The sequence below is a fragment of the Nocardia sp. CA-119907 genome (assembly GCF_050955995.1).
GTDB lineage: Bacteria > Actinomycetota > Actinomycetes > Mycobacteriales > Mycobacteriaceae > Nocardia.
The window spans coordinates 7,402,648-7,517,990 of record NZ_CP192091.1 but is presented as its reverse complement, the minus strand read 5'-3'; the positions used below and the strand labels follow the sequence as shown (position 1 = coordinate 7,517,990).

Annotated in this window: 95 protein-coding genes and 6 pseudogenes (2 of these 101 only partly in view); 39 read left to right on the top strand and 62 right to left on the bottom strand. The window is 63.9% G+C overall.

What is annotated here, in order from left to right; translation table 11 throughout:
* The 4 genes from ACQP2D_RS33680 to ACQP2D_RS33665 form a co-directional block, all read right to left on the bottom strand.
* Positions 1 to 636: the 5' portion of a DegT/DnrJ/EryC1/StrS family aminotransferase gene (locus ACQP2D_RS33680; protein ID WP_433679957.1), read on the bottom strand. 450 nt of this gene lie to the left of the window's left edge; 636 of the gene's 1,086 nt are visible here — the first part of the coding sequence; its start codon is at positions 634 to 636; its stop codon lies beyond the left edge, outside the window.
* A 43-nt stretch (positions 637 to 679) separates the two neighbouring features.
* Positions 680 to 1,744, bottom strand: a complete 1,065-nt coding sequence (locus ACQP2D_RS33675; RefSeq protein ID WP_433679956.1) for an ATP-grasp domain-containing protein — start codon at positions 1,742 to 1,744, stop codon at positions 680 to 682.
* Positions 1,734 to 2,756 carry a dTDP-glucose 4,6-dehydratase gene (rfbB, locus tag ACQP2D_RS33670; RefSeq protein WP_433679955.1) on the bottom strand — a complete coding sequence of 341 codons (1,023 nt, stop codon included), beginning with the start codon at positions 2,754 to 2,756 and terminating at the stop codon, positions 1,734 to 1,736. Before rfbB ends, ACQP2D_RS33675 begins: the two co-directional genes overlap by 11 nt.
* A gap of 112 nt (positions 2,757 to 2,868) precedes the next feature.
* On the bottom strand, positions 2,869 to 3,384 hold the full coding sequence (locus ACQP2D_RS33665) for a hypothetical protein (protein WP_433679954.1): 516 nt from the start codon (positions 3,382 to 3,384) through the stop codon (positions 2,869 to 2,871).
* 382 nt (positions 3,385 to 3,766) lie between these two features.
* On the opposite strand from ACQP2D_RS33665, the gene ACQP2D_RS33660 reads away from it, so the two are divergent.
* Positions 3,767 to 5,341, top strand: coding sequence for a helix-turn-helix domain-containing protein (locus ACQP2D_RS33660; RefSeq protein WP_433679953.1), 1,575 nt, complete (start codon positions 3,767 to 3,769; stop codon positions 5,339 to 5,341).
* Positions 5,338 to 6,234 carry a phosphotransferase family protein gene (locus ACQP2D_RS33655; protein WP_433679952.1) on the top strand — a complete coding sequence of 299 codons (897 nt, stop codon included), beginning with the start codon at positions 5,338 to 5,340 and terminating at the stop codon, positions 6,232 to 6,234. The genes ACQP2D_RS33660 and ACQP2D_RS33655 overlap by 4 nt, the downstream gene beginning before the upstream one ends.
* A 211-nt stretch (positions 6,235 to 6,445) precedes the next feature.
* Here the strand turns inward: ACQP2D_RS33655 and mobF are convergent, their stop codons facing one another.
* The 6 genes from mobF to ACQP2D_RS33625 form a co-directional block, all read right to left on the bottom strand.
* Positions 6,446 to 11,134: a MobF family relaxase gene (mobF, locus tag ACQP2D_RS33650; RefSeq protein ID WP_433679951.1), complete on the bottom strand. Its 4,689-nt coding sequence runs from the start codon at positions 11,132 to 11,134 to the stop codon at positions 6,446 to 6,448.
* Positions 11,135 to 12,000: 866 nt separating this feature from the next.
* Positions 12,001 to 17,040 (bottom strand): FtsK/SpoIIIE domain-containing protein, encoded by a 5,040-nt coding sequence (locus ACQP2D_RS33645; protein WP_433679950.1) that lies wholly within the window; start codon positions 17,038 to 17,040, stop codon positions 12,001 to 12,003.
* Positions 17,037 to 18,485, bottom strand: a complete 1,449-nt coding sequence (locus ACQP2D_RS33640; RefSeq protein WP_433679949.1) for a hypothetical protein — start codon at positions 18,483 to 18,485, stop codon at positions 17,037 to 17,039. The genes ACQP2D_RS33645 and ACQP2D_RS33640 overlap by 4 nt, the downstream gene beginning before the upstream one ends.
* Complete coding sequence (locus ACQP2D_RS33635) at positions 18,482 to 20,296, bottom strand: hypothetical protein (protein ID WP_433679948.1); 1,815 nt, start codon at positions 20,294 to 20,296, stop codon at positions 18,482 to 18,484. The genes ACQP2D_RS33640 and ACQP2D_RS33635 overlap by 4 nt, the downstream gene beginning before the upstream one ends.
* A 357-nt stretch (positions 20,297 to 20,653) precedes the next feature.
* Entirely contained in the window at positions 20,654 to 21,088 is a 435-nt protein-coding gene (locus ACQP2D_RS33630) for a very short patch repair endonuclease (protein WP_433685845.1), read from the bottom strand.
* 398 nt (positions 21,089 to 21,486) lie between these two features.
* On the bottom strand, positions 21,487 to 22,851 hold the full coding sequence (locus ACQP2D_RS33625; protein WP_433679947.1) for a DNA cytosine methyltransferase: 1,365 nt from the start codon (positions 22,849 to 22,851) through the stop codon (positions 21,487 to 21,489).
* Positions 22,852 to 23,517: 666 nt separating this feature from the next.
* Between ACQP2D_RS33625 and ACQP2D_RS33620 the strand changes: the two genes are divergently transcribed.
* The gene (locus ACQP2D_RS33620) at positions 23,518 to 24,375 is read left to right on the top strand and encodes an HNH endonuclease (RefSeq protein ID WP_433679946.1); all 858 of its coding nucleotides are present in this window, start codon (positions 23,518 to 23,520) and stop codon (positions 24,373 to 24,375) included.
* Positions 24,376 to 24,586: 211 nt separating this feature from the next.
* Here ACQP2D_RS33620 and ACQP2D_RS33615 read toward each other — a convergent pair whose 3' ends face one another.
* Positions 24,587 to 25,888, bottom strand: a complete 1,302-nt coding sequence (locus tag ACQP2D_RS33615) for an IS256 family transposase (protein WP_433678047.1) — start codon at positions 25,886 to 25,888, stop codon at positions 24,587 to 24,589.
* 233 nt (positions 25,889 to 26,121) lie between these two features.
* On the opposite strand from ACQP2D_RS33615, the gene ACQP2D_RS33610 reads away from it, so the two are divergent.
* Together ACQP2D_RS33610 and ACQP2D_RS33605 are read left to right on the top strand one after the other, a co-directional pair.
* Complete coding sequence (locus ACQP2D_RS33610; RefSeq protein WP_433679945.1) at positions 26,122 to 26,592, top strand: hypothetical protein; 471 nt, start codon at positions 26,122 to 26,124, stop codon at positions 26,590 to 26,592.
* Positions 26,589 to 27,800: a hypothetical protein gene (locus ACQP2D_RS33605; protein WP_433679944.1), complete on the top strand. Its 1,212-nt coding sequence runs from the start codon at positions 26,589 to 26,591 to the stop codon at positions 27,798 to 27,800. Before ACQP2D_RS33610 ends, ACQP2D_RS33605 begins: the two co-directional genes overlap by 4 nt.
* Before the next feature lie 115 nt (positions 27,801 to 27,915).
* On the opposite strand, the pseudogene ACQP2D_RS33600 reads toward ACQP2D_RS33605, so the two are convergent.
* A pseudogene (locus ACQP2D_RS33600) lies at positions 27,916 to 28,361 on the bottom strand (transposase); the annotation flags it as partial.
* A 225-nt stretch (positions 28,362 to 28,586) separates the two neighbouring features.
* Between ACQP2D_RS33600 and ACQP2D_RS33595 the strand changes: the two are divergent.
* Positions 28,587 to 28,664, top strand: a pseudogene (locus tag ACQP2D_RS33595) (helix-turn-helix domain-containing protein); the annotation flags it as partial.
* 19 nt (positions 28,665 to 28,683) lie between these two features.
* Positions 28,684 to 29,181 carry a hypothetical protein gene (locus tag ACQP2D_RS33590; RefSeq protein WP_433679943.1) on the top strand — a complete coding sequence of 166 codons (498 nt, stop codon included), beginning with the start codon at positions 28,684 to 28,686 and terminating at the stop codon, positions 29,179 to 29,181.
* A 728-nt stretch (positions 29,182 to 29,909) separates the two neighbouring features.
* Here the strand turns inward: ACQP2D_RS33590 and ACQP2D_RS33585 are convergent.
* Positions 29,910 to 30,167, bottom strand: a complete 258-nt coding sequence (locus tag ACQP2D_RS33585; protein ID WP_433679942.1) for a hypothetical protein — start codon at positions 30,165 to 30,167, stop codon at positions 29,910 to 29,912.
* Positions 30,168 to 30,922: 755 nt separating this feature from the next.
* Here ACQP2D_RS33585 and ACQP2D_RS33580 point away from each other — a divergent pair.
* Both ACQP2D_RS33580 and ACQP2D_RS33575 read left to right on the top strand, forming a co-directional pair.
* A complete protein-coding gene (locus ACQP2D_RS33580; RefSeq protein WP_433679941.1) occupies positions 30,923 to 32,020 on the top strand; it encodes a CAP domain-containing protein in 1,098 nt (365 codons plus the stop codon).
* A 901-nt stretch (positions 32,021 to 32,921) separates the two neighbouring features.
* Positions 32,922 to 33,887, top strand: coding sequence for a hypothetical protein (locus tag ACQP2D_RS33575; protein ID WP_433679940.1), 966 nt, complete (start codon positions 32,922 to 32,924; stop codon positions 33,885 to 33,887).
* A 67-nt stretch (positions 33,888 to 33,954) separates the two neighbouring features.
* Here the strand turns inward: ACQP2D_RS33575 and ACQP2D_RS33570 are convergent, their stop codons facing one another.
* The 4 genes from ACQP2D_RS33570 to ACQP2D_RS33555 form a co-directional block, all read right to left on the bottom strand.
* Positions 33,955 to 38,091: an NACHT domain-containing protein gene (locus ACQP2D_RS33570; RefSeq protein ID WP_433679939.1), complete on the bottom strand. Its 4,137-nt coding sequence runs from the start codon at positions 38,089 to 38,091 to the stop codon at positions 33,955 to 33,957.
* Positions 38,092 to 38,746: 655 nt separating this feature from the next.
* The gene (locus tag ACQP2D_RS33565; protein WP_433679938.1) at positions 38,747 to 39,334 is read right to left on the bottom strand and encodes a transposase; all 588 of its coding nucleotides are present in this window, start codon (positions 39,332 to 39,334) and stop codon (positions 38,747 to 38,749) included.
* Positions 39,335 to 39,419: 85 nt separating this feature from the next.
* Entirely contained in the window at positions 39,420 to 40,979 is a 1,560-nt protein-coding gene (locus ACQP2D_RS33560; RefSeq protein ID WP_433679937.1) for an AMP-binding protein, read from the bottom strand.
* A 47-nt stretch (positions 40,980 to 41,026) separates the two neighbouring features.
* The gene (locus ACQP2D_RS33555; protein WP_433679936.1) at positions 41,027 to 41,242 is read right to left on the bottom strand and encodes a hypothetical protein; all 216 of its coding nucleotides are present in this window, start codon (positions 41,240 to 41,242) and stop codon (positions 41,027 to 41,029) included.
* A gap of 204 nt (positions 41,243 to 41,446) precedes the next feature.
* On the opposite strand from ACQP2D_RS33555, the gene ACQP2D_RS33550 reads away from it, so the two are divergent.
* Complete coding sequence (locus ACQP2D_RS33550) at positions 41,447 to 42,505, top strand: hypothetical protein (protein ID WP_433679935.1); 1,059 nt, start codon at positions 41,447 to 41,449, stop codon at positions 42,503 to 42,505.
* A 305-nt stretch (positions 42,506 to 42,810) separates the two neighbouring features.
* Here the strand turns inward: ACQP2D_RS33550 and ACQP2D_RS33545 are convergent.
* Both ACQP2D_RS33545 and manB read right to left on the bottom strand, forming a co-directional pair.
* Positions 42,811 to 43,101: pseudogene (locus ACQP2D_RS33545) on the bottom strand (hypothetical protein); the annotation flags it as partial.
* Between the two features lie 151 nt (positions 43,102 to 43,252).
* A pseudogene (gene manB, locus ACQP2D_RS33540) lies at positions 43,253 to 43,693 on the bottom strand (phosphomannomutase/phosphoglucomutase); the annotation flags it as partial.
* Positions 43,694 to 43,731: 38 nt separating this feature from the next.
* Between manB and ACQP2D_RS33535 the strand changes: the two are divergent.
* Positions 43,732 to 43,866, top strand: coding sequence for a hypothetical protein (locus ACQP2D_RS33535; RefSeq protein ID WP_433679934.1), 135 nt, complete (start codon positions 43,732 to 43,734; stop codon positions 43,864 to 43,866).
* Between the two features lie 234 nt (positions 43,867 to 44,100).
* On the opposite strand, the gene ACQP2D_RS33530 is transcribed toward ACQP2D_RS33535, so the two are convergent.
* From ACQP2D_RS33530 to ACQP2D_RS33520, 3 genes are all read right to left on the bottom strand, one after another.
* On the bottom strand, positions 44,101 to 44,805 hold the full coding sequence (locus tag ACQP2D_RS33530) for a hypothetical protein (protein ID WP_433679933.1): 705 nt from the start codon (positions 44,803 to 44,805) through the stop codon (positions 44,101 to 44,103).
* A gap of 830 nt (positions 44,806 to 45,635) precedes the next feature.
* Positions 45,636 to 46,859: an FAD-dependent monooxygenase gene (locus ACQP2D_RS33525; protein WP_433679932.1), complete on the bottom strand. Its 1,224-nt coding sequence runs from the start codon at positions 46,857 to 46,859 to the stop codon at positions 45,636 to 45,638.
* Complete coding sequence (locus ACQP2D_RS33520) at positions 46,856 to 48,250, bottom strand: MFS transporter (protein WP_433679931.1); 1,395 nt, start codon at positions 48,248 to 48,250, stop codon at positions 46,856 to 46,858. The genes ACQP2D_RS33525 and ACQP2D_RS33520 overlap by 4 nt, the downstream gene beginning before the upstream one ends.
* Before the next feature lie 157 nt (positions 48,251 to 48,407).
* On the opposite strand from ACQP2D_RS33520, the gene ACQP2D_RS33515 reads away from it, so the two are divergent.
* The 4 genes and pseudogenes from ACQP2D_RS33515 to ACQP2D_RS33500 all read left to right on the top strand — a co-directional run bounded on the left by ACQP2D_RS33515 (position 48,408) and on the right by ACQP2D_RS33500 (position 51,493).
* The gene (locus ACQP2D_RS33515) at positions 48,408 to 49,031 is read left to right on the top strand and encodes a TetR/AcrR family transcriptional regulator (RefSeq protein ID WP_433679930.1); all 624 of its coding nucleotides are present in this window, start codon (positions 48,408 to 48,410) and stop codon (positions 49,029 to 49,031) included.
* Between the two features lie 47 nt (positions 49,032 to 49,078).
* Positions 49,079 to 49,744: pseudogene (locus tag ACQP2D_RS33510) on the top strand (GNAT family N-acetyltransferase); the annotation flags it as partial.
* Positions 49,731 to 50,042, top strand: a complete 312-nt coding sequence (locus tag ACQP2D_RS33505) for a GNAT family N-acetyltransferase (protein WP_433679929.1) — start codon at positions 49,731 to 49,733, stop codon at positions 50,040 to 50,042. The pseudogene ACQP2D_RS33510 and the gene ACQP2D_RS33505, both read left to right, overlap by 14 nt.
* A 536-nt stretch (positions 50,043 to 50,578) precedes the next feature.
* Positions 50,579 to 51,493, top strand: coding sequence for a D-alanyl-D-alanine carboxypeptidase family protein (locus tag ACQP2D_RS33500; RefSeq protein WP_433679928.1), 915 nt, complete (start codon positions 50,579 to 50,581; stop codon positions 51,491 to 51,493).
* Between the two features lie 182 nt (positions 51,494 to 51,675).
* Here ACQP2D_RS33500 and ACQP2D_RS33495 read toward each other — a convergent pair whose 3' ends face one another.
* Positions 51,676 to 52,812: an FAD-dependent oxidoreductase gene (locus ACQP2D_RS33495; RefSeq protein WP_433679927.1), complete on the bottom strand. Its 1,137-nt coding sequence runs from the start codon at positions 52,810 to 52,812 to the stop codon at positions 51,676 to 51,678.
* Between the two features lie 121 nt (positions 52,813 to 52,933).
* On the opposite strand from ACQP2D_RS33495, the gene ACQP2D_RS33490 reads away from it, so the two are divergent.
* Complete coding sequence (locus ACQP2D_RS33490; protein ID WP_433679926.1) at positions 52,934 to 53,659, top strand: TetR/AcrR family transcriptional regulator; 726 nt, start codon at positions 52,934 to 52,936, stop codon at positions 53,657 to 53,659.
* A gap of 81 nt (positions 53,660 to 53,740) precedes the next feature.
* Here ACQP2D_RS33490 and ACQP2D_RS33485 read toward each other — a convergent pair whose 3' ends face one another.
* Positions 53,741 to 54,265, bottom strand: a complete 525-nt coding sequence (locus ACQP2D_RS33485; protein WP_433679925.1) for a cytochrome P450 — start codon at positions 54,263 to 54,265, stop codon at positions 53,741 to 53,743.
* On the opposite strand from ACQP2D_RS33485, the gene ACQP2D_RS33480 reads away from it, so the two are divergent.
* From ACQP2D_RS33480 to ACQP2D_RS33470, 3 genes are all read left to right on the top strand, one after another.
* Positions 54,258 to 54,476: a hypothetical protein gene (locus ACQP2D_RS33480; protein ID WP_433679924.1), complete on the top strand. Its 219-nt coding sequence runs from the start codon at positions 54,258 to 54,260 to the stop codon at positions 54,474 to 54,476. The two genes, ACQP2D_RS33485 and ACQP2D_RS33480, sit on opposite strands and share 8 nt — an antisense overlap.
* Before the next feature lie 693 nt (positions 54,477 to 55,169).
* Positions 55,170 to 55,865: a helix-turn-helix domain-containing protein gene (locus tag ACQP2D_RS33475; protein WP_433679923.1), complete on the top strand. Its 696-nt coding sequence runs from the start codon at positions 55,170 to 55,172 to the stop codon at positions 55,863 to 55,865.
* Between the two features lie 222 nt (positions 55,866 to 56,087).
* On the top strand, positions 56,088 to 57,479 hold the full coding sequence (locus tag ACQP2D_RS33470) for a flavin monoamine oxidase family protein (RefSeq protein ID WP_433679922.1): 1,392 nt from the start codon (positions 56,088 to 56,090) through the stop codon (positions 57,477 to 57,479).
* A 37-nt stretch (positions 57,480 to 57,516) separates the two neighbouring features.
* Here ACQP2D_RS33470 and ACQP2D_RS33465 read toward each other — a convergent pair whose 3' ends face one another.
* The 3 genes from ACQP2D_RS33465 to ACQP2D_RS33455 all read right to left on the bottom strand — a co-directional run bounded on the left by ACQP2D_RS33465 (position 57,517) and on the right by ACQP2D_RS33455 (position 59,674).
* Positions 57,517 to 57,963 (bottom strand): hypothetical protein, encoded by a 447-nt coding sequence (locus ACQP2D_RS33465; protein ID WP_433679921.1) that lies wholly within the window; start codon positions 57,961 to 57,963, stop codon positions 57,517 to 57,519.
* Positions 57,964 to 58,209: 246 nt separating this feature from the next.
* Positions 58,210 to 58,698 carry a GNAT family N-acetyltransferase gene (locus ACQP2D_RS33460; protein ID WP_433679920.1) on the bottom strand — a complete coding sequence of 163 codons (489 nt, stop codon included), beginning with the start codon at positions 58,696 to 58,698 and terminating at the stop codon, positions 58,210 to 58,212.
* Positions 58,699 to 58,993: 295 nt separating this feature from the next.
* The gene (locus ACQP2D_RS33455) at positions 58,994 to 59,674 is read right to left on the bottom strand and encodes a TetR/AcrR family transcriptional regulator (RefSeq protein ID WP_433679919.1); all 681 of its coding nucleotides are present in this window, start codon (positions 59,672 to 59,674) and stop codon (positions 58,994 to 58,996) included.
* A 44-nt stretch (positions 59,675 to 59,718) separates the two neighbouring features.
* Here ACQP2D_RS33455 and ACQP2D_RS33450 point away from each other — a divergent pair, with 44 nt between their 5' ends.
* Complete coding sequence (locus tag ACQP2D_RS33450; protein ID WP_433679918.1) at positions 59,719 to 60,858, top strand: FAD-dependent oxidoreductase; 1,140 nt, start codon at positions 59,719 to 59,721, stop codon at positions 60,856 to 60,858.
* Between the two features lie 39 nt (positions 60,859 to 60,897).
* On the opposite strand, the gene ACQP2D_RS33445 is transcribed toward ACQP2D_RS33450, so the two are convergent.
* The 3 genes and pseudogenes from ACQP2D_RS33445 to ACQP2D_RS33435 form a co-directional block, all read right to left on the bottom strand.
* Positions 60,898 to 61,020 (bottom strand): hypothetical protein, encoded by a 123-nt coding sequence (locus ACQP2D_RS33445; RefSeq protein ID WP_433679917.1) that lies wholly within the window; start codon positions 61,018 to 61,020, stop codon positions 60,898 to 60,900.
* 17 nt (positions 61,021 to 61,037) lie between these two features.
* A pseudogene (locus ACQP2D_RS33440) lies at positions 61,038 to 61,127 on the bottom strand (MerR family transcriptional regulator); the annotation flags it as partial.
* 54 nt (positions 61,128 to 61,181) lie between these two features.
* Positions 61,182 to 61,763, bottom strand: coding sequence for a helix-turn-helix domain-containing protein (locus ACQP2D_RS33435; protein ID WP_433679916.1), 582 nt, complete (start codon positions 61,761 to 61,763; stop codon positions 61,182 to 61,184).
* A 138-nt stretch (positions 61,764 to 61,901) separates the two neighbouring features.
* Here ACQP2D_RS33435 and ACQP2D_RS33430 point away from each other — a divergent pair, with 138 nt between their 5' ends.
* From ACQP2D_RS33430 to ACQP2D_RS33415, 4 genes are all read left to right on the top strand, one after another.
* Positions 61,902 to 62,528 (top strand): class I SAM-dependent methyltransferase, encoded by a 627-nt coding sequence (locus tag ACQP2D_RS33430; RefSeq protein WP_433679914.1) that lies wholly within the window; start codon positions 61,902 to 61,904, stop codon positions 62,526 to 62,528.
* 24 nt (positions 62,529 to 62,552) lie between these two features.
* Entirely contained in the window at positions 62,553 to 63,038 is a 486-nt protein-coding gene (locus tag ACQP2D_RS33425) for a DinB family protein (protein WP_433679913.1), read from the top strand.
* 21 nt (positions 63,039 to 63,059) lie between these two features.
* Positions 63,060 to 64,076, top strand: coding sequence for an alpha/beta fold hydrolase (locus tag ACQP2D_RS33420; RefSeq protein WP_433679912.1), 1,017 nt, complete (start codon positions 63,060 to 63,062; stop codon positions 64,074 to 64,076).
* Between the two features lie 122 nt (positions 64,077 to 64,198).
* A complete protein-coding gene (locus tag ACQP2D_RS33415; RefSeq protein WP_433679911.1) occupies positions 64,199 to 64,354 on the top strand; it encodes a hypothetical protein in 156 nt (51 codons plus the stop codon).
* Between the two features lie 463 nt (positions 64,355 to 64,817).
* Here the strand turns inward: ACQP2D_RS33415 and ACQP2D_RS33410 are convergent, their stop codons facing one another.
* Complete coding sequence (locus ACQP2D_RS33410; RefSeq protein WP_433679910.1) at positions 64,818 to 65,513, bottom strand: SDR family NAD(P)-dependent oxidoreductase; 696 nt, start codon at positions 65,511 to 65,513, stop codon at positions 64,818 to 64,820.
* A gap of 106 nt (positions 65,514 to 65,619) precedes the next feature.
* Here ACQP2D_RS33410 and ACQP2D_RS33405 point away from each other — a divergent pair, with 106 nt between their 5' ends.
* Positions 65,620 to 66,216: a TetR/AcrR family transcriptional regulator gene (locus tag ACQP2D_RS33405; RefSeq protein ID WP_433679909.1), complete on the top strand. Its 597-nt coding sequence runs from the start codon at positions 65,620 to 65,622 to the stop codon at positions 66,214 to 66,216.
* A gap of 210 nt (positions 66,217 to 66,426) precedes the next feature.
* Here the strand turns inward: ACQP2D_RS33405 and ACQP2D_RS33400 are convergent, their stop codons facing one another.
* Both ACQP2D_RS33400 and ACQP2D_RS33395 read right to left on the bottom strand, forming a co-directional pair.
* Positions 66,427 to 67,146: a MerR family transcriptional regulator gene (locus tag ACQP2D_RS33400; protein WP_433679908.1), complete on the bottom strand. Its 720-nt coding sequence runs from the start codon at positions 67,144 to 67,146 to the stop codon at positions 66,427 to 66,429.
* A gap of 28 nt (positions 67,147 to 67,174) precedes the next feature.
* A complete protein-coding gene (locus ACQP2D_RS33395; protein WP_433679907.1) occupies positions 67,175 to 68,602 on the bottom strand; it encodes a serine hydrolase domain-containing protein in 1,428 nt (475 codons plus the stop codon).
* Positions 68,603 to 68,786: 184 nt separating this feature from the next.
* On the opposite strand from ACQP2D_RS33395, the gene ACQP2D_RS33390 reads away from it, so the two are divergent.
* Positions 68,787 to 69,032, top strand: coding sequence for an AIM24 family protein (locus tag ACQP2D_RS33390; protein WP_433679906.1), 246 nt, complete (start codon positions 68,787 to 68,789; stop codon positions 69,030 to 69,032).
* 32 nt (positions 69,033 to 69,064) lie between these two features.
* On the opposite strand, the gene ACQP2D_RS33385 is transcribed toward ACQP2D_RS33390, so the two are convergent.
* Positions 69,065 to 70,411: a family 1 glycosylhydrolase gene (locus ACQP2D_RS33385; protein WP_433679905.1), complete on the bottom strand. Its 1,347-nt coding sequence runs from the start codon at positions 70,409 to 70,411 to the stop codon at positions 69,065 to 69,067.
* Between the two features lie 347 nt (positions 70,412 to 70,758).
* Here ACQP2D_RS33385 and ACQP2D_RS33380 point away from each other — a divergent pair, with 347 nt between their 5' ends.
* A complete protein-coding gene (locus ACQP2D_RS33380) occupies positions 70,759 to 71,391 on the top strand; it encodes a glyoxalase (protein ID WP_433685844.1) in 633 nt (210 codons plus the stop codon).
* Between the two features lie 34 nt (positions 71,392 to 71,425).
* Here ACQP2D_RS33380 and ACQP2D_RS33375 read toward each other — a convergent pair whose 3' ends face one another.
* On the bottom strand, positions 71,426 to 72,148 hold the full coding sequence (locus tag ACQP2D_RS33375) for a DNA polymerase (protein WP_433679904.1): 723 nt from the start codon (positions 72,146 to 72,148) through the stop codon (positions 71,426 to 71,428).
* Positions 72,145 to 73,083, bottom strand: coding sequence for a hypothetical protein (locus ACQP2D_RS33370; protein WP_433679903.1), 939 nt, complete (start codon positions 73,081 to 73,083; stop codon positions 72,145 to 72,147). Before ACQP2D_RS33370 ends, ACQP2D_RS33375 begins: the two co-directional genes overlap by 4 nt.
* A gap of 84 nt (positions 73,084 to 73,167) precedes the next feature.
* Here ACQP2D_RS33370 and ACQP2D_RS33365 point away from each other — a divergent pair, with 84 nt between their 5' ends.
* From ACQP2D_RS33365 to ACQP2D_RS33355, 3 genes are all read left to right on the top strand, one after another.
* Positions 73,168 to 73,296, top strand: a complete 129-nt coding sequence (locus ACQP2D_RS33365; RefSeq protein WP_433679902.1) for a hypothetical protein — start codon at positions 73,168 to 73,170, stop codon at positions 73,294 to 73,296.
* 99 nt (positions 73,297 to 73,395) lie between these two features.
* Positions 73,396 to 73,800 carry a DUF6294 family protein gene (locus ACQP2D_RS33360; protein ID WP_433679901.1) on the top strand — a complete coding sequence of 135 codons (405 nt, stop codon included), beginning with the start codon at positions 73,396 to 73,398 and terminating at the stop codon, positions 73,798 to 73,800.
* Between the two features lie 142 nt (positions 73,801 to 73,942).
* Positions 73,943 to 76,810, top strand: a complete 2,868-nt coding sequence (locus ACQP2D_RS33355; protein WP_433679900.1) for a BTAD domain-containing putative transcriptional regulator — start codon at positions 73,943 to 73,945, stop codon at positions 76,808 to 76,810.
* Here the strand turns inward: ACQP2D_RS33355 and ACQP2D_RS33350 are convergent.
* The 13 genes from ACQP2D_RS33350 to ACQP2D_RS33290 form a co-directional block, all read right to left on the bottom strand.
* Positions 76,728 to 77,267, bottom strand: a complete 540-nt coding sequence (locus ACQP2D_RS33350; protein WP_433679899.1) for a phage tail protein — start codon at positions 77,265 to 77,267, stop codon at positions 76,728 to 76,730. The genes ACQP2D_RS33355 and ACQP2D_RS33350 overlap by 83 nt on opposite strands.
* On the bottom strand, positions 77,264 to 79,240 hold the full coding sequence (locus ACQP2D_RS33345; protein ID WP_433679898.1) for a putative baseplate assembly protein: 1,977 nt from the start codon (positions 79,238 to 79,240) through the stop codon (positions 77,264 to 77,266). Before ACQP2D_RS33345 ends, ACQP2D_RS33350 begins: the two co-directional genes overlap by 4 nt.
* Positions 79,237 to 79,659, bottom strand: a complete 423-nt coding sequence (locus tag ACQP2D_RS33340) for a GPW/gp25 family protein (RefSeq protein WP_433679897.1) — start codon at positions 79,657 to 79,659, stop codon at positions 79,237 to 79,239. Before ACQP2D_RS33340 ends, ACQP2D_RS33345 begins: the two co-directional genes overlap by 4 nt.
* A gap of 5 nt (positions 79,660 to 79,664) precedes the next feature.
* Positions 79,665 to 79,946, bottom strand: coding sequence for a PAAR domain-containing protein (locus ACQP2D_RS33335; RefSeq protein WP_433679896.1), 282 nt, complete (start codon positions 79,944 to 79,946; stop codon positions 79,665 to 79,667).
* 22 nt (positions 79,947 to 79,968) lie between these two features.
* Positions 79,969 to 81,798, bottom strand: coding sequence for a VgrG-related protein (locus tag ACQP2D_RS33330; protein WP_433679895.1), 1,830 nt, complete (start codon positions 81,796 to 81,798; stop codon positions 79,969 to 79,971).
* A 6-nt stretch (positions 81,799 to 81,804) separates the two neighbouring features.
* The gene (locus ACQP2D_RS33325) at positions 81,805 to 82,554 is read right to left on the bottom strand and encodes a LysM peptidoglycan-binding domain-containing protein (RefSeq protein WP_433679894.1); all 750 of its coding nucleotides are present in this window, start codon (positions 82,552 to 82,554) and stop codon (positions 81,805 to 81,807) included.
* A 1-nt stretch (position 82,555) separates the two neighbouring features.
* The gene (locus tag ACQP2D_RS33320) at positions 82,556 to 82,993 is read right to left on the bottom strand and encodes a phage tail protein (RefSeq protein ID WP_433679893.1); all 438 of its coding nucleotides are present in this window, start codon (positions 82,991 to 82,993) and stop codon (positions 82,556 to 82,558) included.
* 27 nt (positions 82,994 to 83,020) lie between these two features.
* Positions 83,021 to 83,674 carry a hypothetical protein gene (locus ACQP2D_RS33315; RefSeq protein WP_433679892.1) on the bottom strand — a complete coding sequence of 218 codons (654 nt, stop codon included), beginning with the start codon at positions 83,672 to 83,674 and terminating at the stop codon, positions 83,021 to 83,023.
* A gap of 1,779 nt (positions 83,675 to 85,453) precedes the next feature.
* Complete coding sequence (locus ACQP2D_RS33310; RefSeq protein WP_433685843.1) at positions 85,454 to 85,612, bottom strand: DUF6760 family protein; 159 nt, start codon at positions 85,610 to 85,612, stop codon at positions 85,454 to 85,456.
* Complete coding sequence (locus tag ACQP2D_RS33305; RefSeq protein WP_433679891.1) at positions 85,609 to 86,055, bottom strand: hypothetical protein; 447 nt, start codon at positions 86,053 to 86,055, stop codon at positions 85,609 to 85,611. Before ACQP2D_RS33305 ends, ACQP2D_RS33310 begins: the two co-directional genes overlap by 4 nt.
* Positions 86,055 to 86,498 (bottom strand): phage tail protein, encoded by a 444-nt coding sequence (locus ACQP2D_RS33300; RefSeq protein ID WP_433679890.1) that lies wholly within the window; start codon positions 86,496 to 86,498, stop codon positions 86,055 to 86,057. Before ACQP2D_RS33300 ends, ACQP2D_RS33305 begins: the two co-directional genes overlap by 1 nt.
* A gap of 23 nt (positions 86,499 to 86,521) precedes the next feature.
* A complete protein-coding gene (locus tag ACQP2D_RS33295) occupies positions 86,522 to 88,063 on the bottom strand; it encodes a phage tail sheath family protein (protein ID WP_433679889.1) in 1,542 nt (513 codons plus the stop codon).
* Between the two features lie 335 nt (positions 88,064 to 88,398).
* The gene (locus ACQP2D_RS33290; protein WP_433679888.1) at positions 88,399 to 89,340 is read right to left on the bottom strand and encodes a hypothetical protein; all 942 of its coding nucleotides are present in this window, start codon (positions 89,338 to 89,340) and stop codon (positions 88,399 to 88,401) included.
* A 224-nt stretch (positions 89,341 to 89,564) separates the two neighbouring features.
* Here ACQP2D_RS33290 and ACQP2D_RS33285 point away from each other — a divergent pair, with 224 nt between their 5' ends.
* Positions 89,565 to 90,143, top strand: a complete 579-nt coding sequence (locus tag ACQP2D_RS33285; protein WP_433679887.1) for a hypothetical protein — start codon at positions 89,565 to 89,567, stop codon at positions 90,141 to 90,143.
* A 157-nt stretch (positions 90,144 to 90,300) separates the two neighbouring features.
* Here ACQP2D_RS33285 and ACQP2D_RS33280 read toward each other — a convergent pair whose 3' ends face one another.
* Positions 90,301 to 90,612: a hypothetical protein gene (locus ACQP2D_RS33280; RefSeq protein ID WP_433679886.1), complete on the bottom strand. Its 312-nt coding sequence runs from the start codon at positions 90,610 to 90,612 to the stop codon at positions 90,301 to 90,303.
* 312 nt (positions 90,613 to 90,924) lie between these two features.
* On the opposite strand from ACQP2D_RS33280, the gene ACQP2D_RS33275 reads away from it, so the two are divergent.
* On the top strand, positions 90,925 to 92,148 hold the full coding sequence (locus ACQP2D_RS33275) for a helix-turn-helix domain-containing protein (RefSeq protein ID WP_433679884.1): 1,224 nt from the start codon (positions 90,925 to 90,927) through the stop codon (positions 92,146 to 92,148).
* 451 nt (positions 92,149 to 92,599) lie between these two features.
* Here ACQP2D_RS33275 and ACQP2D_RS33270 read toward each other — a convergent pair whose 3' ends face one another.
* From ACQP2D_RS33270 to ACQP2D_RS33235, 8 genes are all read right to left on the bottom strand, one after another.
* On the bottom strand, positions 92,600 to 96,109 hold the full coding sequence (locus tag ACQP2D_RS33270; RefSeq protein WP_433679882.1) for a phage tail protein: 3,510 nt from the start codon (positions 96,107 to 96,109) through the stop codon (positions 92,600 to 92,602).
* A gap of 26 nt (positions 96,110 to 96,135) precedes the next feature.
* Positions 96,136 to 96,849, bottom strand: a complete 714-nt coding sequence (locus tag ACQP2D_RS33265; RefSeq protein ID WP_433679880.1) for an eCIS core domain-containing protein — start codon at positions 96,847 to 96,849, stop codon at positions 96,136 to 96,138.
* A 6-nt stretch (positions 96,850 to 96,855) separates the two neighbouring features.
* Positions 96,856 to 98,949, bottom strand: coding sequence for a PASTA domain-containing protein (locus ACQP2D_RS33260; protein WP_433679879.1), 2,094 nt, complete (start codon positions 98,947 to 98,949; stop codon positions 96,856 to 96,858).
* Positions 98,950 to 99,061: 112 nt separating this feature from the next.
* The gene (locus ACQP2D_RS33255; protein WP_433679877.1) at positions 99,062 to 101,104 is read right to left on the bottom strand and encodes an ATP-binding protein; all 2,043 of its coding nucleotides are present in this window, start codon (positions 101,102 to 101,104) and stop codon (positions 99,062 to 99,064) included.
* Entirely contained in the window at positions 101,101 to 101,724 is a 624-nt protein-coding gene (locus ACQP2D_RS33250; protein ID WP_433679875.1) for a DUF4255 domain-containing protein, read from the bottom strand. Before ACQP2D_RS33250 ends, ACQP2D_RS33255 begins: the two co-directional genes overlap by 4 nt.
* 14 nt (positions 101,725 to 101,738) lie before the next feature.
* On the bottom strand, positions 101,739 to 102,353 hold the full coding sequence (locus tag ACQP2D_RS33245) for a helix-turn-helix transcriptional regulator (RefSeq protein WP_433679874.1): 615 nt from the start codon (positions 102,351 to 102,353) through the stop codon (positions 101,739 to 101,741).
* Between the two features lie 234 nt (positions 102,354 to 102,587).
* Entirely contained in the window at positions 102,588 to 103,046 is a 459-nt protein-coding gene (locus tag ACQP2D_RS33240; protein WP_433679873.1) for a hypothetical protein, read from the bottom strand.
* A gap of 24 nt (positions 103,047 to 103,070) precedes the next feature.
* Positions 103,071 to 103,199 (bottom strand): hypothetical protein, encoded by a 129-nt coding sequence (locus tag ACQP2D_RS33235; protein WP_433679871.1) that lies wholly within the window; start codon positions 103,197 to 103,199, stop codon positions 103,071 to 103,073.
* Here ACQP2D_RS33235 and ACQP2D_RS33230 point away from each other — a divergent pair.
* From ACQP2D_RS33230 to ACQP2D_RS33200, 7 genes are all read left to right on the top strand, one after another.
* Complete coding sequence (locus ACQP2D_RS33230) at positions 103,192 to 104,724, top strand: peptidoglycan DD-metalloendopeptidase family protein (protein WP_433679870.1); 1,533 nt, start codon at positions 103,192 to 103,194, stop codon at positions 104,722 to 104,724. The two genes, ACQP2D_RS33235 and ACQP2D_RS33230, sit on opposite strands and share 8 nt — an antisense overlap.
* Entirely contained in the window at positions 104,721 to 105,230 is a 510-nt protein-coding gene (locus tag ACQP2D_RS33225; RefSeq protein WP_433679869.1) for a hypothetical protein, read from the top strand. Before ACQP2D_RS33230 ends, ACQP2D_RS33225 begins: the two co-directional genes overlap by 4 nt.
* Before the next feature lie 10 nt (positions 105,231 to 105,240).
* Complete coding sequence (locus ACQP2D_RS33220) at positions 105,241 to 105,735, top strand: hypothetical protein (RefSeq protein ID WP_433679867.1); 495 nt, start codon at positions 105,241 to 105,243, stop codon at positions 105,733 to 105,735.
* A 148-nt stretch (positions 105,736 to 105,883) separates the two neighbouring features.
* Positions 105,884 to 107,131, top strand: a complete 1,248-nt coding sequence (locus ACQP2D_RS33215) for a cytochrome P450 (RefSeq protein ID WP_433679866.1) — start codon at positions 105,884 to 105,886, stop codon at positions 107,129 to 107,131.
* Between the two features lie 48 nt (positions 107,132 to 107,179).
* Positions 107,180 to 108,046, top strand: coding sequence for an LLM class F420-dependent oxidoreductase (locus ACQP2D_RS33210; protein ID WP_433679865.1), 867 nt, complete (start codon positions 107,180 to 107,182; stop codon positions 108,044 to 108,046).
* A gap of 246 nt (positions 108,047 to 108,292) precedes the next feature.
* Positions 108,293 to 109,228 carry a LysR family transcriptional regulator gene (locus tag ACQP2D_RS33205; protein WP_433679863.1) on the top strand — a complete coding sequence of 312 codons (936 nt, stop codon included), beginning with the start codon at positions 108,293 to 108,295 and terminating at the stop codon, positions 109,226 to 109,228.
* A gap of 286 nt (positions 109,229 to 109,514) precedes the next feature.
* Complete coding sequence (locus ACQP2D_RS33200; RefSeq protein ID WP_433679862.1) at positions 109,515 to 110,111, top strand: hypothetical protein; 597 nt, start codon at positions 109,515 to 109,517, stop codon at positions 110,109 to 110,111.
* A gap of 2 nt (positions 110,112 to 110,113) precedes the next feature.
* On the opposite strand, the gene ACQP2D_RS33195 is transcribed toward ACQP2D_RS33200, so the two are convergent.
* The 4 genes from ACQP2D_RS33195 to ACQP2D_RS33180 form a co-directional block, all read right to left on the bottom strand.
* On the bottom strand, positions 110,114 to 111,814 hold the full coding sequence (locus tag ACQP2D_RS33195; RefSeq protein ID WP_433679861.1) for a hypothetical protein: 1,701 nt from the start codon (positions 111,812 to 111,814) through the stop codon (positions 110,114 to 110,116).
* 201 nt (positions 111,815 to 112,015) lie between these two features.
* Entirely contained in the window at positions 112,016 to 112,417 is a 402-nt protein-coding gene (locus ACQP2D_RS33190; RefSeq protein ID WP_433679859.1) for a hypothetical protein, read from the bottom strand.
* A 419-nt stretch (positions 112,418 to 112,836) separates the two neighbouring features.
* The gene (locus tag ACQP2D_RS33185) at positions 112,837 to 114,408 is read right to left on the bottom strand and encodes an alpha/beta hydrolase (protein WP_433679858.1); all 1,572 of its coding nucleotides are present in this window, start codon (positions 114,406 to 114,408) and stop codon (positions 112,837 to 112,839) included.
* A gap of 213 nt (positions 114,409 to 114,621) precedes the next feature.
* A protein-coding gene (locus ACQP2D_RS33180) for a carbohydrate ABC transporter permease (RefSeq protein ID WP_433679856.1) crosses the window boundary here: on the bottom strand, positions 114,622 to 115,343 show its 3' portion. Its footprint extends 91 nt past the window's final position; 722 of the gene's 813 nt are visible here — the last part of the coding sequence; its start codon lies off the right edge, out of view; it ends in the stop codon at positions 114,622 to 114,624.

Here is a 115,343-nt window from a genome sequence, read left to right as displayed (position 1 = left end):
TCCGGCACTGTCTACGTGATATGAGGTGGTTCGGATCCGTGTCGCTTGGGACTGGGTGACGCCGAGCAGGCGCAGCGCTCGTGCCGTGTCAGCCTCGGCGGGGTTGCGCGGGATCAGTGCTCCACCTTCGCCGCACGTGAGGTTCTTGATCGGGCCGAAGCTGAAGCAGGTCAGCATGCCGGTCGCGCCGACCCGCTTGTCGCCGAGCCGGGATCCGAACGCATGCGCGGCGTCTTCGACGACTGCGATTCCTCTTCGATCCAATTCGGATTTGATCTCCGTGAGATCTATTGCGCGACCGCCGTAGAGCACCGGTATGACCGCGCCAGTGTTTGGCGTGATCGCTGCTTGCACGGCGGCACTGTCCACAGCGAGTGTGTTGGCGTTGATATCGATGAACCTCGGTTGCGCGCCCGTCATCAAAATGGCTTGGACTGTGGCGCAGAAGGTTTGCGAGGGAACGATCACCTCGTTCCCTGGCCCGACACCGGCCAGAAGCAGTCCTATATGTAGCGCAGCGGTGCATGAGCTGACCGCGACCACATCGGGAACGTCGAGGAATGTGGCGAGTTCGTCTTCGAATGCCTCGGTAGCGGTGTTGTGGCCCCATTGTCCGATCCGCATTGCCTCGGCCACGGCCGCGTACTCAGGTCCTTGCAACCACGCTGACGCGTTTCTCTCATATGCGGGCATCAGATGCTCTTCCCGTAAACTGCTGGGACGCTATGGAATTCGATCTTGTCGCCGAGTTACCAGTCGCGCTCTCGTCTTCCGAGACGGCGAGTGTTTCGACGTATTTGGTCAAACAGACGTCCGGTCGATACCGCAATCGGTCGTGCGCGACCGGTCCGCCCCATAGCCCGGCAAGAGTTTGTCCGATCAAGTCGGCTCCTGCGGCTTCGGCGAGCAGGAATCCACCGGCGGCGCGTGCGTTCAACTCGGTTAGAACGACGCGCTGTTCGTGGCCGTCGCGAACGAAGCCCTGTACACAACACAACCCGACGGCGCCGACTGCGGCCAATGCCTCGGCAACACCGCCGGCTACTTCTGGATCGTGGAATGTGCTGGCTACCATGGAAAGTCCGCCCTTGGTGAGTAGCCGGTATCGCAGGATCACCGATGCGCGCCCGCTGTTGTCGACCAGACAGTCGGCTGTGAACTCGCGGCCGTCGACGCGGGCCTGGATGATCGGTTCGGGTACCAGCTCGCACAAGATCAGTGCCTGCTGCCAGGTCCGGCAGTACATCACGTTCTGGGAGCCCTGACCGTGGCGGGGTTTGACGACCAATGGGCAGTTGTCGGGGATGGCGGCGATCTGTTGGGGTAACCAGGTGCGCGGAGTTGGGATTCCGTACTCGGTCAGCACCGTATAGAACTCGGCCTTGTCCAGGCAGGCGTTGATCGCGTGTTGCGGCGGTAGCCAGGTCCGGACACCGATCTGGTTCAGCGTCGCGCGCATCGCGAGCAACTGCGGCAGTTCGGACTCGACGGCGGAAAGCAGCGCATTAGGTCGCAGGTCGTCGCACAGCTTCAGAAGTTCGATGCCGTAGTGCGGGTGCGTGACTGGAAGGGATTGGCTGGCGATCAGGCCGGGCAGTAGTAATCCGTTCGCGGCGGGGTCGGCGTCGGTGCCGATGACCGTGCAGCCATGTTGTTGGAGTCGTCGAGCGAGGTCGAAACCTGGTTGACCTCCGACCCCGGTCACGAGTACGCGGCGCGATGCGGCCATTCGATCAATGGGCATGGTTGGTCACCTGAGGGGTATCGAGTTGGATCGCCGCTACGGGTGCGTCGGGGTTGCGTAGCTGTGGCGCCCACCGATCGGAATGGTCGCGGTACCAATGCACGGTTTCAGCGAGTGCGTCGTCGAAATCCTGTGCAGGCCGATAACCGAGGCTCGCGATCTTGTCCCAGGTCATCGAGTAGCGGCGGTCGTTGGAGGGGCGATCGGCGACATATTGCACTTGGTCCCAGTCCGCGCCAAGCTGGTTCAGGATCAGGTTGGTGAGTTGTTTGTTCGTCAGATCGGTGCCGCCACCGATGTTGTAGACCTCACCGGGGTGGCCGTGTCGCAGCACCAATTCCAGGCCTTGACAGTTGTCCTCGACCCAGAGCCAGTTGCGCACGTGGCCGCCGTCGCCGTGCAGGGTGACTTTCCCGCCCTTCAGTAGGGTGGTGATGAATGCGGGGATGATTTTTTCGGGGTGTTGGGCGGGGCCGAAGTTGTTGCTGCTGCGGGTGATACATACCGGCACGCCGTAGGTCCGCCAGTACGACAAGGCCACCAGGTCCGACGCCGCTTTCGACGACGCGTAGGGAACCGTTGGGCGCAGTGGATAGTCCTCCGATGCCGATCCGGTTAGCAGTGGGCCGTAGACCTCGTCGGTCGAAACATGTACGAACTTGTGGATGTTCGATCGTCTCGCGGCGTCGAGCAAGATGTGCGTGCCGAGTACGTTGGTGCTCAGGAAGTGGCCGCCCTGGAAAAAGGAGCGGTCGACATGTGACTCCGCGGCCAAGTGGACGATCGTCGTGTGTTCTGCAACGAGATCGTCGATAAGTCTCGTGTCAAGGATATTGCCCACCACCAGCGTCAGTCGGTCGGACAACATCGCTGCGCCGAGGTTGCTGCGGTGACCGGCATAGGTGAGTGCGTCCAGGACGGTCACATGGTCGGTGTCGTCGGAGGCCAGTAGTCGTTTGACGAAGCGCGATCCGATGAATCCCGCTCCGCCGGTGACCAGAACATTGTCCATGTTTCCACCATCGGGAGTCGTTGTGTATCAATGTTTTTCAAGCGAATTTGGGCGGAGATGAACCATCGTCCTGGGGCCTGGATGTCGGCCGGTTCGGCTTCATGCCAAGGGATCACGGGCCTCTGTTCGAGCGCGGTGTGGTCCCGGTTGGTGTCACCAGATCGCACGCCAGACTGACCGCACGTGCGGCACCGGCGAAATGTGCGAGATCCGGTGTCACGATCGCTGCCGCTCCGACCTTGTACACGGTGTGAACGACCAGCGTTGTCGGCATGTAGGTGTCCGGTGTGATGGTGACTAGTCCGGCGAGCGTGTAGCCGAATTGGTGCGCTAGGCGACCGATCACTGCTTCATCGCGCTTTCGATCGTTGGTGACGTCCAAGCGCAGCAGTCCGATTGCCTTTGGCGGCATGGTATTTTCCTTCACTTCGATTTCCGAGCCGCGGGAGCTATCTGCACTGACTTCTTGCTCCAGGCGTGCTTGAAGGATCGTGAACTTTTCGACGTGCGGTTCATCGCTATCGATCGGTTCCGGGTTGTCACCGACCGGGAGAACGCGGGCTGCGGTGACAACTCCGGCGGCGCAAAGCAGCATCCCGAACAGCGCGCCCCACGTCTCCGCGTCCATCCCGAATCAGCCGAGGATCGAGGAGACACAGCCAAGAGCGGCGATGTACTGCTTGCACGTCGGTCCGTGTCCTGCATGTTTGGAAAGCACGAACGGTGCCCGGAGAGGGTCCATCACGGTCGGTTGGGCGAGGCAGTCTCGATGTTCTGACTCCCACCGGTCATACGCGCTCATCAATGTCGGCATGTCGTGCCTTCCAAAGCGTTGGGTTCAGGAGCACCCCGGGCTGGGGCCAGACGAGTCCGGACGGGGAGTTGGTGCCCGTCTGGCGCGTTTCCGGCTTATCCGAGATAGGAAGCGGGTCCAGCGCGGGGGTGCTGACTCCAGACTCGTATGTGGTTCCGGTCATCCCAACGCCCAGTAGACCTAGTCCCAGTGGGGCTTGCTTATTCGGCGCGCGCGATGCTCTCTGGTCTGCACAGAGAGCATTTCCGCACGTAGGAAGGACTCGGCGCATAGGCTGGTGCGGGCAGCGGTTGGTACGGCTGAAGGGTGGGACATGGTTATTGGGGGACGCTTCTGTCGCGCATGTAGGGCAGCAATCCCGGGCAACGAGGCCGGGGGTCTCTGTGTGTCCTGCGCCCATGCCGCCGGGTTCAAACGTCTGCTGCCTGCCGACTTCTTCGACAATCCAGCTATCCGGAAACCGTTGGCCGACCATGACTTCGGCGTAGTGTTCGCGATGATCCGCGAGCAAACCGGTCTTTCACAGCTACAGCTGGGTGCGCTGATCGATCTGTCCCAGTCTCGGGTTTCGGCAGTTGAACGCGGCGACCGCCGCCTGACCAGCGCCAAGCTCATTGCCCGAATTTCCGAAACCCTCGGCATCCCGGGTTCGCTCCTCGGCTTCTACGGCGGCTCTCCGAGTAATCTGGCCAGTGAGGAGGTGACTTGGGTGGAACGCAGGGATTTCATCACCTTGGTAACTGCGGCGGCGCTCGGTTCGCACCTTCACCCGGAACTCGAGCGGCTCGGGGGTCTCCTCCCGGGGCGGTTGGAGCCAGTTACACAGCCGCACATCGGATCCGCCGATATCGACGCCATCGAGGCGATTACCGATGGATTCCGCCGATGGGATCTGGCCCACGGTGGGGGACTGTGCCGCACTGCCGCCCTTACACAGTTGCATCAAGTCCGTGCTCTGGAGGGCGCGGTATGTTCCTCCGACATCCGGACGCGACTCTGGATCGCTACCGCCGAGCTGGCGAGTATGGCTGGATGGTTGGCCTATGACATCGAAGAACACGATTCCGCACGCAAGCTGTGGACATACGCCCTGCAGACCGCGCACCGCGGGGAAGATCACGCGCGCAGTACGGATCTGACAGTGAGCATCCTGCTGGATATGGCGCACCAGTCGCTGCACTTGCGGCGACCGCAGGAGGCATTGAAGTTCACGCAGCTCGCCTCATCGGCAGCGATCAACCGGAAGCATCCGGTCAGCACGATTATCTCCGGATACATTGCGGCGGTGCTTGGTTGGTGTTGGGCATCGCTGAATGAGGCCGCGGCGACCGAACGGGCGATTGGGCAGTCCGAAGATCAGTACGCTTCGGCGAACCCGGACCGGACGCCGCCTTGGGCGTGGTTTGTGACGCCAGCGGAAATCGCTGCGCAACAGGGGCATTCGATGTATCTGCTATCGCTGACTCAACCGCGCTACGCGTCGGCCGCGATCGGGCGCCTGTCGATCGCGGTGAGTGGACACGCGATGGAACATGCTCGTAGCCGTGCTGTCGCACTGCCCACCCTCGCCGGTGCCTGCCTACAGGCTGGGGATTTCGGTGCGGCTGCCCGATACGGCCGCGACGCGATCACAGCGATAACGGAGTTGTCGTCACAGCGGTGCTATATCCGCCTTCGCGATCTGGATTCGATCGCGGCAGGGTATGACAGCGACCATGATGTCGCCGATCTGCGCAGCAATATCGGCGCTGTTCTCACATCTGCCGTATGAGGTCCGATAGCGCCTTGCCGGGGCGCGAGGCGCTGCGCGCGGCCTGCAAGGAATTCGGCGTCGATGACCGGGGTGCGCAGTTGCTGCATCAGCGGTCGAATGCAGTGTGGATGCTTCCGGATTGTGAGCTTGTCGCCCGATTGGCACCCAACACTAATTACCGGAGAGAACGAGCGGAAGCGGCGGTGACCGTGACTCGGTGGCTCACGGGTGCCGAGGAACCGGTTGCGCTTACTCCAGCATCAGGGCACCAGCCGATAACTATCGGCGATGCGATCGCAACGTTCTGGCCATACCGTCCCTCGGACGATCAGCCCGGCCCGGCGGACCTCGGCGCGGTGGTACGGAGGCTTCATGCATTCCCTGTGCCACCGTTTCCAGTTCCGCGATACCGGCCGCTGCGCAGACTTTTCGAGGCGCTGGCACTTGAAGAGGAGCGGCCGGTGCCAGCACTCGCCGCCCCGGATAGGGAGTGGCTGCAGAAGCGTGCCGAGATGCTGGTTGCGGCGTTCGCTCGTACTCGGTTCCCGTTGGGGGAAGGTCTGATTCATGCCGATGTACATGCAGAGAACGCGGTCCGAGATAGCGGACAGTGGGTATTGATCGACTGGGACCAATGCTGTGTCGGGCCTCGTGAACTCGACCTGGTCTCCGGGCTGCCCGATCATTTCCATCAGCCTCTGGATGACCGCAGGGAATTCGTGGCCGCCTACGGTTACGACCTCCTCGACTGGCCAGAATGGACGCTCCTGCGCGACATCACCGAATTGCATTCGCTTGGGTCCTACATCCGTCTCGCACCTAGTAAGTCCGCAGCCGCCGTCGAACTCAACCATCGCCTTCAATCACTGAAAATCGGTGACCGCGAAGCTATTTGGCAGGCAGTTTCATAGGAAGGCTCGCAATCTGACGGTCCACATTACAGGTGATTTGTAGGTGCAGGGGCAAGCTGGCGGTGATCCGAGGCAACTTGCAGCCAGCATCCGCTGCACAACGAACACCAACCCATCACCTGAAGCTAGTCAATGACCGTACATGCACAAGGTCCGGTCGGTGGGCGACGTGGGTGGGTCGGTCGCATTCGATGCCGCCGGTGCTTTGTCTCTACAAGCCGAAGTCTTCGTCGTAGCCGAGGGGCGGATCGATGACCGGGTCGAGCTCGTATTCCGGGAGATCTTCGGCGGCGTTGTCATTCTGGTGGCCGGCCCGGAAGGTGTCTTCGGCGTCGGCTTGTTCGGGTGTGAGTTGGGCGCGGCGTTGTTGTTCGACATTGAGGTAGGCCAATTCGTCCTGCAGCCAGGTGGTGGTGTCGACTGCTGTCGTGTCCGCGGATGCGGTTCCCGGCGCGGGTCCGTAGAGGATGGCTTCGGTCTCGGCGAGATAGATGCGCTGGCTGATGTCGGTGATGGCTTGGGTGAGTTGGTCGTCGGTGAGCATCTGCACGGGGTCGGCTACATCGAGGGGATTATCGGAGGGTGGTGGCGGTTGTGCGGTGCTGTCAGGGTGCGAGGGGTGGTGTGGTTCGGGTTCGGGTGGGTGCATGGCGGGCTCGGGGGAGGGGTGGGTGGATTCGTGCAGGAGCGCGTCGATGCGCCAGGCGAGGGCGTCGGCGTACTGGTCGGGGTGGAGGTTCGCGGTGGGGTCGGGTTGGGCGGTGAGGATGAGTTCGTGTGCGGTGGTGAGGAGTTCGGCTGGTGTCCAGTCGGTGCTGGTGGCGCGGTCGATCGCGGCGACTAAGCGTGGCCAGGCGGGGTCGTTGATGACGCGGTGCGCGGTGTCGTCTCCGATGATCTGGTGGAGTTCGTTGGTCCAGTCGGGTGTGAGGTTGCCGGTGCCGGTGCCGGTGCCGGTGCCGGTGTCGGCGGCGACGAGTTCGAGCTCGAGGCGTGACCACAGGGCCGCGGCGGGCATGTCGTCGGGCAACGCCCGTTGTGCTGCGGCGTGGGTCAATCGGGCTTGGATGTCGATTCCGGATCGGTTGGCGACTTCGATTTTGTCGGCGAGGATCGGCCACCACGGGTCGGTGAGGATGCGGGATTCGAGTCGTGTGATCAGCGGCGCCCACTTGGTGGCGGGCAAGTGGATATCCCCGAGAGCGTCGGTCACGCGGGCGTCCAACAGCCGTTGGTGTTCGCGTTCCAGCTGCGTGTAGCGGGCGGGTCCGGTCGGGCGTGGATCGTGGTCGTCGATGTGTAAGGAGGCCCGCCACACGGCGAGGTCTGCGAGCAGTCGTGTATTTGATCCGATGAGTGGGCGTGCCCAGTGCGGTGCGGTCGCGGGTGTCCAGGTCTGGATGTCGTCACGGATTTGGCTGGCGAGGTTGGCGACAATGCGTGCGCGGGCAGCGAGTTGGGTGGCGTCGAGTTCGGTGCGTAGCCCACGGGGTATCCCGGATACCCATGGCAGGGGTCCGTCAATGGTGGAGTGCGTGCCGGAGGGATCCAGACGCCAGTCCAGGACGGCGGCAACATCATCGGCGGTGTCGAGTTCGCGGGCGTTCGCGGCGGCGTGCAGGGCGGTGATCGGGTCACGCCCGGATAGCGCGATCATCGCCAAGTGTTGACGCAGGACGGGGTAGGCGGGGCTGTCGGTGAGATTGCGGCGCACCGCTTCCGCGGCGGTGTCGAGGCGTTCGAGTCCATCGGTGCCGAGGGTGTTTTCGGCGGCGACACCGATCGCGTCGAGGTAGATATCGAGTGCGCGACCGATTCGCTGGTGCGGATCGAGCGCGTCGCGCAGCATGGTGTGCGCCGATTTCTGTGCGCCATCGCGCCCGAAAATGCGCAGTAAAAGCTCGACAGCGGTGCGCGGAAACACCGTCGGTTCACTCCAAAACGAGCCCTCACTGCCGTCCAACGCGGTCGGCACGTAGGCGTGGTTGGCGTGGATTCCGCGGGTGAGCGCGACGTAAAGCTGTTGGCGTGACTCGCCTCCGGTGAGCGCGACATGACACGAATCGGCGGTGATTCCTTGCGCGGAATCGATCGTTGCCGCGTACCCGAGACGCACATTGATGGCCACGTAGTCGGCGGGAAGCCGCACGCTGTGACCGAGTTCGTTGTCCGACCGCAGATGTTCCGCGGTCAGACTTCCGTCCGAATGCACGGCGGTGACGGTCCAGCGGTAGCCGTTGCGGACCCAATCGTTGTCACCGAGTCGGAGTTGTCGGTTGTTGCGGCGGGTGCGGATCGTGTCCCCGACCGAGGCGCGAAGACCGTCGGCGAGAACAGTTTCCGCACCGATCACGCCGCCGTTGCGGGCGATGCGGTCAGCGCATGCGCGGGCATTGAGTTCGGTGACGACGTCGTGGGTGGCGGCGAGCATGATGGTGTCGTGACCGGCGAGGTGGTCGGTGATCCACGCGGTGTAGGCGTCGTCGTGGGTGGCTCCGGAGTGCCCGGCGTGGATGCGGTCGTTGTCCAGATACCAGCCCAGTGCGGCTGGATCCGCGTCGCGTAGTTGCAGACTGGCGGTGGCTTCGGCGTTGGAGGCGAAGCGTACGACGTGGGTGAGTGTCATGGTTGCTTCGGGTGCGGCGGCGTCCATGTCGGTGTCCGCGCCGCCGGCTTCGATCGATGCGAGCTGGTGTGGGTCGCCGATGCAGCGGATCGTGGCGCCGCGGTCGTGCAGGAATCGCAGCAGGCGTAGGCGTTTGAGGTTGCCGATCTTGACGTGCTCGTCGACGATCACCAAGGTGTCGGGGGCGATGTCGAGGATCCATTGCGGCAGCGACGGCGGCGCTTCACGGTCCAGCGCGAGGTTGTCCGGGTGCGGGGTGTGGCGGTCCAGGACATCGAGGACCTTGTCGACGGTCTCCACCCGGGTGCCGATCGCTTTGCCCAACTCCGCGGCCGCCGATGCGGTCGGCGCCAACCCGAGGGCCCGGCCGCCGCTGGTGTGCCAGGCCTCGGTGAGCACCGCCATCGCGGTGGTCTTGCCCGTTCCCGCCGGCGCGTTCGTGGTTCGTATCCGCAGATTCGAGGAGGCGAAGCCCTCGATCACGCTGATCTGCCCGGCATTGAGCGGCCGATCCGGATTCCGGGTGTTGTAGCGGTGCACCGCCGCGGTGACGAGATCCGGTGGGAGTTGGCGTGCGCCGGACTGCACCGACAGTTCGATCAGCTGCTGTTCGACCGAGAGCATCCGTGCCGAGGTGTAGATCTGCGCACCGAACGTGGTGTAGACGCTGGTGCCGTCGCGGCGACGCAACAGGTCTGGGACCGTGTGTAATTCGGGTTCGTCGGTCAGATCGGGGTCAGCGCGCGCGATCACATGCTCAGGTGACAGTGTTTCGGCTAGGACTGCTTCGGCGGCCTGTCCCCAGTCCTGGCTGCGTATGTGGCCGCGGAGTTGGCGTTCGATTTCGGCCCGCAGATTGGTGGCAGTCCAGGTGGAGCGGTGCTCGGACACCACCTCGATGACCCGCTGCGCCGTGTGGTTGATCCACCCGGCGGTCACCGCGACACGCTGTTGCCGTACGGGATTCAAGGCCGTGACGACCATCGACGAGAGTGTTTCACGGCCGCCGAGCAGGGCCATCGCTTGCGAGCGCCAGGTGCTGCGTTGCTCGGCCAGTGACCGTAAATGGTGTTTGGCGGGTCGGGTTTCCAGGGTGGCCTGCTGGGCCAGGGCGTACATTTCCATGGGGGTCGGTTCGCGGTCGAACCGGTGTTGGAACCGTGCGGCGAGGTCTCCGACGCGTTCTTTGATCGCGGCTTCGCGTCGTGACCATGCGTGAATCAACGGTGTGGGGATGTCGACGATTTCGCGGATCGGCCGCTTGGACGGATCGGTGGTGGGGCGTTCGGCGAACTCGACACCCACAAGATCTTCGAGGTGGTGTTCCAGGCGGGTGTTGTAGATCTCCGAGACAGTGACCACCGCCTTGTAGATCGCGGTCCCATCGAGAGTGCGCCATTTGCCGTCGTGGGTGCGGACCCGGTTGGCGATCAGCACGTGGGTGTGCAGGTCCGGATCCCCGGCCCGGCTGTCGCGGTGCGTGAACTGAGCTGCCACGATGCCCTCCACATCGACTTGGCGCACACCATTGCGACCTAACCGCGTGAACACCGCGTGCTCTTCGAGCCAGCCGAGTGCGTCGCGCACCGCACGTTGATGCGCGAGCTCGACCTTCTCCGCGACCGTCCGTGGCGCGACAGCCCACAACGCCGACACCGACTTCACCGGGGAGAAAGTGATGTCGAAACCGGCGACCGCGACCGTGTTCGGGCGCGAGTTTCTCGCCACCCACCCCGACAATTCCCGCTCATTCAAGGGCGCGCGACCGTACTGTTCGCAGAACATATCGAACGCGACACGGGTCCGAATCCGTGCCCGTTCGTCATCATCAATAGCCTCATGTGGGTCGAATCCGTGCTCTATATTGTGTCGCGTGAAAGCCTCCGTGCACCGCTTACGGAATTCGGAAACCTCGGCATAAACCCGAAACTGGTTGCCTAAACGCGACGCGCGATCGGCGGCTTGTGCCGCATCCTTGTGCTTGGCGCCGAGACGTATCTGCTCGTCATACACCGCGTCTTCGATCGCGTCGGCGTTCGGGTGACGGCCCAGTCCGAACAGGGATTTCATCTGTTCTTCGGTGACTTCCTCACCCGGTTGCAGGCCCAAGGCGGCCAGGCCCTTGCCGTGCCAGCGGCCCGGAGCTTCCCCGTGAGCGGTGTAATAATCGGCGAGGCTGGAACGGCCGCGAGCCGACACATCATTCGCGGCGACATTGCGCAGATAATATTGATACCCATTGCCTGCCGCGACCTTATGAATCGTCGCGGTCATATATCCATCAAGCATCGGATCGGCCATTTACGCCAGGGGTTGGATTTGACTATTTTTTCGTCAAATCAAGCAAACCCCTGGTCGTTACCGAATCGCAATGGTGGAGGCTAACGAGACAGCGCCATCGGACCCCGCAACCTCACCCCCTAGCGACGAAGCTTGTCGTGTCAACGATCCTTCGGTCGGCGCAAGCGTGTCACCGAACCACTCCGGATCGTCCACCTGGGAGACCGCCAGGTTGTCGCGTTTTAGGCGATAGTCCGGAAAGTGCCCCTCGAATGCAAGAGGTGTGCTTGTTGGGATAGGGAAATGGGGAGAGGTGAGAGTGTGGTTTGAGAGTGTAGAGAAGGGGTGAGTGGTGTGCTGTGTGGATAGTCGGGGAAGGTGAGGGCAGGTGTGAAGGTAAGAGGGGTGAGAGACATGGTGGTCGAGTGGTTGGCGGGGAGTAGGTGAGTGGGCCTGGGCCGTTCATGCGGTCCCTGCTCGGCCGCTGATTGGGCGAGCGCTCAGGTGAGCGGTGTGGCGACGTGCGTCGACCCGGCGGACTGGCAGGTGTAGTAGCGGTCGTCGAGGGCGGCGACGTCACCGACCGGCAGCGACCGTAATCTTTTGGCGGCCCACCGTATGTAACCACCGAACGCGCAGCATTGGGCTCGCTGACAACTGAACCAGGTTCGCTCATCGAAGCCACGTTGATCGAGCCTGCAGAAGGCCGCACCTCGGGCAAATCGACAGCACATGATTCCTGAACAGCTTTCACCATGTGGATTAAGCATCGACGGACATGTGCACGTATCTCTTCGAGGGGCGGCGCGTGATCGACTGACTCACAGCCGATTCCGCATCAACCGCATGACGAGGCGGGGTCAGCTCCCGTCATAGGCAACCTGCAGTCGTACGGTGCCCTTAGCTGTGTGCAGGAAGGCATCGCCCTGTCCGGCCAGGGCTTCGGCTCCGGTCTCGTCCAGAATGATGCGGCTGTCGGTCGCGGTCTTGACCCGCAAGGCGAGCTGGGCGGGGAAATTGGACCGGATGGTCGTCGAGATAACGTCCGCGCTTGGGCGCTGCGTGGCCGCTATCACATGGATGCCCGCAGCTCGGGCCTTCTGTGTCAGGCGCTTGAGTAGCGCTTCGATTTGCTTCTTCTCGTCAGGGTCGCTTGTCAGATCGGCATACTCGTCCAGGACGATGACAATCCATGGCTTTCGGTCGGCTTTATCAACCTTGGCGTTGTACTCGGCAAGTTTGCGCGTGCGGATCGCCTTCATGTCGGCGTAGCGCACAGCCATCTCTTCGACCGTTTCCTCAAGAATCTCGATGGCGTCGGCGGCGTCCATACCGATCATTCCATCAAGGTGAGGGTCATCCTCGAAGTCGACAAGCTCAGTGCCCTTGGGATCGACGAGGCGGAGCCGCAGGGTGCTCTTGTCGTACCGAGCCAGGCCCTTGAGGATCGTATCCAGGGCGACAGACTTTCCTGATCCGGTCGTGCCAGCCACCAACAGGTGCGGTGAGTCCGCAGAGGACAGGTCAACGGTGACCAGGTTGCCTTCGATGTCAGCGCCCAGTGGGGCGATGAGGTTGTCGGGATTTATCGGGCACTGCTGCCACAGCGCCTTGGCGTCAACACCGTACTTCTCGTCGTCGGTCTTGGGGACCTCGAAGAGTACGGAGCCGCGGTCGGTGCGGGTACGAATGCTGAACCCGGAAGGCAGTTCCAGGGCCAGGAAGATTTCGTCGCGTCGATTGATCAACTTGTCCACGGTAACCCCAGGGCTGGGGATAAACCGGAAGATGTAGAAGCCAGGTCCTTCTTGCCATTTGCCGACATCCGGCGCCGTTACCGTGACCCTGTGGTGGGAGAAGACGTCGAGAACCTTGTTGTATCGGAGCCTCAGATCCTCCTCGGAGAGCGCGCCGCGCTGAGCATTGAGAGGAGCATCGTCTATCTGCGCAGCAGGGCCACGCCCCACTACGGTTCTCGGCGCGGGTGTCGAATGTGTCCCTCCGGAAATCTCGGTAGATACCGCCGGCACTTCGGTCGTGGGTAGTTCGGCGGAAATATCTGCGGAGACGGGCTTGACGACCGCGTCGGAGACAGCCGGGTTGGGGATGCGATCCTCAAAGGCGACAAGGGGGTCGGCATTCGTGGGATCTTGGTTGGCACGCAGAGCGCCGATAAGACTCAGCAACTCGCGCTTATTCAGCCTCACCAGAGTGTGCCTGCCGAAGTCGCTTACCGCTGGGGCTAGCCGCTCGTCCTCAGCGGAGATAGCCACGGCAACGCCGGTGACTCGACCGAGCTGAACGTCCTCGGAGCGCAGGGCATCAAGGACTTTCGCCTCGACCTGGCGGGGGTCGTCGCTTCCGATAATGAATCGGGCTGGAAGATCCGCGGGCTGTAGGACACTGCCACTGGTCTGAGTGATCGCGGCCGCGAGCTCGTCCAGCCAGAAGGGACGGTCATCACGAGCCTCGCCATCCGACCGGAAGGCATCCACGCACAAGTCGGTGGTGCGATTGAGCTGTTCCTCGGCCGAGCCCACGTCGAAGGTCTGGCGGAACTTGGACTCGACAACCAGGACATCGAGCTGAATCGTGCCGTCGTCCTGAATGGTCAGTACGAACCGGCCTAGATCGGCGCGCGTTTTTTGGCCGCGACCGAACCAGCGGTGATGTTCGTCGAAGCTGATCCAGGTGACCAGACTCGTGCCCTGGCGAGGGACCCGGAAGTTCTGGTCGATGACAAACCGGGTGGCGACCAAGCCGACGACTTCGTTGACTGTGGTGCCGATACCGAGCGAGCGCAGGACGGCGCCAGGGGCCACATTGCGGCCGATCTCGTAGATCCGCTTGGCAGTGCCTTCGGAATCCTGCGGAGTGACGACCCTGATCTGCTCCAGCCGGCGACGCAGTCGCTGGACGACGAACTGCTGACCGGTTTGGGAGCTGACAATCAGGGTGTACGACTCGTTCTTGCCGACGTTGGGTTTGACGAGGATCACGTCAGGACGGTTACGGAGGGCATCGATCTGCTCACGACCGATGAAGCTGTCGAGGGTGACGACCCAGTGGGCCACGTCGTGCAGTTTCGCGAACAGATCCAGGTGCTGGTCGAAACGCACCTGCATCTCGAAGTAGTCGATGCCGTCGACGCTCTCGCGGGCGACCGGGGAATCGCGGTGGTAGCGCACGCACATTGTCGACCAGGACTCGAGCGCCTCGTCCGCAGTCTCGGGTAATAGAGCCCGTACGACGTTCTCGCTGGTCTGAGCCAAGTTATGTGAGGCGGGATGCTTCCAGGAGTTGAAGGAGCCGGACAGGGATTCCTTCTTGGTGCTCTCGTTGATACTTGTCTGCGCGCCGAACAGCGCGGGAGCCAGAGCGAGATCGATGGTGCTTTCCAAACCCGACAGATCTGCTTCCTGGTCAGGCTCCCATGCTCGCAAGATGAGTTGGACGTCGGGCAGGAAGCTGTCCTCGGACATCTCCGCGCCGGAGAACTGCAGGTCGAATCCCTGGACGATCTCGTGATGGGTAGCCTGCGGAGCCAGCACGACTAGATCAACCTTCAGGTGAGGGTTCTTCGCACGCATTTGCTTTGCCACGCGCATGGGCAAGACGGGGTCGCCGTTGCGGTCCAGAAGGAGTACGCGCAGGCCGTCGAGTTTGTGGGGGTAGGTCGTCAGGTAGTCGGTGATGACGCGGACCATCTCGTCGATCGCGGTCTCGTCCACGCTGGAGAGCCAGTCCTTGGACTCGTTGCCACCGTAACGGACCGGTGCGTACTCCTCGTGCCCGGCCGATTCGCGCATAGGAATGGCGATAGTATCGCCGGGGCCGACGAGGACCGCCGGTGTCCCGTGGGGGGAGATCCGGTCGATGGCGTCGAAGAACAGGTCCTCGTTCTCCTGATTGAGGCTTAGGCCTCCCTCGCTGTTCAGGGCGGTCCCGATGTTACGGGCCGTCTCGACGTAGTTCTTTGCCAACCAGCGCAGCTTCAGCGGGTGGGTCGCCAGCATCATCATGCGGCGGTCGGCAAGTCTGACGACATCGGTCAGGACGACCGCCCTCAGATCCGCGTCCGGAGCGTTGTTGGGAACCAAGGCAGCGCGAGCTTCGCGGATTACGCGTTCCCACTCGTCTACGTAATCGCTGATCTTCCCGGCATCGAGTCCTGCGGATAGCCGCTCGAAGTGCTTGAGTTTGAGTTGTTCCAGCTGGTCGGCGAAATGTGTCGTGGAGACAGACTCAGATTCGTCTGCCTGCCATTGTCGGGGGTCGTTGAACTTTCCGAGAAAGGTGTCGAAGGTCAGATCGCTGGCATAGTCAGGGGGATTTCGCCGGCCATGGATGATGGCCGCCAGCGCAATTTGCCCAGGGATGCCCAGCGGGTCCCAGCGAAAGCGTCGCTGCGCCGCGCCATCCATCTCGATCAGGATGCGCAGCGGGGCCCACTCGGTGTTCGGATCAAACGGCTCGTCTGCCGCGGGCAGGGGCGGCTTGGCCAGGTCTAACAAGCAGTCCTTAACATCAAGACTCAGGCGAAGGCCGGTGGAGTCCTGGATGTCACGCAGGGTGCATGCGTAAAGGAAAGCAAACAACCAACGGCTCCACTGTCCGGCAGCCTGGTTGCCTTCGAGCCCGACGACGACAGAGCCTTCCTCTTCGTCGGCGAAGTAAGTCAGCTCGCGCAGCAGGGCCCGGAGTGGGTCCTGGACGGACTGAGTGTTCGGGAAGGCAAGCTTCTCGACTCTGCGGCGAGACCGCTTGGACAACAGGTCAGCGAGCGAATCGACCTCACTGGCCGGAGCCTCGTCGAGGAATCGCTGTGCGGACTCCTGGTCTCCGCGGTCGAGCGCGTCTTCGATCAGCATGGCGTCGAACTCATCGACCCGAGCTGGCGCGGCCCTCTCGATCTCTTGCCGGATCTGTTGGCCCAGGCCGACCTTCTTGGATTTCTGCTCAAAGACCTCGAGCCAGAGCGTCAGGTCGTGCTCGCCGCGCAGCTGACGAGGGTCCCTCGGGTTGGAGCCACCGCGATTGCGGTTGAGTACGAGGTTTCGCATGCGCGTTTTGACGGTATCGGAATCCGTACCGATGTGGTCAAGGGACTCCTCGCTGAACTCGGTCTCGCCGATGCGGTCGCTCAAGTCGTCTTCGGTGATCTCCTTGCCGGTGGGCTGTTTGAAGGCGCTAACCGAGACGTTTTTCTTGATCCGGGCGGCCAGTGCGGCGGGCCTTGTGAAGAGTTGCCGGTCCGGGAAGAGGTCGAGTGTGGGTAGGGCCGCGGAGATCTCGGGGTAGACCGCGTCAGGGGTGCGGACTGGAATCGCCGCGACCCTCCGCGCGGTCTCGACCAGGAAGTCCGCCCAGCGGTGTAGAGATCGGGACTCCGCATCGGTGGTGGCGCGCCAGATCTCCGACAGGGAACTGGCCATCACGTCCGGCACGGTGCCGCTGCCACCGGCCTCCCGCCATGCCTCTGCTATAAGCCTGTCGAACCCACGCTGGCCGTCGGCGTCGTGGTGGTCACCCAGGATCATGGCGTCATCAAGGGCATTCATCGCCGCCAACCCCTGTGCGTCCGGCGACTCGTCCCACTCGAAGAGCAACACCGCCGTACCCTGTCCCGAATTTCGCCACTTGGTCAGTTGGTCCTGTGGATCCAGCAAGTACTCAGCTGGTACGCCTTCGATCGGCTCAGGGGTGCCGACCTTGACGACGACCTGGCGGTCGGGCGACCGCAACTGGCTCTGGGCGACATGACGGAGGGCCTCGGTCACGATTGGTCGATCGAACCCACTGACTCGCAGGCTGGCGCGGGCTCCGGTGATCTCAGTGACCTTGCGGAGCGCTTCGTCAGCGACGAAGCGACCGAGGGCTCGAGTACTGCTGTCGGTCACTGGGCCTCCCCTCGCACCATGCTGGTCGCATCCGAATATTGCGTGAGCAGGCCGATAGCGGCCAGCTTTTCCCTGAACGCCCTACCGTTGTGGTCGAAGACCGATCTGTCGACCTCGTAGGCCAGCGGGCCCGCGGCCACAACCTTCCCCGTGACGAGCCCGTACCTCTCGTACAGCAGTGAGCAGAACTGATCGAACTCCATCTCCGTGCCCTGCGGGACGGTGGCATAGACCAGGCACTCAAGCATCGCGGGCTTCATCGTGAAGTGTCGGCGCCCACTTGTCGCGTTGAGGGCTCCCACAGCGGCGAGGGTCTCACTGAAGAATGATCGGGGCGAGGCGACGGCTTTGCCCGCCTTGGTGAATCTCTCGTAGCCGCGCTTCTTCACCTCGTCACCATGGGCGTCGCGGATCATTTCTGTGGCCTGGACGTTGATCGCGTTGACAATGTCATTGCGGCAGTTATTGAGGTTCTTTTGTGATTCTCTGCGAAGTGGACTCGCCTCGTTGCCGAAGTCCAACAGGATCGACCCGCGATCGGTGGCACCGAGCTTCGCGTGTGCCAGATGCAGCTGATGGCGTGCCAAGCAGTATGGGACCCAGTGCATGAGGCTCTCCGTGCGCTTGGCCCGAGGAGCGTTCGCCCGAGTGACGATGTTGCGGGTCCCTTCTCTCAGCAGATCGGGCCACGGGCTGATGTTCTCGTGCAGCTCAATTTCCGCATCCGAGCCTCTTACGGGCGCTTCGTCGGAGGCGAAGTCGTGTGCGCTGAGGGCCTTGGCGAGGTCGCCCAAGGGGGTGCCGCTGTCCTGTACGAGCTCGGTCAGACCCTGGCGGGTCGATTCTTTGCGGTCAAGATCACGGTCGGTGCGTAGGACCTTGTAAGCCCAGGTCCCACCATCGCGAAAGAGATAGCGCTCGATATTGGGAGCTTTGGTGGTGGTGCCAGCGGAGGCCCTGCTAGCCAGTGCCCGCTTCTTAGCGCTTGCTCCCTTAGAGGCATCGCCTCGGCTGATTTTCCGGTCGACCGCGTCGTAGTGGATGAGCTCACCGACGAACGGATAGAAGTGCGCGGCAAACCAGCTGGGTTGGATACGACGCCCAGGGATCTCGACCAACAGGGACGAGAACAGAGCGTGGAGCGTTGCCAACGTCTCAGTAGAGTCCATATCGATGGCCTTGCCGAGTTCATCGTCGCCTTCGACGATGACGGTGTTGGTAGCGATCCGCCGCGCCAAGTCGTGCGAGGTGCGCTTATAAGCCGTATCTGCTCCGTCCGCCAGGAGTCCTGCGAACGTATCCGGGTCGTCCTGATGCGCCAGGCAGACACCGCGGGCGATAGCGAGCATCTCGAGCGGTATATAGAACCCCCGGCCGTGCTCTTCGAGATTCACCCCGAAGAGGCCACGGACGACCTCGGACCTGGAATAGTCAGCCACCATCACGCACGCACCGATCTGATCTTGTCGCCGATGTCGATCATGAGCTTCCTCATGACGTTGCCCACCAGTACCTGGATCTCATCGACCTTGTCCGACGAATCGGTCAGCCGCGCGAGGGATGCGCTCAGGCCCCGGATCTCCGCCTCATGCTGGACCTCGCTCCGCAGGCCCGCAGCCCACCGTGTCAGCATTTCGAAGCGCAGAAGATCGGCTTCCACGGAGACCGCGTCATGGCCGGAGGCGATGGCCGGGATACGGATGTAGATGGCCCGGTTCAGCCACTCGACAGCGTGCTGCATCTCTGGAGTGACGTTCGTCTGGCTTTCCCGCTGCCACTGAGTGACTTGGTCGACGACTTCGATGCCCTTGCTAGGCTCCCGCCGAGAAATCACGGCAGCGCGGGCGTGGTGTGTGAGGAACGCTGGGTCGAGTATCAAGAAGTCGGGGTTGCGCCCCGCTCGGTAGATACCCTGGACCGCCTCCAGGCCCTTGAGGAAGCCATCTCGCACCCGGGTGTCCGCCGGGTCCCGATTCTCATCCTCGATACTGATGAAATCGTCCCCGGCCAGCAGGCCCATGCGGGCGAACCGGTCCTTGTTGTCGTCGCAGTTGAAGAAGTCAGCCCGTCGAAGGAACGTGTACAAGCCACGCAACTGTTCGGCCTGCCTCTGAACTTCTCGATTCGTACGGACCTTCTGCAGGTAGCTGCTGGCGTCCGCGGGAGGGAAGTCGCCGGCCGCGTCCGGGTCCAGTCGGTCGTCGACTTGGCGGCGAGAGACCTTGCCCGGGTCCAGCTTTCGTAGCGCCAGGAAGGTGGTAACCCGCTGACGTTGCTGCTGGGTCAGCCGGTCGCCGAAGAGAGCCTGGTGATACATGTGGGGAGCCTGCCACGACGTATCCGCGTGTGACCGCTGGTACTTGGCGTGGACGTTTTCGCAAGACAGGCCGCCTGTCAACATGTAGCTGGTTACCGAAAGCGCCTGGCGGGTCGTGACAACGGCTCCGGTGCGTTCAGCCGCGGCGAACACGTCCCGGATCGCGGTCCGGCGCTGAGGCCCACAAGTGGGATCGCTTAGTTCGTTGCGGTTGGCCAGTATTGGGCAGACGTTCCGCGCATCACAGGTCTCGCAGGTCTTCCACCGCTGTTGCATCGTCCACTGCTTCAGGACCCACGGGATCAGCCCGCCGCTGCTGCGGCTGTCGGCCGCGACAGACTGGTAGTTGAGGTTGATGACCGTGACCGTGCCATCTGGGTCACTGACCTGCCCACGCGTGATGCCGGCCGCGAGTGTGGTCACCAGAATCTTCGCGCGCTCGGTACCGTCTTCGGCGACACACTTGCGCAGCTGGCCCTCGTTCGCGCAGATGATCGCAACACCCTCGTCCGGAGGATCGAGCAGCTTCACGAGCGTCTCGGCCCCTATTGGCACGCTGAGCTCGCTGAGATCTCTGATGATGTACAGCGGGCGCCGAGTATGGGTCCGACCGATAGGGCGGCTGGCGTCGCCGGCCTCCGAGAGCTCGCGGAAAACGGCCTTCCGGGCAGCTTCGGGCGTGACCGACTCAGCATCGGTCCGCAGCTCAGCCAGAAGGCTGGCGCACAGGCTCGTCTTCCCGTGCCCAGCATCCCCGGTCAGGACGATGGTTTTCGTTGTCGGTCTCTCGATAGCCGCCTGCAGATAGGGGAGCGTGGCAACGGGGAAAAGCGCCTGCGTGGAGTCCGCCTGCTGCTCGTAGATCATCTCGGAGGCGTCGGCGTCGAATGGCTGGTAGCGACGTATGCGTTGGACGTGCTTGTTGACCTCTAGCGACATGCTGCCCTCCCTCATCGACCGACCCCGAAGCGCTGCGAAATTCTAGCCGGAAGCGCCGGGGACGGACATTCAAATCCGTTGTCGGAGAGTTGGAGTACCTCGTTGTGAGCGACGGTGTAGCATGGTCCGCCAGGTCTTTCGCGCCCCGATTGTGGGGCTGGGACACTGGCCTCCGGGAGGAACCCGTGACCAGGTCAAACCCTGGAACAGGGGGGCGGCCGAGGGCCATGTCAACCGGATCGATGCTCGAACGGCATATGTTCGCCCAGGCGAGCTCGACTGGCTGAGAAGCGAATTCCGTTGAGCGACTGACTGACAGAACGATCGAGTTCCGTTCCGGCCGTAACCGCGCCTCGGTTACGACGAGAGAGGCACAGCCGAAGTGGTGGCGCGAACGCCCGGCTCGGCGGAGGGGTTTTGCCGGTGTTGGAGTACCGCGTCCTCGACGCGTATGGCCGCTACGGCCGGGTCCTCGTGCTCCCAGATCCGGAGGACGGTCCATCCCGCCTCGACGAGTCGGGCGTCGGTCTCCGCATCGCGCTCGCGATTGCCCGCGATCTTGGCTTCCCAGAACTCGGCGTTCTTGCGCGACGGCCTGTGATGATCCGGGCAACCGTGCCAATAGCAACCGTCCACGAAGACCGCGACCCGTGGACCCAAGAAGACGACGTCAGCTCGTCGCCGGAGCTGCGGAAGTGGTCGCGCGTCGACTCGATACCGTAGGCCTCGCGCCCAAAGGTGTTTGCGCAGCGCGAGTTCCGGCCCGGTATTGCGGCTCCGGTTGCCTCGCATCACCGCCCGGACGGCAGGGGTGCTCGCCCAGGAACCCGTCGTGGCGGTCGGAGTCGGCAGGAGGCCCATCGCTATAACCGACTGCCATGCTTGCTCAAGGTTCCCTCGCCGCGTGGTAGCGTCGACCTCCCCGACGTAGCGCGTGACTGTCCTGTCGCGGTCGTACCAGCGAACGTAGGCGCGGATCCGGCGCGTCCGCGGCAACACCTTCAAAACGACTGAGGCGTGGGCGATCCGGCCGTCGTCGAGCCCGACGAGCCGGTTGTGGTTCCCGCCCGCGGCTCGGTCCTGCTCCGCTGTCCGCTTGGCCCTGTCCAAGCCGGGCCGACACTTCCACGCGCTGTCCGGTGGCATCCTGTCGCGCCACCGGTTCGGGTTCAACCTAGTCGCCATCGTACCTAGTTCTTGCCCTTGGCCCTTTCGGCGACCTTGGCCTCCACCTCGGTGAGGACCGTGGCCACGGCGGTCGCGAAGACCTCGCCGAGCCGGACCGGCACCGCGTTTCCGAGCTGCCTCATCTTCTCGCCGCGGGGGCCGGAGAGTACCCAGTCGTCGGGGAACGTCATCACCCTGGCAGTCTCGCGGACTGTCATGTAGCGGTGGGTCCCGTCGTCGAGGAGCATCACTGACTCGCCGCCCGGTACGCCGTGCACGCCCGCCTTGACCGTCTTCGCTGGCCGGTCCAGCTCGTTCGGCGTGTGGCCCGGGTAGATACGCGCGTCCGGCCAGCCGATGTGGTCTTTGACCACGACCGCCCTGGTCACCCGGCTCCAATGGTTTTTGGCGAGGTCCTTCCAGTGGTCCTTGCGGTCCAGCTGGTACGGCGGGATATCCGGCAGGGGTGGGATTCCATTGGCCTCGTCGCCGAGCAGCGCGTCACGTAGCGTCCGCCACGGCTGTAGCTGCGGTTCGTCCATGAGCAGCGGACTTTGGGGCGTAGGGGGGATCCGGCTCATGACCGATTTGCGCACGGCCGCAGGGATTTTCGCGTTGTGGTGCCGATTCCAATACGTGCCGTCGTGCATGTCCGCGTACAGACGCGCGTCGGAGTGCGTGGGGCGCACGAGTTTTCGGAACCTGTCGAAGTCGACGCCGAGGTCCCGGCGAAAGGCGATGAGAATTACCCGGTTTCGGATCTGCGGTACGCCATAGTCGGCGGCGTTCACGGGGAAGTGAGCGACCTCGTAGCGCTCGTCGTCCGGGATCGACGAGGAAGTGGACAGGCGGCGCAGGATTGCGTCGTGGTCCTCCCAGTTGGATCCCTCGGCCCGTCGCTCGAACGGGAGGGACAGCTCTCGCTCGATGTAGTCGAAGTACGGCCGGAACGACGGTCGCAGTAGGCCGCGCACGTTCTCGCAGATCACCGCCTTGGGGCGCATCTCGCGGATGGCGCGAAACATTTGCGGGAAGCCGTTGCGTTCGTCCTCGTCGCCCCGCGCCGCACCGCCGAGGGAGAACGGCTGACAGGGCGGACCGCCGGCGAGAACATCGACTCGGCCACGAAGGTATTCGAAGTCGACCTTCGCCACGTCCCCCTCCACGAGGGGTGGGCGCTGCTTGCCCACGGGGATCCAGGGCGTGTCGCCATCTTCGACACGTCTGGCCGCGTTGTCAGCAAGCGTCTCGCACGCGCGCTTCGCGAACTCGTTGAACAAGAGCGGCCGAAACTTGGCCCGGCCCACGGCCATCGCCAACCCGCCACCGCCCGCGAAGAGCTCTACGCTGGTGCGCTCGTGGACTTCCCCGCTGGGCTGCTGCGACATGGCGGAAACCATACCGCGGAACGGCGGTGTCGAATATATGTTCGATGTAGCGGCTTCGGGCGATACGTGGCGATTCGGGAGAGAGTCTCGTCGGGTGGTGCCGACGATCGACTTTTCGGCAATAGTGAGATGTGTCCAGAAAACTAGAACCTGTGTCAGGTGGTCGCAGGTTCAAATCCTGTCAGCCCGACCATAGTAAAACCCCTTCCGACCAGCAGCGGAAGGGACTTCTTCATGAGCTGACAACTCGGAGTTGGGGACCATTTGGGGACCGCTCCGCCGCCCGGAAGTGTAGCTGTCGAGTCGTAGGCAGAACCTTCGATACAGGACGAAATACTCATGAGCAGGATCGAAACCGTGGTCCTTGAGAAATTTTCGTTCTGCCCGCGTCGCGGCACATCTCGATAGCCCGAACGACCCACGGGCGACTCAACTCCGACAACTGCATGGCACTCCCCTTGCCCACTTCAGGGACGATCACGACGCTACCGGCACTCGGAAGGTCCACGCCAGGCAGCGTGAGGCGGGCTGTTTGTGTCACCTTCCCGACGACGCGGGCACCGACAATCCGACCAGCGCAGGGAGTTCGGGGCGGCAGACTCGTTCGGGTGCTCGGCCCGCACAAGAAGTGGCGGTTGTGTCGGTTGGTACGCCTAGCATCGGGCAATGCGCTCGACTAACGCTCATGATCGAGAATGGTTCTCACACAACGGCCATCGCACCTTCGAGCTCGCCGACCGACTGTACGACATGGCCCTTACCGGCTTGCCGACAGTCGCCCGCATCCGAGATGAGGAACGAGAGACCGAGTTCATCGCGACTTGGCCGAAAGACACTCTTGTTCATCGACTCGTGCGAATGGCCGCCCACGACATGTTCTACGACGAGGCGGATGCCAATCCTTCGACGTGGGAGATTCGCGGCAAGACGGCGCCTGGGGAGCATCGCACGGTGCGGTACATGTCGGTAACGGTGGCGCTGCGCCATTATGGCCTCGAGCGTGGACGCGACAGTTTCGAGGTACCCAGCACACCTAATACCCGCGACATATGCCACGACTACTTCATCAACGACTTGATGTGGAGCGAACGCTATGAACAGCTCGTGCAGACGATGGCCGACGAGGTTTTCCACACTGTCTTCCCGTATCGCACCATGCTCTACAACCTCAACTGGATCGCCGCCACCTTCATCTCTGAACTCGACGCTGAGATGTACAGCGAAGAACCCGAGGTCGCCAAGCTTTTCGCGCGGCCGGGGCGGCTCAAACGCAGAACGATCCCGGAGTGGGTGCAGCGAGCCGTCTTCTTTCGGGATCAAGGACATTGCACCTACTGCCGGCGCGACCTGTCCGGGCTGATGCACGCGATGTCCAGGGAGAACTACGACCACATGGTTCCCCTCGCAGAGGGTGGGTTAAACGACATCACCAACCTCCAATTGCTGTGCAGCGACTGCAATTCGAAGAAATCCGCCAAGATCATCGAACCGAGCAACCAGTACATCAAGTGGTTCACCTCGTAAGGAACCGGCCGCCTCACCGTGCCCGGACTCAATCCTGCCCAGGGCGCCACGCATCCTCACGACCGGTTACATTCTCCGACACTTCTGACGCAATGCCGACGGCACCTGCGCACCTCGACCCGATAACCGACGTACCGAGAGCACCCGATTCGCGCTGACCATCGAGGCCGAGGGGTCTGTCCAGTGAACGGTGTAACTCGGTTTGATTTGGTTACTTTCGTCCAGCGGACAGGCGTCCGTCGAAGGTGATGTCGAAGGCGTTCAACGCTGCTTTCCATCGGGTGACCCAGCGTTTCTGTCCGGCGCCGGTGGGGTCGAGGGCCATGATCGCCAGGTAGACGCATTTCAGGGCGGCTTGCTCGTTGGGGAAGTGGCCGCGAGCGCGCACGGCGCGGCGGATGCGGGCGTTGACGCTTTCGATGGCGTTGGTCGAGCACACGACTCGGCGGATCTCGGTGTCGAAGGCCAGGAACGGCACGAACTCCGACCAGGAGTTCTCCCACAGTTTCACGATGGCCGGGTATTTCGTGCCCCAGGTCTCGCTGAACTCGTAGAACCGTTCCAACGCCGCGGATTCGGTGGGGGCGGTGTAGATCGGTTTCAACGCTTTGGCGATGGCGTCCCAGTGCTGGCGGGCCGCGTAGCGGAACGAGGCCCGCAGCAGATGCACCACGCAGGTCTGCACGACTGCGGCCGGCCAGACCTGCTCGATGGCCTCGGGCAAGCCTTTGAGGCCGTCGCAGACGAGCATGCACACATCTCCGGCACCACGATTACGCAGCTCGGTGAGGATCTGCAGCCAAAACTTCGCGCCCTCACCACCGTCTCCGGCCCACAACCCGAGGATGTCACGGGTGCCATCGACCGTGACCGCCAACGCAACGTAGATGGGTCGGTTGGCGACCTTGCCGTCGCGGATCTTCACATGGATCGCATCGAGGAAGATCACCGGATACACCGCATCCAGGGGACGGTTCTGCCATTCGGCCATCCCGTCGAGCACCTTGTCGGTGATTACCGAGATCGTCTGCTTGGAGACCTCGGCGCCATAGACCTCCCGCAGGTGCGCCGAGATCTCCCCATGCGTGAGCCCTTTTGCCGACAACGACAGCACCATGTTCTCCACACCGTTCAACCGGCGCTGGCGTTTACGCACGATCTGCGGCTCGAAGCTGGCATCCCGGTCACGAGGGACGTCGATCTCGACTGGACCAACGTCGGTGACCACCGTTTTCGAGCGAGTTCCATTGCGAGAGTTCGGTGTTCCACGTCCAGCCGGGTCGCCGTGGTCATAGCCCAGATGATCGGTGATCTCACCGTCGAGGGCCGACTCGACCACCATCTTCGTCAGCTGCGCCAGCAGCCCACCCTCACCAGTCAACTGCAGACCGTTGGCCCGAGCCGACGCCACCAACTGACCGACCAACTCGGCATCCACCGCCGAGGCCTTCGCGTCCTTACGCTTCGCCACCGCAGCAGTATCGACCACATCGGCCGCCACCACATCAGACATCAAGTGCCACTCCTTAATTGGGAGTTACACCGTTGTATTTACAGTCCCAGGCCGCCCGTGCCTGGCAGTGTGGGGACCATCTGGGGACCGCACGCCGTGCACGATGGTGAACATCCGCATGCTTAAGCCAAGGGAACCTGTGGAGCGATGCCAACGTCGATGTCAGAGTGTTCTGGCATCCTTGGGAGTGCTCCGATATCGCTGAGACAGATGGGACACCAGTGAGCACGTCGATGCAGACAGAAGTGGTAATTCTTGAGCCGTCCGACGTACCAGCCGCCCGTGCACTTGCCGAGCTGCACGGCATCGAAGTGCAGCGGGTCCCGCAGCGGGGTATCGAGCCTGTCACCATGGTGACACTGGTGCTCATTGGTTCGATCACAGCGGTGGGTGCAGTGATGCAGGGCCTGGAGCAACATAAAGGTGGACAGGTCATCGACTTAAGGCCTGGGGTGTCTAAGACGATCTACCGTACTCCTGACGTGGTGTATGGAACGGTGGTCATCGTGACAGGGGATGGGGTAGTCACCGTAGAGGTCAAAGAACCTGAGGGAATGTTTGGCAAAATTGTCACTGCTCTGCCTGGAATGCTTGCCAAGATCCCATCCGGAGCCGATAAAGTTGCCGATGCGATCTCAAAAGAGTATTCCCAGCAGGTTGTGATCGAGCGCAGGCAAATCGAGGACGCTGAAGGCGACGAATGAATTCCGTGGAAGGCGCACATCGCTTCCTTGCGCAGCTACGCCTCCAGTCGCAGGCCTTTGACGGGATGACAGTTATCGACGAGACTCTCGCTAGAAAGGGGGTTGAATGGTATCTGAAACAAGCAATGGCTCCGACGGAGCTTAACGAGGAAAACCTTCGCCCGCGGACCGACCAGATGACCCGGCCTGGCAGCTTTACCGTCGATGAACTCTGGGATGCACACTTCATGCCAATAGTGGAGCAGATAGAGAAGGCCGCAGAGGGTCTACCTTCGAGCGGTCGGGCTGGTGAACAACATATTGTTATCGGCCATCTAGCGACCGGGCAACTTAACGCCATGACAAGGGCGGTGCCCGGACATCCGGAGACCTATCTCATCACATTAGAAGATGGCATTATTTCGTTCTGCTCCTCAGTGTGTCACATTATTTCCTGTGCTGTTCCTCATATTGTGGGAGGAAGTGGAGAGGCGACGTTCAACCTCAATGATCGCAAGGCTGAGGAGTGGGTGGACAAGAGCTCTGAACTGGTTGATCAATTCACTGAACTAGTCGCCCGATACGTAGTTATCGGAAATATTCATGGGGTGCATATCCCAGCGATATCCGCGGGGTTTCTGCGTCTTTCTGAAATGTTGACTTACGCTGTAGATTACTTTATCGTAGGACATGAGTACGCTCATGTCCTAGTGGGCCATTTCGATGACGCGGGCATTCGAAAAGAAATTCTCCCTATAATCGAGGCTGAATCGTTCGCCTACTCGTGGCAGCAAGAGTTGGATGCCGACATTGTTGGAGCAATTCTGGCAATGCTGGCGATCGAGCAGTTCGACTATGCGACCGGATTTGCGGGTATCGAGATCTTCTTTGGCATGTTCGATGTCATTGACCGTGCCGTTTCCTTGCTGCAGACCGGCGCCGAGGATGAGCGCCAGTTGGGAACGCACCCTCCAGCTAGTCTTCGGAGAAGGTCGCTGCGCGCAGCCTTACCGCGGCTGACCGGCGGTGATCCGAGAGTTGCTGAACAGCTGGAAACGGCTCTTGAAGTTGCCGATGGTTTTTCGAAGCTTATCGATATCTTATGGATCCGAGCCAAGCCCTTCATTGTCGATCTAAGGGCTCGAGGAATACCTGCGGCGCAAAAATGGCAGACAATTTCTAAGGAATCGCCGGTTGATTTTGGCGCCTCAGTCATGGCTCAGGAATAATCTTGAGAGGCACGACAGCGCCTCGTCGCGCTGTGCATTCAGTCGGTCATTTCCGCGACCACTTGTCTGTGATCGCCGAGACCGAGTCCTTCGCGATCGAGGCACCATAGATCTAGGCGAGATGCGCCGAAATCTCACCAGTCGTCAGGCCTTTCGCGGTCAGCGACAACACGATCTCATCGACCCCGCTCAGGCGCCGCTGACGCTTGCGCACGATCTGCGGCTCGAACGACGATGCCGTGTCACGAGGCACATCGATCTAGACCGGACCGATCTCTGTGATCACCTGCTTCGAACGAGTTCCGTTGCGGGAGTTTCCCGTTCCTCGCCCGACCAGGTCGTGCTTCTCATAGCCGACGTGCTCGGTCATCTCCGCTTCCAGAGCGGTTTCGAGCACGGTCTTGGTCAGCTGGTTGAGCAGCCTGCCCGGCCCCACCAGAGCGGTCCCTGCTCCTTGGCCTGGGCTAGCAGCTGCTCGGCCAGCTTCTTCGTCTCGCCGCATCCTTCTTCGCCACGGCGGCCAGTGTCTCCGACATCAGTCGGTCCTTCCTGTCGAACCATCAGGTTCGACTCATCCGACCAGATCAGATTCGCTGAAGCTCCGACACTCCCGACCGCAGTTGTTTATAAATCTGACGGAGATGCTTGACACTCGGATCCCTTGAGCCCTAAGGAGATTCGGGTGAGCGCGCCTGTAATGGACCGGGAGTGCGTCGGCGCCTGGCGGTCCTTCGTCAATTCGAGGAAGTCGGCGGGAGCGTAGCGATGACCTGCTGGTAATTCGGGATCAGTCGGCAGGTCTACTACACCTGGCTGCGACGCTACGAGACCGAAGGTGTGGACGGGCTGCGTGACCGTTCGAGGAGGCCGCGGACGAGGCCGAATGCCACTCGTGCCGGTCATCGAGAAGATCCTGCATCTGAGGCAGAACTACCACTTCGGGCCCGACAAGATCCTGATGTACATGCAGCGCTACCACGACATCGAGATCAGCAAGTCCGGTGTATGGCGGATCCTCAAACGCCTGGATAGGGGCCGGTTGCAGGCGTCGCAGCGCTCCAAGCGCCACGATCGTCGCTGGAAGCGCTATGAAAGGCAGCGGCCCGGTCACCATGTCCAGGTCGACGTCAAGTTCGTCGAGTCCTTGCCGGGCAAACCTGGAAGCGGCGGCCCCGCGGTGAAGCCGGTTGGGCGGCGCGGGAAGTTCTATCAATTCACAGCGATCGATGACTGCACCTGGCTGCGGGGCATGCGGATCTATCCGCGCAACAATCAGAAGACCGCGATCCAATTCCTCGACTACGTGCTCTCCCAGCCGCCGTTCGCGGTCGAGACCATCCAGACCGATAAAGGGGCAGAGTTCCAGTCCGGATTCCACTAGCACGTGCTCGACAAAGGCATCAATCACATCTACATCAAGCCCTGCACCCCCGCGGCTCAACGGGAAAGTGGAACGCTCCCACCGCATCGACGCCGAGGAGTTCTACCGCCTCTACGACGGCGTGGTCATCGACGACGTCAACATCTTCAACGCGAAACTCAAAGAGTGGCAAGACTATTACAGCTGCCGCCGCCCTATGGCGGCCTCGACGGCCAGACCCCGTATGAGAGAGTGCAGCAGAAGACACAAACCGGGAACCGGGTGTAGACGATCTTCGTCAGCGGCACACCGACAGGCCTGCCGTCCACACGACGACCGAGATCCTTCTTCTGTTTGCTGGCGTATTGCTGAACTACTGAGGCCTCCGGCGTGTCGTTTGGCCGACATGCCGGAGACCTGCTTTTCGAAGAACGACAAAAGAACGACGAGGGTGCTCGGCTTCCAGGTGAGTTCGACGATACGAGCTTGGAGTTCTTGCGGCTCAATGGCTTTGATGGTGACGATCTGGATGGGCTCGGCCAACTCGACCAACGACACGCTTTCAGTGGGAATTGACCGGATTCAACGGGATTCGTTGGGATCTTGATTTTGGGTATCCATTGCAGCTCACGGGCATCATTGGGAACTGTCGGGAAGTCAGAAACATCGCCTACTCAGAAACGGCAGGTTTCTGGTTCGAGTCCAGATGGGGGAGCGTAATTCGGCCCCTGACCAGCGAGAATGAGTCGCTAGTCCGGGGCCGAAATCGTACCAGACCCCTCGGAGTCGTAGAAAAGTCGTCGTAAAGTCGCATTCCGCCCTGTCGGATCATGATCTTGCGTAGTGCCGTTTCGGAACCCTTCGACTACTGCAGCGTTGATCACCTTGGCCGCCTCGTGGTGGACCTTGCCGCGGCGCATGTACTTGCGCTGCGTCATGGCCGGGTCGGCATGCTGGAGGACGTCGGCGGTGACGCGGGCCGATAGCTTCGCATCGTCGAGGGCCAACGCGATCAGCTTGCGGAACGCATACAGGCACTATTGCCCGGGCGCTCCACATCGGAGCGCCGTCAGCGCTCCAGACCGCAGTCGTTCGTAGCGGAAGGCTTAGCTCTGGGCGGAGACTTCTCGGCGGCCAGACGCTGAGCGTCCGGGCGAGAGTGACCGATCAAGCACGCGCATTTTCGGAGGGATCGGTAGTCCTCGGGAGTTCGCGCCCGGCTCTACACCGCCGCTCATGCTCAACGGGCACTTGGATATGGATCCCTTGGGTGTTAGCGGCCATGTATTGCGATTCGGATGCGACCCGGCGGCACCGGGATCGGCGCTACGCCTCGAGCGTGCGGCGCGACGGCAGCAGTTCGTCGTACTTCCGGGACCGGCCGATCCGTCTCGACGCTGCGAAGGGACGCAGAAGACCCCCTCTGGTACATGAGCGAGCACGTGGAAGACATTCCGTGGCGAGCCCTCGTATATGGCGCTGACCTGGTGCGATTCGCGTACGAAGCCGGCCCTATGCCTCCCGGGTCAAGGAGGGCCTGGTCGCTCCGTCGTCTCTTGATTTTGTGTTGGATCGTGAGAGTGTTGCCCCCGAAATGACGCTGCGCATCGTATCCTTGGATCAGTCGATGACGCATTTCAGAGCAGGGCCCTTCCCATCAGTGAGCTAATGACGGCACACGACGGCTCTTTTATCCTAGCCACGCTGCTCTCAGGGGACGTGATGCGGATTGTTAAGAACACGACCGATCCAGAGTTCACACGTGGATGACGGGAAAATCTGGCTACCGAATCGGCGCGATCTGCTTCTCGGCGCTGCGGTTGCATTCGCCGGACTTGCTGTCGGTGGCTCGATTGGCTCCGCTGCCGCACGCGCCGATACCGCCGGCCAGCCGGACTGGCGTTTTTGCGGTAACTGTAACGGATTGTTCTTCAGCGGTGCCAACGGTAATTATTATCGGCAGAATCAGCGTTGTTCGGCCGGTGGTCTACACGATCCGATGGGGTTCAACTTCGTCCTGCCGCACGATACGGCAGAGACGGCAACGGCTCAGAAGGACTGGCGTTTTTGCGGTAACTGTAACGGATTGTTCTTCAGCGGTGCCAACGGTGATTATTATCGGCAGAATCAGCGTTGTTCGGCCGGTGGTCTACACGATCCGATGGGGTTCAACTTCGTCCTGCCGCACGATACGGCAGAGACGGCAACGGCTCAGAAGGACTGGCGTTTTTGCGGTAACTGTAACGGATTGTTCTTCAGCGGTGCCAACGGTGATTATTATCGGCAGAATCAGCGTTGTCCGGCCGGTGGTCTACACGATCCGATGGGGTTCAACTTCGTCCTGCCGCATCAGGCAGCCCAGCAAGACTCGATGACGGCCGACGAGCGCAAGATTGCCGATGCAATCAACAGTACGCGCGAACAGGTGGGGTGCTCTGGCGCGTTGCAGGTCGATTCGCGGCTGGTTGCGGTAGCTCGCGCGCACAGTCAAGACCTCGCCGATCACCCGGGACCGCCGGGCCTCTGGGAGACGGGAACGCTAAACCGACAGGGCCACACCGGATCCGATGGCAGCCAGCCCGGTGATCGTATTGCGAAGGCTGTCGGCTCTCCCGGTACCGAGAATGTTTATGTCGCCTGGCTTCTGGGTGGCGATCCAGGGCCTCCCGTTCAGGGTGCCCTGAACTACTGGCTAGAGAATACGCCGCAGCATCACGATCATCGAGATAATGCTCTGAATTGCGCCCATAAGTCGACCGGTGTTGGTATTTCCAAGGGGTCGGGAGTGATTCCTCAGGGGCAACAGAATGCCGGTCAGCAAGCGATATTCTATTATTTCACACAGGTCTTCCACGACTGACCGAGAGGATGTTCTTCACCCGGACGGCCGCACTTCGGGCACGGATCGTAGTGGGGTGTAGTAGAGGCGCTGCCAGATTCTGTTGTCCACCACCGTCATTCACCCGACGACCTGACCGCGGTCTTCGTGACGGGCGGCCCGTTCCGCCGAGACACGGTCTCCCTTCGCGTCAAGACTTCCGCTCTCGAACTGGCTGCGGCCAGCCCCGGCCTCTTGTTCGACTGGGCACACTGCACCAATGGCACCTGGATCGCGCTGGTGTCGTTCGCCATTCCGACCAGCGACGGACGGGCCGGATCGAAACTCGGCAGTGGTGCTCGGCAAAGGCGCTGTCGCCGAACGTATCCAGGACGAACCGACCGCGACGATTAGCCGTGTCCTACGCGGCCCAGGTTCGGAAAAGCCGCAGTCTCGGTAATACCAACCCCGGTACCACCGATCTGGGCTGCGCGCATCATCCGACGCCCGCCGTCAAGTCCTCGGTGCCGGTCATCCACCTCGCTAGCCGCAAGTCGGCCATTTGAATCTCACCCGTCGGAAACCCTCCCGGTGTCGGTCTCCTTGGTCCAGTCCTCCCTCGGTCCAGTCACTCTTCTGTTTCGTCTTCTCCAAGCAGTGCTGTTTGTCCCTCTGATCAGACCTACCCACAGACAGCACCTCGAAAACTGCTGGTCGGAGGGGCAAACCAGGGCGGACACCAGGGGGCGGACAGTAAACCTCCTCCACGTGTCCGCCCCTTTCGGGCCGGAGGATAGGCGCCGCAAGGTATCTGTTCACAGGATCGTCGACACATAGAATGACGTTGTCGGGTCACAGCTTTCGCCGAAGGGGGCCGTTCACAATGGTCGATTGGAAGGTGCGGGCACGCCGTTTTATACGCTCAAAGCCATCGAGTGAGACCTTGCCCGATGACGCCGCACACATCCTGCATGTTCCCGTCAAGCCGGACCCGTGCGAGTACATACGCAACGGTTACAACCCAGAGATCGACACGGTCGCTATCGACCTGCACCGCGTCGCTGTCAGCGACCGAGACCTGTTGGCCGACTACTACGTTCAAGCCACAGGAGACGCGTGGCATTGTGTATCCGTGGTCGCTGGAACTCCTGAGGCTGTACTGGACGCCGTCCGAGCGAAGGCGCGGGCTGCGAAGGAACGCGCCGAAGACGCGCAAGTGCGTGCCCAGGTGCTTCAACGTGCTCGTGCGGTCGTCGTCGAGCAGAGAACCCGTGTTGAACGCGAACTGCTCAAGGTTGGTCAAAGGGAGGATGAGGTCGTCTCGTATGACGCCGTCGTTCCCGACTGGCCGCCCGGGGTGACTGGACTTGATGGCACGTGGGTGTACAGACCAGGACACGTGTCGGTTAAGGACGTGATACGCGAAACCAACTCAGCCGCATGGGTTGCCGAACTTGACGCCCTGAACGAACAACGGCGTATAGCTGCGAAGAGCGACTTCGAACAGCAGCGTGCCGCAGAGAAGATCCAATTCGAAGACGGCAAGAAGATCCTGCGCAGCTGGGCCCAAAGCCGCCCCGACACATGCAAAATCGTCGAGGCCCAGCAAGGCAATTGGGTTCGGAAGCTTGAAAACCTCTGGATCGAGGATAGAGTACCCACCGGATATGGGCCCCTCAGTCCAGCGATGCGCGTGATCGAGAACCACGACCCAAGCCCAGCCGACTTGGACGCGTTGAAGGATGCCCAGAGCGCATGCGACGGAATCGTGGTCTCAGATGCTCGACTCGGCCTTGCTCGGGCAGCTAACGCTCGCCCGGAGAAGACCCGCAACATGGTAGGGATCGCTGTAACCGCACCGACTGGCTACAACCGCATGTTCTGGCGCCGCATAACATCCGAAGTGTAGTCATCAGTTTCGCAGTCCGTGTCATTCCACCGTGATGAGTACCCCACAATTCAGACGATAGCCGACCTTACCGAGAAGTTGCGCTAGAAGGCCCGGTAACCTCGAAAGAGAGGCTTCCGGCCTTCTGTGCAGATATGTCTTGCGCAATCGTCGATATAAACCTCACCACACGTGACGGATTTGTATTTGTGAGACGCAAGGCAAGTTCTGCGCCAAAGCTCAATTCCGGCATTTTGTAACCATTACCGGCTAGCCAGCTGAACAACAAGTTCAGGTTTACGTCATAACCCGCAGAACGCTGACTGCCCCACATATCCCAACTTATGTCGTCAGAATCGACAAAATACGACAGATATTGCTGCACCCAGCTATCGAAACTCATTTCAGATTGACCACTAGCTATTTCGATAGCTCGGAATATGCCGTCGCACCGTCGAAGTCCAATATCGTCGCAGCGATCGCCATCGTCGGAAAACCCAATCCGTTTCGGCCAAAACGAAGGCCCTTCAATGGTATGGCCGAGCAGGGCGAGTCTCGCAACGCGCCATGGCATCTCTGAGTCTGTGTACTTGGCCAACAACACTGAAAAGTTGACCGGAAACTCCGCATCGACGAATTCGGCCCGGGAAATCGCAGACGCAAGATCACGATATATATCGTCATCGCCCGCGCCTACTAAATTAAGCCAGGCTGTGCTCTCGTAGGAGCTTGCTCCAAGGATTCTGCTGATCGCCTGTAGTGTAGTCTTCGATACTGCCGGTGTAGTCTCCTCGGAAGATATTATCCGATCTGAGCGGTATAAGACTTCAGTAATGCAGACACTGGTGGCAAAACGAACGATAGAAAGAACGCCATCTCTCAAAAAGCTGGTGGGCAGTCGAGTGACGAACTCGCAAGCTTGAGGAAGCCATCTCACCGTATTTTTCAGCATCGCGTTGTCATGTGTAAACGAAAGAGATCCTGCCATCGAGAAGACAGCTGCGATCGAGCAATTAGAAGCAATCGCCGGCAGCGGCACTTCTGTATACTTCCCAACTTCTGGGTCCCATGAAAGGAGGTCAGAGAGATCGATTACTGATGGCCTCGAACTAGCAGTCTCATCCCATTCTTGGCGATCACCGAAAACTCCGTATACCGCAGCCTCGATTACCTCTTCTGCACGCTCTGACCGGTATCGTTCCATTTCCTGACGGAAATTTTCACAGTCAGCCAGGTGTCCACCTTTATTAAGCCAGGTTGGATATGTTGAAAGAGTATCTAAACATGCACTGAACGGCCAAGGCATCACCTTTCCCAATATGTGGAGTGGACGAGGCGTCAAAGTCTGCGCCAATGACAAAGCTTGCGCTAACGATTGCATATTATAGTCTTGGGCGCACTGTGCTATTGCAGACACGGTCTTCCAAGACTTATCTTCTCCCGCGTATGACGCAAGACGCGCAAGCCGGTCGAAGAATACTTCACGGGCGAGTATATTAATTTCCAACTGCGGTAGATCACTTAATGGACTTCTTGAGACTTCTATACCTTCTTGAAACGGGCTCGGTGCTACCAGAGCGGATATATGATCTGGCAGGATAGAAAGTACCTTCGTATTGGGATGACCTCGACTGGCAGTGAAACTGTAAGCAAGATCGGCAGCAGCCTCCAAAGTAATATTTTCCAGATAACCTGGGAAGTGGTCGAATATGGAAGCAACATCGAATGTGATCGCAATTGAGATGATCTCGTCCCGCAGCATCGCCGTGGCGGAACCAGCAATACTGTCGAGAAGGGCGCTCGCCCACTTTTCCCCGCGTTGTTCTATGCTACCCAGCACAACCGCAGCGGATACCTTCTGCGTGTACGACCCGGAAGCGGCCTGAATCAGCGCATTCTCCAACTCACTGCGATGTCCCAAGGCAAATAGACCTACAACTTCCCTGTAGGCATCATTGCCCATTGGCAGCCGGAGGAGCTCGGTCACGGTCGTAGCGAGAATGCGCGAATATATCGGTTTGGTCGTCGCTATGCGTTCCGCCAGTAGTGCATACGCTAGATGACTGCCGAAAAGAGTGGCCCTATGCGCTGAAGTCGCTGTATTTAGGTCAGCGCATAAGGTTACCAACTCCGCACAAAGATGATCTCTAGTCGCAAATATACTACCAGCAACAAACAGCAGGACGTTATGCCAGTATGCGGGCTCAGAGATCGCGCGGACATTAGCGGCTATTGTTGCCTCCGGAGCAGCGACTATTTTCTCAGCTGCCATGTATTCCTGCAGGCTACGAATCTCGAACCCGATAGCATCCGATCGGAGAACAGCGAGAAAGACCAGCCTGTCTGTGGCGAGCTGGATAATTCGGTTTGCGAGGTTATATGAGTCTTCTCGCGCGTTACCGTTTTTGATCATCCTGGCGGCTATGAACTCCGTAAACTCGGACTTGCTGATGCTGCTCGTGGAGTCGCCGGAGGACTCGCCTCTGCGCTGCAGAATGAAACCAATTTCGAAATGTATTGCGTTTATATCAGATTCGTAGTCTTGAAGTAACTCGGCAAGCTCGCCTCCTTTTTCCTGCTCGCGCTGGTAAATTACCCTATAGTAACTGGAAAACAGTCTCCAGCGGTCTTTTGGGGCATGACCTAGACGCTCTACCAAAATTGTAAGTATGGTAGTCTGAAGCGGCGTCGACATTAGCTTCGAAGTACTTTCATCCTCTGCTGCCCTTGAAAGGGTACTACGAACACGCGCTGCGCGAGTCGTCTGTTCTCCCAGTCGCTTTGATATGAGCGTGCCAGCATATGATAAAGCGATATCCACTGGTAGTGGCGCCAATTCGTAATGTCGGCATTCACTCTTGTCGAAACCGTCGTTGTACCCCTGTGGTCTAGTCGTAGTAATTATGACGACATCAGCTCCCAGGCTTCGAGCATCAATATAGAAGTCTGATATCGCTGTTAAGACATCGGCTCGATTACTCGACTCAGGAACTTCATCCAGACCGTCAAATATGACTAGCCATGGGTACTCTTTTAACCAGGCGCGGACGCTACCTATTGTCACTTCGGTCGATGACCGCTTAGCCAACTCTACAGTGACGTACTGGAATACGGATTTCACCACCCCTTTCGAAAGGCGGTCCGCCAGTTCGGTTAACGCTATCCGGATCGGCCATCTGCGGGCTATTGGCAACGCTAAACCTATACTTGTGGCATGCGTGGCAATTGCGTCACAGGCTTGCTTGATCTCGGGCGTGTCTAGTACTGAAGTGCCGTGAAGAAAAGCTGCTCGATAGATTTGGGTAAGATACTGCGTGAACGTACTCTTTCCTTGACCGGGGCCACCAATCACTACCGTTCGACACGCTCGGTTCAAGCGAGCATCAGACTTTACCGCAGCTGCGTCAAGTTTGTAGTTTGCAATCGCGATCATCTCTGCGGTTATATCGCAGTAGGCTTTCGCCGAAGGGTCTACGGCGGGTCTCTTGATTTCGGTTTCGTAGTCCTCGGGAGGATATGCTGGCAAATCGATGTAAACATCAGTGATTCCAACAGCATTGTCGCTGACAGATCCCGCCTGCGTCAGATTTAACCCCAAATCCTCGCGCATCAGCTTAGCGGCGTGAGTCTCCAGCGCGGTTCGAAAGTCATCAGATAACGAAGAGGAAGAATCCAGAAGGCGACTTAGAACGTCGCCCGGCGTAATCCATGCGGCGTAACCAGATCGTATGCTCAAAGCATTGTCAAGCAACACCCTAATGTGATCATAATGCCATATAACCAGTTCTTCGAGCATCAGCCCGTTCGTGTGAGCGTACTCCAGTAGCTCGTCTCTCGTCCGATCTGAGCCAGCGCATGGTACGGCAGAGAGGCGAACATTTGTTACGACAAGATAAGCCTCTGGCCTGCGAGCGCGCCTCGTATTCGGCCTTGTCCACTCGTCGAATTCCTCTGTAATTTGTCGTGTTAGCCATTTCGCATTTTCGATGGGTGCGCCTGGATTGTTGCAATACTTTGCCTGCGCGACATTAAATCCGTCCCATCGCCCCGGAAGTAAGTTGGGCTCCTCATTTTCCGGTTTTCTAAGACCTTCCCAGGAAGCTTCGCGCCCTCCGTCTGGCCCGGCGCCATATATGTTGATGTCTGGCCCCAAGAAATGAACTAATAGCGCCTGCGACAGATGCTCGAACTGCTTTTCTCCAAGTCGTGCCAGGTCGTAGTCCACAGCGCGGAGCCCCTCAGAATAAGTTTGTTTTGGTCAGCACCCTGATTTGAGTGATATGAGATACCTGTTGCAACTGCAAGTTACAACTGACTCCTCACGTCAAACTGTTCAAAGAATACCGCGTGATGGTAACCCTGCACATACGGGTTGGGCACATCGAAGTCGTAGAACCTTATAATGAACCGAACAGTCCTTTTGCTTCAATGGCTACGATGTAGGTTGTCGCTTGTCCGGGGGTGGTCGGGCGCCCTCGTGGAGCCGAGCTCAGCGGGCGCCGACCGTCTCTTCCAGTAGCAGCCGGTAGCCGCGCGACCCTTGAAGACCGTGCGTCCAGGCCGAACACAATCGCAAGCGATCTGGCGCAGTCAACTGCCATCCGAGCCGAAACGGACGCCGATAAATCGTAGCGAAGTCGCGTGACGTCGCCGTAGCACCGAGTTCGCTTGGGTTGTCAGATGTTGTGGGCAATCAACGCTTTTCGCTGGTAGAACCCAGGTTCCAGTTGCGCTTGACAGTGCTGAGTTGTCTGAGGTGGCGGTAGTCTCAACTAATCGGCAGGTTTCTGGTTCGAGTCCAGATGGGGGAGCTGTGACCAGGGCGAACGTATCAGTTCGACCCTGGTTTTGGTCCGTTTCTGGGGTCGGACGACACGCTTTCAGCCCGCGAGGCGTCCCAAGGCTGCGGTGAAGTCGCGCGCTTCGCTGGGATGGTCGATGTAATGGCGTTTGGGAACCGAGTCGTTAGCATGGCCGAGGTGCTGGGCTGTGTACTGATCGGCGACCAGGGAGGCCACAGCTTCCGGAAGGTCTTCGGAGTGACCCACGCGAACTTCTGGCCCCGAGCTTGGCGCCACAGCCGGTTGAAGTTGTGTGGATCCCAGATGCCGCCGTCGCGATTGCGCCACCAGCAGCCGCCGATATGTGGCACGGTGCAGCCCAACCACCTTGCAGGCGAACCGCTCCGACAAGCCCTTCACCTGTTTGAGCATGTCCACGGCCCGCCGCTTCGTGGCTGGGCTCAGAATTTCCCTTCGCGATCTCCCGCAGCGCGTCCTTCTCAGCTCCGCATCGGCCAGCAACCACTTCAACCGAGCATTCTGGTCCCGCAGCTCCCTGAGCTCCTTGGCCGCATCAGTGTCCATGCCGCCGTCCTGGCGGCGCCAGTTGTACAGCGTGCCCCCTGACTTCGAGCTCGGCGGCGATCTCCTCTTCTTCGACGAAATCGTGACACAGCGGTCAACCAAACCGACTCCGCGAAACCCGGGAACATCAGGTCGCTACGGGCGGTGATGGCGCTGAGTGGCCCAGAGCGCCTGTCGTCGGGCTTGGTCATCTCTGGTAGTGGGCTTGCAGTTGCCGTTTGTAGATCTTGCCCGAGTCGTCACGCGGCAGCATGCTGACGATGCGGATATCGGCCGGAATTTTGTAGTTGGCGATCTGTCCTGCCAGGCTCGCCCGGATGTGTTCTTCGGTGAGCTGGGTGCCAGGTTGTGGGACGATATGGGCGGCAACGGATTCGCCGAGGTCTCCGTGGTGGGGGATGGCGAAGACAGCGACGTCCTCGACACCGTTGACCGCGGCGATGGCTGCTTCGATTTCGGCGGGGTAGATGTTGACGCCACCGGAGATGATGATCTCGCTCGAGCGGCCGGTGAGATACAGGTAGCCGTCGTGGTCGAGGTATCCAGTGTCGCCGACGGTGATGAATCCGGGGACCGACCCCGCGGGTACGGTGTCCTGGTTGAGGTAGGTGAAACTCGGCCAGTAGTCGGCTCCTCGGACGAATACTTGCCCGATTTCTCCTGGGGGACAGGGGGTTCGGTCGTCATTGACGACCACGGCGGTTGAGCCGTCGGCGCCGCGGCCGACACTGCCGGGGTGTGCGAGCCATTCGTTGGCGGTGATCCAGGTGATGGTGCCCGCTTCGGTGCAGCCGTAGAACTCGATGAGTGCATCGCCGAACCATTCGATCGCGGCGCGTTTGACCGTCGGCGGGCAGGGGGCGGCGGAGTGGATCACATGCGTGAGGCTGGAAACGTCATAGCGGCTACGGATTTCGGGAGGAAGCGACAGGAGCCTGGAGAGCATCGTTGGGACGACTTTGGCCTGAGTGATGCGGCGTTCGTCGACGAGTTGGAGAAATCGCTCGCTGTCCCAACGCGGCATGATTGTGATGTTGGTGCCCATCCGCAGCGCGAGCACCGCGACCGCGTTCGGGCTGGTGTGATACAGGGGACCGGCCACGAGCATCTGCCCGCCGGGTGTGAGTCCCATGCGGTTGGCGGTGCCGCTCGCGATGGATAGCAGTTGATGCGGTGTCATGCGTTCGCGGAGAACGCCTTTGGGTGTGCCGGTGGTTCCGGAGGTGTAGATCAGTCCCATCGAATCCGCGATGGCTCCCTCGAGGTGGCCCAGAGGTTCGAGGTGATCGCTGATCCGCTCCTCGAGGGTGCAGTGGCGGTGCGTCGGCTGCGCGAGCGCCCGGTCGAGGCCGGCCTCGTCGAGGAGTTCGACCGGCATGGCGACTTCGATGATGTGTGCGTCGACGGCGGATCGGGCGATTGCTCGTTCGATCGTGTCGATGAATTCGGTGTGGGCGATGATGACTCGCGCGCGGCTGTCGATAAGGACGTGGGCGACCTCTGGTCCCTGCCACCGGGTGTTGATCGGGACGGGATTTGCTCCGCATGCGGCGATCGCGAGAGAGGTCTCCAGGAACTCGATGTCGTTGCGCAGCATGACCGCGACGCGGTCGCCGCGGTTCGTGCCTTCGGCGACGAGGGCGGCGGCGAGTCGGCCGGCTCGATTGTGGGCGTCGTGCTGATTGCGGGTCCGGGTTCCGCAGGCGATGGTGGGGTTCGTCGGGTCGTTGGGCGAGACGTCATCCATGAGCCGCAGTGTGCCACTACCAGCGGCAAGTTGCGGCTTGCACTGACTCAGCCGGGAGTGAGGTCGAAGAAGTCAGCGATCGCGCCGGTAGCGTCGAAGCCCGAGACAGGGTTGCCGAAAACCCATCGCATCCCGGTCGAGGCACCAGGAATCTGATGTCCGCCACCGACGACGGTGTAGAGGGTGACTGGTGCGAGACCGGATTCTCGATAGTCGGTCCGACACACCTGCCCCTCGCCCGCGGTCGTGCCGTCGGCGTTCATCCAGTGAAATGACGGCGGCGCGGTGATCCCGTTACGGTGGGCGAAGTACGCCGCCGTTTGCGCTGCCGATAAGTGTGGCCCCTTGGGAAACCATCCCCGAACCTGAACCCGTCGTTCACCCTTACCCCGCAAGAGCTCACGTCTCTGTTGGTGCCGCCTTCTGCGGGCGGGCCGGGCCGTGGTCTCATCGATGACGGTCTCGAATTGGCCGTCAAGGTCGGCATTCCCATCCCGGATGGCGACACGACCAAGCTGTCACGCTCCGCCGACGTTTGGAACACCCTCGCCACCAACGCCACCGTCACCGGCACCCCGGGTGAACTCGAACGCGCGGCCGCGATGTTCGAACAAATCACCTCCCCCGATGCGAACTTCATTGACGAAGACCTGCGTGAACTCAAAACCGCCGCAAGCGATCTCGCAGGGGCCTACGGCGAACTCGCCCAGTCATGCCGGGATCAGAAAAAAGCCCACGACGACATGCGGGCCGACCTCGAGCAGCTGGTCAAAGATCTCGCCATCGAGCTCGCCACCGAGGTTGCTGTCGACCTCGCACTCTCGGTCCTCGCGTCGTGTGTCAGCTTCGGCGTCGGTGCCTCCGCAGTGGCAGCCAAAGCTGCCGTCAAAGTCGCCAAGATCATCGACAAGTTCGCCGACCTGCTCAAGAGGGCTGTCCAAGCCGCGAAACTCCGGGCCGCGGTCAAGATCGAACGGGTCACGGCCAAAACAAAACAATCCATCCAACGCATCAAGGACCTCAAAGACAAGCTGGTCGAAAAACTCAAGAACTGGAGAAAAAACGGGCAGGGTCGTCAGACCGGGGGCGAGTTGCGCAGGCCCCGCAACGATGCCGACTTCGAATACGAGTGGGCGGACTCGGCCTACGATACGATCCGTCGCGGCGATGCCGACATCGATGATATTGCCAGGAACACCGAGAAATATGGATTCTCGCGGTCGGATATTGAGCAGATCAAGAACCACGTCTTCAAAGAAGAGCATCTGCTCGACTCGTACGACGCGGGGACGATGGGTCGCTTCGAATCCAACCCCCGGATGGCGGAGGCTTGGCAACGCCTGCAAGCAGGCAATCCCCACTCGGCCGACGTCGATCTGTTGCGGCATGAGTTGTATGAGTCCAACTACATGCGTGCGCACGGCCCGAGTTACAAAAACGCGCACCAGGCAGCCATTGATGCTGGTCTCCGCTGGGACCCCGAGGCGGCGGCAAAAGACGGGCTAGGCTACCAGTGGAGCAACTGAGAAAGGGACAAGGTGGCATACTCGATCGGAATTTGGCGCCAGCCGGGCACAACGGTCTATCGCTGGGAGACCGATTATGGGGGTGCGGCCAAACATGAAGGTTTTGTTCGGGTATACCCCGACACCAACACTGTGCGACCCAGCACTCAGAACGGTGACTCGATTGGTGACCTGATCCTCAGGTCGGACGGAGTGCGAGACGGCTCGGCGGAGGGCGTCGATCCGAACCTCCTCCGTCAGATCGCATTAGCGATCCTGCGCAAGGTCGGCCCAGCGGGCGAACTGCCCGAGACCGCGCACAAATACTACGGATGAATTTTGACTTTCCGAGTTCGATGAACTTGCGGATCCGACTTCGGTCGATTTAGTGCGCAAGTCCGTCGGGGCCGAGTTGGTGGGGAAGTCGTGGAGTTCGGCTGGTAGTGGTCGGCGGAGGTGAGAGTTCGGTTGCCTGCGCGGATTTCGATGGTGCGGTAGCGGCGGGTGGGGCGGACGAATTTCCTTATGCTCCAACCGGTTCGGTGTTCGATCCAGTGGCTTACGGCAAGGGAGACGAACACGATGCTCAAGTGTGCCTCGATCGATTGGGCTGCCCTGGCTTCGGGGGCAGCCCCACCGGCGACGCCGGCCCCAAACCCGCGTGCTGCGCGCTCGGCGGTGAGCTTTGCGTCGGCAGCGCCCGGGAAGGTCTTGTCGCTGGAGCCGATGGCCCGCGGACGACTCCGTAGTCCGCGGGCCATCGAACTCTCAGCCCCGGACCAGTGCCAGGACGTCGTCGCGGATTCGAGTCATCATCGCCATATCAGAGGCTTCCACGTTGAGCCGCAACAGTGGCTCGGTGTTGGAGAGGCGCAGGTTGAACCACGCCCCGCCGTCGAGTCGATCGGTCTGCGCGCCGTCGAAATGTATCTCGATTGCGCTGAGTATTGCTGGCACGTCGGCGACTTCGGAGTCGATCTCACCGGATGCGACGTAGCGGGAGTACTCGGCGACCAGTGTGGATAGCGGTTTGTCGGTGGAGCCGAGGGCGGCCAGGACGTGTAGTGCGGCGAGCATGCCAGTGTCGGCGCGCCAGAAGTCGCGGAAGTAGTAGTGCCCGGAGTGTTCGCCGCCGAAGACGGCATTGCGTTCTGCCATAAGGCTTTTCATGAATGTGTGGCCGACGCGTGTGCGTGCTGGCGTGCCGCCGTGGCACTGGGGTCATAACGGAAAGTACGACGATCCGGATGATCCTGAGTTTTGAAGAAGCCGAAGAACGCTACGACGCCGCGGAGCGCGAACTGCTCGAGCTGATGCGTGAAGCACTCTCGATACCGGAAGGCGACGTCACCCTGCCGCTACCTGGCTACAGCCAGGAATGAAGTCGGCCCGCGAACGCCGAGCAGTCGTCAATCATGCGCGATGCCCGGCAGTCGTGCGACTGCCGGGCATCCGGAAGAGATGGAAACTAAGGGATCGGGTACGCACGGAGTACGCAGTACTGTCGCCGCTGCCCGAATCCGACCAACGCCGCCAACAGTGAACACACAGGTCAGGGCAGTATCACCAAGCGACGATCATAACCTGCGCCATGACCACAGAGACCGACTGAAGCGCTAGATATTCGTCCGAAGGTCTTTTCGTGCGAGTTCCATGAATTCGCCATATAGAATCCCCATGTCCCCGAGATATGAATTTAATGATGTTGCCAAATTCGTCCTGTCTTGCTTCCATTCATCGCCGCTTATCGCATTTGAAAGATCTTTATCGGCATACTTCAGTGCAAAGGGTAGGTAATGATCTCGGGTGAAGGACGTAAGCGTGGTCGAAAATTTGGAGACCATAATGGCCGTCTCATCTCCGCCTGTCATCGTCACCAGACTGATGCACCCTTGCAGCTTGATATTCTTATCTGAAATCGTTCGAGTTATATCTTTTACGTCGAAGGGGTGGGGGGAGTATTGCAGCGGTCCTGTCAAACTGCCTATTTCGCTTAGGTAGTCGAGCATAGCCACGACGAAGTTGTTATATACATTCTGGCGATTGGCCCGGATCGACTCAATCGCAGCAAGCCTATCACCGCGATTTGCTTGATTTACACTTACGTACACCGAAGCACTGGCCGAAACAAGGCTCGAAATAATTGCGGCGAGGAGCGCGGCGATTAATGCATATTGACCGCTGCGCGTCGCCACGGCCATTTGCGGTTCGGCAGCGGGTTGTGACGCATCGACGGGCGCTGCCCCCTCCGCTGGTGGGGAGGCTTGCGACGGACGAAGTGACTCCGGGGATGCGGATTCCTGGCGTGCTTCAGTGGTCATGTTTACTCCCACCCGTATGTTCATTTGTCGAGCTATGCTCCCACACAACTGAGCCTCGCGGTGAGGATAGTAAGAGTGTTGCTCCTGTGCCCCAACGATATTGAGGTGAACGCATGGCCTCACCGACACCGAGCAGCTCGGGGAACATGGTGATCAGCGGGTCTGCGCTCGTCCGTTGGAGGGGGAGTCGTCGGTCGGAGAACGCGTTCTGTTGATAAGTTGTAGCTAAGTCACGCTGCGTCGGTGTTGCGTCAAGTTGTCCGAGATTGTTGCCGGTCGTGCATCTGCCGCCAATTGCATTGGCCTGCGGCAGTTTTCGAGGTTGCGATTGACTGTGCGAAGTTGTCTGTAGTATGGCCGATTGTCAGCTAGTCGGCAGGTTTCTGGTTCGAGTCCAGATGGGGGAGCTTTGATCAGGGCGAACGTTACCTTCGACCCTGGTTTTAGTCGTTTCAGGGGGCGAACGACACGCTTTCAGCCCGCGAGGCGTCCTGAGGCCGCAGTGCAGTCGGGTGCTTCGGTGGGGTGGTCGATGTAGCAAGTGAGGGGTTGGAGCGCGGCTGCCAGCTCCACTGGTGACTTCACTGTCGGCGGACCGTGATGTCGGTTTGCTGGGCCGAGATCCGTTGGTATCGACCGAGAGTGATCTAGCGGTCAGAATGTTCGACAGTCGAAGTTGCTCGCTCGGAGGACCTGCGCCGACGGCTTCCGTCACGTGAAAGTAGCCGACCCAGCGTGGGCGCTTTCAGTGATGGTGCCAACCGTTCTCCATGCGGTCCGGGGGCCGAATGCTGTTGCTGCGCAGTCGTGATAGGCCGGTGTTGGTGGTCTCAGGGGCAATGTCCAGGTGTCGCTCCGGGCATGAATTCGGGCAGGGTGAGGGCCGAGTGGGCCGGTCGTCCCTCCGTGGCGGGCAGGGTGCTGAGATTGCGCAGCATGTCGTTGCGCTGTTGCAGGGCCGGGGCGGTGGTGGGGAAGAGTATGGCGTCGCCCTCGCCGATCTGATCCTGGTTCACGGTCACAAACTCACGGGTGTTGTGTTCATAGGCGGCGAAGCCCGCGGCGGCGTCTCGGTCGGCCAGGGAACCGGCGAGCATGTACGCACCGACGAGCGCGAGGCTGGAGCCTTGTCCGGTAAGGAACGAGGGTGCGTACGCGGCGTCGCCCACCAGCGCGATTCTGCCGCTGGACCAGCGAGGCATGCGGATCTGGCTGACCATGTCGATGAACAGATCGTCCGCGTCGCGCATGGCGGCGAGCATGCCAGGGACTTCCCATCCCGCGTCGGCGAAGATCGCGGCGACCAGGTCCTGTTGGGCTTCTGGGTTATCGAACGCGTCGAATGGTGGTTCCGGGTGGACGAAGTTCAGGAAGGCGTGAACTTCGTCGCTGCCCCCGACGGCGTAGAGAGCCGCGGCTCTGCCCGGGGTGTTCCACATCATGATCTCGTGGGAGAGGCCAAAGGTGTTGCGCATGGTGAACCCGGCGAAGCAGTACCCGAGGTATCTGTGGAACTGCTCCTCGGGGCCGAACAGGAACTCCCGGGTACGTGAGTGCAGGCCGTCCGCACCGAACACCATGTCGAACGTACGTCTGCTGCCCCCGCGGAAGGTGACGTCGACCCCGTGGTCGGACTGGTCGAGGGTGCGGATGGAGTCGTTGAACAAGAACTCCACGTCGTCACGGACCGCCGTGTACAGAGCGTCGGTCAGATCTCCGCGCCGCACCTCGAGGTCCCGTCCCGCGACACTGCCGGCGACGGACTGCGGGTTGACCGTGGCCACCAAGCTGGCGTCTCCGTCGAGGAAGGTGAACCGACGCGTTTCGATTTGTGCGTCCTGCAGTTGTGGCAGGATCCCCATCCTCCGGACGACCTCCACTGCGGTGCCGCGTACGTCGATGGGGTAACCACCGCTCCGTAGTGTGCTCGCTTTCTCCACCACCGTGACTGCGTATCCGTAGCGGTTCAGCCAGAACGCGAGGGCCGGCCCTGCGATGCTGGCCCCGGATATCAGGACCTTGCGCCTCGGCGTGGTGAGATCGGTGCGGGTCATCGCTCGACTCCTTTGCTCATGGTGCGGACGGCAAGCAGGGACAGCGCTGTGACGGCGCCTGCGATGACGAAGCCGGTGACGAACGCCGATTCGGGCGGGTCTGCCATCCCGGGGTGGGTCCCGGCGGTGAGGATGGCACCGCTTACCTGTGCGCCTACGGCGAAGCCGATCACGCGAGTCACCAGGACCAGGCTGGTGGCGATGCCGGTATTGCCGTGATCGACAGAGGTGGCGGTCTTGACCACCATCGCCGTGATGCAGACACCACTGGCCAGGGCGATCAGCGCCTTTCCGACGATGAGGTGCCAGACCTCGGTGTGCAGGAACGCCAGGGCGACCAATGTGGCCGCCATGACGCCGATTCCGGCAGCGACCACGGCACTCGCGCCGAAACGTCGCGCCGCGACCCCGCCGAGCGGCCCGCTGATCGCCGCCGCGACGGCGCCGGGCAACAGGTACCGCCCGATGTCGGTGGAGCTGGCCCCGAAGCCGTACCCGTCGGCGGGCACCGCGAACAGCTGCGGAACGAGATACATCGACACCGAGGTACCTACGCAGAGGGCGAATGTGATCACATAGGAGCTCCACATGGCAGGCTTCGCCAGCAGGTGCAGATCGACCATCGGCGAGGGTGACCGGCGTTCGACAAGGATCCATCCGGTCACGAGCAGGGCCAGGAGCGCGACGAGGGCGCCGAGCGCGAGTGGCCGGTTGCCGGCGCTGGGCGCCATCGAGAGCCCGAACATGAGCGTCAGCAAGACGACGCTCAGGAGAACCAGGCCGGGCCAGTCCATCCTGGCATCCGATCGGGCCGGCGGATCGTTCGGCATCAGCCGGTGGACGAACAGGGTCGCCACGACGACCGCGATCGTCGGTATCGCGAACATCCAGTGCCGGGACAGCCCTTCCGCGATGGGCCCGGCCATCAGCGTCCCCAGCATGCCGCCGCCCACGAACAGCCCGCTGACCACCCCGATGGCCACCTGGGACTCTCCCGTTGGGAGGTGCTTGCGTACCAGGATGAACGAGAGTGGCATCGCGCCGACCATCGCGCCCTCCAGTACCTGACCGAGCAGCAGGACCGGCAGGTTCGGTGCCAGCGCGGACACCAGACCACCGGCCGAGACCACCGCCATCAGCCGGAGCATGACCCATTTCCCGCCGTAGCGGTCACCGAGGTTGCCCGCGACCGGCGTGACGAGAGCACCGGTGATGAGCATCGTGATGCTGAGTAGGGCCCCTCGCGCAGGACTCATCGACAATTCGCGTTGCAACAGCGGAAGTGTCGGTGTCACTACCGATTCCAGGGCCCCGGTGGCGGTTGCCAGCATGCCGAGGGCTCCGACAGCGGCTTTCCCGATGCGGACCGGGGGAGCCAGGGTTGTGCTCATGAACGTCCTTTTCCTCGCGGACACGACGGCGATTGGTGAACCCGGGGAAGCGGTACCCGAGGTGGCTCCGCCGGACGGAGCGGGTGTGCATGTGCGGCATGGGTCTTGCCGGGAGATTACACTACACCGTGCAGTGTAGTCGAGCTAGGATATGGCCATGCCGACCACGAAGACACTGCGCGAGGGGTCCACGCAGAAGCGGGCCGCCATCCTCTCCGCGGCCCGGGAACTGTTCCTGGCCGACGGATTCGACCGGTCCAGCCTCGACGCGGTCGCCGCCCGGGCCGAGGTGTCAAAGCGGACGGTCTACGACTACTTCGGCGACAAGCAGACGCTGCTGCAAGCAGTCGTCGATGCCGTCGGCCAGTCACTGATCACCACGGTCCGGCGCATCCTCGATGACACCCTCACCGACCGCATCGACGCCGCCGACCTCGAGGACGTTCTGGTCACATTCTCGATGCGTATTGCGGCCGACATGCTCGGCTCGGCGGAGTACGCAACGTTGCAACGACTGGTCCGGGCGGAACCCGGCCGCCAGGGCGAAAACCCCATGGCCGACACCCCTGACGAGGCACTTGCCGAGCGGTTCGCCGCCTTCGCTACGGCCGGGCTGCTCGACGTCCCCGACGCCAGACTCGCGGCTGACCAGTTCATCGCGCTGACCTTCGGAGTCGCGATCAACAGGTTCGGTTCCGCGAATGCCGTGGAGGACTCCCGCGTCCGGCCGCTCATCGTCGAGGGAGTGCGGACCTTTCTACGGGCGTACCGGGCCAAGTAGGGCTGGGCGGCGTGAACAGAACAGTCAGCACGGCAGTTTGCTGCGAAATGCCGCTTGCCCCAGGCGAACCCGGACTGGTCGCTCGGTGTGACCACCACGGACCTGCTCGCCGGTCACATCCAATGGCGCCAGGTAGTCATCGCCCAAACGTTCGTGCACTACGGCGCCGAACTTGTCCCAATCCAGCTCGCGGGAGCTGTTTGGAACTGCCCTTCATGCACAGTGCGCGAAGTTCCTTGCCGCTCAACACTCCTGCATGGCGCGAACCTTCCGCATCGCGCAAGGGCGCTAGCTGTGACGAGGCAGTGTATTTGTCACTTCGGCAGGATCCCAGCGCACGCGCGCGGCGTCGGCCTTCGTCAGAGCTCGAAAAGCGTTGGACCCCTGAGTGGTTTCCGGACAGGATGCTGCTGGTCGTCGTTACGGGAGGCTTGCTGGTGGAGGTGTTTCTGGAGACCGATCGGCTCGTGTCGCGTCGGTTTACCGACGCCGACGTCGACAACCTGGTCGGGCTGGACAGTGATCCGACGGTGATGCGGTTCCTGGCCGGCGAGCCCACAGCGCGCAGCGAGATCGAAAACAGTGTGCTGCCCAGGATTCTGCGCGACTACCAGCGGAGTCCGGTTGGCTGCTTTGCCATCGTCGAACGATCCAACGGAGCGTTTGTGGGGTGGCTGGCCCTGCAGCCATCGCCAGGCGGTGGCATCGCCGACGTCGAACTCGGCTTACCGGCTCGCTCGGTCAGCCTGGGGCCGGGGATATGCCACCGAAGGAGCGCGGGCGTTGATTCGGAAGGGATTCACCGAACTCGGCATCGGACGGGTATGGGCCCAGACCATGGCGGTCAACATCGCGTCTCGCCGGGTGATGGAAAAGGCTGGACTCCGCTACGTTCGAACCTTTCACCAGCACTTCGATGATCCGCTCCCCGGCACCGAACACGGCGAGGTCGAGTACGAACTACACCGAGCCGACTGGGCGAAGCCGGAGTCATTGGGAAACGCACCCTGACCGAGCTGCTCGCCGACGCGGGTGGCAGAGCGGAAGATCCGATCCCATTGCGAAACCCGCGCGGGCGCCCTGCGACCGATATTCGCGATCAATCCGAGGGCCCCGGCCCGCTACGGCGAACAGCACTCGGTCTCCCGCACTAAGTCCGACCGTGCCGACGCGATGACGTTGGCGACCATACTGCGCGTCGAGTCCCACCTGTAACTGCCAGCCGATAGCGAACTCGTCCAAGCGATCTCGGTGCTCGCTCGCTCTCACCAAGATGCCGTCTGACCCACCAGACCGGGAACGAAGTGCGCTCGGCGCTGCGCGAGTACTACCCCGCATGCCTGGAAACTTGCTGCGGCAAGAGCGCATCCAGCCTCGTCCGACCCGAGGGCCGCGCGGTATTGGCCATCGCCCCGACACCGGCCGCCGCGGCAGCGTCGGGCTGAGCGCATGCTGGATTAGCCGATTGAATGCTGTCGCCGGAGCGGCGCGGTAATTCGGTCGGTGAAATCCCACTGATTGGCGGTAGGACACGGCAGAATGCGGCCATGCGGACATTTGCCCGATTGTTGCAGGCTGCCGTTGCCGGGGCTCTGGTCGTGGTAGCCGGTCATGGCGTCACGGCCGCCCCCGCCGCGAGCGACGCCCATATTCAGTTGCCCTGGACGACTCCTGGGCCGGACGCAGTGCAGGCGTCGGGAGCAGCGCTGGCAGACGGAATCACCGGCACGGTGCTGTGGTCGCGAGAGCCGAACACGCCGTTTCCGATAGCCAGCATCGCGAAGGTGATGACGGCACTGGTCGTGATCAATGCCGGTGATCTCGACCGGACCATTACCGTGCCGCGAGAAGTCATCGCCTACGACACCGAGTACGGCGGAAGCACCGCAGGACTGGTCCCCGGCGAGGTGCTCACCGCACAACAGCTCCTCTACGCGATGATGCTGCCGTCCGGCTGCGACGCCGCCTATACCCTTGCCGAGGCCTACGGGCCCGGCCAAGACGGCTTCATCGCCAAAATGAACGACACCGCGCGCCAAATGGGTCTGGCGGGGACATATTTCACCGATCCCAGCGGACTGCCCGCCCCCACCGACTACTCCACCTACTCCACACCGGCGGACCTGGTGGCCCTCGGCCTGCGCGCGATGAGCCTGCCGGTGTTCCGGGAAATCGTCCGGTCGCAGAGCTATCATCTGCCCGCCGGCCCGAGCAACCGCGATCATCTCTGGCAGACCACGAACAGGATGCTGCACGACTATCCCGGCACTATCGGCATCAAAACCGGATCCACCGACGCTGCGGGAACCTGCCTGCTGTTCGAGACGGTCAGGGCAGGAATACCGCTGATCGGCGTGGTCCTGCACAGCTCACCCGACAGCGCCGTCGCTGCAAAGGACGACGCCGAGCGCATGCTGAACTGGGCCTACAACCCGATCCTGAGCGCCCTGCCGATCGGTTAGCGCCGCAGGCGGCAGGCTGCCTGCGGATCCCGGTGCGCACCAGGACGATCCGCGGCCACAAGACGGATGAGGTCGAATCCGCCTTCGGTGTCGCGGGGCTGCCCTGGTCGAAGGTCGAGTTCGAGCAGTAGATGACGCCTACCAGCCCTGGCGGGTTCTTCAATGGCCGTGGGGCCCGCGGCTCATGGGGTCTGCTCGCGTCCGGTGAACATGCTGACCAGGCTGTGGGGCGCGTTGTCGCCGAACATGAACTCGTGCAGCAGTTCGGCGCCGTCGGTGGCGGCTTCGGCGCTGCGGGGGAACATAGCTCGCTCGTATTCGGTGAGCGCGGCTTCGATGTCGTCGGGGTGCGCAGCGAGGGCCTTGCCGAGTTCGGCGCCGTCCTGCATGGCCAGGTTGGCGCCTTCGCCGTTCGGGGGCGCGAGGTGGGCGGCGTCGCCGAGCAGAGTCACCCCCGGCACCCGGTCCCACCGGTGTTCGATCGGCAGCGTGTAATGGGGCCGCAGGACCGGCGCGGTGTCGCTATCGGTGATCAGTGCGGTGAACTCGGGTGCCCAGCCGTCGAACTCCCGCGCGATGCGCGCGGTCGCCGCGGCGGAATCGGTGAAGTCGATGGCGGCGAACCAGTCCTGCGGCTCGGTGAGCGCCACGTAGGTGTGCAGTGTGCCGCCGTGCTCGCGGTGGGCCTGGATCCCCTTTCCCGGTGCGAGCGCCCAGAACGACCCGCCACCAACAGCCCGGGCGGCGGCGGGGTGGCGCGTGTCGCTGTCGAACAGCCAGGTCTCGACGAACGACATGCCGGTGTACTCGGGTGTCGCGGTGGACAGCAGTGGCCGGACTTTCGACCACGCGCCGTCGGCGCCGACCAGCAGGTTCGTGACGGCGGTGGCGCCGTTGGTGAAGCTCACCTCGTAGGAGCCATCGCCGAGGGCGCGCACACTACTGACCTTGTGGCCCCACCGAACGGTGCGGGCCGGGAGCGAATCGAGCAGCACCCGCCGCAGCTCACTGCGCTGTACCTCCGGGCGGCCACCGGTGCCGTCATCGGCCTTGTCGAACAAGACGGTCCCGTCCCGGTCGAGGACCCGGTACTGCTGGCGGCCCTCGAGGATGAGACTGCGGAAAGCGTCGGTGAGGCCGGCAGCCTCCAGTGCCGGTTGGCCGTTGTTGTCGTGGATGTCGAGCATTCCGCCCTGCGCGCGTGCGGTCGGGGAGTCTTCCGCCTCGTAGACCGTGGACGGAATTCCGTGGACGTGCAGCACGCGGGCGAGGGTGAGTCCGCCGAGACCGGCGCCGACGATCGTGACGTGGGTATTCATGGTGGCTCCTTCGGAAATCGAGGTCGCCCGGGGAGCTCCGGCCGACCTTCTGGTACGCCGTTCCAGTATTGGAATGACGTTCCATCGTGGAACGGCGTTCCAAATGTGTCAAGATGGCAGCATGGCAACGCGGACGCGCCGGTTACAGCGGCGCACAGAGGCGCTCTCCCGGGAGAGCATCGTCGAAGCCGCCGTCGAGTTGCTCGACGCGACCGGCGCGGGCGGGCTGACGTTCCGAGCGCTGACCGAACGCCTCGCCACCGGGCCCGGGGCGATCTACTGGCATGTGGCGAACAAGGACGAGCTACTCGGCGCCGCGACCGATGCGGTAGTTACCGCCGCTCTGGCCATCGCGCCCGCCGAGGCCCCGGGCTCGCCGCAGGACGAGATCCGCACCGTCGCGCTCGGCCTGTTCGACGCCATCGAGGAGCACCCCTGGCTTGCGACGCAACTCGCCACGCAGCTCTCCCACAGTCCCTGGGGGCCGGTGACGCAGCGGATCGTCGAAAGCATCGGTCGCCGGGTCCGCATGCTCGGCGTGCCCGAGAGTAGTTGGTTCACGGCGACCTCAGCGCTAGTGCACTACATCCTCGGCGCCGCCGGCCAGAATGCCGCGAACTCCCGCGTCGGCGCACTCCACGCGGACCGCGGCGAGTTCCTCGAAAGCACGGCGACGGCATGGGAAGAACTCGACCCCGACGACTACCCGTTCATCCGGGCCGTCGCTGACCAGCTCCGCGGGCACGACGACCGCGAGCAGTTCCTCGCCGGGATCGATTTCATCCTCACCGGCGTCACCGCGACCCACCCGCCCAGCGGACAGGCGTACGCCTCATCTGCCAGTTGAGTTGTCGCGACGGCATCAGCCTCGTCGCGCTCCGCCGCTAGGTGGCGAAGGTCTTGGGGCCACCGACATTCGGCGATTCTCCTACCAGGTGACCGGAAGCCGTTGCACGCCATAGACACCGAGGCCATCCGGGCGCATCCGGATCTCGTCCGCGGGCACTGCGAGCTGGAGGGTTGGAAACCGGGATATCAAGGCGGGCAGTGCGGTTCGCATTTCGATCCGGGCCAGGTGCTGGCCCAGGCACTGATGGATGCCATATCCGAAACCCAGGTGTCCCATCGCATTTCGCCGCAGGTCGAGACTGTTCGGATGTTCGAATTTGGCTGGATCGCGATTGGCTGCCTGCGGTGAGAGCGCCACTGTCTGACCGGCTCTGATCACCTGCCCACCCAGTTCGACATCCTCCAGGGCGGAACGGGTCAAGGTGTGGACGATAGCCAGGTAGCGCATCAGCTCCTCGACCGCCCGATCGGCGAGATCGGGATCGGCGCGCAGCGCGGCTAGCTGGTCCGGGTGGCGCAGCAGCGCAAAAGTGCCCATTGCCAACATATTCGAAGTTGTCTCGATTCCGCCGATCAGCAGCAGCACGCCCACTCCGGTGCTCACGCCCCGCGAGATCGGTGCTGGTCAAATCGCTGAGCAGGTCGTCGGTCGGTTCGGCTCGTTTGGCGGCGACCAGGTCCCGCATGTATTCCTGCGACTCCTCGATGGCGGCGATGCCCTGTTCGAGGGGCACGTCCGGATCGCTCAGCTTGGCGACCAGGTTGGCCACCAGGTACTGGAACCGATCCCGATCGGCTCCGGGCACACCGAGTAGTTCACAGATCATCAGCGCCGGAACCGGATAGGCGAACGACCTCACCAGATCCACCGGACCACCGGCTCGTTCCATGGCGTCCAGGTATTCGGTGCTGATCTGTGCCACCCGCTCGGTGAGTAGTTGCATCCGTCTGGCGGTGAACTTGCTGGTCAATAGCTTTCGGTAGCGGGTGTGCTCGGGTGCGTCGAGGTTGAGGAAGTCGCCGGGCGGTGCCGGGGGCAGTGGGCCGAGATCGGCCAGCGCAGAGTGCATGAGCTCGGATCGCGCACTGAAGCGCGGATCGGTCAGGATTGTGCGCACAACGGCATGCCCGGTCGCCAGCCAGCCGTGGTGGCCGTCCGGAAATATCATGCGGATCAGCGGATTTCGCTCACGAAACTGCGCCAGTTCGGTCGGTGGATCGAAGGGGCGGCCCGCGGGACGAACTGTGGGCAACGAGAAGGCGGTGGTCAACGACTCGGTCATCGGATTCCTTCTGGCGCACGAGTTTCAGTTTGAATCGAACGCTAGGCCTCATTCAGAGAGCACTCAACACGGACCGCGCAGTAATTCATGATTACTGCAGATAGATTCGGTTTCATCCGTGCAATGACCTTGCCGTCAAACGCAACGTCGAGTACCCGACATGCAATGAGATGTCGCTGAACGCATACTGATACCGCGCGACGAACCTGAAGGAGTACTGCACCTATGCCAGGAGGCAGGCTCACCCTGCACGAGCGGGAATGCATCGCGGCCGGACTCGCCGATGGGCTGGGGTACACCGAGATCGGGCGCCAGCTCGGGCGGCCGGCCTCGACGATCAGCCGAGAGGTGACCCGCAACGGCGGCCCCGGTCGTTATCGCGCCGACCGAGCTCACCGGGCCACTGCGGTGCGGGCCCAGCGAAACAGGGCGGCGACAGCGCAGCAATCGGGCCCTGCTTCAGCGGGATTCACGCTCGATAACGATGCGGTGCGCGATTTCGCGACACACTTCACCGAGTTGTTCGTAAACGACGGTATGCCTCGGATGCAAGCGCGGGTGCTGACTTGTCTGCATCTCGCCGACTCCGGCAGTCTCACCGCGGCCGAATTGGTGCGTTGGCTCCAGGTGAGTCCGGCCTCCATCTCCACAGCTGTCGGCGCGCTGGAGAAACGGGATCTCATTCGCCGGGAACGTGATTCGCGACGCCGCGATCGATACTGCATCGATGACGACACCTGGTACCGCACCACGCTGAACCTGGCCCGCGCCACCGAAGAACGGGTAAAGGCGGCTCGCCGAGGGGCCGAAATGCTCGGTGTGGCAACGCCTGCGGGTGCCCGGCTGAACGAGATAAGCCGATACCTCGACTATGTCGGTCGGCAGATGGTCCTAGTCGTCGAACGCTGGCATCGCTCGTGAGCTAACCCCAGACCAATATCCACCGGGGAGCTATGACGGGGGTGCTCGCACATCACCAATGTCGAAGTAGAGCTGGCTCACCTCCAGGATTGCTATAGAATTGCTGGATAATTCGAGCCTGATCGAAGGCGATTTCGCACCCGTTGTGTCGCGGGTGCGGTAGGCAGTGCGCGTGGCCGCGCGGCGGCTTTGCGCGGAACTTCAACACGAGGGCGGCGTTCCATGACAGACGTCGACTATTGCGTAGTTGGTGGGGGATTTGCCGGATTGACGGCCGCGCTGCGGCTGAAGCAGGCGGGTCGTTCGGTGGCGCTGCTGGAAGCTCGCGACCGGCTCGGCGGGCGCACGTTCACCGAGGTGCGCGCGGACGGGGCCTGGATCGATCGTGGTGGCGCCTGGATAGGGCCGGGGCAGGACCGGATCTATGCGTTGATGAACGAGTTCGGGGTACCGAGCTACCAGCAATACACCGACGGCGAGGCCATGATGGTGGTCGACGGCAAGCAACATCGCTATACGGGCACGATCCCGTGGACGATGAGCCCCTGGGCGGCGATGAACCTCGGTGCTGTGCTTCTCGAGCTGGGACATATGTGCAAGTCGATTCCCCTCGAAGCTCCGTGGTCGGCGAAGAATGCCGACAAGTGGGATCGGATCAGTCTGGCGCATTGGCTGGACAGCAACACCCTGTCCAAGCCCGCCCACGAGCTCCTCGAGACCGCGATCGCCGGCTGCTACACCTCCGACGCCTCGGAGGTGTCGTTGCTCTTTGTCCTGTACCAGATGGCATCGGGGGGCGGGCCCGGCTTCGTCTTGGGAGTCAAGGACAGCGCCCAGGATGCTCGACCGGTCGGGGGCATGGGTGCCATCTCGGGGCCGATGGCGGCCGAGATCGGCGATTCGATCCACCTGTTGCAGCCGGTCCGGCGCATCCGTCAGGACGTGGACGGGGTGACGGTACGCTCCGACGAGATGACCGTGCGGGCACGCCGGGTGATCGTGGCGGTTCCTCTTGCGATTGCGAGCCAGATTCTTTACGAGCCGATGCTGCCGGTCGATCGATCGTTCTTGCATCAGCGGATGCCGAGCGGCTCGATCTTCAAGATTGCGGCCGTGTATGACGAACCGTTCTGGCGGAGTGACGGGTTGTCGGGACAGTCGGCCGCCCCGGGGTCGCCCGCGACCATCACTATCGATGCCTGCACCGACGCCGGGCGACCCGGGATCATGTGCGTGATCACCGAGGGGCCGATCGCGCGGCAGATCGGACAACTCGATGAGCCCGAGCGGAGGACGGCGATACTCGGTGCGCTCGTCGAGCGGTTCGGCGACAAGGCTCGCTCGCCCGTCGACTACATCGAGCAGAACTGGAGTGCCGAGCGCTACTCCGGTGGCGGGATGCTAAGTCACGCACCGACCGGTGTGCTGACACAGTTCGGCCATGCCCTGCGCGCACCTTGCGGCCGCATCCACTGGGCCGGAACCGAGAGCTCTGCGGTCATGTGTGGTTGGGTCGATGGAGCCATTCGTTCGGGTGAGCGGGCAGCGAGCGAAGCAATGGAATACGAAACCGTGACCGTGGCCGTGGCCGGAGGACGGTCGACTGATCGTTGAAGCCTTGTGCGACAGGACTGTTCGGTCCGTGCACGCGCTAGGCGACCTTCGTGTAGGTCAGGTCGAAGTCCGTCTTCCAGGTCGTTCGGTCCTCGGCCAGTTCCCAGCGCCCCTGGATCGTCGTTCCGTCGTCGGAAAATCTGCCGGTGAATCGCTGGGCGAAGGGCTCGCCGTCGCGCTGCAGTGTCCAGGTGCTGTCGGTCAGGGTCATTTCGTAGATTCGCTGAACGTCCCGGTCGTCGGTGTAGAGCTGGTAGTAGGTGTCGCTCATTCCATCGCAACCGATGATCGCGACACCGTCGGGAGCCTCGGGCAGGTCGATATGCCAGCGCTGGACCAATAGCGGTGTGCCCGTAAGCCATTCGAAGGTGACGCGGCCGGCACCCGGCCACGGCGGCCCGCCGGGAGGTCCGGCCTGCATCGTCCATTCCCCGACGAAGACCTGCAGGCGCTTACGTGCCGATTCGTTGGCGGACTGGTTCATCGCGCTCTCCTCTCCGATGGATTACTGATATGGACGCCGCGAGACGATCGGACTCATCGGTGCCCAAGGCGGCAGATGACAACGAGACCGCAAAGGTGCGGTCGGAGACGTCGCGGTTCGCGGTCGAAGCCAGTCTGTGTCCGGCGAGGTTCGGACGAAGTTGCCGAATCCGATTCCGGATGATGTTGGTGTGCCGCAGAGTCGGCGGCGATGACGACGGTGTTGCGGTCGCCGGGTTGGGGATATTCACGGCGCTGGAAGCAGTGCTACGACATAAGTGATCAGTCGATCGTTCTGCACGCACTGATGTTGGCCGGACTCGACGAATCCGAGGCGGTGGAAGAGTCGCAGACTGCGGGTGTTCCACGACTGAACAACCACGCGTAGGACGGACGTCGGATGGGCTCGGCGGATATGAGTGATCACGGCATTTCCGAAACTGAAGCCATAGCCCTGGCCAACCCACGTCGGAGCCATACCCACGCCGAGGTCGACCACACCAGGCTGCCCGTCCAACCCTGGCACCCGCGCTTCTGCTCCGGTGCAGTAGAACCCAACCATTTCGTCGTCATCGCGGCCGACCACTGCCCGGTACTCGCCTGCGGCATTGTGAAGTTCGCCTTCAGTGGAGTCGTAAACACTCCACAGACCGTCATATCGCCAGGCAGCCACGCAACGAGCATCGCCAGTGGTCCATGAGCGCACAACAAGACGGTCGGGCCATCTGGAAGTCATCTGCTGATGGTCGCTGAAATCACGGTGCGGTCGAAGGAGATTCATGCACGCCTGGGATAGCGAAAGGTCGCCCTCAGCAACTCTCGTGCGTAACGGATGGTGAGAGTCGGGCGGCGAGGTCGGCAAACTCCTCGATCAGTGGCGTGTGCCGGTCGGCGCTCCAGGCCAGGCCGGGAGGCCGGGTGTTGTCTCGGATCGCTTCCAGCCTGGCTTGCTGCGCTGGGTCCGGTTTCAGGAACGAACGCCTGACAGATGGGTGTTCGTGGACGCAAGGCGTAGAAAATGGTCGCGCGCGTCAGCCTGAGATGTGGGCCTCGATTCCGTCGAGGAGGAAGTCGAGGCCGGTTCGGAAGGTCTGGTTGGCATCCAGGTGGGCGCCGTCGTGTACGACCGTGGCCAGCGCGGGGAATCGGCCAGTTGCGAAGGTTCGCTCCAGATAGGGCCCGAAGGCGGCCTGCCACTGCTGCTTGTCCATCCCCGTGGCCCGCTCGGCGCGCCGCTCGGTGATCTCTCTGCGCACCGCGCCGATCACGTACGCATTGACCGCGTCGACCACCGGCATGACGGTGTCCACGTCGACGCCACCCATTGCGGCCACCACAGCCTCGCCCCTGGCCAGCGCGTGCGGCCCGAGTTGGGGCCGCCCACCGATCAGGTCGGCGAGCCATTCGTGCTGGTGAGCGGCTTGTCGGGTGGTTTCGGCAAGGGAGCGCAGCACTGCTCGCCAACCGTCTCCGGCCGGCCGGATCTCGGCGTAGACCGCATCGACCATCAGGTCGAGCAACTCGTCCTTGGTGGCGATGTACCCGTAGAGCCGCATCGGCCCAACGTCCAGGGCGGCGGCGACCTTGCGCAGCGACACCGCCTCCAGGCCGTCCGCGTCGGCCAGCCGGATCGCCGCTCGTACGATCCGCTCCCGGCTGAGCGGTGCCAGCACCGGTCGATTCGGTGGCTCCGGGCGCTCCCACACCAACATGCCGCTGACGATACATCGGATGGTGCGATACAGTGTATCGGAAAATGCGGTGTATCGAAGGGGAACCCATGACCATCGCCATCGTCGGAGCCGGACTGGGCGGCCTGACCCTCGCCAGGGTGTTGCACGTGAACGGCATCGACGCCGTGGTGTACGAACGTGAACTCTCGCGCGGCGCGCGTGGTCAGGGCGGCATGCTCGACATACATTCCGGGCAGCGAGCGCTGCGTGCGGCCGGCCTGATCGACCAGTTCCACGCCATCGCCCGCGGCGAAGGGCAGGACATGCGCCTGCTGGAGCCGGACGGCACCTTGCTGCTCCAAGAGGACACGCCCGACGACGCCCCGCTCGAGCGACCGGAGGTCGACCGCGCCGATCTGCGCAACCTGCTGCTGGATTCCCTTCCCGAAGACGTGGTGCGCTGGGGGCACGCGTTCACATCCGCCGACAACGGCCTGCTGCACTTCGCCGACGGCAGCACCGCGACGTATGACCTGCTGGTCGGCGCGGACGGCGCGCAGTCCCGGGTCCGCGCGCTGCTCACCGACGCCCGCCCGGCGCATATCGGCCAAAACGTCGTCGAGATCGGCATTCCCGACATCGACCACACGCACCCCGACCTCGCGGCGATGGTCGGGCGCGGCAACTACTGGGTGCTCGGCGACGGACTATCTCTGGCGGCGCAGCGTAATGGCGACGGCCGCGTTCGCATCGGAATCAGCTTCTATAACACCGCCGAGGACTGGTTCGCTACCAGCGGGATCCCGTTCGACGACCCGGCCGCCGCCCGGGCGCGGCTGATCGAGCTGCTACCCGGCTGGGACTCACGGTTCACCGCGCTGATCGCGGCCTGCGACGGCACGGTCGTGCCGCGGTCGATCACCACGCTCCCGGTCGGCCTGACCTGGCCGTCGACGCCGGGCGTCACGCTGCTCGGCGATGCCGCGCACCTGATGCCGCCGGTGGGAGAGGGCGCAAACATGGCACTGCTCGACGGCGCCCTGCTCGGCCTCGCGCTGGCCGCGCACCCGGACGACTTTCCCGCCGCCGTCGAGGAATACGAACGCGAGATGTTCGAACGCACCAGCGCTGCCGCCCGGATGTCCGCACGCATGCAGGAAATCCTGACATCACCGGACGCCAGCCGGAGAATGCTCGCGTTCTTCAGTCGAGCTGAAATGTAGCCGGTTACGGTCGGACAACCGGACGTCCAGCCAGCGCGATCACCCGTTGTTCATTTGGTGCCGAAAACCGGCCGGCTCGATGCGGGTGCGCACGTCGGCGTCGGCGGGCAGGTCGTCGAGGTCGTGGCCTGCGGGTAGCGCGGCGGGAAGGGACTGCAGCATCCGTTTGTAGCCGTTGGCCGTTCGGGCTCGCCGAGCAGTCCGACGTCGTGATAGTGCCGCACCGTCCGCAGGCCGGTGCGGGCGAGTTCACGGGTGCTCCATGCGATGCCTGTCGCCTTCCGCCTCGCGTCGACGCCGCACGGGCGGGCTCCCGGGGAAGCTCACCGATGCGGGTCGGCGCGTACATGCGATCGCAGCCCTTGCGCGCCGAACAGGATGAGCAGTTCGACCGTGCCACCGTCGGCGCTGCCCAGCCAGTGCGGTACGGAGGTGTCGAATTCCGCGGCCTCGCCGGGCGGCAAGGTCAGGTCGCGCTCGCCGACTACCAGTCGGAGGCGGCCGTTGAGCACATACAGCCACTCGAAGCCGTCGTGTGTCTGCGGCGTCGGCTCCAGTGGTACCGCACGCGCGGGAATGATCATCTTGAACGCGTGCACCCCGCCCGGCCGCCGGGACAGCGGCACGAAGATCATCCCGAACCGCCGGATCGGTTTCAGATGGATTCGGGGATCGCCGGTGCGGGGCGCACCGACGAGGTCGTCCAACGGCACGTCGTAGGTGCGAGCGAGCGGCAACAGCAACTCGAGGGTTGCCCGGCGCTGCCCGCTCTCCAGCCGCGACAGTGTGCTCTCGGAGACGCCGGTCGTCGTCGCGAGGTCGGCGAGGGTGATGCCGCGCTCGCGCCGTAACGCACGCAGCCGCGGGCCCACCGCGTCGAGCACGTCATCGGTTTCGGGGTCCATGCGCCCATCTTGCCGGAACCGCAAGATTGCGTGCCAGAACGTGCTGTGCCGGATGAGACTGAGTCCCACCCACCCGCCGTCTCCGCAAGCTCCGACGGCTTGCCATCCCCGAAAACTATTCCGACAGTAGGAGTCTCGATGACCACCACCGATGCGGTCACGTTCTGGGACGCGGTGTATGCCGACCGGCCGGCACCCGCGGACCCGCGCCCGAATGTTCTTCTCGCCGAGACGGTTCCGGATGTGTCACCCGGCGACGCACTGGACCTCGGCTGCGGCGACGGAGGCGACGCGTTGTGGCTCGCCCAGCGCGGTTGGCGGGTGACCGCCATCGACATCTCGGCCGTGGCGATCGATCGGCTCGCCGGCCTCGCCCGCGCGCACGGCCTGCACGACCGGATCACCGGCGAGCGGCACGACCTGCGCGAGTCCTTTCCCGCGGGGCGGTTCGACCTGGTCTGCGCGCACTACCTGCACACCCCGTACGACTTCGACAGAGCCGCCGTGCTGCGCCTGGCCGCCTACGCACTGCGGCCGGGCGGGCGGCTGCTGGTCGTCGACCACGGCTCGACCGCGCCCTGGTCGTGGAATCAGGATCCCGACATCCGGTACCCGTACCCGCACGAGGTCGCGGCCGCAATCGACCTGGATCCGGCGACGTGGACGGTCGAGCGTGCCGACGCGCCCCGCCGTACCGCGACGGGACCGGACGGGCGCACCGCCGAGGTCACCGACCACGTCCTGCTCATCCGCCGCACCGCCTGACCCCCTCCAGGGAAGGAGATCACCGTGCCAACCACCAAGCGCCCCAACGACACTCCGCCGCCCCGCACCGAAAACAGCGAGTCCGAGGTGCTGCGCGGCTTTCTCGACTATCTGCGGGCCGCGATCGCCGCGAAGGTCGAGGGCGCCCCCGAACCGCAGGTGCGAACGGCCGCGGTGGCCTCGGGTACGAACCTGCTCGGCCTGCTGCGGCATCTCACCTTCGTCGAGCGCTCGATGTTCCTCGGGGACCGGGTCGCCAACTGGCAGGCGACGTTCCAGGCCGCACCGACCGACACCGTGGCCGACGTCGTCGCCCGCTACCGCGAGGCGGTCGAGCGGGCCAACGAAATACTCGACGGCTGCACCGATCTCGGCGCACCGGTTCCGCGGCCGGGCCGTCCCGCTCCCAGCCTCCGCTGGGCACTCACACACATGATCGAGGAGACCGGCCGCCACGCCGGCCACGCCGACATTCTCCGCGAACTGATCGACGGCACAACCGGCCGCTGACATCATCCAGGACAGGACCACATGATCACCGCAACCCGGCCGCACGGCTTACTCCGCTCCACGCGCACGGTTACCACCATCGCACTCGCGATCCTGCTCACGATCGGGACCGGGGCCTGCGCCACGACAACCCCCGCCGTCCCCTCCTACGCCGCCGCCACGCACGGGGATCCCGAGTTCGAGAACACTTTTCAGCACGAGTTCGCCGACGTCGACGGCGTTCGCATGCACTATGTGACCGGCGGTAGCGGCTCGCCGGTGGTGCTGATCCACGGCTGGCCACAGACCTGGTACGGCTGGTGGCCGATCATGCCCGCACTCGCCGAACACCACACCGTCTACGCCGTCGACCTCCCCGGGCTGGGTGACAGCACCGGCGCACCGACCGGCTACGACAAGGCCACCCTCGCGCGGTACGTACACGCCCTGATCGCCGACCGGCTCGGCGTGCGAGACGCCCGCGTCGTCGGACACGACTTCGGTGCCGCCGTCGCATTCGAGTACGCCGCCCAGTTCCCCACCGATACCGCACGTCTCGGCTACCTCGACCTACCGCTGCCCGGACCCGCGATCGATGCACGCACCTACCGCTCACTGAGCTGGCACATCGCCTTCCACTCCCAGCCACGGGTCCCCGAAGCGGTCGTCGGCGACCACGTCCGCGAGTACCTGGCCATGTTCTATCCGCAGGTCTCCTTCGGCGGCACGGCATTCGGCGGCACCTCGCAGCGGTCCCCGTTCACCGACGCCGAGATCGACGAATACGCACGCACTTACAGCAGGCCCGAGGCCCTGGTAGGCGGCTTCGAGCTCTACCGCGCCCTCGACACCGACGTCCGCGACACCGCAGCAGCAGCACCGACACCTGTCCCGACCCTGCTCATGACCGCCCAAGGCCAACTCGACGCGGTCCGAGCCACCGTCGCTGCGCGCCTGACCAACATCGCGCGAGCCGTGGACGTCCCGCACGCGGGGCACTGGCTCGTCGAGGAGAATCCCCAGTTCGTCACCGCTGAACTCGAGCACTTCCTCGACTGACGACGCCCGGGCCGGTCCGGATGGCAACTACGTCGCATCAGCTGACAGATGTGGCAGCAGGGCCGCGCGAGCCACAGTGGAATCCACGCAGCATGCCCGACCGTTCAGCGAAAGACCATGACATGACCGACATCCAACGCCCCGAACCGCGCCGCCCGCGCGCTCGCGGCTATCACGGCGGAGTCGCTGCCGAGCCCGAAGGAATGCGACTGCGGGGAGCGGGTTTCCGCGTCTGCCTCGACGCGGCGTCCAAGGCCCACAAGTCGGTGACCGCCTGAGCGGCGCGGCGGGCGCCCGTGCGCACCAGAGCCATATCCATTGACCGCCAGGCGTTCTCGCCCTCCCGGCCGCCTCAGCCGACCAGCACTACCAGCTTTCCGCGCGCGTGGCCCTCCTCACTCACCCGGTGCGCCTGGGCGACGTCGGTGGATTTGGGCTGGTTCTGCGAGTTTGCTCGGCTGCTAGTAGCGCGTTCACTTTGATTGCCGCACAGTCGAGTACTGAACTTCGACCGGATCCAGAACGCGCCGAATCTGATCGCAGCCGCGATCGCAACGTCGGCCGCGAGCCGGCGCACCAGGGCAGGTATGCCCCTGTTGCGGCATGGTGCATGTTCAGATTTCGGCTTCTGATCGCCTGTTCGACAACGTATCTCGCGTCACAGCCGGTGCTCGATGGTGCCGAATACTGGATGCCGGTGCGGGCGGGTGGCACGACAGATTGATCAGCGGAGGTGTGGCTCTACCACGGGACGGTCTGACCGTGCCGATCCAGGAACTGCAGGCCGGGTGCGCCGGCCTGTGTCTCCAGGACGTCGGCGACGGCCGGGATGCTCTCCTGCGGGGTGAGAGGCGCGTCGGGGCCGCCGAGCCGGGTCCGGTTGTGGCCGGGGTCGATGAGCAGTTTGGTGTGTCCGTCGCCGGCATGGCGGGTGGCGTAACTGCGCATCAGCTGGTTGAGCGCGGCCTTGCTGGCCTTGTAGAGCTCATAGCCGTCCTCGGTGTTCTGCGAGATGCTGCCCTGCTCGGAGGACATGACCGCGACGGTTCCACCAGGCACGACGAGCCCTCGCAGGGCCTCGAGGACGCGTAACGGGCTCAGTGCGTTGGTGATCATCACTTCGGTGAACATGTCGGTGGGGACCTCATCGATCGGCAGATTGCCGCGATCGATGGCGGCGTTGACGAAGAGTAGGTCGAGTCGGTGCCCGTCCAGTCGCTCGCGCAGCGCGGCCAACTGTTCGGAGCTGGTCATCTCCAGCGTTTCGATGTGCAGCCGTCCATCGGATGCATCGGAATTCGCTTGCAGTTCACCGCCGCCGCGGCGCGTGGTGGCGATGACTCGCCAGCCGCGTCGAGCGAGCTCGCCGGCCAGAACAAGGCCCAAGCCCCTGGAGGCCCCGATGACGAGCGCTTGACGGTTGGACGTGGTGGACATTGTCCGCTCCTACCTGAGTCAATATTCAATAGACGCAACGTTGCGTCTAGACAATACCAGTACGCCGCCGCCCGGTCGCGGCATCGCCGACCGGTAAGGTGACCGCATGCCCGCCCCGGACTCCCAGCCCAGGACGCGCTCGGGCAACCGTCGCGACGAGGCTGCGCGGCTGGCCGTGCTGCATGCCGCGGACGATCTGCTCGTCGAGCACGGCTTCGGCGCTCTGACCATCGAGGCGATTGCGCGCCGTGCCGGCGTCGCCAAGCAGACGATCTACCGCTGGTGGCCCTCGAAGGTCGAGATCCTCCTCGACACGCTCATCGAAGACAGCGACAAGCACCTCCCCATCCCGACGGACAAGCCCACAGCAGAAAACATCCGCGCGTACATCCGCGGCTTCGCCCGATTCCTCACCCGCGAGCCTGCCGGCAAGGTCCTGCTCGCACTCATCGCCGAGGCGCAGCACAATCCCGGCACCGCCGAGAGCTTCCACACGCGCTATCTCGAGCCGCGCCGCGCTCGAGAACGCGACATGCTCACGCGCGCAATCGACGCCGGTGAGATCTCGCCCGAACTCGGCCTCGACGCCACTCTTGATGCCCTGCTCGGTCCGCTCGTTTACTGCGCTCTGACCGGGGCGAGCATTCCTCGTGCTCTCACCGGCCGCCTGGTCGAGGACCTGCTAGAACCTCGTTCGCGATAAGTGTCCGGTCCGGACCGGACATCTGCACATTCCGCGATCGGTCCTGAGCAGCTGCTACCGCACCTGCGTACACTCGCCGCGGAGTACGTGCACCGGCCACGGGTGGCCAACGAGTCTCCGACACTGCGACTTTCGCACCTGCAATTCGAGGCGCTGCTCGGGGCTCGCCGCAGGTGCGGACCCACGTGCTCGGCGGCCGAAAAGGGGGAACTACTCCTTCATGAGTTGGTTCAGGCGGTCCCATGCTGGGGATGAGGCGCCGGGCTGGGACTGGGCGGCCAGCCGGGCCATGGTGGGATTGTGGACGGGACGGGGCTCGGAGGTGGTTTGGTGGGTGGCGAACCAGGTTCGGGTGCGTTCGGCCAGGGCGGGGAGGCGAGGGTCGGTGGGGGACCAGTTGTAGGCGGCGTCGTAGTCGAGGTAGAGGGCGCGGACTTCGGGGTGGGTGATGAGTTCACGTTTTTCGGCGAGCCAGACGGCGGCGTCTTCGGGGGAGGCTGTTTGCATGAGGATCCAGCCGTCACGTTCGAGTTGTATGCGGTGTTCGCTGATGCCGAGTTCGCGTAGGTCGTCGAGGTAGTCTGCGACTTCGGGAGAGACGAAAAGGCGGTCGCCGCCGCGCAGTTGGGTGAGGTGTTCGCGGGTTCGCCGCAGCTGCGCTATGCGGTCTTCGAGGTTGTGGTCGATTTCGGCGATGGCGGCGGTGAGCGCGTCCGGGTCGGCGTCGAGGAGCTCTTTGATGCGGGCCAGTGGTACGCCCGCATCGGCGAGGGTTCTGATCTTGACGAGGTCGATGGCGTGCTGGGCGGTGTAGCGCCGGTAGCCGGACGAGTCGCGGTCGGGCTCGGCGAGCAGACCGCGCTCGTGATAGTGGCGGATGGCCTTGGTGGTCACTCCGGCGTAGTCCGCGAGCCGGCCGATCGTGATCATGCTGGATATCCTTGCACCGGCGGTCGGATCATTCCGAATGGTTCCGTCGGGTCAGGCGGCCGCCGCCGTTGCGGAAGCGCGCTCGGCCGTCGCGGATGTCGTGGTAGGAGACGAGCAGTAGGCGCAGGTATCCGTCGAAGGTCTCCAGCGGGTATCCGGCGGGTGCGAAGAGACCGGGTCGGATCGGCACGTAGCGCTGCGGTGGGGCGGCGGTCATACCGCCGGCGAACTCCGTAAAGATGTGCTGCTGCGATTCGTCGGCGGGTTCGTAGGTCATCCGTTCCTCGAGCTGGCCGTCGACCATGCTGACGTCGATGCGGAGCTGGTTGGAGCGGTAGGTGCCCACATAGGGGGTGAGGTCGACGTCGGGCTCCGATTCGGTTATCAGAGTGGGGATCTGGATGCCGAGGTGGTCGCGCAGGAGCCACTGCAGGATCTGGTCCTGCAGCATGATCGCCCCGGAGGTATTGCCGAAGGCGGTGAAGACCAAGTCGTGTTCGGGCACGACACACAGAATGGACACGCCGCCCGGCGATGCGCCCGACATGGCCAAGACGGTGGTGTCGCCGAACGGATACCGCACCCAGCCCAGGCCCATCGGGGGGACGTTCGGGGTGGCCATATCGTGGGAGACCTGTTGCATCAGCGCGGTCGACTCGGATGACAGGATTCGCGTGCCGGATGGGGAAACGCCGCCCGCGAGGTGGGTGCGCCCGAAGGCGAGCAGGTCGGCGATGGTGCCGATCGGCGTCCCGCCCGCGGGTCCCCACGTGTCGGGCAGCATGAACATGCGAGTCGGCTTGGCCGCCATGGTTTCCGGGTCCGGGAAGTGGCCGATCGCGGTGCTGCGCAGGATGGCCTGCTCGGCCGAGGTGCTGGAGTCCTTCATGCCGACGGGTGCGTAGATATCGCGCTCGAGCAGGTCCGGAAAGGACAGGCCGGTCACCACTTCGAGTAGCCGGCCGGCAACGATCATGCCGCCATTGGAGTAACTGAGCTGCTCGCCGGGTTCGAACAGGGTGCCGCAGTTGTTCGCGAGTCCGTTGACGTAGGTCCGCAGAGCGTCGCGGCCCTTGGCATCGGGGAAGAACAGATCGGCGTCGATGCCGTTGGTGTGCGAGATCAGGTGCCGGACCAGGATCTTGTCCGCGCCCGGCGCGGTCAAGGCGAATTCGGGAAGGTACCGCACGACCGGAGTCTCGAGGTTCAAGAGCCCGCGCTCGACCTGCCGCAGGACCAGCGTGGTGGTGAGGACCTTGGTGACCGAGCCGAACAGGAATCCGGTGTGCTCGAGCATCGGTGCGCCGGTGGCGAGGTTCGCGGTGCCGTGCGCGATGACGATCTGCTGGCCGGCGTGGTAGACGCCAGCGACGAATCCGGGGATGTTATTGGATGCGCAGTAGGCGGCGGCCTGCTCGCGGATCCGGGTTTCGACGAGATGCAGTGCGTTGTCCATGCGAACCATCGTCGAACCTTGCCCCAGGGGCAAGGTCAAGCCGGAAGCCTCATTTTCGTCTGTTCATCTGGTACGCCGCCCCGGCCAGGTATCCGGGTAAGGGCCGGCACGGTGGACATCGAGCGCCTACCCTGGTGGATGTCGTTGTAGTCCAAGGCATCACGATGCTCGCCGGAACCGGAGCGTGCACCCCGGCCACATCGGAATGTTCGACGCTACTGTCGGATTCGATATCACCCTGCTGCGCGGAATCCGCAATATTCTCTTCGGCGGTGATGGCCTGTTCCTCGCCGCACTCACCGGCCCTGCCCGCGTCTGGCGGCAATCACTGACCATCAGCAATCTCGCGCACGCCCTGACGCCGTATCTCCCACAGCCCAACGCGAACTGCCTCAGGGGTCGAACCGAAAACGGATCTCGGGCATGGTGACTGCGCCGACAGTCGGGTCTGCGGCGTACACGTTACGGGTTTGCGACCGGGGTCAGGCAGCTGGCCGGTGGGTCGACGAGTACGCAGATCGCTGGGCCGCGGGTGGGACGATAGTCGGCGGGCAGACCGCCCGCGGCTATGATCTGGGTGTAGGTCCCGACCGCATCGGTCGGGCGGCGAGTGAGGGTCGGGTCGGTGCGCACGTCGACGGTGTAGAGGCCGAATCGTGGTGTGTAGCTGCCCCATTCGTAGTTGTCGGTGAGGCTCCAGTAGTTGTAGCCGATGACGTTCATGCCATCGGCTACGGCGCGTTGGATCCAGTAGATGGTGTCGCGAAGGTGGTCGCTGCGGGTGTAGCCGTCGGCTCGGGGCATACCGTTTTCGGTGGCCATACCGTTCTCGACGACGTAGAGCGGTTTGTTCGGAAAGCGGTGCGAATAGTATTGCAGCGCATAGTAGATGCCCTCGGTGCGCACCGGCAGCTCCCAGATGCGCTGTCCGGGCAGCTCCGGCATCGCCGATCCGATGGCTCGGGTGATGGAACTCAGCAGCGACTGCACCGGATCGTAGGCGGAGTAGTAATCGACGCCCACGTAGTCGAGCCGGTCCGCGATGCGATCGATGAGCTCGCCGTTGACCTGAGCCTCCGAGCCGGCCACATAGCCGACATTGCTGGTCACCTGGGCGCCGGGCTGGATTCGGTGGATGTAGTCGTAGATGGCGTTGTGGGCCTGGGCGACCCGGTCGAGCATCTCGTCCGCATTCGCGGCGCCCCGGCGGGCCTCGTGCACGATGTAGGCGACCGGCTCGTTCACGGTGACCCACAGTGGATTTCGGGATGCATAGCGATCGACGACCGTGCGCATATTGGCCAGCCAATCCCCGACCATGCCCGGGTTGCTCCAGCCGCCGCGGTCGGCCGCCCAACCGGGATAGACCCAGTGGTCCAGCGTGATCATCGGTCGCATCCCGGCCTGCACGATCTTTGCGATCACCGCGTCGTAGAAGCCGAACGCGGCGGCATCCCAGGCGCCCGGCGCGGGCTGCACACGAGCCCATTCGATTCCGATGCGGAACACCTTCACACCCAGCGTGGCCGCCGAATCGATGTCGGAGGCGTATCGATCGTAGAAGTCGACCGAATCGTGCAGTTCGTCGGCGCCGGAGTTCGCGATGTACCGCGTCCAATTGCTGTCGGGCGCATGGCCTTCGGACTGGAATCCGGAGGACGCGACACCCCAGAGGAAATCCGAGCCGAGCGCCGGTAGGGCGGTGTTCGAACGGAGCGGCGGGACGGCCGAGGAGTGCGTGCACAGCAGCAATGTCGATGCGGCAGCGGCGAGCGCGGCCAGGATGTACCGATGGAACCGGGATCGCATCGATTCAGGTTAACTCGATCACCGTCCGTGGTGGACAAATCATGAATGTTGGGTGGCAAACTGATTCCGATGATGGTGTAGGAGAGAGTGATTCGAGTCGAGTTACTATCGAGGTCGACATCGTCCCAGCGCAAGGCGAGTGCTTGGCCGGGGCGCGCCGGTAGACGTACCGGTTGCGCGGCGCCGCGAGCTGCGGACGTGGGGTGGCCAGCACCTCAGCCAAGCACTGGGCGTCGGCGGTTGCCAAGGGGTCGCCACGGGGATCAGAACAGCGCCGTCGGGGGACAGATGAAAGCGATCAGGAATCGAGAAGCGCTGGCTACCGGGCGGAAAATAGCGTTACTGCCATGAACATCACTATTGATCAGGCCGCTATCGAATCCGTCATTCTCGAGGTGCCCGACGCCGCGGCCGCCGAGGCTTTCTACACCGCCGCGTTCGGTCTCGGCGACAGGGTGCAGGTGCGCGCTTCCCAGACGCCGACGAGCGGCTTTCGTGGCTTCATCCTGTCGCTCGTGGTGTCGCAGCCGAGTACCGTCGACAGCCTGATCGGAACCGCTGTCGAGGCGGGGGCGACAACACTGAAGCAGGCCAAGAAGAGCTTCTGGGGGTATGGCGGCGTCGTGCAGGCTCCGGACGGGGCGATTTGGAAGATCGCGACGTCGGCGAAGAAGGACACCGGTCCGGCCACCCGCGAGATCGACGATTTCGTGGTCCTGCTCGGGGTCGACAATGTCAAGGCGACCAAGCAGTTCTACGTCGATCGCGGATTGACCGTTGCGAAGAGTTTCGGCAGTAAGTACGTCGAGTTCGATGCGGCGCCGTCTTCGGTCAAGTTGGCGCTGTACGGGCGGCGTGCCGCTGCCAAGGATGCAGGCGTTCCCGCGGAGGGCACCGGGTCGCACCGGATGGTCATCGGCGGTGGCATCGGGCCCTGCACCGACCCGGACGGGTTCGACTGGGAGGTCGCATCGGTGTGAGCCGGTCGGTCGGGGAACGATCGCGCGCGCATCCTCACTTGGCGTCCCAATAGCACTCCACCACCGCGGTCGTGAACGGGAACCGCACCGGTGTCGGCCCAAAGGCGATTCGGCCCGCGTTCTGCGCCGCGGTTGCGATCATTTCGGCGACCGTCGAGGCTTCCTCGGCCGGGCAGTGCACGATTACCTCGTCGTGTTGGAAGAAGACCAGTTCGGCGCGGAGCCCGGCGCGAGCCATCGCATGACGCACGCCCGCCAGTAGCAGCAGGGCCCAGTCGGCGGCACTGCCCTGCACCACGAAATTACGTGTGAAGCGGCCGCGGGCGCGCGTTGCGGAGGTGTTGCCATACTCGCCGAACCTTTCCTCGTCGTGGGAGAGGTCGGGCGATGCGACGGAGACCGGCGGGCAGGTGCGCCCCAGCCAGGTGCGGACCAAGCGGCCTTCCTCGCCGGCGCGAGCCGCGTCGTCGACGTACGCCATCGCGGCCGGATAACGTCGGCGGAGTTCGGCCATGTGAGTGCGGGCATCGCCGGAAGTCTGGCCGTAAATGGCGCCGAGCAGAGCGATTTTCGCCTGGGCACGGTCGCCGCCGAAGACACTCTCCGCCAGCGCCGCGTACAGGTCTTCGCCGCGACCGGCCACCTGCATCAATCCCGGGTCGCGGGAGATCGCGGCAAGTACTCGCGGTTCCATTTGGTCGGCGTCGGCGACTACCAGACGCCATCCCGGGTCCGCGCGTATCGCCTGGCGGATCACTTTGGGAATCTGCAGGGCGCCGCCACCGTTGGTGGTCCAGCGGCCGGAAACCTTTCGCCGGGCAGGTATTCGGGACGAAAGCGGCCGCCGTGTACCCACTGCTCGAGCCAGGACCAACCGTGGGCGGTATACAGGCGGTACAGCGATTTGTAGGCGAGCAACGGCGCTACCGCGGGGTGATCGATCTGCTGGAGCTCCCATTTTCGGGTTGAGGACAATGAGATTCCGGCGCGAGCGAAGGCTCGGATGATGTCGTTGGGCAGGTCCGGCCGGACCCGGACACCCGCCCCGAAGGCGCGTGACACTTCGTCGGCCAACTCCGCCATCCGACGCGGCTCCAGCCCGCCGGGAAAGCGTTCACCCAGTAGCTTGTCCAGCAGTTCGCGATGGACGTCGGCGCGCCAGGGTATTCCGGCTCGGGACATCTCTGTGGCAACCAGCATGCCGGCCGATTCGGCGGCGAGCAGCAGCCGCATGCGCTCCGGATCTTCGGTCTTCGCCGTACGCGCCAGCTGATTCGCGTAGACCTCGAGTAGGGCGTCGAACTCGTCCGTGCCGGGTGGCAGTGGTACCGGGCCGGAATCGAACAATGACGGCTGGGTTTCTGCGGCACGTGCGGGCGCATCCGGCGGGACGGGCAGATTGTGCAGTCGCGCCCAGGCGGCCACCAGCGAGTGGGCCTGGCCCGACTGACCCTGCTCATGGCCGATCAGCAGGGCCTCCGCGGCCTGTACGTCGTAGCAGCGCTCGACCGGCACGCCGACTGCCAGCAGCGGTCGATAGATCTCGGCCGTGGATCGCCAGACCCATCGCTCGACTTCAGGGCGTGCGCGCACCGCCTCGGCGAGCGAGGGCTCGCGTAGCACCGGTCCGGCGGGCCGACCGTACTGATCGAGCGGACACAGCCGGGCACCTCCGTCGCCCGTTTCCGCCACCGCCCATCGCACGTTCCCGAGTCTTGCACCGTTCGACACCTACCTCTGGAGCGGCCTCGAGGGACTCGACAATCCCAGGGGGCGATGGCGTTGACGGTAATCGCCTCGGCGGCGGCGGTCGGCGAGGTGGCGGGTGAGCGTGTGGACGGCCCTGCTGCCACTGTGACGTCGAAGTCCATTGTGGTGCACCGCAATCGGCGTGCAGGCGGATGAGTAGGGGATTGAGTAGTTCGGTCGATGTCGAGGGTGATGGCTCGCTCGTACCGTTCCGGCATGACTAATTCTCAGCGGGTGATCAGAGCAGTTTTCGCAGTGGTGATCGCGGCGGCCGTGCCCATGGGGTTCGCTGGATCGGCGCAGGCGGAGGAGTCCTTTACCTGGGAGTGGAAGAAGGACCAGCATGCAGGGGACTGCACCATGTTCGCCGGAGCCAAATGGACGTTGAACGACAAAGGAAAGGCCGAATTCGAGGCTGTCGTCACGAGCGGGGGCAATTTCGACGCCTGGCTGATGTGGGTGCAACTGCGCGACGATCGGGGCAATGTGCTGGGGTGGATGCGCAACGCCGATCGGTTTGTGCCGGATCCGGGGGACCGCCGGAAGTTCGTGATGGGCCTGGACGATAACTCCCAGCGGTATGTGTGGACCGCTCACGGCGAGTTCGACAGCGTGCTGTGGCCGAAGCTCAGCCAACTGCATCTCGACAATCGATGCTGACCCATGCGACCACGGCACCGGGAGTAGGTAGATCCCATCGATTCTCACCTGGCAAATCCGCGTAGTCGAGTACCCGTGTCCGCGTGCTCGACTCGGCGCAAACTCGGAGATAACACCGCGGCTGGCTGGGAGGAGGTGCCGCGTGCTCGACTCTGGTGCCACGGCATCGCCCGGGGGGCGCGGTCTGCAGCGGCCCCGGTTGCTGCGCCGGATGGCGAACGCCGACGTCACGGTGGTCATCGCGCCAGCGGGATCCGGTAAGACGCACCTGCTCCAGCAGTATGCCGCGATCGGCGGTGAGCGGCTGGCCTGGTATCGGGCCGATCCGGACGACGTCGACGCCGATCGTTTCTTGCGGCGGCTGCGGGCGGCCTCGGAGAACGACCCGCGAACCCTGATCGTGGATGATTTCCATTTCGTTGTCGGCGGACCGGCCGAGTCGGCCTTCGAACGGTTCGCATGGTCGGGCGGTTCGCCACGCGTGCGCGTCGTGCTCGGCTCCCGGGTACGTCCCACCATCAATCTGATGCGCGCCGAAATCGGGCGGGTGACAGTTCTTTCCGGGGATGATCTGCGGTTCCGCTATTGGGAGGTCGAGGAGCTGTTCGCGGGCGTGTACGGCCGTCGCCTACCGCCGGACGAGGCGGCGGCGCTGTCCCGGTTCACCGATGGCTGGGCGGCGGGTCTGCACCTGTTCCACCTCGGCACACAGACGCTCGGCGCGGGTGCCCGGCGCGCGGCGATCTGTGCGCTGAGCGGTAGGGCGCGCTATCTGCAGGGCTATCTCGCCCGCACCGTACTCGGTGAGCTGCCCGCCGAATTATGTGAATTCTTGCGTCGCACACAGGTTTTCGAGACGCTGACCGCCGAGCGCTGCGACCGCCTGCTCGGTCGAAGCGATTCCGCGGCGCTGCTGGCCGAGTTGGAGCGGCGCCAGGCCCTGACCAGTTCGGACGATGACGGCCACAGTTTCCGCTACCACGAGGTACTGCGCCAGCATCTGGCGTCGGCGCTGCGCGAGGAACTCGGCGCGGCCGAGGCGACCCGCTGGTGCCGGAAGGCCGCGACCCAACTCGAGGACGAGCACGCGTATCCGGAGGCGGCGCGGCTGTTCGCGCGCGCGGAACACTGGACCGAGGTGGCCAGGCTGCTGAATACCTATGGGGCGAGGGTAGTCGGCGATCCGCAGAGCCCGGTGTGGTGTGCGGGGCTGCCGACATCGGTGGTCGAGCAGGATCCCTGGCTGTCGTTGGCGACCGCGCGTCGGGAGGTGGCGGCCGGAAGTCTGCGGCGGGGGGCCGAGCGGTATCGGCATGCCGAGCGGTTGTTCTCCGAACCCGAGCTGCGTGACGCGGCGGCGCGAGAACGGCGGCTCGTCGATATCTGGCTGGCTGCCGCGCCCCAGGCCGAACTGCACTGGCTGGACCGGATCCGTGCGGCGTCGATGCGTCGCCCGCTGGACTATGTCGACTATGACATCGGTTGTGCCGGTGACGCTTTCGCGCAGACCTGCGCGCTGGTGCTGGCCGGTCATGTGCGTCGCGCTGATCAGCGCGCCCAGCTGTCGGTCAGCGACGCGGCGGACCCGATACTCGAGCTGTGGACGCAGTTCGTCGGCATGCTCGCCGCCATGGCCTGCGGTGAGAACATCGGCACGCGGATCGAGCAGCTGGCGGGTGAGGCCGAACGCCTCGGCGCGACCGTCGTCATGCGGCAGTGCCGCGTGTTGTCGCAGCTCGGTGCTGCTTCCAAGATCCTTGCGGAATGTGATGCCGCGGGGGATCAATGGGGAGCCGTGCTGGCGGCGGCGGTGGCCGCGTATGGGGCGCTGGTGGCGGGCGAGTCGTCCATGCCGCTGTGGCAAGCGGTTGCCGAACGGTGCGCCCGGCTGCGGGCCGATACGCCGATGGCGTGGGCGCTGGCGTTCGAGGCATTGGCGGCTGCGGCCGAAGGTGCGGGTGCCGCCGAAAGCAAGGCGACCCGCGCCGAGGCATTCGCCCGGACGACCGGCGTCCCCGGTGCCCGCGCCATCGCCCTGCTCGCCAATGCCGCCCGGACCGACATTGTCGCCGCCGCCCCATTCGCCGCCGCCCGCGCACTCGCCGCGGAGATCGGGATGCCGCTGCCGCAGACACTCCTCGACCGCGTTCGCGACGCCGAGCCGGCGGCGAATCCCGCTGTGGTGCTGCCGATTTCGTACGACGCGGTGCTACGACTGCGCTGCCTCGGCGCCTTCGTCATCGAGGTGGACGGCACCGAATTGGATCCGCGGACGCTGCGGCCACGGGCGGCCGCGACTCTGCGGTATCTGTCGATGCGGGCCGGGCAGTGGGTGCATCGCGACGATCTGGCCGCGGCACTGTGGCCGGATCTCCCCGCGACGCAGGCACGGCAGAGCCTGCAGGTGAGCGTGTCGGCGGTGCGGGGCTTTCTCGAGCCCGGCACCGGCCGCGGCAAGTGGACGCTGCTGATGCGGCGGGGCGAGACGTATTCGCTTGTCCTGCAGGGGCGTAGCGCCGCCGATGTGGTCGCCTTCGAGACATCGCTCGAGACCGCCCGATGCGCACTGCAGGTCGGCGACGAGGACCGCGCACACAGCGCGCTCACGACGGCGCTGGCCGAATACCGCGGCGAACTTCTTCCTGCCGATGGGGCCGCCGAATGGGTGGTGGCCGAACGTGATCGACTGCGAACCCAGGCGTCCCTGGCCGGTGTCACCCTCGCCGAATTCGAGTTGGGGCGCGGCCGGGCTGCCGCGGCGATCGATGCGTTGCGGCGCAGCCTCGGCATCGACCCCTATTTGGATCGCGCCTGGCGCCTGCTGATTTCGGCCTATCAGCGCGCGGACGATCTGGCCGCCGCGGAGCGCGCTCGCCGCGATTACGCCAAGATGCTCGCCGAATTGGGTGTTCACACCACGAATTCGGTCACCGTCCTTGCCGGGCCAGTTCGAACGGGATATGCGCCGGGCACATCGCCTCGACCGCGCGTGCGATCCGCTGCCGGGTGACCGTATCCCAGCGGTCGGCGGGTACCAGCACGACCAGGCGCGGCACGGGCTCACCCGGAGCGGTCGTATCGGGAGTGCGGGACCACCGCGCCCCACCGCTTTCCACCACCTCCACTTCGCAGTCGCAGACCCTGCGGATGTGCTCCCGCAGCGCCATGACACCGCCGCGGCGGGCGTGCAGGCCGACCGCGGCCGCGACAACGGCACGCAACCGTTCGGGCGGCCACTGTTCATCGGTATCGGCATCGACCCAGCCCGCCAGCCAGCCGAGGAAGTCGGCGGGGGCGAGCGCGGGATCGATATAGGTGTACAGGGCGTCGAGAGTGACGAAGACCGGGGCGAGGATATCGTCCATTCCGGCCGTCCAGCGCTGGACGAACGGGTCGTCCAGGTAGATGCCGGGCAGGAATTCGCCGAGCGGATGCGCCGACGGCAGTCCGGCGACGGTGCCTCTCATGACGTCACCTTGATCTGATGCTCGAAGGAGTACACCAACCCGTTGGGCGGCAGGGCGATTCGCTGAGTGGCCTCGCCGCGCGTTCCATTGATCGGATCGGCGGGGTAGAGCCGCAGGTCGTCGATCTGCTCGACGCCCTCGACGCCCTGCAGTACCGCGTACAGCTCGCCGGCCTGCACCGCTCTGCCGAGCGGCCAACCCTGGCCGCTCGGGCCGGCTGTCACCGGGTGCAGATAGCTGTTGAGCGCTCGGATCGCATCGGCACGAACCCGGCCCGGATCGCTGGTCGCGCGTGCGCGCACCGCGCAGACCACGGTCACCCCGCGATAGCGCGGTGGTTCGACGACCAGGCGGGCGCCGATCATCCGCCGTTCGTCCAGATACGAGACGACGCGCTGGAGCAACTCATCGGAAGGCTGTAGCCGCTCGAACGGTACCGTCGCCGCCTCGTCGCTATCGATCTCCGGAACGATCAGCACCCGAACCACCGCCGCGTCCTGCCCTGTGCCCGCAAGGCAGTGGGCGCGCGCGACGCGCGGTGAGGAAGCTAAGGCGAGTAATTCGTAATCCCTTGTGGTGACGGCACGTTCGCGGGTGCGCAGCATCATCGGCGCGCGCAGTTTCGCATTCTCGACCGTCTCGCCGTCCACCCCGCCGGTGCCGGGTCGCCGGTTCTCGATGCGGGTGACATAGGGCAGCGAGCTGCGCAGTGACCGGACGGCGCCGCGCGCCACATTGCCACGACGTCCGCCGCCGGTCCGGTAGACCGGTACCCGGATCGGTGCGCCCTTCGGCGGCACCGCACCGTATCGGGTGATCGAGCCGTCCGGCTGGCGCACGGCGGGGCCGAAGACGATGGTGCCCGCGACGGCGTCGAGGGTGAAGTGTCGATCATCGGGTCGGCTCTCGCCGAAGTGCTCGACCCGGGTCCACCGTTGCCAACCATCGCCCGCGGCGACTTCGACGACGATATCCTCGTCGGGTTCGGCGACGACCGGTCGTTGTTCGAGCGGAAACTCCTGTGCCGGAACGCCTTCGGACATGCCGATGATCTCGTCGCGCACGACCTCGGCGTAGCTGGCATCGACCGTGCCGCCGATGGTGAAGGCGGAGGCGGCGAATACCCGCGGTGCGGCGGTATACGGCGGCTGGCCGGGGCGTACCGGCACCACCCGGCAGCGCAGCCAGCCCGCCGTGCGCCGTTGGATCGGTGATGCCCGATGCGTGGGTGGCACATGCAGGACGATATCGCCGGGACGGTTGAGACCGCCGGTCCCGTCGCGTTCGAGTTCGCAGCCGACCCAGTGGCGTCCGTCCCAGGCCTCCCACAGCAGCGGCGGTTGCCGCGGATCGACGCCGACGCCCTCGACTCGGCAGTCGAATCGCAGGACGACCGCGCAGGAGGGCACCGGATTCGACAGGCCGAGGTACATCGTGTCGTCGGGTAGGGGAGTGGGGGAGAAGCAGGCGAATTGCGCGCCGGTGGTCAGCTCGTCGGTGCGGTCGAGCACCGGCCCATCGGCTGCCCCGGTCGCGATCGCGGTCAGCGTGCACGGCACGATCGGCAGGTCGCGGCTGGTCGCGAAGACGACGGGTTCGATCGGCTCGCTTCGCCATTGGTCGGGTCTGCTGATGTTCTCGCGGTCGGTGGCGGCCTGCGTGCCGACGGGCACCAGCACAACCTCCGCACGCGGTGCCGACAGCCAGAAGGTGACCGGGACGGTGGCGGCCGCCGGTGGGAACAGCCGGATCCCGAGCAACTCCAGAAACTTCAGATAGAGCCGGTCCGGTACCCGATTGAGCCGGTAGAGCAGTTGGTCGACCACCATGGCGTAGGTTTCCAGCAGGGTGACACCGGGATCGGAGACATTGTGATCGCTCCATTCCGGACAATGCTGCTGAACATAGCGTTTCGCGTCATCCACCAGCCCCTGGAAGCTGCGGTCGTCGAGGTTGGGTGCGGGCAGCGTCATGACGCACCTTCCGACTGTTCGGCGTGCTGTGGGATGACATAGAACGGGAATACGAGGTTGCGCGGGTCGTTGCGACCTCGGACGCGGTACCGGATATCGATGTAGAGCGTTCCGCTGTCCACATCGTCGAAGCGCACCTGCACGGTATCGACGTCGATGCGCGGCTCCCAGCGTTCCAGTGCGGCCCGCACCTCGTAGACGATCTGCCCTGCGGTCGCGGCGTCCGCTGGTGCGAAGGCGAATTCATGGATGGCGCAACCGAATTCGGGACGCATTGGGCGTTCGCCCGGTGTGGTGCCCAGGATCAGGCGGATGCTCTCCTTGATCTCCTGGTCCGCGCCGACCAGTGCGATGGCGCCGGTGTAGTCGGTCCGCATGGGGAAGAATGCCCATCCGGCGCCGATGAAGTGTTCGGACATGACGGTCATCCTCCGATCAGGACGGTCGGGCAGCCCATGGCGATCGGTGCGCCACACGCCGACAGATCGCCGACGCGCGCGGCGGGCATCCCACCGATCAAAACCGTCGGACAGCCGGGACCCGCGATCGCCGACGGTGGGTGCACGGTCGGTGGCGGAAATGAACAGATATGCGGTGTGCCGACGGTGGCCGCGGGCATGCCGCCGATCAGCACCGTCGGCACGCCGGGCGGTCCGATCACACCGGGGTGCGCGGTCGGATCCGCGACGCGAGCGGCGGGTGGCATATCGACCACTTCCTTTCCGTCCTCAGTTGATCCGGACCATGGCCGCGCGCACCGTCGCGGTCGCTCCGGCCGTCAATTCCGCGCTGGCACTGCCGTTTACCGATACCGTCGTGCCCCGAACCTCGACACCCGTCGCGCTGGAAACCTTCACCGCACCGCCGCCACCGTCGAGGGTGATCCCGGACTTCGCCCCGAGTGAAATGTCATTGCCGGTGAGTTTCAGGGTTCCGGTGCCCGCGTCGACCGTGACCCCATTGCGGGCCGAGACGGTGACGGTTCCGTCGCTGTGCACGGTGATCGTCGTCTGCTGCTGGTCCAGGTCGAGCGTGAGTTTGTGATCACCGGTCGCCACATGGACGCCCTGTGCACCCGCCGACTGCTCACGGAATTCGATGCGATGGCCGGTGCGGGAGACGATCGAGCGCCGGTTCACCGCGCCGCTGGTGCGGTCCACCAGATCGCCCGCCCCGGTCGGGGGTGTGTCGATGCCGTTGTACAGGCCACCGATGACGTACGGACGTCGAAAGTCCCCGTGCTCGAAGGCGACGAGTACCTCGTCGCCGACCTCGGGCAGGAACAGCGCCCCGCGTTCGTGGCCCGCCCCATGCTGCACGGTCCGGGCCCACACGCTGACGAAACCTTCGGCCAGCCACGGAAAAGTGACCCGGACCCGGGCCATATTCGCCGGATCGTTGTTATCGCTGACCTGTCCGATCACCACACCGGTGAAGGCCCCACGCGTCGGATTCTGTGCCGCACCACTGACCAGCCCGGCGAGTGTGCGATCGCGACGGCCGCTGACAATGACGCTGGTCGTATATCCGGTCTCCGGATCGAAGGTGTGCCGGGACGCGGTCACGGTGTACTTGCCCTCGAACGGTTTACCGGCATTGGCCAGCGCGACGGCAGTCCCCGCGCGCACCTTCGGGTTGCCGCGCAGTACCGCCTCCAACTCCGCGAATCCACTCGCGACCTGTTCGGCCAATGCCTTGCAGGCGACGTCGACCTCGCCCTGGGTGCCGTACGGTGCTTGCGCGCCAACGAGATTCGGTGCCTTGAACAGCTGCGCGAGCTCGTCGGGCCGCACGCCGTTCTCGGCCGCCACGGTTTTCGCCGGGGCGTCGGCGACGACGGCTCGCTTACGCGTCACATCCCAGCCGCGCACCTGAACTCTCGGCACCTGGTCGGCCGAGGTGACAATGGCCCGCAGCCGCAGGACATTCCGGCCCAGCTCCAAGACCAGCGGCTCCTCGGTGGCCTTGGCCTGGGTCCGCGGCGCGGTTCCGGCGGTGGTGGGTTTGCCGAAGTCGAGTTTGCCATCGGTGACCGCCACCTCGACGCCGGTATCGGCCGCGAGCTGGCGCAATAGCTCCCAGTCGCTGACATTGCCCTGCGAAATCTGTTCCAGGACCGGGCCGCCCGCGTCGATCTTGCCGATACCGACACCGGCATTGCCCGCGATCCGGCGCGCGACATCCGCGGCCGACATGTGCTCGAAGCCGGTGACCCGGCGTCCCCGTTGCAGCCGATGCGATTTGTCGAGTCCGCGCACCGTGGTGAAGGTGCCGGTGCCGTCGAACTCCTTCTCGATCGCGGTGACCTCGGCCGAGAGCAGCGGCACCGGGGTGTTCGCCTCATTGGAGGCGACGCCGAGTTCGACCGCCGCGCCGATCGTGATATTCGCCTTCTCCAGCACAATGTTCTGCGGGTCGCGGAAGCGCAGTACGAACAGGTCTGGTGCGCTGCGATTGTCATCGACAATGCCCTGGGCGAGCAGTGCCGCGATATCGGCGGGCAGTGGCGTCCCGGCGATGCGCACGATCAGCTGGTTGGTGAAGTCCTTGGCGGGCATGATCGGTTACCCCAGCTCTTCGGCGGCCGGGATGAGTAAGGTCCTGCCGGGCCGCAGTCGCATCGGGTCATCGATATCGTTTGCCGCGGCGATGGCGCGCCAGCCGGCCGGATCGCCGTATTCGCGCCAGGCGATCGAGGCGAGGGTATCGCCCGCGATGACGGTGTGCACCGTGTGTGCCGTCAGAGCGCCCGAGGTCGGATTCTGTTTGGGCTGATCGGCGGCGATCTCCTCGATGGTGACCGTCGCGGTGCCGCGAATCGGCAGGCCACCGGCGGTGAACAGGGTGTATTTCACGGCCACCGAACTCACATACGCCGTGAATCCGGTCAGCCCGCCCCAGTGGAAGATCACCCACGGCGGGCTCGACTTCTTCTTGTCGTGGCTCTCATCGGTCGGCACGCAGCAGGCGAACAGCCGCTCGACGGTATCGACCACCTTGGTGTCCTGCTGTGGGCCCGCGTCGAGGAACATTTCGAGGGTGAGTTTGGCGGGGTCGGCGCCCTTGAATTCGGGTACGCCGCTCTTCTTATTGCCCTTCTGCGCATCGCGATTCCACTTGGCGGACTTGGTGACCGACAATTCCTTGGGATTGAACTGGAAGTCGATCTGCCCGCGCCGCGGGCCCGGTTGCAATGAACCCTTTTCCGCCGGCGGGTCGCGCACCTCGAGAAATGCGTGCTGCAATTTCGGTCTGCCGCTACCGGATCGGGGATCACCGGTGCTGCTGGCCGCGAAGGCGATGGGCGCGGGCATGTCAGGCCTTTCCCGGTTCGATGAAGCCGTGGTGGGTGATCTCGATGGTCTCCACGGCGACCTTCGGTGATTCGGCGTTGAGCGAGGGACCGGTCCAGCGGACCGGCATCACGCCGAGCAGACCCCACTGCGCGACCACGGTCCCGTCGGCGGTCATGGCCCGGATCTGTCCCGTCTTCGCGCGCACACCCGTTGCGACACTGCCGAACCAGGCGGCGACCTTCGCGGTATCCGGGGTGACCGGACGGCTCAGTTTGATGGTGGAGAACTTGATTCGGGTCGGCAGCTGCCAGACGTAGCCGTTATTGCCGCCCTCCTCACGCTGTTCCATCACCACTTCGCAGCCGAGGCCCTCACAGCTGTTGAACGCGCCGAGGCTCATATTGTCGATCGTCACGACGAAGCAGACGCTGACCGCGGGGTCGAGATCGGTTGGCATGACGGGGCTCCTCGGGTGTCAGCGGGTTCAGAGGGTGAGGTCGAGAGCCGTGCCCGCGCGCTCCCGGTCGAGGCGCAGTTCGGCCTTGAGCTTGCGGACGATCGGCTCATACAGGCGGCCGACGAGTGCGTCGATATCGGTGGGGGAGGTTCCGGTCGGCGTGGCTGTCTCGTGGGTGGGAGTCGGGCTGGCGGATATGGAACCTGTCGACGCGCTGCTCGGTGGCTCAGCGGTGTGGGGTAGCAGGGACACGGTGGGTTCGGTGGTCTTCGGCGGTTCGCTGGTGGCGTTCTGCGCGGATGTGGCGGCGGCCGGCGGTGGTGCCGACGCCGTTCGGTGCACGGTTCGCTGCAGTTGCATCACGGACCACACCGGCGCTTCCGGGACAGCACTCGGCATCGATCCCGGCGAGAAACTGGGGCGGGTCGCGGGCGGAGCACCGGCGGTAGTAGGTGCGTCGAACGGACCGGACTCGGACGCGGTTGTGGTCGTGCGGCGGGAGAAACCGGTCGAGCTGCCGATCTCGATGATGCGCTGAAGGCCGCGCGCCGTGTGTGACGGGTCCACCGCGCCGGGACGCGGGCGGGACGCGCTGGTGCGCGGTCCCGATGCGGGTGCGTTCGTCGCGGACAGGCGTTGTGCCACGGCCGGAGCGCCGAGGGCGAGACTTGCACTTTCCACCGGCTGCCATACCACTGTGCGCTGCACCATCGTGGGCAGGGCGAGCGTGCCGACTGTTCCGACAACGTGGGGGACGGCGCCCCTAGTTGTGCTCGAGGGTTCGGTGGGTGTGGGCTCCGATGCGGAATGGATCAGTGGACGCGGAGTCGCTGGGGTTGGCGAGTTGGTCTCGAACGTCGGGGAACCGCCGCGGTTTTCGAGGACAGCCGACTCGGTTGCGGTCCGTGGAACCGACGTCCCGGCGTGGGATGCGAGTGGATCTGCCGAATGCGCAACCGGATCCCGAGTCTGGCGTTGCAGGGCGCGCGTCGCTAGTGATGGTGTGACGAAGGACAGTGACGTGGTGGATGTAACCGATTGGGCCGCACTTGATTCAAACCCGAACGCGGTGCCGGATCGCAAGCCTGACGCGAGGTGGGACTCATCCTGAGGTGTAGTCCGGTTGGCGGACTCGGACGCCGTTTCAGCGCTTGGGTCGGGCCGGTTGGCGGACTCCCAAGTGGTTCCATGTCGTGTGGCTGCCGCAGACCAGTCGGCGGACTCCGATCCGGCTTGCGGGCGCGTGGTGATCGTAGGCCATGGGGAGGGCGCGGGGGAGGCTTCAGGCCGCGAGGCGGCGTCGGGAGGTGCAGCGGATGCTGGCATTGGGTGCCCCACCGAAATAGCCGAATCGGTTGCTCCGATGGTCGGCACAGATTGTCCGGACTCGGCTGCCGGCCCGACGATTTCGGAGTGATCGTCGCCAGCATCCGCGCGCTGGATCGTTGTCGACTCGGCGGCAGCCGCGGCATCGGGCATCGTCGGCGGCAGGTCCGGCGTGGTTCGCGCGTCGGCAAATGGTTCGACTGCGCGATGGGTCGAGTCGTGGGTGTCGCCGAGGTGGGTGCGCTGGACAGCGGGCATCTCGGCAGGCGGCAAATATGCTCGGGCAAAATCGCTTTCGCCAGTAGACCGTTGGACGAAGGGATCCGCTGGCGTCGAGTGCGCCGGTCCGTTGGCTTCCGGCAGAGGAGCGCCGAGCCCGAAGCGTCGCGGACGCGGGGCCGACACCGAGGACGAGCGCTGTACCGGCATCGAGATCGAGCGCTGTACCGGCGATGACTCCGGTTTCACCGGCATGCGATCAGGCGGCCGCATGTCGTCGGTCGCGGTGGATATCGCTGGTCCAGCACTGTCCGAACTCGGCGGCAACGACTCGGATGATTCCGAATCATGTTGCGCCACTGAAGTATCAGTGTTCGCTATCGCATAATCCCGCGGCATGGCAATGGCGGCCGGTGACTCCGACGCCGATGGAGCCGGAGGCACAGCGGGAACCGACCGAATCTCCGGTTCGAACATCGGCCCCGCCGATACGAACTCGTTCGAAGGCTGCTCGATGCGGGCGACGGTCAGCGAACCTGCCGAGCCCAGCGGTGCCGTAATTACGCGCTGCACCGGTTCGGGGGCTGCGAATTCGCGCTGCACCGGTTCAGGGGCCGCACGGTCGTGGTCCGAGTGACGCTGCACCGCAACGGGATTGCGATCGAGACCGACCACCAGCCCGGACGGTGCCTCCGGGCTGACCGCATGCACCACCGGTCCCCGAAAGGAGGGATCCTGATGCGATACCAGTCCGTCCGCGAATCGCACCGGGCCGGTGACCAACGGTGGCGCGACAACAACCCGCTGCACTGGCGGCATCGTCCGCCAATCACTGAGCCGCACAGTAGGTTCCGGCAAACGCACCGGCTCGGCGCGCCGCTGGGGCAATAACCGTTCCCACCACCCCATCGCTGATCACCTCCCTCGGATTCGGGTATTGATGCGGTCGATCTCATCGGCGAAGCGGCGCCGGTCCGGATGCTCCAGGTCGAGTATTTCGGCCAGCGGCCAATGGAAGTGGTAGGCGACGTACGAGATCTCCTGGAGCAGCGGGTCGACCCCGTACGTCGCTATTCCCCCACGCGGCTGCCCGCGAGGTCGATGGTGAATTCATGCGCGCACTCCGGACAGGTGACCGCGGCCCTACTGTGTCCCTCGGCATTTATCCGCTGGTACAGATCCTGTAGGAAGGCCAGGTCGGAGGCGAACAGATCCTCGACAATGCCCGCGTGGATATCGGTGAGCGTGCCGAGCCGGGTGATCACCCGCGCGATCAGCACCACCGACAGATATGCGGGATTCTCCCGGACCCGATCGTCGCGCAGCGGCACCAGTTCATCGCGCGCGGTGGCCAATCGCATGGTGCCCGTGCGGTGCACAGTCCCCGACGGATCCAGATAGCCGCGGGGCAGGACGAACGGGAATTCGGTGCGCATTACCGGCTCCGGCGCGGACTCGGCCCGCGCGTCCACCGCCACCGCGCCGAGCCGCTCGACCCCACTGTGCACGCGCCGCATTACTCGACCTCGAGGTTCTCGTAGGTAATGACCAATTTCTCGGTGAGCACGCTGGTATCGCCCGCCTTCAGCGAACCGATCTCGAGCGACTTCGGCCAGGCATTGGTCAGCTTGTAGCGTTTCAGGGCCTGACCCTCGTAGTCGTAGACGATGATGGCCCCGCCCTTGCGCGCGGCGCCCATTTTGCCGAATCGCGAATCCTTGACCCACTTTTCGAAGCTGTTGTCACCGGTGAGACCGCGCGTCAGGGTGACCTCACCGGCCTTGTACCGGCCGGGCAGCTTCTTGATGACGAACTTGCCGTCGGCGGTGTTCTGCTTGAGTTCGATGACGTCCTGTTCGAGTTTGAGGCCCGACACTTCCGAAATCTGTTTGATCACAACACCATCGATCTCCAATCCGAAGGAATGGCCGACCGACGTGTCGAGGTCTGGGAGCGCCATGGTGTCCTACTTTCTGTGGGTGGTCATTCGTTGACGAGGCTGGTGCCGCCGGAGATCTGCGCCAGGCGGAAGACGACGAATTCGGCGGGTTTGACCGGGGCGATGCCGATTTCGCAGACCACCTGGCCCACATCGATCGCCTCGGCCGGATTGGTTTCGCGGTCGCATTTGACGTAGAACGCCTCGTCGGGGGTGAGACCGAACAGCGCACCCTTACGCCATTCGTTCACCAGGAAGGCGCTGATGGTGCGCCGGATGCGCGCCCACAGCGCATCGTCATTGGGTTCGAATACCACCCACTGGGTGCCGTTCAGAATGGATTCCTCCATATAGTTGAACAGCCGCCGAACATTCAGGTACCGCCAGGCCGGATCCGAGGACAGCGTGCGCGCACCCCAAACCCGGATTCCGCGACCAGGGAAGGTGCGAATGCAGTTGATGCCCAATGGATTCAGCAGATCGTGTTCGGGCTTGGTGAGCTGTACACCGAGGGTCAGTGCGCCGCGGACGACCTCATTGGCAGGGGCCTTGTGCACACCCCTCGATTCGTCATTGCGCGCCCAGATCCCGGCGATATGGCCGCTGGGCGGAACGAAGCGACCGGTGCCCGCCGACGGATCGAAGACCTTGACCCATGGGTAGTACAGTGCGGCGTATTTCGAGTCGTACCCCGCCTTTTCGACGCGCCACTCCTTGACTTGCTGCGGACCGAGCGCGGGCGGCGGATCCAGGATCGCCACCCGATCACCCATCAGCTCACAGTGCGCGATCATGGCGAGCTGCACGGCCTGCACCGACTCGAGATCGATCGCGCCCTGCTCGTAGGCGCTCATGAGATCGGGCACCGCGACCATCGTCACCTCATCGATCGCCTCCAGCCCGGAGAAGCCGGTCCGATCGTCGACATCACCGACATAGTCCTCGGCGCAGACTCGATCCGGCGTTGGCTTGGGCGGCGGTGGCACCGCGAGGGTCACGCTGCCGAAATCCGGACGGGCGAGCGCGCCACCGGAACTCAGTTCTTCGATGGTGATGAGCTTCGACTGTGCGCGCACGGCCGTCACCACATTGTCCTTACCGCGTTTGGTGGTGACCGGCCCGATGGTTTCCTCGATCTTCGTGCCGTACTTGACCAGGATCGTGAACTGATCCTCCGGCGCGCCATCACCCGCCGCCGCGACCTCGACGGTGATATCGGGCTTCACATCGCCGGGATCCAGGGCCGCGACCCGATACCCGCCGACTACCGCCTGGCGCACCCCGACGGGAAAGTCCTTGTTTACCTTGCCATTTCCGTTGCCGTCCACGCCGACCCGGATCACATAGCAGGCGCCACCCCCATTGGCGAAGAACCCGTACACCGCGTGCGCCAGATAGCTCCCATCGACGAAATCGCCGAACTGCTGACTGAACTGGCTCCAGTTGGTGATGAACGTCGGCGCGTTGAACGGCCCGCGCTCGGCGAAGCCGACGAAGGCCGCCACCGCCGTACCGACACCCTCGATCGGTCGCGACCCGGCCTCCACCTCCTCGACATACACGCCAGGCGACAGATAGGTGGGCATTGGGCCTCCTCGCTTCGGGGTCAACTATTCCCACCTAGCGTCGTACGACTGCCGCTTCCGCAGTACGCCTGTGCGGCGAGCCGATGGGGAACGGCGGATTGCCCGATCGGGCAGTCAGATGCGGAGGCTCGAAGCAGAGCGATGTGCGATGGTTTCGAACGTCTTCAGCGTCGGAGACGGTGTAGGTGTCGTCGCTGTTGTGGTCAGATCTGTCGTCTGCTCCGAAGGCGGCCCAGGGCCAGTTATCGGGGTATCGGGAGGGTCGTCGCTGTCCGGCAACCGGGGATTCGCCCTGGGTAGGTCCCTCAGTGTCTAACCTGGTTTGTGTTTCTGGTCTAATCGCCACGGATTCGGCTTTGCTCGCGTGCCTGGGCGCGTTCGCGCTCGCGCTGCTGGTGTATCGACCGGTTCCGGTCGGCTTCGGCGCGTGCTCGCGCTTGCTCGGCGTCGATCATCGGGGGCGTGGTGTTGCTATTGAGTCCGAGGATCCCCATCATCTGGTGTGATAGCCCATTTTCTATTGCAAGTGCTCGCGCGTTGTCGCGTTCCTGCTTCGCTAGCGTCCGAGCGTTCTCACGTTCTTGCTCTGGAGTTCGCTGCGGCACGGGAGGCGGTTGCCCCTTCTCCCGGTTGTCTTCTCTGGTACGCGCCTGCTCCGGGGGCGCAAACTCTCGCGCTACCCGTACGGCGGCTTCACGTTCAACCCGAGCGCGTTCCTCGCGCGCTTTCTCCTCGCGCGCCTTGCGCGTCCGCACGATTTCACGGATGTTCTCCAGACGCTTTCGAGCACGGTCGGCACGTACCAGCTCGTGCGCTCTGATCAATTCGAGTTGTTTGGACATCAACGATCGGCCGAGCTGCATAGCACGAAGCGCGTCGGCCCTCGATATCACCTGGTGGTGGAACTGGCCCGGGAAATCCCGGGCCAGCGCCTGCATATCCTCGCGTACTTTATCCGGCAGCTTCTCACCTTCCACCGTTTCCCATCGGCTATGCGTGAGCTGACCGGATTCGAGTCCAGCGCGTTCTACTCGTAGTTGTTCGCGCGCTTCCCGTTCGTTGACCCGTCCCGATTTGCGTTCCACGCCGCGCGTTCCCCGACCATCGGTACGGGCTGAATCGAGTCTGCGAGTGTCGCGGCCGATGTTGATTTCGAATTGCCGCACCCACCCGCGTTCGGGGGTTTCGCCTTGCTCGCGAGCCCGGCCGAGTTCGAAATATAAACCGCGTTCGTATCTCGATAATCCTCGACGTATGTCGTCGTACTCGTCGGGCACGGCGAATTACCCCCCTGGTCACACTTTTACACTGCTCTGCGGGCGTTCGAAATGCTGTAGTTGATCATTCCGGGTCCGTCACTGTCGAACAACCAACTCTTCGTCAGGGAAATCAGGTCACTACCGCTACCATTGGAGTACTGCACCCCCGGACCGAAATCGGTGTAGAGCGGAGCGCCCGACTCGGGATAGTTGGTCCATGTAGCATCGCTGTGCCGTCGTATATGGCATTCGCCGAGAAATCGGATGAATTGATCAGCGTTATCATGGTTCTCTCGGGCGATGAATCCGTTCCAATCGCCGAACAGTTGTGCCGCTGCTTCGATGATGCGGGTCAACAGCGGTGGTTTCCACCATTCGCCATCCGGGATCCCGGGGAGTGTTTCGGTGAGAAATTTCCGTACCTGCGATTCCATCTGTTCGGACGCAACCCAATCCAAGAACGCTTGGGTTTTGTCATCGAATTCGATATCGAAACCGATCTGTTCGTCACTTCCCACGCCGATACCTCCGTATGGTCGTCGCTGCCCGTTCTGTGTCAGTGTCTCATCGCATGGTTCCTCGATATCGCGAACGCTGGTCAGCTGGATCGTGATTGCGTCGGCCTTGTCGAGTTCGGCGTATGCGTCGGAGATCCAGCCGTCGTCGCCCACCCGGCACAGCGAACCGTCCGCAGCCTGGTAGAGCGGGTCGCTATCGGTCGGAGCAACAGCGAGTTTCTGACGAGTCTCTTCGTGGAAGGCGGCGAGAAGCGCCCGCACGGACGGCGCGATCTCCTGCGAACCACTGCCGCGTCCAGATAGCTTCTGAGGTAACTGAGATCCGTCGAGCGCAGTCATAAGGCGGTGCCGCGGGGCGTGTCGTGCCGCGTTTCGACTGCGCTCGGCGAGTGAGCCGGACCTGATAGCGCGGCAACCGATCTGGACGGGGCACTAGACGGAACGAGATCGGGCAACATCATCACGCTCCCAACGGATTTGGGTGATCGCCTGTACTGAGCAGCGCAGTCCAGTAGTCATTGCGCAGGACATTCCACAGGTCTTCGTGCTGCGGAAGCATCTCCCGTGCGTCGGCCAAATCCGGATACGCGTCGAACATGATCGTTCCGGGTTGCGCTCCGTAGAGCGGCGTCTTCGACGGCACGCGGTAAGCCGTGAAGTGCTCAGCAGGGAACTGCACGCGAAGGACTTGTGGCATACGGGCTGCCAACTGCCACACGGCGATCTTGCGGCCGCCTTCGGTTTGCGTGGTCCGCAACCCATCTCGGCGCATCACGCCTCCCCATTTGTGTGCCCGTGCCGGGGGACTCGACACCCCGGCACCGGGACGATTCGGGCTCTGTTGCCCACTTACGGACGGCATCTGCGAACTGCTCAACCGTTTCCACTGGTAGACCGGAGTACACAACTAGCGGGCCGACGAACGGAATCCGTTGCGGTAATGCCTGATGCTCGTTGGCTATGCCCGGCGTCATGCTCACCAGCGTCGCCCTCGGCGTATTGGATTGATGCGCGAATGCGTCCACAGCTGTTCACATCCGCTCGGGCCGACGCGCGGCGGACACATTGCGCTTAAGCTGGCGTTATGGAGAACGGCGCGATCGTCGGGGCACGACTTCGCCAGGTACGGGAGGCGGCCGGGCTGTCGCTGTCCCAACTTGCTAGCCGTGTTCCTTGGGGTAAGACGACGCTCGCCTACTACGAAACCGGTGAACGCACCGCGACGGCGGACGTTATTTCGTGCTACGAACGAGTATGCGCACCATTTGCCGATGCCGTGACCGCCGTGGAAATGCTGGGGCGTGCAGACGTGGATAGGCGCAGCTTCCTCCGAAAAGCCGCCTACAGCGCTGCGCTATCCGCTACCGGTCTCGTCGCTCAGTCCGACATCGCCCGGTTGATCCGAGTAGACGACACGCGCCTGGTCGGGATGCCGGAAATCCTTGCAGTGCAATCGATCACAGATGCTTTTATCAAGCTGGACGAAGCTCGTGGAGGGGGTGTCGGCCGGACTGCGGTTGCCGAACTCCTGTCCACCGACATTGCTGCCATGCTGCGGGCGCGGTACCCCGACGAAAAGACGCGGATGCACGCGTTTTCAGCCGCCGCTGAGCTGGCCTACCTGGCCGGATTCAAGGCGCACGACTCAGGCGATGACGGCGTGGCGCAACGGTACTTCCTCGGCGCGCTGAGGCTGGCCGAAGAGTCGAAGATGCCTGGACAAGACGCGTTCGTCTTCCGCATTCTTGCCCTGCAAGGCACCGACATTCGGCAACAGAAGTTCAGCATCGACCTTGCCACGGAATCCGAACGCCGCGCAGCCGGGAAGATCGGCCCAGACGCAATGGCACTGTTCACAGTCGCCGTTGCGCGCTGTCATGCCGAATCAGGCAACAAGCCAGAAGCTCTGGCCGCCCTGCGTCGGGCCGATTCTTACATCAACGCAGCGATGACCAGCGAGCAACCGCGATGGATTTCGCTGTGGTGCCCGAACAAAGCGACCGTGGTCGACCAGTCGGCCAAGTCCCTGCTAGCGGTCGGAGAGCTTGCCGCCGCCGAGCAGTACTACCAGCTTGCTACCACTATCTGGTCACCCGATACGCACGCGCGGGTATACGCGCTGACCGCAGCCGAAACAGGGCTGATCCGGTGGAGGATGGGCGACCACACAGGAGCGGTCTCGATGTGGTCACCATCGGTAGAGATCTTGTCGGCGGTGAATTCGGCACGAGCCACGAAGGTATTGGCCAAGATGCGCCGGACGGCACCGCAGGCATTCACCGCCGCAGGAGAGTTGCAGAAGGTCTAAGTAGGCCCCAGTTTCCGATGCTGGGGTCGGTCACCGAGATCCGCAGCGATCCAGCCTATCCCAGTCGGCGGGCCCGGAACCGTCGAGGCTGGCGGTGACGACAATCTTGTCGATATCGCCGGGGCACCGCACCCGGGACAATGCGAATGGCGTCCGGGGGTAGCGCGTCCACGCCAGGCGCGGTCGGCTGGTTGTAGAACACAAAATCACTGTCGGAGCGAACTTTCCCGGCGGACGTGAGCGGCAGCGCCGCCACATCCACCCACCACCACCGCAACCCGAACCTCGCCCGCGGAAATCGGCGCATTCGCACCCTTGACCAACTCCATGACAGCCCTCCCTCGCTACCGTCCCACCGTATCGGCTGGTGGCTATCCGAGCATGACCGGTGATCGGTTGTCCTGGCAGCGCAATGTCCGTCCGCGTAGCTTATCGAGTGCCCATCGTGCAATCAGCGATCGCGGGATTCTGTCTTGCCGCTGGAGTCGGCCGCGGAATCCGAGTCGTCAACGGATTTGGCCAGGAACTCGATGACATCGAGCAATTGCCGCAATGCGGCGCCTTCGATGGTCGAATCCGATGGCTGCGGCGTTCCTTTGCGCTGATTGGCCTGGTGGTCGTAGTCGCGAGCTTCCTTGGTGAACTTGACGCGATTTGCGAGAGGTCCGTCGAAACTCTGTCGGATCGCTGCCGCGACGGCCTGTGGATTCTTTACGCGCGGGTGGCCATCGGCCAATTGCTTGAGTTTGTTCAGCACCGTGTTGTCCGCGGTCTTCCGCTCGGCGGTCTTGTAATCGGACGCGCCCTTGTACAGCATGATCGTGGTCATCCGTCCATAGAGCTGTTTGTCGTCGCGAGACTTGCGCTTCACCACACCGTGGAAATTGTCGAGGAATACCATCAACCATCCGCGCGGGATCACATGCTCGCTCATCAGCCGATCCTCTTTCGCCCGTGTATCAGCGCCCCGGTAGCCCCGCGTTCCCTGGTCGCGGTGTCTGCCGACCTCGCCGACCACTCCCTTCGTCCCATCGTCGGCATAACCCTCTGTGGGCGGCTCGCCTTGATACCCGATGCGCGCCCATACCTGCTGGACGATCAGCGCGAATTCCGCTATCGCGTCCCGCTTTCGCGCCTCGTCGATGTCCTTCGAGTTGACCAGCGCCTCCACTTTGGCCGCTTTTCCGATGATGTCCAGCGCCTCTTGCGCAACGTCACGCTTTCCCTTCTTACGGGCTTCCTTTGCGGCGTTGTGCTGGTGCGGGGCGACGTAATCCTTCTTGCTGGCAATTGTCAGTGTGAACTTCGCGCCCGGCGTCGGCGACTCGGCCTTCACGGTGTGCGCGGTCCCATCCACCGAGAACGATCCCTTGAACACACGGGTGATCGCGGCCTTGCCCTTGGCGTAGGCGGCCTTGCCCTTCTCCTTCAGCCCGGTGGCGAACTTTCCTGCCTTCGAATTCTTCAGCTTGGTCAGGAACTTCTTGCCGTACTTCACCGCGACGCCGATCAGCTTGTCGACCACCCGGCCGACCGGCTTCTGCACCGTCTCCAGGATCTTCTTGATCTTGTCGGCGATGCCGCCGAGGCCGAGCAGGCTGGCCAGGCCGCTGATGAGCATGGGGACGGTCTTGGATAGGGTGCCTTCGATCAAGGCGGCTACCTTGCCGACGCCGCCGGAGGCGATGGATTCGACCGAATCCAGTACCGAGTCGACGAATTCTTTAAGGCGCTCGGCGTTGTCGACGAACCACATGACCGCGTCGTAGATCATCTTGCAGGCCTTGATGAAGGCGGCCGCCGGGTTGAGCAGCGAGATCAGCCAGGTGATGCCGGCGGTGATCACCTTGGTGATCACGAACTCCCGAATCTGGCCCATGACTTGCTCTTTGAGGTCGGTGATCTTCTGTGCGATCCACTTCCACAGTCCCGGAATGCCTTCGGTGACGATCGCCTTGACGAAATCGACGGCGCCCTCGATCTTCTGCATGGCGGGTTCGCCGACGACCTTCACGATGCGTGCGCGAATCGAGTTCCAGGTGAGGCCGAGCAAGGAAAGTAGCAGCGTAATAATGCCTTTGAGGTCGAACTTGGCCGGGATCTCGATGCCGGCTTCGGCGAGTGCGCCGAACAGCCAGCCCTGTAGGCCCTTCTTCAGGTGCGTCCCGATATTCGACATGAAGTTGGTGATGCCCGCCTTGACCGCGTTCACGAAGTTGCCGAGGAAGACGATCGGATCCTTGATGATCTTCTCGACCGCGCCCGCCGCCCGTGCCAGCACCCCGAGCAGCATGTCCTTCAGCTTCTTGATGGTCTCGATCGCGCCGCCGACCGCATCGATGGTTTTGCCGACCAGTCCCTTGTTCTCGTCCTGGAGTTTCTTGATCTCCTCGTCGATTCCGTCGCGAGCCTCGGCGTAGCGGGTTGCCAGGTCGTCCACCAGCGACTGCTGTTTCTCATCGACGGATTTCTCCAATTCGTCGAACTGCGAACCGATTTCGCCGACCGCTCGGCCGGCGAGTTTCTGCAGATTCGTCGGCTGCTCGGCGACGAACTTCTGGACCTGGGTGCGCCCCTGCGCGATCCGATCCTTGGCCCGGCCGAGTTCGGTGCCGACAGTGTCGGCGATATCGGCGATGACCGCCGACATCCTGGTCTCGTAGAGCTTCTTGGATTCCAGGAAGAGGTTGTTCGCCTCCGCGGGCATATCCAGGAGCAGATCCTTCACCCACAGGGTCGGTCCGAGCGGACCCGCGTAGCGGCGCAGCTTGTACTGCCACATCCGCTCCTTGTGATCGGCGGTGAACGCCTCCTTGGCCTGTCGTTCGCCGTCCTCGAACTTCTTGGCCACCAAGCCGTCCAAGTCGGCGAGAATCTTCTCGACCTCGGTCTTGGTGGCGGCGAAGATCTTCTTGATCTCGCCGGTGATGCGCGCGCGTTCGGCTTCGTCGTTGGCCTTGGTGGCATCCTTGCCCGCCCCTGCGGCGTGCAGCGTGGCGGCCTTGGCCGAACCCATCGCGGCCAGCCCGCTTTTCGCGCTCGCACCCGCCTGATCCTTGGCCGCGGCGAGGGTCGCGGCTTCCTGCTGCCGGAATTGCGCGGGTGCGGTGGCGTCGTGGGCCCGCAACTCTTGTTTGGCGGCGAGTGCGCCGGTGAACTCGGGCTCATTGGATTTGGCGAGTTGTTCGTCGGTGACCCCGGCCTCGGCCATTTTCGCATCGGTTTCGCAGCTGCCCGCGCCGAGCCGGACCTGTTCGGCGGGTGCGGGTTTCGGTGCTGCCGCCGCGGGATCGGGTGCGACGGGCTGGCGGGCCGGCGGCGCGGCGGGCATCGGTGTGACCGGCTTGTCCTTGGCGACGGAGGTATCCGGTGTCGCCTTGGTGGTGTCGGCGACATTCTTCGCCGAGGCTTCCTTGCCCGCGCCGACCTTGCCGAGCACCTCGTTCTTGACCTGGTCGGCCTTGCCCGAGGTCGCGAATTTATCGGCCTCGTCCAGGTTCTTGGGCGCCTTGGCCGCGATGGCGGCCTTGACCGCGGCGATGAATCCGGCCTTGTCGAAACCGGCGGGTTTCGCCGCCGCCATGGTGGCGGTGTGTGCGGCCTGGGCCTGTGCCTCCTTATCGTCGGCGGGCGCTGTCGCGGCATCTTGGGCCGCCTTGACCTCCTTGGCCGGGGCCGGATGTGCCTTAGCCGCAGCAGATTCCGCCGCGATGTGATCGGTCGCCGCGGCGAATTTCGGATCCTGTCGCGGTGTCGTCGGTGTCGGAGCGACCGTGGGCGGAAGATATGCCGACGCGCCTTCGCCCGCGCTGAGCCGCTGGGCGAACAGGGCGGCGACGGCGCCGTTGCCTGCGGTGGCCTGCAGCCGCTGCATCGCGTTCGCGGTGCCGACGGTCCGCACCGGAGTCGCCGGATTATGCGGGGGACGAGGCGGTTTCGGCTTGCGGGCGGGCTCGGGCATGATCTGACTCCGATCGAATCACCGGCCTACGCCGACTCCTCTTCCTCGTCACTTTCGGCGCGCTGGACATACGTCTGCGCCGTCGGTTCCTCGTCCTCCTGTTCGGCGGGCGCTTCGGTTCGCTGGACCTGCGCGGATCCATCGGCACAGCGCTGCACCGCAGGCGCTGCCGATGGCGCGGACATGACCCGGTCGGCATTGGCGACGGCCTCGCGTTCGAATCGGTCCGACGGATCGCTGACCTTCACGCCGCCGCCGGCGTCGGTGCCGTCGACCGGCCCGCTGCGCTGCTGCACCACATGGGTGAGTTCATGGGCGAGGGTGTGCCGTCCGGCGACCGAGGACGGATCGTACGTGTCGCGCTGGAAGACGATATTGGATCCCACCGTGTAGGCATGGGCATTCACGGATTTGGCCGACTGATGCGCGCGGTCGTCGGTGTGCACCCGCACATCACCGAAGTCCTGACCGAATCGGGACTCCATATCAGCGCGCACCTCGGGTTCGAGCGGGGCGCCGCCGCCGGATCCGATGACACCGTGCACCGGCGACTGTTCTTCGAACAACGTTGTGGTACCGGCATTCCCGGCAGTGCGCTGCAATCCGAGCAGTCCGCTCGGTGATACCGCCTCCAGGCGTCCCGACAGCGCCGCGCGCAATTGCGCCGCGGTCGGGTCCTCGACGCGGCTCGACTTGGGGCGAACCGTTTCCTCGGCGGTCTCATGGTCGTGTGCGCGCATGATTCCTCACTTCACGTGTCGATCTTTGTCGGCTGTGTTGTCCGTCGCGGCGTCGTTCCTGGATTGCGGTAGTACGCAGACGTGGTCGTCTTTCACCGCTTCCCGCCACACATAGCCCGAGATGCAGGTATCCGGACCGTAGGTGTGATCAGTGCTGCTGACCCGCGACGGCGCTCGACTGTTCTCGGTCTTGGTGCGGTCCGCGATCGTCTGGGTGACACAGACGTGGTCGCCAGGGGTGGCGAGCCGGAAGACGAAGCCCGTCTTGCACGCCGGCCCCTGTGAGACGGTCACGGTGATCACGGTGTCCTTGGCGACCTCGGTCTTGGCGGCGGGGTCGGTCGATATCACGGTGCCATCGGAGATCTTGGCGTCGGGCTGTTCGATCACCTTGGTCTTCAGCCCTGCCGCGGTCAATGTGGACAGCGCGTCCGCCTGCGGCTTCTTGGTCACATCGGGGACCGGGATGGGCGGGGGACCGGTCGAAACGCTGACCTTGACCGAGGATCCCTTGTCCGCCTTGGATTTCGCGGCGGGATCGGTGGCGATCACCTTGCCCGACGCAACGGTGGCGTTGGACTGTTCGGCGAATTCGGCGGTCAAACCCGCGGCCTGGATCTTCTCGGTCGCTTCGGCTTTCGACTTTCCGACCACATCGGGTACCTCGACCTGTTCCTTACCGCCGCCGGTGTCCCCCGTCCCGCCTTTACCACCGGTGGTGGGAGCCGTGGTCGGTGCGGGACCTGTCGACACAGCGAGAGCCACCTCGGTACCGCTCTCCTTTTTCTGCCCGGCAGCCGGATTGCTGGAGATCACCACGCCCTTTGCGATGGCCGGATTCATCACGTCGTATGGCCGGGGCTCGAATTGCGCCGCTTTCAGGGCGGCCTCGGCATCGGCCAGCTTCAACCCCTCCACATTCGGCACCTCGATCAGGCATCCGCCGTCGCACGGCCCGATCGATACGAACAACTGGACCGGCTCACCGTGCGGCAACTCATAGCCCGCAACTGGTTTCGATTCGATCACCTGTCCCAGCGGCACACTCGGATCGGTCCGCTGCACAATGACCGGTCGATAGCCCGCATTCTGCAGAGTCTGCTCGGCGGCGAGCTGGATCATGCCGGTGGTGCCCGGCACCGTGTCCTTGGGCGGCTCGGGCAGTATTGCGATCAGGGCAAATGTCAGGGCGATCAGTACGGCCGCTGCGGTCGGCACCCACCACGGGAAGATCGGAACCTGATTCCGCACACCGTTGAGCCCGATCGGGGGAGCGCCGTCGGCGGGGCTCACCTGTGCGGTGAAGGCGTGGGATTCGGTGCGGCCGAACCATTTCCGCGATCCGCCGACGAGCACCGGCGTCTCGGCGCTCGCACCCGGTGGCAGGGTGGCGATGGACTGGGGCGGTTGGAAGGTGAGTGCACCGGCGCGATCGGCGAGCACCACCTGCACACCCAGCGGCACATTGCCGAGATTCGTGGTCACCACGGTGTGCCGCGCGGGTTTGCGCCCGCGACTGGTTTCCGGTTGCAGCGCCGCCTTCAACTCGGTGAACGAACCGACGCTCACCGTGCCGGAGGCCTTGTCCTCGACCCTGGCGTTCACCCGGGACCGCGCGCCGAGGACGAACGGCGCCCGCCCGGCCTCGACTCCGGCATCTCGCGGCGGTGCGAACCGGAGCACGGCGGTGACCTTGGCGTCCGGATATACGCTGAGCACAGCGGGTTCCAGATGCGCGAACGGTCGCAGCGGACCGGCGACACCCAGTTCGAATTCCTCCACCCGCGTGCCGGTGTTGTGCACGGTGACTGTGCTGACCACGGCCGCGCCCGGATCGACACTCAACTCGGTCGGCTCCATGGTGACCCGCACTCCGAACCGCTGCGGGCTCGACGGCGTCGCCGGACCGCTCGGTTGTGCGGGCGGTCCGGGCAAGACCCCGGCTGTCTGCGTGCCGACCCGCGTTCGGTTCGGCGGCTTGTTCGCCGCCGGATCCGAGAACGCCGTTGTCGCCCAGCCGAGGTACGCGCGGCACTGCGGATTCACGCAGAATTCGGCATTCTCGGAGTTGGGCTGTCCGCAGTTCGAACACTCGCGCACGGCCTATCTCCTTCCGTCACGTGAGTCGAGTATGCGTGGGGCCGCAGCCGCGAACAGTTGACCGGCGTGACGGCGAAAGGGCAGCCAATGCTGCCCTTTCGGGCAATCGGCACTAGCGCAGCGCTTGGTGGTACTCGCCGAATTCCGTTGCGAGAGTGAGTCTTCCGAGCTTGCGATACTCCCGGTGCACACCGGCGACGAGGTCGGCGGTGCGCAGTTCCCGTCCGGCGTCCGCGGCCAGATAGGCGGCGGTGACGACCGCGGAGCGGATATTGCCACCGGACAATTCGAAACCGCGGGCGCAGAAATCCAGGTCCAGATCGACGGCCCGGGGAATCCGGGTGCCGATGCATCGCTCCCACAGGCTGCGTCGCGCGCTCTCATCGGGCAGCGTGTAGTTCACCACGACATCCAGCCGCCGGGTGAACGCGTCGTCCAGATTCGCCCGCAGATTCGTCGCGAGAATGGCGAGTCCGTCGAAGGATTCCATGCGCTGCAGCAGATAGGCGCTTTCGATGTTCGCGTAGCGGTCGTGGGAATCGCGGACCTCGGTGCGCCGGCCGAACAGGGCGTCCGCCTCGTCGAACAGCAGCACCGCGTTCACACCCGCCGCCGCGACGAAGATGCGCTCCAGGTTCTTCTCGGTCTCACCGATGTATTTGTCGACGACCGTCGCGAGATTCACGGTGTAGAGGTCGAGTCCGAGATCGGCGGCGATCACCTCCGCCGACATCGTCTTGCCGGTGCCGGAGTCGCCCGCGAACAGCGCGGTGACACCCCGGCCGCGCCCGCCGCCCGGTCGCATCCGCCACTCGTCGAGTACGAGTGCGCGCTGCCGGGCGCGCAAGGCCACCTCGCGCAGTTGGTCGAGTACCGGCCCGGGCAGCACCAGATCCGGCCAGCCGACGCCCGGCTCGATCCGGCGGGCCAGCCGCTCGAGGCCGGCTCCGTTCTGCGCGCGGGCGCCGCGGCGCAGATCCGCCGCCGTGACCGGCCGCCCGGACAGTTCGGCATACGCCGCGGCCGCCGCGGCGGCCCGCGCGACCTGTTCGGGGGTGAGTACGAATTGCATGGTCGCGGCCGCCGGGTCGAGTTCGTCGGGCAGCCGGTCATCGAGGGTGCTGCGCCACATTCGGGTGCGGTCCTCGGCATCGGGCGGCTCGATATCGAAGGTCAGCGGCTGACGGATCACCCATTCCGGATCCCACACCGCCGCGCCCACCAATACGACGCAGGTCGGCGCCTCTGCGATCGCCCGGATGAGTTCGGGTCGTTCGGCGAGGACATCCATACCGGCCGCGATCAGCACCGCTCCGGTCAGTCTGGCCTCCAGGACCGCCGCGGACAGCAGCTCCGAATGTTCGGCGACCCGGTGCAGATCGATGATCAGCGCGGCGCGGCCATGGTGTCGCGCGGCGGCGACAGCGGCGGCGACACCGCCCCCACCGGGACGTTCCCGCAGATAGAGCAGCGGTGCCCGGGTGCGCAGGGCCGGGACCAGGCGCGAATCCGCGGTATCGGGGCACGGCGGCGGTGCTGCGATCGCTCGGCGCAGTTCGGGTTCCGGTGTGTCGTCGCCGAGGAGGTAACCGACCACCCGGTCCGGTACACGCAACGTCCGCGACAGCAGTGGCCGGTCCGTGTCGTCGACCACGACCAGACCTCCGTGCACCAGCGCCCCGGTCGCGGCGAATCTGGCGCGCCCTTCGGCCGCGCCGGCGGGTACACCGCAGAGCGAAAGGGCAAGGCCCACAGTCGCTCTGCGCCGAGTCACGTCATCGTTGAGATAGCCGTACAGCCATTCGAATCTGGCATCCACATCGGGAGCGAGCGCGACGAGCAGGATTTCGATATCGAGGGCATCGAGCCCGAACGCGTCCACCACCTGCGCGAGCCGGACGTCCTCGCCCTCGGCGCGGGCCGCCGCGGCCGCGGTCTCGGCGTCGGCGATTCGCTGTGATTCCGGTTGATCCGGTCCGACCGGCTCGTATTGGGTCCGCAGCAGGCGCTCGACCGCGTCATCGGAGAGATACAGACCGCGAAACGGGTCGTCCGGCTGCGGGTCGCCGATGCGACGCTGTGCCACCGCGCGGCGCACCCTGGCCTCGACAATTCCCAAGCGGGCGAGCAGATATCGCAGACCCGACGCGGTCACCGCGGCACCGCCCCTCGGGCGCGGCGTGGCGAATCCACGGTCGCGCCGTCGCGGTCCTGCATGCCGACGGTGACGCCGTCGGTGGCGGGCGGCGCGGCGGGCAGCCGTCGGCCGCCGTCCGCGGGCGCGGTGACGACCAGATCCAGTGAGGGCTTCAACTCCCCGCCGAGTGCCGACCAGACGTCGGCGAAGGAGCGATCCTCCGGCGGTGGCAATGCGATATTCAATGCCACCGGCAATCCGATATCGGCCAGTGTCCCGGTCAGCGAGTCGGCGGGAATCCGGTCGTGGCGCAGGAAGCACCACAGCAGCGCCGAGAGCAGTCGGTGCTCATCCTCGGGGCGCTGGGTCCACGCCGTGATCAGATAGGAGAGTTTGAAATACCGGGGACCCTGATGCCGGTTCACCACGACGCCGTGATCGTCGTACTCGTTGATCAGGCCGCGCTGTCGCCGCCGCAGATCCTCGCGGATGTCATAGAGAAACATATTGACCGTCGGCGAATTGCGCCGTGCGGCCCAGTCTTTGGTCGGTGCGTCGAATAACACATCGACCTCGTTGCGATCGACGGCGTCAGCTCCGATCAGCGTCCGCAGCGCCTCGTCCACCTCGACGAACACCGTGCCACCAGCCCTTAGATCAGGCCCTGGCGCAGCGCGTAGGCCACGGCATGGGACCGGTTGCGCAACTGCAGGCGGCTGGTTATGTCGTGCAGCGCGTTCTTGATCGTGCGCTGCGAGTAGCACAGCTTGGCGGCGATCTCTGCCGTGTCATCGCCCTCGGCGACCAGGCGCAGAATCTCGATCTCCCGGTGCGATAAACCGGTCAGGCTGAGCCCGCGCGGGTGCAGCACCTGGCGCTGCAACCGGCCGACCTGATCGAGCAACCGGCCGAGCAGATCGGGTGGCACCGTGCCTTCGCCGCGCGCCGCGGCACATGCCGCACGGGCCAGGCGCTCGGCCGATGCGTCCTGTCTGCGTACCAGTCCGGCGATCCCGGCTTCCACCGCCGCCGCCAACCCCTTTTCATCGAAATCGGACGCCACCAGTACCGGACGGCAGCTGCCGCGTTGCAATCGGCGCAGCGTCTGCAGGGTGGACTCGTCCACCGTATCCGCGACAACCAGTGCGACCACGGCCCGTGCCGGATCGTCGGCGACGAGTACCTCCGTCCGCGTCCGCAATTGGGCAATGAGACCGGCACGCGAGATCGGATCGCCCGCGTCGACGTAGACAGCGGTTCTGTCCATCGGAGCACACCTCTCGAAATGACTGGGCTTCGAGCGCTCTCGATGCCTGGAACTCGAGCATCCGCGGACTTCTAACCGTGCACTCATCAAGAACTAAACGTGCAGGTCGTTGCCCGTTCGGGCACGGTATTCGAGGGCATCGGCGCAGGTCGGGGGCGGTGGGATCGGCCGCGCTGGCAGTCGTGGCCGTCGCATGGCGTCGGATCGGGCAGGTGCGGCACCACGGACGCGCGGTCACTCTGATGTCCATTCCGCATTCGATAGCGCTGGGGACACCTGGATGAGACCGATTCGACACCACCGCGAGCCGCATCGCCGATCGGCATGGCTCCTCGTTGTGGCGACCACGACGGTCGTGGTCGCCATGATGGCGGCTGCGGGTCTGCTTTCCGGGAATCGGATCGGGTACGCCGGTGCCGCACCGGTCGGCACCACACCGCCCAGCGCGCCTCCGGTCACCGTGGTACCGGAAACCACTGTGCCACTGGTTGTTCCGTCGTCTGCCGGTACGACCACGCGGGCCGAGCCGTCGACCGAGGAATCCACCGGACCGACGACCACAACGCCGACCGACACGACCACCGCGCCGTCGAGAACGACGGTAGCCGCCACAACGACACCGTCGTCGCAGAGTTCGTCCACTACCGCGACCGGCACAGAGCAGACGACTGCGGCCAAGACGTGCGCCAGCACAACCGGACCGCCGACGACGACAGGTCAACCATGCGAAACCAAAGCATCGGCGTGCCCGACCACGACGACGCCGAGCGCCACCACCTCCGCCACCCCGTGTGTGGACGGCCAATCGACCGGTGCCTCCTCGACGACGTCCACTGTGGTGACCACGACGGAGTCGGTTTCGACCACCACCACCACTGACCGCCCGGTGGTGATAGAGGCCATCAACCCGCAGATTCCGCCACCGCCGCCCAACCAGCCCGCACCCGAACGCACGGTCCCGGATGACCTGTCCCAATCGTCACCGTGCGCGGTGATCACCGGCCCGATGGCCAAGGGCCAGTACACGGTTTCGTCGCCGTTCGGCCAGCGCGGCGGTGAATTCCACCGCGGCATCGATCTCGCCGCGTCGGAAGGCACCCCGATCTACGCGGCGCTCGACGGAAAGGTGGTGGCGGCCGGTCCGGCGACCGGATTCGGCAACTGGATCGTCATCGATTCGACGACATCCACCGGTCAGGTCTCGACCGTCTACGGTCACATGTACGACAGCGGTCTGCACGTCCATACGGGCGACGTCGTCAAGGCGGGGCAACACATCGCCGATGTCGGCAGCAACGGCCAATCCTCTGGCGCCCATCTGCATTTCGAGCTGTGGCAGGGTCTGCGGCTGGGTAGCGGTAAGGCGGTCGATCCCGCGCCGATGCTCGAGCAAGCCGCCCCCGCGGCATCGCAGTCGGCGCTGAAGATCGCACACGCGATCGCCGACTGCGCCGTGCGTCCCGGTGCGGGCCTCGCCCCGGGCAAGGTCCCGCAGGAATTCGTGCCGTGGCTGCTCAAAGGTGCCGCCGAATGCCCCAATAGCGGCATTACCGCGCCGCTGCTGGCCGCACAGCTCGAGGCGGAGAACAACTTCCACTACGGTGCGAGCGCCCCGGTATCGTCCACCGGTGCCAGGGGCCCCGCCCAGTTCATGCCAGCCACCTGGGAGACCTGGAAGGTCGACGCCGATAACAATGGCGTCGCCGACATCAACAGCATCGCCGATGCCGTTGTGGCACAGGCCCATTTCATGTGCAGGAACTGGCAGGACACCGCGGCCGGGGTGAACAGCGGCGCGCTGCACGGCGATGCGGTCGACCTCGCGCTGGCCGCGTACAACGCGGGTTTCGGCGCGGTCCAAGCCGCGGGCGGCATGCCGTCCGGCGGTGATTACACCACCCAGACCCGCCCGTACGTGCGCACCATCAGGGAACTCGAACGCCAATTCGCCTCGACCGACTTCAACTCGATGGCCACTGCGGAACAGCAGACCGACCGAGTGGCCAAGGCTGCGCAGGCGGCCAAGCAGTATCTCGGCACCGCGTACGCCTGGGGCGGCGGAAATACCAAGGGCCCCACCCACGGTGGTTTCGACGCGCCCGGGCTGGCGAGCTGCGTGACCTATGTCGCGACCAGCGGCGGCACCACGCTGCCGCGCACCGTCCAGCAGCAGTGGGCCCAGGGGCATGAAATCGCCGTCGACCAGGCCAAGGCGGGCGATCTCGTCTTCAGCGATTGGAATTCGGACGGAACACCGCGCCATGTCGGCATCGCGATCGGCGGCGGACGGATGGTGCACGCGTCGAGCACCGACGGCACGGTTGTCGAGGCCCCCATCGGCGCGGATGCCAAGGTACGGAGCGTCTCATGAGTATCCGCCGAATCCTGTTCGCCCTGCTGATCGCGGCCCTCGGTGTCGCGGCGATCAGCGGATGCGGTGCGACGGTGCCCGGCCTGGCGCTCCCGGCCCCGCTCGGCGCCGCCGATACCGCCGACCCGAATGCGGTACTACGCGACGGCTTTTCGACAATGTTCGGCTGGCGGCCGCAGACCGACAGCTCACCCGATGACGCCTACGCCCGCGCCCGTCCATACCTCACCGACCAGCTCGGCGCCCGTGCCCGCGACACCACCTCGGGCGGGTCCAAGACGCAGTGGAAGGCATGGGCCGACGCCAAGGCGAAGGTCAAGATCACCGTGCAGATCACGACCGACGAACATCCGCCGGATCAATCCGCCCGCATCGATCGCGTGCTGCTGATCGGCCAGGCGATTACCGACGCCGCGGGGAAATCCATCGAGAGCATCGAAATCACGGTCTGGGCAACAGTAGTGCGGACCGAACAAGGCTGGCGCATCCATGAGATGCGCTTCTGAGGAGGCTGCCATGTCCATTCTGCGCTACGCATTCATGGTTCTCGCGTCCCTGGCCGCGACACTGTGCGTCGCCTGTTCCTCGACCCAGACCGGGCACGATGTCGAACCCGCCGATAAGGCGGCGATCGAAACGATCACTTCCGGCCTGCAGACCATGTTCACCTGGCACCCGGGCCCGGATACCAGCAGGCGCGACGCCTTTCGACGCGCGACGCCCTGGCTCTCGGACAATTTCGCGGCGACCGCGACCACCACCTCCGAACGCGGCCCCGGTGTGCAATGGGACGAGTGGGCGCGCACGCGCGCAACCGTGGAAGCCACCGTGCTGATCCTCGGCACCGAGCACGGTGCGGACACCGACCAGCGGATCGACCGGCTGGCGATGATCACCCAGGCTGTCAAGGCGCCCAACGGCACCGTCATCGACTCGATCGACCTCACCGCCAGGGTCACCCTGCGACGCTCGGACAGCGGCTGGCGCATCGATTCGATCGAATTCGTCTGAGCCGCAACGAGCTGTCGAACGAATTCAGTGGCGCCGACGCCCGGCGGATGGGCCACGCGGGCCGGGGTTTCGATGTTCGGGGTGCACGCGCTGTGCCGGGTGCATAGGCTCACGAGGCTAATTGTTCGAAACGCCTGGAGTTTTCTCGATGACGTTGCCGTCGCCAGCGCACAGTCGCGCTCCGCTCACCTCGCCGATCGACACGGATGGACCCCGGGTGTCGCTGTATACGCCGGAGTTCGCGGCGGATCCGCACCGGGCGTATCGGGAGATGCGGCAGCGCTATGGGGCGCTGGTGCCGGTGGACCTGGCGCCGGGGGTGCCCGCGACATTGGTGGTCGGCTATTACACGGCGTTGCGGATTTTCAATGATCCGGACCATTTTCCGGCGGATCCGCGCGCATGGCAGAAAAATGTGCCCGTTGACTGTCCGGTATTGCCGATGATGCAGTGGCGGCCGAATGCTTTGCGCAATGCCGGTGACGCGCATGCCAGATACCGGCAGACCAATCTCGCGGGTCTGGAGAAGGTCGATCAGTACGACCTGCACGATACGGTGGCCAGGCTCGCGGTGCCGCTGATCAACGAGTTCTGTGCCAGCGGGTCCGCAGATCTGGTACGCCAGTACGCATTTCCGCTCGCCTTCGCGGTGTTGAACGCCATGCTCGGGTGTCCCGCCGAGATCGCGCAGCAGGCCGCGATCGGGATGGCGGCGATTTTCGAGGGTGTCGACGCAGAGCGCGGCAATCAGTTGCTCGTCGGTGCGATGTTGGAGTTGACCCAGCTCAAGCGGGTAGAGCCGGGCGACGACATCACCACGCGGATGTTGCAGCATCCGGCGGGGCTGAGCGATAACGAGATGGTGCACCAGTTGGGCACGCTGTACGGCGCGGGCATCGAGCCGCAGCAGAATCTGATCGTCAATACCCTGCTGTTGATCCTGACCGATGAGCGCTTCGGCGGCAGTGTGCTGGGCGGAACCCTATCCACCCGGGACGCGCTCGACGAGGTGTTGTTCAACGATCCGCCGATGGCGAATTTCTGTATCACATTTCCGCGTCAGCCCATCCTGATCGACGATGTCTGGCTACCCGCACATCAGCCCGTCGTCATCAGCATTGCCGCCTGCAACACCGATCCGGCGATTACCGCGAACCAGTACGCGGGCAATCGATCCCATTTGGCCTTTGGTGCCGGACCACATGTGTGCCCCGCGAATTCCATGGCGTATCTGATCGCCCAGGACGCCATCGATCAACTGCTCGACGCATTGCCCGAGATCCGCCTCGCGGTCCCGCCCGATGAACTGACCTGGCGACCGGGCCCGTTCCACCGTGCACTGACCGCGCTACCGATCGCCTTCCCCAAATCGCCGCCACTGCCGCAACCGTCCTAGGACCGACGGTGCCTCCCCGGCGCGCGCTGGTCGTGCCACGCTCGGCCTATGCGACTGAGTATTTCCCTCGCCGACTTCACCTGGCCGGATTCACCTGATGCGATCGGCCCGCGGGTCGACCGGATCGTGCGCGCCGCCGATCAGGCCGGGCTCGACTCGGTATTCGTTATGGATCACCTGTTCCAGATCGGTCCGAACGGCCCGGCCGAACACGACATGCTCGAGGCCTACGCCGCACTCGGCTATATCGCGGCTCGGACCGAACGGATTCGGTTCGGCGCCTTGGTGACCGCTGTCAGCTACCGGGATCCGGGTCTGCTGGTCAAGAGCGTCACGACCCTCGATGTGCTCTCCGGCGGCCGCGCCTGGCTCGGCATCGGCGCGGCTTGGAATGCCGAGGAATCCGCAGGGCTCGGCCTGTTCTTTCCGCCGCGCTCCGAGCGCTACGAACGACTGGAGGAGACCCTGCGGATCGCGAAGCAGATGTGGGCGGGTTCGGAGAAGCCGTTCCACGGAAAGCATTACACGCTCGAACGACCGCTGAACGTGCCCAATGCGCTGACCCGCCCGCATCCGCCCATCATGATCGGCGGCCAGGGCGAGCGCAAAACGCTGCGGCTGGTCGCGCAGTACGCCGACGCCTGCAATCTCTTCGGTCCATCCGTAGCCGCGGTCGCGGCCAAACTCGCCATTCTGCGAGGACATTGCGAGGACGTCGGCCGACCATACGCGGACATCGAGAAAACGATGGTCGCGTACTACTACCCGGACAAACCGATTGCGGAGCAAGCGGATTCGTTCGCCCAATTCGCCGAATTCGGCATCGAGCACGTCGTACTCGGCCGCTCCGGCCCGTTCGTGGACGAGGACATCGAGCAGATCTCCGAATTGGTGCGTGCGGTCAGCGACCTCTGACCATCCGAATCCCTAAGCACCGACCGCAGATCACAGCGCCGCCACCCGGCCGATCAGCGTTGCCGGCCATGACTTCGAGTTGGGCGAAGCGGTGGATGGTCGGACATCGCATAGCACATCCGCGATCGTCACCAGGAGCAGTTCACTCGGCGGCCATGGTTCCGGTGATATCCGTGCGATCGCGGTTCATCCTCGGTTATCTGCTTCAGCTAGCGTGCTCGGTACGCGGGATAAGGAGCCGGGCGCATGGAGTTCCGACATCTGGTTTCATTCATCACCATTGCCGAAGAGCTGCATTTCGGCCGCGCGGCGCAGCGCCTGCATCTCACCCAGCCCAGTCTCAGTGCCCAGCTGCAGAAGCTGGAGAAGTCGCTCGGCGTGCAACTGGTCGCGCGCAACTCCCACGAGGTCAAGCTGACCCCGGCGGGCCGGGAATTCGAGAGTCAGGCCCGCATCGTCGTGGCCCAGATGGACCGGGCCGCCCAGGTCGCCAAGGCGACCGCCGAGGGCCGCGCGGGCACCCTCAATATCGGCTACAACCTTCCCGCCAGCAGACATGTCCTGCCGGACGCGCTCACCAGGATGACCGAACGGCATCCGGATATCGTGGTGTCGCTGTGGGAGAAGCGCACCGGCCCGCAGTTGGCCGCGCTGTCCGACGGCTCGCTCGATCTGGCGCTGGTCTACGGGCACCCGAGCACCCCCGATTTCCGCTATCGGCGACTGCTGCACCGGATTCCGCTGGTGGCGGTGGTCGGGCGCCGACATCGGTGGGCCGATCGCCCCGGGGTGCCCTTCGCCGAATTGGCGGGCCAGGAGTGTGTGCTGTTCGCTCGCGAACAGTGTCCGGCCATGTACGACTCCATCTTTCGGGCCGCGGCGGACACCAGGATCGCCCTGGCCGTCGCGCATACCGCCGATGATCCCGGCGCGACCGCGCATACGGTCTCGGTGCGACCACTCGTCGGATTCGCCTCGCTGCCGCGCGCCATCTCGATGGGTATGGGTGCGCTGGAAGGCAGTTCGGTGGTGGCGGTCAAACTGTTCGATCCGGTGCCGACATTGGATCTGTACGCGGTGTGGCGTGCGGACGAGTCGAACCCGGCGGTCCCGTTCTTCCTGGACTGCATCGATTCCGCCGAACCCGCCCACCTGGATATTGCCAGCGCACTGTCGGCCTGAGTCCTTCGTTAGGCCATGGCGCTTGCCGTTTCGTGGTCCGGCGCAGCGGCTTTCGGAGCGTCTCGGGACGGGCGGATGCCGGAATCCTTCCCGTAGACTCGTTGTCGGACTGGTATGAACCCGTAGCTGGCCACCAACTCTTCACCCAGGAGATTGCCCAGATGTCGCTGGATCCCAATGCCTCCGAGATCGCGCCCGATACCGGAGGCGCCGCGGCGGCTTCCCCACGGATGCCGGAACCCGGGCGCTCCCCGCAGCCGGTGCCGCCTATCGAAACGGAGGGGCTATGGACGCGTGGGGACGATTCGGACTTGGGCCAGTTTTACGCTGGCCGCTCCTGACGCCACAGTCACCCGCCATTGTCGCGGGACTCCAACCGAATGAGACCGTTCGGATCGTCGAACAAGACGATCTCGCGGCAATGTCGGATTACCTGGACAAAGAAATCGAGACCGCATGGCAGCGCAAGGCGGCTTTCGAGTCCAGGGCCTTCCCTCTGGTCACAATGAACGTCGGCCTGCTGACGATCTATCTGACCTTGATGAAGGTACTCGACCTGAAGATCGTGACATCCGGATTCTGGCCGACCATCTGTGCGGTGGGAGTTGTTGTCGCGGCGGCGGTTTCGATTCTCTCCGCGGCCTTCATCGCGATGCCCGCAAACTATCCGGGCTACACTCCGGTGGGCTTTCTCAAGCTCTACCGGGAAGTTCTGGACAACAAGCAGGCCAGTCACCCCCAGCGGGTGGTCGAGGCCAAGATCAAGACCTACGACATCATCTGCGCCGTGAATCAGAGGCGGGCGAAAATGGTGTTCACCTCATTCATTTCCATGTCCGTCCTGGCCTGCCTGTTGATAATTTCCGCGATCGTTGCCCTCTAGGCTCAACCGGCGGAAAAGCTCATTGCCGACTTCCAATGCCAATGTCGGCGCGTGTAGTCGTGATTGTCGCTGTGTCGATTCCATCGCCCGGTGCGGTACGGCTCCAACGCCGAGGGAAACCAGCCCTGGTTGACATCACTCTGCGCATAGTCGTCGTACTGCGTGCTGCAGACCGCCTGTCCGGGTATGTGCACGACCAGTGGCAGCAGACTCGTGGTATCCAATCGTCCGTCGATGGTCACCGCGGTCGAGTCGAAAGCAATCGTTGCCAACACACTTGGTTCGCGCTTATCGCGCAGCTTCCGGTCGATGGCCTCACTGACCCAGACGTACTTGGGCATCTGGGTGTAACCCAAGGCCCGCGCCAGCGCCTTCTCGCCGTTCAGCCGTCGTGCGATACTCTCCTTGAACTCCGTGCCCGCGGTGATATAGGTGCGTATCGCGAGCTCTCCGATGCGCTCACCGGAAATCTGATCGACAAACGACCGCAGCCGTTCGTGATACAGGTTCGCATGGCCCACCAGACGTCTGGGTAGCCGCCAGCTTGCCAAGGCCCCGAGCCGGTCCTCGGCGACGACCTTCAGCCAATCGGCGGCGGCCTGTTCGGCGGCGGTGCCGGAAAGCCAAATGGACCGCGGCAGCGGAACTACCACCGATGCCTGCCTGGATTTGTCGGGGTGGACGAATTCGTTGACCAACTCCTCGAGCATGACCACCTGATAGGGCCCGGTCTGGTCGTCGCACACGATCAGCGCCACGACATCCGAGGTCGCGTCATCGAGGGCGTATTCCTCGCCGGACTTCGGTCGCTGCTGTGTCGGATCGAGATCCTGTCGACGCAGGTAGCCGACGGCGACCTGGGCATGGGCGACGCCGCTGCGTTGTTCCGGTGCGCGCAGCAGAATCACCGGCAGCGCCGAATTGAGGTATCGGCAGACGCATGCACCGAGATTCTCGCCGACCCAAAGGCGTTGCAGCGCAATAGCTACGCCTGCTCTCTTGATGCGGTTCGCATCGGTTTGGAGGCGGTTCGCTTCGGCTTCGAGCTGCCGCGTTTCGGCGGTGAAGCTCAGCCGATGACTCCAGTTCAGATTGATACGTTTGCACAGTGAGTCGGCGTCCAGCACTTCGGGCGGGAGATCGACCGCGCGCAGCGTGGCGGTCAGCATATTTCGGTTGAGTCCCTGCGATGGATACGAGCGACTGAATGCTGCGGTCTTATCGCTGATGCCATGGAACTGTGCCGATGCGCGCCGCGGGACGGCCCCGCGCAGCACCGCCGAGTAATGGCAGACCCACGCCGTAATGTGCGCGCAGGTCATCAGGTGTCCGTCCTGCTCCATGAACGGGACGCCGACCACCCGTTGGGCGACTCCGAAGATCTGGACATCCTCGCCGACTGCGGTGCGGACCTTATCGGCGAGCGTCCGGTCGCCCGCGATCTCGGCGACGGTGAGTTCCGAGGAGACCATCGACCGGCCGATCTTGCCGGGAAACTGCGGTCGCAGAACGGCGTATCCGTAGTAGGTCGAACCCCGTCGCGCGACGAAGTCGCGCAGATGTGAGTTGCTTTTCGGTATCCGGCCGTTGAAGAAATGTACCCGTGCGGTGTCCGAGGAACGGGAGCCGAAACGTGCGTCGTGTACCTTGCTGAACTCGCTCCGGAAATCGAGGTCGAAGTATTCGTTTTCGACAATGACCACGTTCGATTTCGTGCAGAACACCTCTAGCAGTGTTCGCGCCGGTTGATCATTGCCCTTGTACGCAGAGCCCGGTCTGAGCTGTAGCTGCTCCAGCAAATGATCGACCGGATCTCCGCACAGTTCATATATTTGCCCGAACGCGCACTCGTTGAGCTGCGTAACGTTCTCGCACAAGAATTTCCACCCCTGAGTAAATCTTGGTCAATAATCCGTTTCCGCATCATTGTCGACGGGAACCGGTCCGTGTGTGCCGATCGGCGAATTCTGCTGGATCTCGGAGGTCCGGCGATAGGCTTCGTACACCCTGTCCAATACATTCTGGCCGAATTGCCGAACGACACGCTCCTGGCGGCCCGCGGTCAATTGCATGGGAGTCATCGGCTTGTATCGGGTATAGAAGAGGTCGCTGTATTTCGGCAGCCGACCATCGGGCCCGAGGTTCATATGAATCTCTTCTTCTGCGGAGGCCTCCGATGAGCTCTCGGATGGATTCCCCTGGCGACCGTTCATGCCGCCCCCCTGGATCGAATAGCTACGAGCAATTTTGAAAGCATTTCGTTTCTCCTTACCGGACAGTGTAAAGCGGGACACCTCGGTGTGCAAGGCGAAACATGCCTTCTAGCTGGACTTTTGCGCCCATCGCGCTCCTTTGTCCGGTGGCATCGTCTGCTATGTGTTCGATCCCGAACCGGTCCTGGACGGGGACCGTACCCATTACGCAGGCGACTTGCTTGCGCGCCACCTCGGAGGTGCTCGGCTCGGAACGACGCTGCGGGCCGAAAGCAGACCAAATGTTCTCTTTATCGAGGGTGTGGGAGCTATCACGGCAATCAGATCGTGCCGCAACCGGTGGGCTTCTGACGCTGCCGCCGAGCATGGGTATGTATTCCCCGAATACCGTCATGGACTATGAGTTTGCGCCGCCGTGCACCTATTCGTGGTCGTATCGACGAACAATTCCGCAAGTTGGTTTCTCACCCAAACCGACTGTTACGTGGGAAATGCTATTCGTCGGAATCGGTCTAGCTGAACGGTGCGGTGTCCTGTGGACAGACTGTGCCGCGCGGGGGCAGCACGCCCCGCACGACGTAGTTGCTTTCGTGGGCATTCGCGCAACTGCTCGGGTTGGACAGTGTGGTGTGCCCGTATCCGGCGACGGTGAGCAGTCGAGCGTTGCCGAGTTGGGCGGTCATGGCCTGGGCGGCTCGATACGGGGTGGCGGGATCGAAGATGGTGTTGACCGTGAGGATCGGTGTCCTGGACCGGTTCCACGGGCCGGTGTAGCGGTGGGCCGCCCTGCCCGGCCAGGTGGAACACGCCTCGGTCACCCACGCCCAGAAGGGCCCGACCGTCCCGGCCCGCAGGGTGGCGAATTTGGCCAGCGGGCCGTAGAGGTGCGGATCGCGTGGGTTGGGACTTTCGCTGCATATCAGCGCGTAGACCTGCTCGATGCCCGAGTAGCTCTGGTTTTGGTCGGGGGCAGCCAGCGACGGGGCGCCCACAGAGGATGAAAGGACCTCGCTCGGCATCGTCGGGACCGAGGCCAGCTCCGCAGTGCTCTGCGGCGTCTGGCCCAGCCAGAGGTCCTGCAGTAGCCCGGCGAGCATGGACCAGTTCGGAGCAGCGTCCACGGGATGGACCAGTTGCAGGGCCATGCGAACGATGGAGGCGGTGACGGCGAAGGTGAACATGCCCTCCGGGTGGATGCGCAGGCGGTCCATCAGTCGCTCGTACTTGGCTCGGGTCGCCCAGGCAGTGTCGGCCGCGAAGGGGCAGTCGCTGGGGCCCGCTCGGCTGCACAGGTCGAGGAACTGCGTGAGCGTCTGGGCCGTCCCCAGGTCGGAGCCTTCGCGCAGGAACGTCGGCAGCGCCGGGTTGTCGTCGTACCAGGCCGTGGGATCGATATTGCCGTCGAGCACCATCGCCCGCACTCGGTCGGGGAAGAGGTTGGCGTAAGTGGCGCCCAGCAGCGTCCCATAGGAGGCCCCCATATAGGTCAACCGCTGGTCGCCCAGGACCGCGCGCAGCAGATCCAGGTCGTGTGCCGAGTCTGTGGTCGAGACGAACCGCAGCAACACCGGGTCACGCTGTTCGCAACGCCGACCCAGTTCGATGTTGCCTTCGATCCACTGCCGCTCTTCCTGGTGGCCGACGGGAAACCCTGTGGGCATCTGCGCGGACCAGGCTGCGTACTCCGCGGCAGTGGCGAAACATTGGACGGCGGTCGAGCGACCGAACCCGCGCGGGTCCCAGCTGACGATGTCGAACCGTTCGCGCATCTCTTGGGGAAAGAACGGATACTCGAAGACGAACAGGTCGATAGCGGGTGCGGGCCCACCGGGGTTGAACAGCAGGCTGCCGATCCGATGCGCCGGGTCGGTTGCCGGGTGCCGGATGACCGCCAGCTCGATCGTGCGCGCTTGCGGATGCTGATAGTCCAATGGTGCGGTCACGGTGGCGCATTCGAAACCGGCGGCGTTGGGGCACGGGGTCCAGACCGGAGCGGGCGTCGCCACGGGTGTCGGGTCCGGCGGCTCGGCCGCGGCGGGCGCGGCGCCGCACACCGCGACCGCGGCCACCACTATGGATGTCACCACCTGTCGGGGGAAACGAGGGCGGTTCGACACGGATCCTCGCTATCGTCACGGGGGAAAGGCGTGGCTGTGCGGCAAGGAAACTTCGCTCACCGTAGCCGACCATCGAGCAAATGCCGGGTTACCCCGTGCGTCGGCGTGGTGGCTCCTCGACACCCCGCAGGGAAACGCCGCCACTTACCGCTGCTGGTCACAGGCCTTCAGGGTTTCGTGTTACTTCAGCCCCGACCGCACGAAGGCATTCACGATGTGGCGTTGCAGGAGCAGATACATCAACAGCACGGGCAGGCACGCGAGGCTGGCGAGGGCCATCATCGGGCCCCACTGATCGCCCTCGGTGCCCATGAAACTGCGCAGGCCGAGCTGGAGTACGCCATTGGATCGGCGCAGTACGACCGCGGGCCAGAAGTATTCGTTCCAGGCATTGATGAACAGCAGGATGGCCAGCGCGGCGAGGGCGGGGCGCAGATTGGGGACCACGACGGTCCAGAGAATGGACCAGGAGGAGCGGCCGTCGATTTTGGCGGCGGCGATGAGTTCCTTGGGGAAGCCGGCCATGTGCTGGCGCAGCAGCAGTACCGCGAGCGCCGAGCACAGGGTGGGCAGGACCACGCCGATCAGCGAGTCGACCAGGCCCAGCCGGGTGAGCAGCACATAGTTCGGCAGCATCGTCACCTGGAACGGAACCAGCCAGGTGCCGACGAACGCGAGGTACAGGATCCGTTGGCACGGAAAGGTATACATCGCGAACGCATAGGAGGCGAGCAGCGCGACCAGCAGCTGCCCGGCCGCGGACAATGTCGACACGAAGAAGGTATTGCCGATCAATCCGAGCACATCGACCTTTTCGGCGGCATCGGTGTAATTGGCGAACGAGATCGGCCACGGGAACGGCGATAGTGAGCCGACATCCTCGGGGCGGCGCAGCGAGGTGG

Excerpts from the sequence above, each read along its gene's own strand:
- ACQP2D_RS33675 (WP_433679956.1), bottom strand. The coding sequence starts at position 1,744 with ATGCCCATTGATCGAATGGCCGCATCGCGCCGCGTACTCGTGACCGGG.
- rfbB (WP_433679955.1), bottom strand. The coding sequence starts at position 2,756 with ATGGACAATGTTCTGGTCACCGGCGGAGCGGGATTCATCGGATCGCGC.
- ACQP2D_RS33665 (WP_433679954.1), bottom strand. The coding sequence starts at position 3,384 with ATGGACGCGGAGACGTGGGGCGCGCTGTTCGGGATGCTGCTTTGCGCC.
- ACQP2D_RS33655 (WP_433679952.1), top strand. The coding sequence starts at position 5,338 with ATGAGGTCCGATAGCGCCTTGCCGGGGCGCGAGGCGCTGCGCGCGGCC.
- mobF (WP_433679951.1), bottom strand. The coding sequence starts at position 11,134 with ATGACCGCGACGATTCATAAGGTCGCGGCAGGCAATGGGTATCAATAT.
- ACQP2D_RS33635 (WP_433679948.1), bottom strand. The coding sequence starts at position 20,296 with ATGTCGCTAGAGGTCAACAAGCACGTCCAACGCATACGTCGCTACCAG.
- ACQP2D_RS33630 (WP_433685845.1), bottom strand. The coding sequence starts at position 21,088 with ATGCGAGGCAACCGGAGCCGCAATACCGGGCCGGAACTCGCGCTGCGC.
- ACQP2D_RS33625 (WP_433679947.1), bottom strand. The coding sequence starts at position 22,851 with ATGTCGCAGCAGCCCAGCGGGGAAGTCCACGAGCGCACCAGCGTAGAG.
- ACQP2D_RS33620 (WP_433679946.1), top strand. The coding sequence starts at position 23,518 with ATGCGCTCGACTAACGCTCATGATCGAGAATGGTTCTCACACAACGGC.
- ACQP2D_RS33615 (WP_433678047.1), bottom strand. The coding sequence starts at position 25,888 with ATGTCTGATGTGGTGGCGGCCGATGTGGTCGATACTGCTGCGGTGGCG.
- ACQP2D_RS33610 (WP_433679945.1), top strand. The coding sequence starts at position 26,122 with ATGCAGACAGAAGTGGTAATTCTTGAGCCGTCCGACGTACCAGCCGCC.
- ACQP2D_RS33605 (WP_433679944.1), top strand. The coding sequence starts at position 26,589 with ATGAATTCCGTGGAAGGCGCACATCGCTTCCTTGCGCAGCTACGCCTC.
- ACQP2D_RS33590 (WP_433679943.1), top strand. The coding sequence starts at position 28,684 with ATGCCACTCGTGCCGGTCATCGAGAAGATCCTGCATCTGAGGCAGAAC.
- ACQP2D_RS33560 (WP_433679937.1), bottom strand. The coding sequence starts at position 40,979 with ATGGATGACGTCTCGCCCAACGACCCGACGAACCCCACCATCGCCTGC.
- ACQP2D_RS33555 (WP_433679936.1), bottom strand. The coding sequence starts at position 41,242 with ATGAACGCCGACGGCACGACCGCGGGCGAGGGGCAGGTGTGTCGGACC.
- ACQP2D_RS33535 (WP_433679934.1), top strand. The coding sequence starts at position 43,732 with ATGATCCTGAGTTTTGAAGAAGCCGAAGAACGCTACGACGCCGCGGAG.
- ACQP2D_RS33530 (WP_433679933.1), bottom strand. The coding sequence starts at position 44,805 with ATGACCACTGAAGCACGCCAGGAATCCGCATCCCCGGAGTCACTTCGT.
- ACQP2D_RS33525 (WP_433679932.1), bottom strand. The coding sequence starts at position 46,859 with ATGACCCGCACCGATCTCACCACGCCGAGGCGCAAGGTCCTGATATCC.
- ACQP2D_RS33520 (WP_433679931.1), bottom strand. The coding sequence starts at position 48,250 with ATGAGCACAACCCTGGCTCCCCCGGTCCGCATCGGGAAAGCCGCTGTC.
- ACQP2D_RS33515 (WP_433679930.1), top strand. The coding sequence starts at position 48,408 with ATGCCGACCACGAAGACACTGCGCGAGGGGTCCACGCAGAAGCGGGCC.
- ACQP2D_RS33500 (WP_433679928.1), top strand. The coding sequence starts at position 50,579 with ATGCGGACATTTGCCCGATTGTTGCAGGCTGCCGTTGCCGGGGCTCTG.
- ACQP2D_RS33495 (WP_433679927.1), bottom strand. The coding sequence starts at position 52,812 with ATGAATACCCACGTCACGATCGTCGGCGCCGGTCTCGGCGGACTCACC.
- ACQP2D_RS33490 (WP_433679926.1), top strand. The coding sequence starts at position 52,934 with ATGGCAACGCGGACGCGCCGGTTACAGCGGCGCACAGAGGCGCTCTCC.
- ACQP2D_RS33475 (WP_433679923.1), top strand. The coding sequence starts at position 55,170 with ATGCCAGGAGGCAGGCTCACCCTGCACGAGCGGGAATGCATCGCGGCC.
- ACQP2D_RS33470 (WP_433679922.1), top strand. The coding sequence starts at position 56,088 with ATGACAGACGTCGACTATTGCGTAGTTGGTGGGGGATTTGCCGGATTG.
- ACQP2D_RS33465 (WP_433679921.1), bottom strand. The coding sequence starts at position 57,963 with ATGAACCAGTCCGCCAACGAATCGGCACGTAAGCGCCTGCAGGTCTTC.
- ACQP2D_RS33460 (WP_433679920.1), bottom strand. The coding sequence starts at position 58,698 with ATGACTTCCAGATGGCCCGACCGTCTTGTTGTGCGCTCATGGACCACT.
- ACQP2D_RS33455 (WP_433679919.1), bottom strand. The coding sequence starts at position 59,674 with ATGTTGGTGTGGGAGCGCCCGGAGCCACCGAATCGACCGGTGCTGGCA.
- ACQP2D_RS33450 (WP_433679918.1), top strand. The coding sequence starts at position 59,719 with ATGCGGTGTATCGAAGGGGAACCCATGACCATCGCCATCGTCGGAGCC.
- ACQP2D_RS33445 (WP_433679917.1), bottom strand. The coding sequence starts at position 61,020 with ATGCTGCAGTCCCTTCCCGCCGCGCTACCCGCAGGCCACGACCTCGAC.
- ACQP2D_RS33435 (WP_433679916.1), bottom strand. The coding sequence starts at position 61,763 with ATGGACCCCGAAACCGATGACGTGCTCGACGCGGTGGGCCCGCGGCTG.
- ACQP2D_RS33430 (WP_433679914.1), top strand. The coding sequence starts at position 61,902 with ATGACCACCACCGATGCGGTCACGTTCTGGGACGCGGTGTATGCCGAC.
- ACQP2D_RS33420 (WP_433679912.1), top strand. The coding sequence starts at position 63,060 with ATGATCACCGCAACCCGGCCGCACGGCTTACTCCGCTCCACGCGCACG.
- ACQP2D_RS33415 (WP_433679911.1), top strand. The coding sequence starts at position 64,199 with ATGACCGACATCCAACGCCCCGAACCGCGCCGCCCGCGCGCTCGCGGC.
- ACQP2D_RS33410 (WP_433679910.1), bottom strand. The coding sequence starts at position 65,513 with ATGTCCACCACGTCCAACCGTCAAGCGCTCGTCATCGGGGCCTCCAGG.
- ACQP2D_RS33405 (WP_433679909.1), top strand. The coding sequence starts at position 65,620 with ATGCCCGCCCCGGACTCCCAGCCCAGGACGCGCTCGGGCAACCGTCGC.
- ACQP2D_RS33400 (WP_433679908.1), bottom strand. The coding sequence starts at position 67,146 with ATGATCACGATCGGCCGGCTCGCGGACTACGCCGGAGTGACCACCAAG.
- ACQP2D_RS33395 (WP_433679907.1), bottom strand. The coding sequence starts at position 68,602 with ATGGACAACGCACTGCATCTCGTCGAAACCCGGATCCGCGAGCAGGCC.
- ACQP2D_RS33385 (WP_433679905.1), bottom strand. The coding sequence starts at position 70,411 with ATGCGATCCCGGTTCCATCGGTACATCCTGGCCGCGCTCGCCGCTGCC.
- ACQP2D_RS33380 (WP_433685844.1), top strand. The coding sequence starts at position 70,759 with ATGAACATCACTATTGATCAGGCCGCTATCGAATCCGTCATTCTCGAG.
- ACQP2D_RS33365 (WP_433679902.1), top strand. The coding sequence starts at position 73,168 with ATGGCGTTGACGGTAATCGCCTCGGCGGCGGCGGTCGGCGAGGTGGCG.
- ACQP2D_RS33350 (WP_433679899.1), bottom strand. The coding sequence starts at position 77,267 with ATGAGAGGCACCGTCGCCGGACTGCCGTCGGCGCATCCGCTCGGCGAA.
- ACQP2D_RS33345 (WP_433679898.1), bottom strand. The coding sequence starts at position 79,240 with ATGACGCTGCCCGCACCCAACCTCGACGACCGCAGCTTCCAGGGGCTG.
- ACQP2D_RS33340 (WP_433679897.1), bottom strand. The coding sequence starts at position 79,659 with ATGTCCGAACACTTCATCGGCGCCGGATGGGCATTCTTCCCCATGCGG.
- ACQP2D_RS33335 (WP_433679896.1), bottom strand. The coding sequence starts at position 79,946 with ATGCCACCCGCCGCTCGCGTCGCGGATCCGACCGCGCACCCCGGTGTG.
- ACQP2D_RS33330 (WP_433679895.1), bottom strand. The coding sequence starts at position 81,798 with ATGCCCGCCAAGGACTTCACCAACCAGCTGATCGTGCGCATCGCCGGG.
- ACQP2D_RS33325 (WP_433679894.1), bottom strand. The coding sequence starts at position 82,554 with ATGCCCGCGCCCATCGCCTTCGCGGCCAGCAGCACCGGTGATCCCCGA.
- ACQP2D_RS33320 (WP_433679893.1), bottom strand. The coding sequence starts at position 82,993 with ATGCCAACCGATCTCGACCCCGCGGTCAGCGTCTGCTTCGTCGTGACG.
- ACQP2D_RS33305 (WP_433679891.1), bottom strand. The coding sequence starts at position 86,055 with ATGCGGCGCGTGCACAGTGGGGTCGAGCGGCTCGGCGCGGTGGCGGTG.
- ACQP2D_RS33300 (WP_433679890.1), bottom strand. The coding sequence starts at position 86,498 with ATGGCGCTCCCAGACCTCGACACGTCGGTCGGCCATTCCTTCGGATTG.
- ACQP2D_RS33295 (WP_433679889.1), bottom strand. The coding sequence starts at position 88,063 with ATGCCCACCTATCTGTCGCCTGGCGTGTATGTCGAGGAGGTGGAGGCC.
- ACQP2D_RS33285 (WP_433679887.1), top strand. The coding sequence starts at position 89,565 with ATGGCATTCGCCGAGAAATCGGATGAATTGATCAGCGTTATCATGGTT.
- ACQP2D_RS33280 (WP_433679886.1), bottom strand. The coding sequence starts at position 90,612 with ATGCGCCGAGATGGGTTGCGGACCACGCAAACCGAAGGCGGCCGCAAG.
- ACQP2D_RS33275 (WP_433679884.1), top strand. The coding sequence starts at position 90,925 with ATGGAGAACGGCGCGATCGTCGGGGCACGACTTCGCCAGGTACGGGAG.
- ACQP2D_RS33270 (WP_433679882.1), bottom strand. The coding sequence starts at position 96,109 with ATGCCCGAGCCCGCCCGCAAGCCGAAACCGCCTCGTCCCCCGCATAAT.
- ACQP2D_RS33265 (WP_433679880.1), bottom strand. The coding sequence starts at position 96,849 with ATGCGCGCACACGACCATGAGACCGCCGAGGAAACGGTTCGCCCCAAG.
- ACQP2D_RS33245 (WP_433679874.1), bottom strand. The coding sequence starts at position 102,353 with ATGGACAGAACCGCTGTCTACGTCGACGCGGGCGATCCGATCTCGCGT.
- ACQP2D_RS33225 (WP_433679869.1), top strand. The coding sequence starts at position 104,721 with ATGAGTATCCGCCGAATCCTGTTCGCCCTGCTGATCGCGGCCCTCGGT.
- ACQP2D_RS33220 (WP_433679867.1), top strand. The coding sequence starts at position 105,241 with ATGTCCATTCTGCGCTACGCATTCATGGTTCTCGCGTCCCTGGCCGCG.
- ACQP2D_RS33215 (WP_433679866.1), top strand. The coding sequence starts at position 105,884 with ATGACGTTGCCGTCGCCAGCGCACAGTCGCGCTCCGCTCACCTCGCCG.
- ACQP2D_RS33210 (WP_433679865.1), top strand. The coding sequence starts at position 107,180 with ATGCGACTGAGTATTTCCCTCGCCGACTTCACCTGGCCGGATTCACCT.
- ACQP2D_RS33205 (WP_433679863.1), top strand. The coding sequence starts at position 108,293 with ATGGAGTTCCGACATCTGGTTTCATTCATCACCATTGCCGAAGAGCTG.
- ACQP2D_RS33200 (WP_433679862.1), top strand. The coding sequence starts at position 109,515 with ATGGACGCGTGGGGACGATTCGGACTTGGGCCAGTTTTACGCTGGCCG.